Source organism: Bacillus sp. FSL M8-0071 (assembly GCF_037975455.1).
GTDB classification, from domain to species: domain Bacteria; phylum Bacillota; class Bacilli; order Bacillales; family Bacillaceae; genus Bacillus; species Bacillus subtilis.
In genome coordinates this window covers 3,749,628-3,864,970 of sequence record NZ_CP150256.1, presented here as the reverse complement: position 1 = coordinate 3,864,970, position 115,343 = coordinate 3,749,628, and the positions used below count along the sequence as shown (strand labels likewise).

The 115,343-nt window shown below is 45.6% G+C and carries 116 protein-coding genes and 4 other annotated features (1 of these 120 only partly in view); of the genes, 83 read left to right on the top strand and 33 right to left on the bottom strand.

What is annotated here, in order from left to right; all coding sequences use genetic code 11:
* Positions 1–68: 68 nt before the first annotated feature.
* From licB to licH, 4 genes are read left to right on the top strand one after another with little or no spacing between them, the layout of a single operon-like run.
* Complete coding sequence (licB, locus tag MKX71_RS19945) at positions 69–377, top strand: PTS lichenan transporter subunit IIB (RefSeq protein ID WP_003218755.1); 309 nt, start codon at positions 69–71, stop codon at positions 375–377.
* A 15-nt stretch (positions 378–392) separates the two neighbouring features.
* Complete coding sequence (licC, locus tag MKX71_RS19940; RefSeq protein WP_213379709.1) at positions 393–1,751, top strand: PTS lichenan transporter subunit IIC; 1,359 nt, start codon at positions 393–395, stop codon at positions 1,749–1,751.
* 18 nt (positions 1,752–1,769) lie between these two features.
* On the top strand, positions 1,770–2,102 hold the full coding sequence (gene licA, locus MKX71_RS19935; RefSeq protein ID WP_003227313.1) for a PTS lichenan transporter subunit IIA: 333 nt from the start codon (positions 1,770–1,772) through the stop codon (positions 2,100–2,102).
* Complete coding sequence (gene licH / locus MKX71_RS19930) at positions 2,099–3,427, top strand: 6-phospho-beta-glucosidase LicH (RefSeq protein ID WP_003244285.1); 1,329 nt, start codon at positions 2,099–2,101, stop codon at positions 3,425–3,427. Before licA ends, licH begins: the two co-directional genes overlap by 4 nt.
* Positions 3,428–3,460: 33 nt before the next feature.
* Here licH and MKX71_RS19925 read toward each other — a convergent pair whose 3' ends face one another.
* From MKX71_RS19925 to MKX71_RS19895, 7 genes are all read right to left on the bottom strand, one after another.
* Positions 3,461–4,552 (bottom strand): branched-chain amino acid aminotransferase, encoded by a 1,092-nt coding sequence (locus MKX71_RS19925; protein ID WP_029318644.1) that lies wholly within the window; start codon positions 4,550–4,552, stop codon positions 3,461–3,463.
* Between the two features lie 140 nt (positions 4,553–4,692).
* Complete coding sequence (locus MKX71_RS19920; protein ID WP_041850366.1) at positions 4,693–5,451, bottom strand: SDR family oxidoreductase; 759 nt, start codon at positions 5,449–5,451, stop codon at positions 4,693–4,695.
* A gap of 90 nt (positions 5,452–5,541) precedes the next feature.
* Entirely contained in the window at positions 5,542–6,720 is a 1,179-nt protein-coding gene (gene dltD / locus MKX71_RS19915; RefSeq protein WP_339231538.1) for a D-alanyl-lipoteichoic acid biosynthesis protein DltD, read from the bottom strand.
* The gene (gene dltC, locus MKX71_RS19910) at positions 6,720–6,956 is read right to left on the bottom strand and encodes a D-alanine--poly(phosphoribitol) ligase subunit DltC (RefSeq protein ID WP_003227325.1); all 237 of its coding nucleotides are present in this window, start codon (positions 6,954–6,956) and stop codon (positions 6,720–6,722) included. The genes dltD and dltC overlap by 1 nt, the downstream gene beginning before the upstream one ends.
* A gap of 16 nt (positions 6,957–6,972) precedes the next feature.
* Positions 6,973–8,160, bottom strand: coding sequence for a D-alanyl-lipoteichoic acid biosynthesis protein DltB (gene dltB, locus MKX71_RS19905; protein WP_003227327.1), 1,188 nt, complete (start codon positions 8,158–8,160; stop codon positions 6,973–6,975).
* Positions 8,157–9,668: a D-alanine--poly(phosphoribitol) ligase subunit DltA gene (gene dltA, locus MKX71_RS19900; RefSeq protein WP_114523606.1), complete on the bottom strand. Its 1,512-nt coding sequence runs from the start codon at positions 9,666–9,668 to the stop codon at positions 8,157–8,159. The genes dltB and dltA overlap by 4 nt, the downstream gene beginning before the upstream one ends.
* A gap of 17 nt (positions 9,669–9,685) precedes the next feature.
* Complete coding sequence (locus tag MKX71_RS19895; protein ID WP_003227330.1) at positions 9,686–9,835, bottom strand: teichoic acid D-Ala incorporation-associated protein DltX; 150 nt, start codon at positions 9,833–9,835, stop codon at positions 9,686–9,688.
* A 149-nt stretch (positions 9,836–9,984) separates the two neighbouring features.
* On the opposite strand from MKX71_RS19895, the gene MKX71_RS19890 reads away from it, so the two are divergent.
* The 6 genes from MKX71_RS19890 (at position 9,985) to MKX71_RS19865 (ending at position 14,609) form a co-directional block, all read left to right on the top strand.
* A complete protein-coding gene (locus MKX71_RS19890; RefSeq protein ID WP_003227332.1) occupies positions 9,985–10,119 on the top strand; it encodes a hypothetical protein in 135 nt (44 codons plus the stop codon).
* A 160-nt stretch (positions 10,120–10,279) separates the two neighbouring features.
* Complete coding sequence (locus MKX71_RS19885) at positions 10,280–11,215, top strand: 1,4-dihydroxy-2-naphthoate polyprenyltransferase (protein ID WP_015250916.1); 936 nt, start codon at positions 10,280–10,282, stop codon at positions 11,213–11,215.
* Between the two features lie 141 nt (positions 11,216–11,356).
* The gene (gene ywaC / locus MKX71_RS19880; protein ID WP_003244564.1) at positions 11,357–11,989 is read left to right on the top strand and encodes a GTP pyrophosphokinase YwaC; all 633 of its coding nucleotides are present in this window, start codon (positions 11,357–11,359) and stop codon (positions 11,987–11,989) included.
* A 129-nt stretch (positions 11,990–12,118) separates the two neighbouring features.
* Positions 12,119–13,312, top strand: a complete 1,194-nt coding sequence (locus MKX71_RS19875; protein WP_339231537.1) for an MFS transporter — start codon at positions 12,119–12,121, stop codon at positions 13,310–13,312.
* A 6-nt stretch (positions 13,313–13,318) separates the two neighbouring features.
* Positions 13,319–13,702 carry a carboxymuconolactone decarboxylase family protein gene (locus MKX71_RS19870; RefSeq protein WP_019712843.1) on the top strand — a complete coding sequence of 128 codons (384 nt, stop codon included), beginning with the start codon at positions 13,319–13,321 and terminating at the stop codon, positions 13,700–13,702.
* A 67-nt stretch (positions 13,703–13,769) separates the two neighbouring features.
* The gene (locus MKX71_RS19865; RefSeq protein ID WP_048654805.1) at positions 13,770–14,609 is read left to right on the top strand and encodes a helix-turn-helix transcriptional regulator; all 840 of its coding nucleotides are present in this window, start codon (positions 13,770–13,772) and stop codon (positions 14,607–14,609) included.
* Between the two features lie 47 nt (positions 14,610–14,656).
* Here MKX71_RS19865 and ywaD read toward each other — a convergent pair whose 3' ends face one another.
* The 3 genes from ywaD to ywaE all read right to left on the bottom strand — a co-directional run bounded on the left by ywaD (position 14,657) and on the right by ywaE (position 18,186).
* On the bottom strand, positions 14,657–16,024 hold the full coding sequence (gene ywaD / locus MKX71_RS19860) for an aminopeptidase YwaD (protein WP_015250921.1): 1,368 nt from the start codon (positions 16,022–16,024) through the stop codon (positions 14,657–14,659).
* 154 nt (positions 16,025–16,178) lie between these two features.
* On the bottom strand, positions 16,179–17,420 hold the full coding sequence (gene tyrS, locus MKX71_RS19855; protein ID WP_114523607.1) for a tyrosine--tRNA ligase: 1,242 nt from the start codon (positions 17,418–17,420) through the stop codon (positions 16,179–16,181).
* Between the two features lie 41 nt (positions 17,421–17,461).
* Positions 17,462–17,676: a binding site (T-box leader), on the bottom strand.
* On the bottom strand, positions 17,671–18,186 hold the full coding sequence (ywaE, locus tag MKX71_RS19850; RefSeq protein ID WP_003227345.1) for a tyrZ transcriptional regulator YwaE: 516 nt from the start codon (positions 18,184–18,186) through the stop codon (positions 17,671–17,673). It overlaps the preceding feature by 6 nt.
* Before the next feature lie 150 nt (positions 18,187–18,336).
* Here ywaE and MKX71_RS19845 point away from each other — a divergent pair, with 150 nt between their 5' ends.
* Together MKX71_RS19845 and MKX71_RS19840 are read left to right on the top strand one after the other, a co-directional pair.
* Entirely contained in the window at positions 18,337–19,050 is a 714-nt protein-coding gene (locus tag MKX71_RS19845) for a TIGR02206 family membrane protein (RefSeq protein WP_213385559.1), read from the top strand.
* Between the two features lie 109 nt (positions 19,051–19,159).
* Positions 19,160–20,020, top strand: a complete 861-nt coding sequence (locus tag MKX71_RS19840) for a glycosyltransferase family 8 protein (RefSeq protein WP_015714932.1) — start codon at positions 19,160–19,162, stop codon at positions 20,018–20,020.
* Positions 20,021–20,072: 52 nt separating this feature from the next.
* Here the strand turns inward: MKX71_RS19840 and sacY are convergent, their stop codons facing one another.
* From sacY to epr, 3 genes are all read right to left on the bottom strand, one after another.
* Positions 20,073–20,915 (bottom strand): transcription antiterminator SacY, encoded by an 843-nt coding sequence (sacY, locus tag MKX71_RS19835; protein ID WP_003244589.1) that lies wholly within the window; start codon positions 20,913–20,915, stop codon positions 20,073–20,075.
* 53 nt (positions 20,916–20,968) lie between these two features.
* Positions 20,969–22,348: a SacY negative regulator SacX gene (gene sacX / locus MKX71_RS19830; RefSeq protein ID WP_339231536.1), complete on the bottom strand. Its 1,380-nt coding sequence runs from the start codon at positions 22,346–22,348 to the stop codon at positions 20,969–20,971.
* Between the two features lie 426 nt (positions 22,349–22,774).
* Entirely contained in the window at positions 22,775–24,712 is a 1,938-nt protein-coding gene (gene epr / locus MKX71_RS19825; RefSeq protein ID WP_339231535.1) for a minor protease Epr, read from the bottom strand.
* A 202-nt stretch (positions 24,713–24,914) separates the two neighbouring features.
* On the opposite strand from epr, the gene celB reads away from it, so the two are divergent.
* Together celB and MKX71_RS19815 are read left to right on the top strand one after the other, a co-directional pair.
* Positions 24,915–26,249 (top strand): PTS cellobiose transporter subunit IIC, encoded by a 1,335-nt coding sequence (celB, locus tag MKX71_RS19820; RefSeq protein WP_072175350.1) that lies wholly within the window; start codon positions 24,915–24,917, stop codon positions 26,247–26,249.
* A 77-nt stretch (positions 26,250–26,326) separates the two neighbouring features.
* Positions 26,327–27,004 carry a DUF2711 domain-containing protein gene (locus MKX71_RS19815; protein ID WP_339231533.1) on the top strand — a complete coding sequence of 226 codons (678 nt, stop codon included), beginning with the start codon at positions 26,327–26,329 and terminating at the stop codon, positions 27,002–27,004.
* Positions 27,005–27,041: 37 nt separating this feature from the next.
* Here MKX71_RS19815 and glxA read toward each other — a convergent pair whose 3' ends face one another.
* A complete protein-coding gene (gene glxA, locus MKX71_RS19810) occupies positions 27,042–27,422 on the bottom strand; it encodes a glyoxalase GlxA (RefSeq protein ID WP_003243380.1) in 381 nt (126 codons plus the stop codon).
* A 120-nt stretch (positions 27,423–27,542) separates the two neighbouring features.
* Between glxA and MKX71_RS19805 the strand changes: the two genes are divergently transcribed.
* Positions 27,543–28,730, top strand: a complete 1,188-nt coding sequence (locus tag MKX71_RS19805) for a class I SAM-dependent rRNA methyltransferase (protein ID WP_339231532.1) — start codon at positions 27,543–27,545, stop codon at positions 28,728–28,730.
* Positions 28,731–28,763: 33 nt separating this feature from the next.
* Here the strand turns inward: MKX71_RS19805 and MKX71_RS19800 are convergent, their stop codons facing one another.
* The 4 genes from MKX71_RS19800 to MKX71_RS19785 all read right to left on the bottom strand — a co-directional run bounded on the left by MKX71_RS19800 (position 28,764) and on the right by MKX71_RS19785 (position 31,346).
* The gene (locus tag MKX71_RS19800) at positions 28,764–28,961 is read right to left on the bottom strand and encodes a YwbE family protein (RefSeq protein WP_003227367.1); all 198 of its coding nucleotides are present in this window, start codon (positions 28,959–28,961) and stop codon (positions 28,764–28,766) included.
* Positions 28,962–28,994: 33 nt separating this feature from the next.
* On the bottom strand, positions 28,995–30,197 hold the full coding sequence (locus tag MKX71_RS19795; RefSeq protein ID WP_339231530.1) for a major facilitator superfamily domain-containing protein 6: 1,203 nt from the start codon (positions 30,195–30,197) through the stop codon (positions 28,995–28,997).
* 103 nt (positions 30,198–30,300) lie between these two features.
* Entirely contained in the window at positions 30,301–30,978 is a 678-nt protein-coding gene (locus MKX71_RS19790; RefSeq protein WP_003227371.1) for a CidB/LrgB family autolysis modulator, read from the bottom strand.
* Positions 30,960–31,346, bottom strand: coding sequence for a CidA/LrgA family holin-like protein (locus tag MKX71_RS19785; protein WP_003227375.1), 387 nt, complete (start codon positions 31,344–31,346; stop codon positions 30,960–30,962). Before MKX71_RS19785 ends, MKX71_RS19790 begins: the two co-directional genes overlap by 19 nt.
* A 105-nt stretch (positions 31,347–31,451) precedes the next feature.
* On the opposite strand from MKX71_RS19785, the gene MKX71_RS19780 reads away from it, so the two are divergent.
* The 7 genes from MKX71_RS19780 to MKX71_RS19750 all read left to right on the top strand — a co-directional run bounded on the left by MKX71_RS19780 (position 31,452) and on the right by MKX71_RS19750 (position 38,775).
* Positions 31,452–32,357 carry a LysR family transcriptional regulator gene (locus MKX71_RS19780; protein WP_003227377.1) on the top strand — a complete coding sequence of 302 codons (906 nt, stop codon included), beginning with the start codon at positions 31,452–31,454 and terminating at the stop codon, positions 32,355–32,357.
* 7 nt (positions 32,358–32,364) lie between these two features.
* The gene (thiM, locus tag MKX71_RS19775) at positions 32,365–33,183 is read left to right on the top strand and encodes a hydroxyethylthiazole kinase (protein WP_015250932.1); all 819 of its coding nucleotides are present in this window, start codon (positions 32,365–32,367) and stop codon (positions 33,181–33,183) included.
* Positions 33,180–33,848, top strand: coding sequence for a thiamine phosphate synthase (thiE, locus tag MKX71_RS19770; protein WP_029318655.1), 669 nt, complete (start codon positions 33,180–33,182; stop codon positions 33,846–33,848). The genes thiM and thiE overlap by 4 nt, the downstream gene beginning before the upstream one ends.
* A gap of 156 nt (positions 33,849–34,004) precedes the next feature.
* Positions 34,005–35,450 (top strand): ferrous ion permease EfeU, encoded by a 1,446-nt coding sequence (efeU, locus tag MKX71_RS19765; RefSeq protein ID WP_029318656.1) that lies wholly within the window; start codon positions 34,005–34,007, stop codon positions 35,448–35,450.
* Positions 35,447–36,604, top strand: coding sequence for an iron uptake system lipoprotein EfeM (gene efeM / locus MKX71_RS19760; protein WP_032722722.1), 1,158 nt, complete (start codon positions 35,447–35,449; stop codon positions 36,602–36,604). Before efeU ends, efeM begins: the two co-directional genes overlap by 4 nt.
* Before the next feature lie 18 nt (positions 36,605–36,622).
* Positions 36,623–37,873, top strand: a complete 1,251-nt coding sequence (efeB, locus tag MKX71_RS19755; protein ID WP_029318658.1) for an iron uptake transporter deferrochelatase/peroxidase subunit — start codon at positions 36,623–36,625, stop codon at positions 37,871–37,873.
* A gap of 281 nt (positions 37,874–38,154) precedes the next feature.
* A complete protein-coding gene (locus MKX71_RS19750) occupies positions 38,155–38,775 on the top strand; it encodes a DsbA family protein (RefSeq protein ID WP_029318659.1) in 621 nt (206 codons plus the stop codon).
* Positions 38,776–38,787: 12 nt separating this feature from the next.
* Here the strand turns inward: MKX71_RS19750 and MKX71_RS19745 are convergent, their stop codons facing one another.
* The 3 genes from MKX71_RS19745 to slrA form a co-directional block, all read right to left on the bottom strand.
* Complete coding sequence (locus MKX71_RS19745) at positions 38,788–40,329, bottom strand: cation acetate symporter (RefSeq protein WP_339231529.1); 1,542 nt, start codon at positions 40,327–40,329, stop codon at positions 38,788–38,790.
* Positions 40,326–40,634, bottom strand: a complete 309-nt coding sequence (locus MKX71_RS19740) for a DUF485 domain-containing protein (RefSeq protein ID WP_339231527.1) — start codon at positions 40,632–40,634, stop codon at positions 40,326–40,328. Before MKX71_RS19740 ends, MKX71_RS19745 begins: the two co-directional genes overlap by 4 nt.
* Positions 40,635–41,076: 442 nt before the next feature.
* Complete coding sequence (gene slrA, locus MKX71_RS19735; RefSeq protein ID WP_003243648.1) at positions 41,077–41,235, bottom strand: transcriptional regulator SlrA; 159 nt, start codon at positions 41,233–41,235, stop codon at positions 41,077–41,079.
* Between the two features lie 354 nt (positions 41,236–41,589).
* Here slrA and slrC point away from each other — a divergent pair, with 354 nt between their 5' ends.
* From slrC to galT, 4 genes are all read left to right on the top strand, one after another.
* On the top strand, positions 41,590–42,261 hold the full coding sequence (gene slrC, locus MKX71_RS19730) for a transcriptional regulator SlrC (RefSeq protein ID WP_014478350.1): 672 nt from the start codon (positions 41,590–41,592) through the stop codon (positions 42,259–42,261).
* A gap of 17 nt (positions 42,262–42,278) precedes the next feature.
* Entirely contained in the window at positions 42,279–42,662 is a 384-nt protein-coding gene (locus tag MKX71_RS19725; RefSeq protein ID WP_003227398.1) for a GtrA family protein, read from the top strand.
* Between the two features lie 80 nt (positions 42,663–42,742).
* Positions 42,743–43,915, top strand: a complete 1,173-nt coding sequence (locus MKX71_RS19720) for a galactokinase (protein WP_029318660.1) — start codon at positions 42,743–42,745, stop codon at positions 43,913–43,915.
* Positions 43,916–43,918: 3 nt separating this feature from the next.
* Positions 43,919–45,460 carry a UDP-glucose--hexose-1-phosphate uridylyltransferase gene (galT, locus tag MKX71_RS19715; protein WP_339231526.1) on the top strand — a complete coding sequence of 514 codons (1,542 nt, stop codon included), beginning with the start codon at positions 43,919–43,921 and terminating at the stop codon, positions 45,458–45,460.
* A 70-nt stretch (positions 45,461–45,530) separates the two neighbouring features.
* Here galT and MKX71_RS19710 read toward each other — a convergent pair whose 3' ends face one another.
* Positions 45,531–45,776, bottom strand: a complete 246-nt coding sequence (locus tag MKX71_RS19710) for a GlsB/YeaQ/YmgE family stress response membrane protein (RefSeq protein ID WP_009968363.1) — start codon at positions 45,774–45,776, stop codon at positions 45,531–45,533.
* 515 nt (positions 45,777–46,291) lie between these two features.
* Between MKX71_RS19710 and qoxA the strand changes: the two genes are divergently transcribed.
* From qoxA to qoxD, 4 genes are read left to right on the top strand one after another with little or no spacing between them, the layout of a single operon-like run.
* A complete protein-coding gene (qoxA, locus tag MKX71_RS19705) occupies positions 46,292–47,257 on the top strand; it encodes a cytochrome aa3 quinol oxidase subunit II (protein ID WP_339232057.1) in 966 nt (321 codons plus the stop codon).
* Between the two features lie 27 nt (positions 47,258–47,284).
* Positions 47,285–49,234 (top strand): cytochrome aa3 quinol oxidase subunit I, encoded by a 1,950-nt coding sequence (gene qoxB / locus MKX71_RS19700; protein ID WP_003227407.1) that lies wholly within the window; start codon positions 47,285–47,287, stop codon positions 49,232–49,234.
* A gap of 13 nt (positions 49,235–49,247) precedes the next feature.
* Complete coding sequence (qoxC, locus tag MKX71_RS19695; RefSeq protein WP_003227409.1) at positions 49,248–49,862, top strand: cytochrome aa3 quinol oxidase subunit III; 615 nt, start codon at positions 49,248–49,250, stop codon at positions 49,860–49,862.
* Between the two features lies 1 nt (position 49,863).
* Positions 49,864–50,238, top strand: coding sequence for a cytochrome aa3 quinol oxidase subunit IV (qoxD, locus tag MKX71_RS19690; protein ID WP_003227410.1), 375 nt, complete (start codon positions 49,864–49,866; stop codon positions 50,236–50,238).
* Between the two features lie 41 nt (positions 50,239–50,279).
* Here the strand turns inward: qoxD and ywcE are convergent, their stop codons facing one another.
* Positions 50,280–50,543: a spore morphogenesis/germination protein YwcE gene (gene ywcE / locus MKX71_RS19685; RefSeq protein WP_003227411.1), complete on the bottom strand. Its 264-nt coding sequence runs from the start codon at positions 50,541–50,543 to the stop codon at positions 50,280–50,282.
* Positions 50,544–51,038: 495 nt separating this feature from the next.
* Between ywcE and rodA the strand changes: the two genes are divergently transcribed.
* The 3 genes from rodA (at position 51,039) to MKX71_RS19670 (ending at position 54,250) form a co-directional block, all read left to right on the top strand.
* Positions 51,039–52,220 carry a cell shape-determining peptidoglycan glycosyltransferase RodA gene (gene rodA / locus MKX71_RS19680; protein ID WP_003227413.1) on the top strand — a complete coding sequence of 394 codons (1,182 nt, stop codon included), beginning with the start codon at positions 51,039–51,041 and terminating at the stop codon, positions 52,218–52,220.
* Positions 52,221–52,325: 105 nt separating this feature from the next.
* On the top strand, positions 52,326–53,075 hold the full coding sequence (gene nfsA / locus MKX71_RS19675) for an oxygen-insensitive NADPH nitroreductase (RefSeq protein ID WP_017696211.1): 750 nt from the start codon (positions 52,326–52,328) through the stop codon (positions 53,073–53,075).
* 173 nt (positions 53,076–53,248) lie between these two features.
* On the top strand, positions 53,249–54,250 hold the full coding sequence (locus MKX71_RS19670; protein ID WP_116315726.1) for an LLM class flavin-dependent oxidoreductase: 1,002 nt from the start codon (positions 53,249–53,251) through the stop codon (positions 54,248–54,250).
* A gap of 37 nt (positions 54,251–54,287) precedes the next feature.
* Here MKX71_RS19670 and vpr read toward each other — a convergent pair whose 3' ends face one another.
* Positions 54,288–56,708 (bottom strand): serine protease Vpr, encoded by a 2,421-nt coding sequence (gene vpr, locus MKX71_RS19665; RefSeq protein ID WP_339231525.1) that lies wholly within the window; start codon positions 56,706–56,708, stop codon positions 54,288–54,290.
* 529 nt (positions 56,709–57,237) lie between these two features.
* Between vpr and MKX71_RS19660 the strand changes: the two genes are divergently transcribed.
* Together MKX71_RS19660 and sacT are read left to right on the top strand one after the other, a co-directional pair.
* The gene (locus tag MKX71_RS19660) at positions 57,238–57,540 is read left to right on the top strand and encodes a hypothetical protein (RefSeq protein ID WP_015250947.1); all 303 of its coding nucleotides are present in this window, start codon (positions 57,238–57,240) and stop codon (positions 57,538–57,540) included.
* Positions 57,541–57,579: 39 nt separating this feature from the next.
* On the top strand, positions 57,580–58,410 hold the full coding sequence (sacT, locus tag MKX71_RS19655; RefSeq protein WP_003227423.1) for a sac operon transcriptional antiterminator SacT: 831 nt from the start codon (positions 57,580–57,582) through the stop codon (positions 58,408–58,410).
* Positions 58,411–58,448: 38 nt separating this feature from the next.
* Here sacT and MKX71_RS19650 read toward each other — a convergent pair whose 3' ends face one another.
* The gene (locus MKX71_RS19650; RefSeq protein WP_015250948.1) at positions 58,449–59,219 is read right to left on the bottom strand and encodes a formate/nitrite transporter family protein; all 771 of its coding nucleotides are present in this window, start codon (positions 59,217–59,219) and stop codon (positions 58,449–58,451) included.
* A 301-nt stretch (positions 59,220–59,520) separates the two neighbouring features.
* Between MKX71_RS19650 and scrA the strand changes: the two genes are divergently transcribed.
* From scrA to MKX71_RS19635, 3 genes are all read left to right on the top strand, one after another.
* Positions 59,521–60,906, top strand: a complete 1,386-nt coding sequence (scrA, locus tag MKX71_RS19645; protein ID WP_038429820.1) for a PTS system sucrose transporter subunit IIBC — start codon at positions 59,521–59,523, stop codon at positions 60,904–60,906.
* Positions 60,903–62,342, top strand: a complete 1,440-nt coding sequence (gene sacA / locus MKX71_RS19640) for a sucrose-6-phosphate hydrolase (protein ID WP_339231524.1) — start codon at positions 60,903–60,905, stop codon at positions 62,340–62,342. Before scrA ends, sacA begins: the two co-directional genes overlap by 4 nt.
* A 93-nt stretch (positions 62,343–62,435) precedes the next feature.
* Positions 62,436–62,684: a hypothetical protein gene (locus MKX71_RS19635; RefSeq protein ID WP_003243437.1), complete on the top strand. Its 249-nt coding sequence runs from the start codon at positions 62,436–62,438 to the stop codon at positions 62,682–62,684.
* A gap of 90 nt (positions 62,685–62,774) precedes the next feature.
* Here the strand turns inward: MKX71_RS19635 and MKX71_RS19630 are convergent, their stop codons facing one another.
* Positions 62,775–63,590, bottom strand: coding sequence for a bifunctional hydroxymethylpyrimidine kinase/phosphomethylpyrimidine kinase (locus tag MKX71_RS19630; RefSeq protein ID WP_339231523.1), 816 nt, complete (start codon positions 63,588–63,590; stop codon positions 62,775–62,777).
* Positions 63,591–63,733: 143 nt separating this feature from the next.
* Between MKX71_RS19630 and MKX71_RS19625 the strand changes: the two genes are divergently transcribed.
* The 5 genes from MKX71_RS19625 (at position 63,734) to MKX71_RS19605 (ending at position 66,868) form a co-directional block, all read left to right on the top strand.
* Positions 63,734–64,072: a PadR family transcriptional regulator gene (locus tag MKX71_RS19625; RefSeq protein ID WP_003227432.1), complete on the top strand. Its 339-nt coding sequence runs from the start codon at positions 63,734–63,736 to the stop codon at positions 64,070–64,072.
* Positions 64,065–64,700 (top strand): permease prefix domain 1-containing protein, encoded by a 636-nt coding sequence (locus MKX71_RS19620; RefSeq protein WP_048654800.1) that lies wholly within the window; start codon positions 64,065–64,067, stop codon positions 64,698–64,700. The genes MKX71_RS19625 and MKX71_RS19620 overlap by 8 nt, the downstream gene beginning before the upstream one ends.
* Before the next feature lie 47 nt (positions 64,701–64,747).
* Positions 64,748–65,281 carry a hypothetical protein gene (locus MKX71_RS19615; protein ID WP_339231521.1) on the top strand — a complete coding sequence of 178 codons (534 nt, stop codon included), beginning with the start codon at positions 64,748–64,750 and terminating at the stop codon, positions 65,279–65,281.
* Positions 65,282–65,370: 89 nt separating this feature from the next.
* Positions 65,371–66,177, top strand: coding sequence for a glycosyltransferase family 2 protein (locus MKX71_RS19610; protein WP_029318667.1), 807 nt, complete (start codon positions 65,371–65,373; stop codon positions 66,175–66,177).
* A gap of 13 nt (positions 66,178–66,190) precedes the next feature.
* Positions 66,191–66,868, top strand: coding sequence for a uracil-DNA glycosylase (locus tag MKX71_RS19605; RefSeq protein ID WP_339231519.1), 678 nt, complete (start codon positions 66,191–66,193; stop codon positions 66,866–66,868).
* 24 nt (positions 66,869–66,892) lie between these two features.
* Here the strand turns inward: MKX71_RS19605 and MKX71_RS19600 are convergent, their stop codons facing one another.
* Positions 66,893–68,263, bottom strand: coding sequence for an aldehyde dehydrogenase (locus MKX71_RS19600; RefSeq protein WP_339231518.1), 1,371 nt, complete (start codon positions 68,261–68,263; stop codon positions 66,893–66,895).
* 167 nt (positions 68,264–68,430) lie between these two features.
* Between MKX71_RS19600 and MKX71_RS19595 the strand changes: the two genes are divergently transcribed.
* The 3 genes from MKX71_RS19595 to MKX71_RS19585 all read left to right on the top strand — a co-directional run bounded on the left by MKX71_RS19595 (position 68,431) and on the right by MKX71_RS19585 (position 70,523).
* Positions 68,431–68,748: a YwdI family protein gene (locus MKX71_RS19595; protein ID WP_003243806.1), complete on the top strand. Its 318-nt coding sequence runs from the start codon at positions 68,431–68,433 to the stop codon at positions 68,746–68,748.
* Between the two features lie 19 nt (positions 68,749–68,767).
* Positions 68,768–70,090, top strand: a complete 1,323-nt coding sequence (locus MKX71_RS19590; protein WP_015384975.1) for a purine/pyrimidine permease — start codon at positions 68,768–68,770, stop codon at positions 70,088–70,090.
* Positions 70,091–70,151: 61 nt separating this feature from the next.
* Entirely contained in the window at positions 70,152–70,523 is a 372-nt protein-coding gene (locus MKX71_RS19585; RefSeq protein WP_003227446.1) for a DUF423 domain-containing protein, read from the top strand.
* Between the two features lie 43 nt (positions 70,524–70,566).
* On the opposite strand, the gene gerQ is transcribed toward MKX71_RS19585, so the two are convergent.
* On the bottom strand, positions 70,567–71,112 hold the full coding sequence (gene gerQ, locus MKX71_RS19580) for a spore coat protein GerQ (RefSeq protein ID WP_014481253.1): 546 nt from the start codon (positions 71,110–71,112) through the stop codon (positions 70,567–70,569).
* A gap of 319 nt (positions 71,113–71,431) precedes the next feature.
* Between gerQ and spsA the strand changes: the two genes are divergently transcribed.
* The 23 genes from spsA to bacF all read left to right on the top strand — a co-directional run bounded on the left by spsA (position 71,432) and on the right by bacF (position 96,268).
* The gene (gene spsA / locus MKX71_RS19575; RefSeq protein ID WP_041850390.1) at positions 71,432–72,202 is read left to right on the top strand and encodes a spore coat dTDP-glycosyltransferase SpsA; all 771 of its coding nucleotides are present in this window, start codon (positions 71,432–71,434) and stop codon (positions 72,200–72,202) included.
* Positions 72,203–72,206: 4 nt separating this feature from the next.
* The gene (locus MKX71_RS19570; protein ID WP_326248572.1) at positions 72,207–73,631 is read left to right on the top strand and encodes a CDP-glycerol glycerophosphotransferase family protein; all 1,425 of its coding nucleotides are present in this window, start codon (positions 72,207–72,209) and stop codon (positions 73,629–73,631) included.
* Between the two features lie 20 nt (positions 73,632–73,651).
* Positions 73,652–74,821 (top strand): DegT/DnrJ/EryC1/StrS family aminotransferase, encoded by a 1,170-nt coding sequence (locus MKX71_RS19565; protein ID WP_339231516.1) that lies wholly within the window; start codon positions 73,652–73,654, stop codon positions 74,819–74,821.
* Positions 74,822–75,691: a GNAT family N-acetyltransferase gene (locus MKX71_RS19560; protein WP_003227457.1), complete on the top strand. Its 870-nt coding sequence runs from the start codon at positions 74,822–74,824 to the stop codon at positions 75,689–75,691.
* Entirely contained in the window at positions 75,691–76,812 is a 1,122-nt protein-coding gene (locus tag MKX71_RS19555; RefSeq protein WP_031601100.1) for an N-acetylneuraminate synthase family protein, read from the top strand. The genes MKX71_RS19560 and MKX71_RS19555 overlap by 1 nt, the downstream gene beginning before the upstream one ends.
* Positions 76,805–77,527 carry a spore coat polysaccharide biosynthesis protein SpsF gene (locus MKX71_RS19550; RefSeq protein ID WP_014481245.1) on the top strand — a complete coding sequence of 241 codons (723 nt, stop codon included), beginning with the start codon at positions 76,805–76,807 and terminating at the stop codon, positions 77,525–77,527. The genes MKX71_RS19555 and MKX71_RS19550 overlap by 8 nt, the downstream gene beginning before the upstream one ends.
* A gap of 2 nt (positions 77,528–77,529) precedes the next feature.
* Positions 77,530–78,549 carry a PseG/SpsG family protein gene (locus tag MKX71_RS19545; RefSeq protein ID WP_014481244.1) on the top strand — a complete coding sequence of 340 codons (1,020 nt, stop codon included), beginning with the start codon at positions 77,530–77,532 and terminating at the stop codon, positions 78,547–78,549.
* 24 nt (positions 78,550–78,573) lie between these two features.
* On the top strand, positions 78,574–79,314 hold the full coding sequence (locus MKX71_RS19540) for a sugar phosphate nucleotidyltransferase (RefSeq protein ID WP_029318675.1): 741 nt from the start codon (positions 78,574–78,576) through the stop codon (positions 79,312–79,314).
* Positions 79,314–80,261, top strand: coding sequence for a dTDP-glucose 4,6-dehydratase (gene rfbB / locus MKX71_RS19535; RefSeq protein ID WP_339231514.1), 948 nt, complete (start codon positions 79,314–79,316; stop codon positions 80,259–80,261). Before MKX71_RS19540 ends, rfbB begins: the two co-directional genes overlap by 1 nt.
* A gap of 13 nt (positions 80,262–80,274) precedes the next feature.
* Positions 80,275–81,126 (top strand): dTDP-4-dehydrorhamnose reductase, encoded by an 852-nt coding sequence (gene rfbD, locus MKX71_RS19530; protein WP_339231513.1) that lies wholly within the window; start codon positions 80,275–80,277, stop codon positions 81,124–81,126.
* Positions 81,119–81,574, top strand: coding sequence for a dTDP-4-dehydrorhamnose 3,5-epimerase family protein (locus MKX71_RS19525; RefSeq protein ID WP_014481242.1), 456 nt, complete (start codon positions 81,119–81,121; stop codon positions 81,572–81,574). Before rfbD ends, MKX71_RS19525 begins: the two co-directional genes overlap by 8 nt.
* Before the next feature lie 324 nt (positions 81,575–81,898).
* Entirely contained in the window at positions 81,899–82,363 is a 465-nt protein-coding gene (gene bslB, locus MKX71_RS19520; RefSeq protein ID WP_003227472.1) for a biofilm surface layer hydrophobin BslB, read from the top strand.
* Positions 82,364–82,539: 176 nt separating this feature from the next.
* Complete coding sequence (gene rocG, locus MKX71_RS19515) at positions 82,540–83,814, top strand: glutamate dehydrogenase (protein WP_015250966.1); 1,275 nt, start codon at positions 82,540–82,542, stop codon at positions 83,812–83,814.
* A gap of 226 nt (positions 83,815–84,040) precedes the next feature.
* Complete coding sequence (pruA, locus tag MKX71_RS19510) at positions 84,041–85,588, top strand: L-glutamate gamma-semialdehyde dehydrogenase (protein ID WP_014478322.1); 1,548 nt, start codon at positions 84,041–84,043, stop codon at positions 85,586–85,588.
* A gap of 73 nt (positions 85,589–85,661) precedes the next feature.
* The gene (locus tag MKX71_RS19505) at positions 85,662–87,362 is read left to right on the top strand and encodes a M20/M25/M40 family metallo-hydrolase (protein WP_213379739.1); all 1,701 of its coding nucleotides are present in this window, start codon (positions 85,662–85,664) and stop codon (positions 87,360–87,362) included.
* On the top strand, positions 87,362–88,774 hold the full coding sequence (locus MKX71_RS19500) for an amino acid permease (protein ID WP_015250969.1): 1,413 nt from the start codon (positions 87,362–87,364) through the stop codon (positions 88,772–88,774). The genes MKX71_RS19505 and MKX71_RS19500 overlap by 1 nt, the downstream gene beginning before the upstream one ends.
* A gap of 210 nt (positions 88,775–88,984) precedes the next feature.
* Positions 88,985–90,223 carry an MFS transporter gene (locus MKX71_RS19495; protein ID WP_339231512.1) on the top strand — a complete coding sequence of 413 codons (1,239 nt, stop codon included), beginning with the start codon at positions 88,985–88,987 and terminating at the stop codon, positions 90,221–90,223.
* A gap of 151 nt (positions 90,224–90,374) precedes the next feature.
* A complete protein-coding gene (gene bacA, locus MKX71_RS19490) occupies positions 90,375–90,989 on the top strand; it encodes a prephenate decarboxylase (RefSeq protein WP_009968341.1) in 615 nt (204 codons plus the stop codon).
* Positions 90,979–91,686 carry a 3-((4R)-4-hydroxycyclohexa-1,5-dien-1-yl)-2-oxopropanoate isomerase gene (gene bacB, locus MKX71_RS19485; protein ID WP_003244300.1) on the top strand — a complete coding sequence of 236 codons (708 nt, stop codon included), beginning with the start codon at positions 90,979–90,981 and terminating at the stop codon, positions 91,684–91,686. The genes bacA and bacB overlap by 11 nt, the downstream gene beginning before the upstream one ends.
* Positions 91,687–91,688: 2 nt before the next feature.
* Positions 91,689–92,450 (top strand): dihydroanticapsin 7-dehydrogenase, encoded by a 762-nt coding sequence (gene bacC / locus MKX71_RS19480; RefSeq protein ID WP_339232056.1) that lies wholly within the window; start codon positions 91,689–91,691, stop codon positions 92,448–92,450.
* An 18-nt stretch (positions 92,451–92,468) separates the two neighbouring features.
* On the top strand, positions 92,469–93,887 hold the full coding sequence (gene bacD / locus MKX71_RS19475; RefSeq protein ID WP_032722711.1) for an alanine--anticapsin ligase: 1,419 nt from the start codon (positions 92,469–92,471) through the stop codon (positions 93,885–93,887).
* On the top strand, positions 93,884–95,068 hold the full coding sequence (gene bacE, locus MKX71_RS19470; protein WP_339231511.1) for a bacilysin exporter BacE: 1,185 nt from the start codon (positions 93,884–93,886) through the stop codon (positions 95,066–95,068). Before bacD ends, bacE begins: the two co-directional genes overlap by 4 nt.
* Positions 95,069–96,268: a transaminase BacF gene (gene bacF / locus MKX71_RS19465; RefSeq protein WP_339231509.1), complete on the top strand. Its 1,200-nt coding sequence runs from the start codon at positions 95,069–95,071 to the stop codon at positions 96,266–96,268.
* Positions 96,269–96,282: 14 nt separating this feature from the next.
* On the opposite strand, the gene bacG is transcribed toward bacF, so the two are convergent.
* Both bacG and hemQ read right to left on the bottom strand, forming a co-directional pair.
* Positions 96,283–97,062: an NADPH-dependent reductase BacG gene (gene bacG, locus MKX71_RS19460; protein ID WP_339231508.1), complete on the bottom strand. Its 780-nt coding sequence runs from the start codon at positions 97,060–97,062 to the stop codon at positions 96,283–96,285.
* 131 nt (positions 97,063–97,193) lie between these two features.
* The gene (hemQ, locus tag MKX71_RS19455; protein WP_003242896.1) at positions 97,194–97,958 is read right to left on the bottom strand and encodes a hydrogen peroxide-dependent heme synthase; all 765 of its coding nucleotides are present in this window, start codon (positions 97,956–97,958) and stop codon (positions 97,194–97,196) included.
* A 269-nt stretch (positions 97,959–98,227) separates the two neighbouring features.
* Between hemQ and pta the strand changes: the two genes are divergently transcribed.
* The 4 genes from pta (at position 98,228) to MKX71_RS19435 (ending at position 102,196) form a co-directional block, all read left to right on the top strand.
* Positions 98,228–99,199, top strand: coding sequence for a phosphate acetyltransferase (pta, locus tag MKX71_RS19450; protein WP_003235941.1), 972 nt, complete (start codon positions 98,228–98,230; stop codon positions 99,197–99,199).
* A gap of 145 nt (positions 99,200–99,344) precedes the next feature.
* Positions 99,345–100,244 carry a cysJI operon transcriptional regulator CysL gene (gene cysL, locus MKX71_RS19445; protein ID WP_038429805.1) on the top strand — a complete coding sequence of 300 codons (900 nt, stop codon included), beginning with the start codon at positions 99,345–99,347 and terminating at the stop codon, positions 100,242–100,244.
* Positions 100,245–100,292: 48 nt separating this feature from the next.
* Positions 100,293–101,138 carry an octanoyl-[GcvH]:protein N-octanoyltransferase gene (gene ywfL, locus MKX71_RS19440; RefSeq protein ID WP_339231507.1) on the top strand — a complete coding sequence of 282 codons (846 nt, stop codon included), beginning with the start codon at positions 100,293–100,295 and terminating at the stop codon, positions 101,136–101,138.
* 167 nt (positions 101,139–101,305) lie between these two features.
* Positions 101,306–102,196, top strand: coding sequence for a carboxylate/amino acid/amine transporter (locus tag MKX71_RS19435; protein WP_128480845.1), 891 nt, complete (start codon positions 101,306–101,308; stop codon positions 102,194–102,196).
* 143 nt (positions 102,197–102,339) lie between these two features.
* Here the strand turns inward: MKX71_RS19435 and rsfA are convergent, their stop codons facing one another.
* Positions 102,340–103,116: a prespore-specific transcription regulator RsfA gene (gene rsfA, locus MKX71_RS19430; protein ID WP_339231506.1), complete on the bottom strand. Its 777-nt coding sequence runs from the start codon at positions 103,114–103,116 to the stop codon at positions 102,340–102,342.
* Between the two features lie 214 nt (positions 103,117–103,330).
* Here rsfA and MKX71_RS19425 point away from each other — a divergent pair, with 214 nt between their 5' ends.
* The 7 genes from MKX71_RS19425 to MKX71_RS19395 all read left to right on the top strand — a co-directional run bounded on the left by MKX71_RS19425 (position 103,331) and on the right by MKX71_RS19395 (position 110,836).
* Positions 103,331–103,555, top strand: coding sequence for a DUF1450 domain-containing protein (locus MKX71_RS19425; protein ID WP_003222050.1), 225 nt, complete (start codon positions 103,331–103,333; stop codon positions 103,553–103,555).
* Positions 103,556–103,716: 161 nt separating this feature from the next.
* Positions 103,717–105,018 carry an HD domain-containing protein gene (locus MKX71_RS19420; RefSeq protein ID WP_015250978.1) on the top strand — a complete coding sequence of 434 codons (1,302 nt, stop codon included), beginning with the start codon at positions 103,717–103,719 and terminating at the stop codon, positions 105,016–105,018.
* Between the two features lie 35 nt (positions 105,019–105,053).
* Entirely contained in the window at positions 105,054–105,554 is a 501-nt protein-coding gene (locus MKX71_RS19415; protein WP_017696246.1) for a YwgA family protein, read from the top strand.
* 111 nt (positions 105,555–105,665) lie between these two features.
* The gene (locus tag MKX71_RS19410) at positions 105,666–106,136 is read left to right on the top strand and encodes an Rrf2 family transcriptional regulator (RefSeq protein WP_015714902.1); all 471 of its coding nucleotides are present in this window, start codon (positions 105,666–105,668) and stop codon (positions 106,134–106,136) included.
* Positions 106,136–107,536, top strand: a complete 1,401-nt coding sequence (locus MKX71_RS19405; RefSeq protein WP_339231505.1) for an MFS transporter — start codon at positions 106,136–106,138, stop codon at positions 107,534–107,536. Before MKX71_RS19410 ends, MKX71_RS19405 begins: the two co-directional genes overlap by 1 nt.
* A 54-nt stretch (positions 107,537–107,590) precedes the next feature.
* Positions 107,591–107,819, top strand: a binding site (T-box leader).
* A gap of 33 nt (positions 107,820–107,852) precedes the next feature.
* Positions 107,853–108,074, top strand: a binding site (T-box leader).
* Positions 108,075–108,105: 31 nt separating this feature from the next.
* Positions 108,106–108,327 (top strand) — a binding site (T-box leader).
* A 53-nt stretch (positions 108,328–108,380) separates the two neighbouring features.
* Positions 108,381–110,297: a threonine--tRNA ligase gene (thrS, locus tag MKX71_RS19400; protein ID WP_339231504.1), complete on the top strand. Its 1,917-nt coding sequence runs from the start codon at positions 108,381–108,383 to the stop codon at positions 110,295–110,297.
* A gap of 119 nt (positions 110,298–110,416) precedes the next feature.
* Positions 110,417–110,836: a MarR family transcriptional regulator gene (locus tag MKX71_RS19395; protein WP_003242889.1), complete on the top strand. Its 420-nt coding sequence runs from the start codon at positions 110,417–110,419 to the stop codon at positions 110,834–110,836.
* Between the two features lie 42 nt (positions 110,837–110,878).
* Here the strand turns inward: MKX71_RS19395 and MKX71_RS19390 are convergent, their stop codons facing one another.
* Positions 110,879–111,067 (bottom strand): 2-hydroxymuconate tautomerase, encoded by a 189-nt coding sequence (locus MKX71_RS19390; RefSeq protein ID WP_003222038.1) that lies wholly within the window; start codon positions 111,065–111,067, stop codon positions 110,879–110,881.
* Between the two features lie 108 nt (positions 111,068–111,175).
* Here MKX71_RS19390 and MKX71_RS19385 point away from each other — a divergent pair, with 108 nt between their 5' ends.
* On the top strand, positions 111,176–111,835 hold the full coding sequence (locus tag MKX71_RS19385) for a site-2 protease family protein (protein ID WP_003243167.1): 660 nt from the start codon (positions 111,176–111,178) through the stop codon (positions 111,833–111,835).
* 13 nt (positions 111,836–111,848) lie between these two features.
* Entirely contained in the window at positions 111,849–112,367 is a 519-nt protein-coding gene (locus MKX71_RS19380; protein ID WP_003244446.1) for a YwhD family protein, read from the top strand.
* Positions 112,368–112,659: 292 nt separating this feature from the next.
* Here the strand turns inward: MKX71_RS19380 and MKX71_RS19375 are convergent, their stop codons facing one another.
* Positions 112,660–114,735 (bottom strand): transglycosylase domain-containing protein, encoded by a 2,076-nt coding sequence (locus MKX71_RS19375; RefSeq protein WP_015384942.1) that lies wholly within the window; start codon positions 114,733–114,735, stop codon positions 112,660–112,662.
* Positions 114,736–114,936: 201 nt separating this feature from the next.
* On the opposite strand from MKX71_RS19375, the gene speE reads away from it, so the two are divergent.
* Positions 114,937–115,343 carry the beginning of a spermidine synthase gene (gene speE / locus MKX71_RS19370; RefSeq protein ID WP_003227543.1) on the top strand. The gene runs 424 nt beyond the window's last position, so only the first 407 of its 831 coding nucleotides appear in the window; its start codon is at positions 114,937–114,939; its stop codon lies off the right edge, out of view.

Sequence of the window (115,343 nt, the reverse complement as noted above, 5' to 3'; positions counted from 1 at the left end):
ATTTCATAATATGATGATAGCAACAGCAGGACATTACAAAATTGATCAAACTCTAGGGGGTCTTTTACATGAATATATTACTCGTTTGTGCAGCAGGCATGTCTACTAGTTTACTGGTGAGCAAGATGGAAAAAAGTGCGCAGGAACAGGGAAAAGACTATACCATTTGGGCAGTTTCAGGCGATTCTGTACAAAATCATATCGATAAAGCGGATGTATTGCTTCTCGGTCCGCAAGTCCGTTACATGCTTCCGCAGCTCAAAAAATTAGGAGAGTCAAAGGGGGTTCCGGTAGACGTCATTAATACCGTCCATTATGGCACGTGCAATGGGGCGGAAGTGCTGAAATCAGCTGAACAGCTTGGACATGTGTCATAGAGAGGGGCGGGCTATGTGAATAAAGTCAATCAGATCTTAGAAGAAAAGGTCATGCCTATAGCGGGAAGAATTGCGGGACAGCGTCATTTGCAGGCGCTGCGTGATGGTATCATCCTCACGATGCCCCTGATTATCATCGGTTCCTTTTTCCTCATCATTGGCAACCTCCCGATCCCGGGATACGCTGAGTTTATGGCAAAAACGTTTGGCAGCTCCTGGTCTGAAAAACTGGCCTACCCAGTCGACGCGACCTTTGAAATTATGGGTCTTGTCGCCGCGTTCGGCATCGCCTACCGGCTCGCCGAGAAATACGGCGTTGATGCCTTGTCGGCCGGAGCCATTTCCCTTGCGGCATTTTTATTAGCAACACCTTATCAAGTGCCGTTTATGCCGGATGGCGCGACGAAAGAAATCATGGTTGGCGGCGGGATTCCGCTTTCGCTCATGGGAAGCAAAGGCCTGTTTGTCGCCATGATTATCGCAATGGTGTCCACAGAGATTTACCGCCTCATTATCCAGCGCAATTTAGTCTTCAAAATGCCGGATGGTGTTCCGCCGGCGGTAAGCAAGTCATTTGTCGCGTTAATCCCCGGCTTTGCCGTCATCTTCCTGATTTGGGCAGCCCGGCTGATTGTTGAAGCGACACCGTTTGAAAGCCTTCATAATATTGTAAGCGTTTTATTGGGGACTCCGCTTTCCATTCTGGGAGGAAGCCTTGGAGGAAGCCTTGTCGCCGAAGCCATCAAAATGCTTTTATGGGCCTGCGGCCTTCACGGTGCAAACATTGTCGGCGGCGTCATGGCACCGATTTGGTACGGCGCAATGGATGCCAACCGGATCGCCTTCCAAGCCGGTGAGGAGCTTCCTAAGATTTTCACCCAGCAATTTTTCGATATCTGGGTCAATATCGGCGGAAGCGGCGCCACATTGGCACTGGTTGTCACGATGTTCCTGCGCGCCCGAAGCAAACAAATGAAGCAGCTCGGGAAGCTTGCGGTCGGACCGGCCATCTTCAATATTAACGAACCGATTATATTCGGAATGCCGATCGTCATGAACCCAATGCTCTTACTTCCGTTTATCATCACACCGCTTGTCACAGTGACACTTACGTACATCGGAATGAGCACCGGCCTTGTCGCAAAACCGGCGGGTATCGCAGTGCCGTGGACCATGCCGCCGATCTTTTCAGGCTACTTGGCGACAGGAGGAAAAGTCTCAGGCGCGGTCATGCAAGCCATTAATATCGTCGTATCCTTTGTTGTCTACTACCCGTTCTTCAGAATGTGGGATAAGCAGAAGTTGAAAGAAGAAAACGATCTGGAGCTGATTCAAACGCCTGCAGCATCAGATGACAAAGAAGCGGCTCTGTAGAGAAAGGAAGTGAATCGCGTGAATGAGGAAATGGAACAAATCATTTTTCAAATCATCCTTCACGGAGGAAACGGTAGGAGCTCCGCAATGGAGGCCATTGCCGCTGCGAAAAGCGGTGACGCAGAAGAAGCGCGGAAAAAGCTTCAAGACGCTGCTGAAGAATTGTCAAAAGCCCATCATTATCAGACAGAGCTGATCCAAAATGAAGCGGGCGGAGAAAAGACGGAAATGACGCTTCTGATGGTTCATGCACAGGATCATTTAATGAATGCAATGACAGTGAAGGATATGGCTGCAGAGATCATTGAGTTATATGAAAAAATCACCGAGCAAAGGGGAGCAAGCATATGACAAAAGGATTGAAGATTGTAACGATTGGCGGAGGTTCAAGCTATACGCCCGAGCTAGTGGAAGGGTTTATTAAACGGTATGATGAGCTGCCTGTCCGTGAATTATGGCTTGTCGATATCCCCGAGGGCGAAGAAAAGCTGAATATTGTCGGCACACTCGCCAAACGGATGGTTGAAAAAGCTGGCGTCCCGATTGACATTCATCTTACGCTCGACCGGAGAAAAGCGCTGAAAGACGCAGACTTTGTCACGACCCAATTCCGCGTCGGACTTTTGCAGGCAAGAGCAAAGGATGAGCGCATTCCGCTAAAATATGGTGTAATTGGCCAGGAAACAAACGGCCCGGGAGGCCTGTTTAAAGGATTGCGCACAATTCCGGTCATCCTTGAGATCGCAAAGGACATAGAAGAGCTTTGCCCGAACGCTTGGCTTGTTAACTTCACAAACCCTGCCGGCATGGTAACAGAAGCCTTGCTTCGCTACTCCAACCTGAAGAAAGTCGTCGGTCTCTGTAATGTTCCAATCGGCATCAAAATGGGTGTAGCCAAAGCGCTTGATGTAGATGTGGACCGCGTAGAAGTCCAATTCGCCGGACTGAACCATATGGTATTTGGGCTGGATGTTTTCTTGGATGGCGTAAGTGTGAAGGAGCAAGTCATCGAGGCGATGGGCGATCCGAAAAACGCGATGACGATGAAAAATATCTCAGGCGCCGAATGGGAACCGGATTTCTTAAAAGCGCTCAATGTCATCCCTTGCGGCTATCACCGTTACTATTTCAAAACAAAAGAGATGCTGGAGCACGAACTGGAAGCATCACAAACGGAGGGCACCCGCGCTGAAGTCGTACAGAAGGTCGAAAAAGAGCTGTTCGAGCTTTATAAAGATCCGAACCTTGCGATCAAACCGCCGCAGCTGGAAAAACGGGGCGGAGCTTACTACAGTGATGCAGCATGTAACTTAATCAGCTCCATTTATAATGATAAACATGACATTCAGCCGGTGAACACGATCAATAATGGTGCAATAGCGAGTATTCCAGACGATTCCGCAGTTGAAGTGAACTGTGTGATGACGAAAACCGGCCCTAAGCCAATTGCTGTCGGCGACCTGCCGGTGTCTGTCCGTGGCCTCGTCCAGCAAATCAAATCCTTTGAACGTGTCGCGGCAGAAGCGGCAGTTACAGGTGACTACCAAACTGCACTCCTTGCCATGACGATTAACCCGCTTGTCCCGTCCGATACTGTGGCCAAACAGATTTTAGACGAAATGCTGGAGGCGCACAAAGCGTATCTGCCGCAGTTTTTCAACAAAATTGAAGCGTAAAAAAAGCCGGCCTGTAATGGGCCGGCTTTTTTCTTACTTGCTTTCAGTCAGCGCTGCGACTTCGGTCGTCCATCCGAATTCGTCTGCGACAGCGCCTTTTTGAATGCCTGTAATCGTGTCATATAGTTTTTTTGCGATTTCTCCTGTTTCACCGTTGTTGATCGAAAGTGTTTCATCCTGCCAGATCAGCTCGCCAACTGGGGAAATAACAGCTGCTGTACCTGTTCCGAAGGCTTCTTCAAGGATGCCGTCTTTATGGGCTTGGATGACCTCATCGATCGCAATTTTTCGTTCTGAAACTTGAAGGCCCCAATGCTTAAGCAAGGCGATGACTGAATTGCGCGTAATGCCTTCCAGGATGCTCCCGTTCAGCATCGGCGTTACGATTTCACCGTTGATTTTGAAGAAGATGTTCATGCTTCCGACTTCTTCGATGTATTTCTTTTCGATTCCGTCCAGCCAAAGCACTTGGGAAAATCCTTTCTCTTCGGCGACCTGCTGCGCTTTTAAGCTTGAAGCGTAGTTCCCTGCGGTTTTGGCATTTCCTGTTCCGCCTTTTACCGCACGGACAAATTCACTTTCAACAGCGATTTTGACCGGCTTAATGCCTTCTTTGTAATAAGAGCCGACCGGAGAAAGAATGATCAAGAGCTTATACGTATGAGATGCCGCAACACCAAGGAAAGGCTCGGTTGCGATGATGAACGGACGGATGTAAAGGGACGTGCCCTCCGCATTTGGAATCCAGTCTTTATCAATTGCGACAAGCTGCTTTAAGCCTTCAAGAACCTGTTCTTCATCAATTTGCGGGATGCAGAGGCGGTCGTTTGATTGATTCAGGCGTTCCATATTTTTTTCCGGTCTGAAAAGCAGAACATGGTCATCCTCTGACACGTAAGCCTTTAACCCTTCAAACACGGTTTGGCCGTAGTGATAGACCATTGCGGCCGGATCCATTGGTAAGGGTTGATAAGGAATGATTCTTGGATCGTACCAACCTTTATCTGCCGCATAGTCCATTACAAACATGTGGTCTGTAAACACTCTTCCGAACGAAAGCTGATTTGGGTCTGGTTTCGGTTTTTTTGTTGATGTCAATTCAACGCGAATCGTTTGTTTAGTCATGGTCAATCTCCCTGCTGTTAAATTGTTTATATTATCAAACTTATTTGAAAATAATTATATTCTATTGTATACCTTCAACAAATAATCGCAATAGGTTTGCTCAAATTTGTAAGAAATTCATATGAAAAAAGCAGGAGAAATTAATTCTCCTGCGTGTTCATATGCTCGAATAACCTGTCATAATCGGCGCGAGTGGCATCCCGAAGACCTTCAACACGTTCATTTGTAATCTCCTGTTTGCCTTCCTTCAAGCCGTCCAAGAAATATTGAACATATTCTTCAGATGAAATGCCCCGGTACGTCAGGCCTTGTTTATCGCGTGATTTTTGGTTTAAGCCCGTGTCCACCATAGGCGGTGCCATTTCAATCACTTCCACGCTCGTGTCGCGGAGCTGGTGTCTGAGCGTAAGCGAGAACGAGTGAAGTGCTGCTTTTGTTGCGCAGTACACCGGATAAACAGCTAACGGGTTAAACGCAAGCCCGGATGTGACCTGAACGATTGCCGCTTCAGGCTGCTTCATCAAATGAGGTGTGAAAAGGGCGGATAAATGGACAGGCGCTTGGAAATTAAGTTCAATTTCATCACCATCCACAAAAAGATCCTCTGTCCCTTTTTTAAAGTCAATTTCCTTTTGAATGCCGGCGTTGTTGACGAGAACATTCAAGTTCGGATATTCCTTTAAAGCCCATTCATACAATGCTTCCCGCTGCGAACGGTCTGCAACATCACATTGCTTTGTATGGATGTTTGGGAGCTGCTGCTTCGCTTCTGCAAGACGTGCTTCGCTGCGTCCGCAAATGATAACTTCATTGCCAATTTCCAGCAGGCGCTTGGCCAGTTCAAGCCCGATGCCAGCAGAACCCCCTGTGATTAAAACCGTATTGCCTGTCATCTTCATTGGATGTAACACCTCTTAATTAAGTTGGCTGTGATTCCTTTACTATTTCAAATCTTAGCAGGAAATATGCAGCCGCGTCCTATGAGATGCTCAGGATGAAGTGACTTTTCCGGTTTTATAAAATTCGTCAATTGCTTTATCGACATACACCCAGCCTTTCCAGCCGATGTGAATGGTGTCTTTCATGAAATACGGGTCATATTCATGCCCTGAGAAATCAGCAACCTGGAAGCCCTTCGCTCTGATTTGTTTATTTACCTTTTTGTAATAGTCAGTGCGTCCTTTTTTCGGGAAGCCCGTGTAATCGTACCATTTCCCGTTAACAGGAATGGTGACAAACATAGGCTCTGCGCCCGCATCCTTCAGGATATCGAGCATCATTTCAAAGTCGCCATATTCCGGTGACACCGCATACGATCTTCCTTTGTTTTTCCCTTTCAGCTTAGGCACTCTCGGCTTCAGCTTTTTATAGACAGGGTTGTCGATGTGAAAATCGTTAGAACCGGAGTGGCGTTTGCCTGATTGATCCGCTAGTTTATTCAATTCAGACCATGACTTATCCTTTACTGACTGCGAGATATAGCGCTTTGGCCCGGATGATTCTGTCGTTGAATAATACAGATCTTTCTTTTCCAGCATGCTGTAATACACTTTCGCCGCCGGCTTCAGCGCGTTCACTTTCCACGTCTGGCCGTTTACCATTGCTTTATACAGCTCAGAAAGAATGGCATCGTTTTGCACAGCCTTAAAGCGAAGCATGCGTTTCATCATTTTCTTTTTAATTTCAGGATCGATCTGATCGTTAAATGCCAAATCAAGCCCTTGCAGCGCAGAATAGTTCGGCGCGAAATGCTGTTCATCAGACCCGCGCTTAATAAACCATTGCGGAGACACGATGAATACGATTTTTTTGCCCTTCAGCTGATCCATATGGGCAGCGAAGTTTAAAGAATGAATCAATGACTGGGATCCGCCTTTGCCGACAAGGTATGGCGTGAATCCCTCATTGTTTACCTGAAAATAATTAGATGGGTGGAACTCGTCCAGCCGAGAAAGCTCAGAAGACCCGTAAATCGGAAGATATGTCGGATCTTTGAGCATCTGATCTTGTAAATATAGCCCTTGAAACATACTCGGATTCAAGGCTGTTGCTGACTCTTTCACACGCTTATCGGTGATGAAGCCTGTCAGCCATGAAGATGGAATTGCGATGGCGCCTGCGAATAGAATAAACGCCAAAATAATTGGACCGAAAAAACGCTTTTTCATTATTTCAACTCAGACAGCTGATTTACAATGTTGTTAGGTGTATTCCAAACGTCCCGGTCAAATTCAGTGATCGGCACTAAAATATCAAAACGGTTTTCAATCGCAAGCAGCAATTCTACTGTTCCAAAAGAATCAAGCAAACCTTCTTCAAAAATTTCAATGTCAGGATTTTCCTTTACGATGTCATCCTGGCAAACCTCTGCTAAAACGTCTAATACCTCTTGTTTAAAATCCATAGCTTTCTAATCTCCTTTAATGGTGGTGATGAAATGGTTTTCCTGAGAAAATGTAAAACCCGAAGCAAACGAAGTGGAATGTGATCACAATAGCGAGAATGGTTGTCCAGCGGTTGGACGGCAGCCATTTATATTTCTTATTCCACTTCTCGAAAAAGTTGTAACACGTCATCAGCACGGCGTGATAGAGGCCGTAAATGATATATTGCGGCGCGAGCCCGTGCCAAACCCCCATCAGCATAAACAGCAGGAAATACCCGATGTTTGAGACGGCCATACGGTTTTTGATCCACTTTTTCTTAGTCATCCAAAATACGAATCTCATAAACACATAATCTCTGAACCAAAATGACAGAGACATATGCCAGCGATTCCAAAAATCTTTAATATTTTTACTGATAAATGGTTTATTAAAGTTTTCTGGTGATTTAATGCCCATAATGTAGCTGACCCCGACGGCAAACATCGTGTAGCCGGCGAAATCAAAGAATAAATACATGCTGTAGCCGTACATGTACAGCAGGTTCCCAAGAATCTTATTGTGCGTGATTGCGGGAAGATTCATGATGAAGTACGTATTGATCGCGTAGCCGATAATAAATTTATACAGGAAACCGATGAAGATTTTATGGATTCCCGTATACAACAGGTCGGCGTATTCTTCTTTCGTCCAAGCCTTCTGTTCATCCTTGACGAACCGGCGGTATCTGTCGATCGGGCCGGAGGAAATCGTCGGGAAAAACAGGATGAAATACAGCAGGCGGTGCAATGGCAGCTGTTCTTTCAGCAGTCCGTCTCTTGCTTCCATAATCAGCTGAACGCCTTTAAAGGTTAAATATGAAATCCCTAAAAAGCTGATCAGGTTATGCGGCGGATGATGCGGCTGCGGGTGTGAAAGAAACGGCCATATTTTTGACAGAAATAAAGGCAGAATAGACGCGATAACAGCCCCGCAAAAGACAAAGCCGCTGTTCGCTTTCTGCCGGTATGCCAGATAGCCGCTGATCAGGAGCACCTGCCATATTGTAAACAGGCACAGCGCGATGACCCCGTGTAAGTCGTGCGAAAAAATTAAAGCCAATATAATGATAGATATGAACATGTTGTATGCTTGAAATCTTTTTCCGTTTAAGCCGAGAATGATCGTCGGCAGAAGAAGAATGCCAAGCAGTATAAAGAATAAAAACGAGCTGTAAGGCGTCATACAAGAACCTCTTCGCCAATGCGTTTTCGGTCAATTTTGCCGTTAGCCGTCATTTGAATGTGATCCTGATAGATAAATTTTCTTGGGATCATATATGCCGGAAGAGAAGCGGCAAGCTCTTTTTTAATAGCGCTTGTCAGCTGGAATTCCTTCTCGAACTCATGCTCCTCAGGCACAATAGCAGCGATCAGGTACTCAACTGTTCCGTTTGGCTGATAAGGAATCACGACAGCAGAACGAACGTACTGTGACTGTCTGACATGGAACTCGATTTCCTCCAGCTCCATTCGATAGCCGTGAAGTTTAATCTGAAAATCCAAACGTCCTTGGCAGAAAATCTGACCGTCTTGAATAAAGCCGGCATCGCCAGTTCGGTATGCCCACTGGCCTTCATGAGAGAAAAACGCTTTTTCCGTCAGCTCTGGCTCACCAAGGTAGCCTCGGCTTACACTCGGCCCTGCAATGACGATTTCTCCTTTTTCTCCATCAGGAAGCGGCTGTCCCTGTTCATCCATAATGAAAATGTTCATATCTGGTTTGGCGAAGCCCACTGGAAGCGATTCGCTGCGGCTGATGACGTCATCCGTAATTTCAACCGATGTGACAGCCACTGTCGCTTCAGTCGGGCCGTACGTATTAAAAATCTTCGCTTTCGGAAAACGCTCAAGCAGCGCTTTTGCCACAGAAACCGGAAGAACCTCTCCGCAGAACATAAATGTGTCCGCATGAGGCAGCAGATCCTGTGAAAAACCCGGATCCATCAGGCACATTTGCACAAAGGAAGGTGTTGATGTCCACACATTCAGCCCGGACTTCTTCAGCTCTTCAAATAAGACTTTCGGCTTATTCACAGCATCCTTTGTCACGCAATGTAAAGTCCCGCCTGATTGAAGGCACGGATATAGGTCCATGACAGACAAATCAAATGAGAACGGCGCTTGGTTTAAAAATATTTTTCCTCCGCTGACTGGAAAGTCTGCACAAATCCAGTCTGTGAAGCTTTGAAGGTTCGCAGCGGAAATCTGCACGCCTTTCGGATTTCCTGTGCTCCCGGAAGTGTAAATGATATAAAACGTTTCGTGTTCTTTGACCCATTGATCTTGGCTGACAGAGCCGCCTTCGTTTTCCAGCAGTTCTTCCGCAGAAACTGTCTGAATCTGCTGGCCGACTGCATCAATTGAGAGTCCTGCTGCATGGATCAGCAATTCTGCTCCAGAGCTTTCGATAATTTTCGCAATCCGTTCGGACGGAATAGACAGGTCAACCGGAATATAAGGATGTCCCGCTTTGACACTTCCCAAGAAGGAAACAAGCATGTGCGGCTCCATGTGGCCGTACACAAGGATAGGAGATTTCTTTTCCCCAGAAATGCGTTTTTGGATCGCGGCAGCCGCGCGGTCAGACTGCTCCCATAATTCCTGATACGTGAGCGACTGGCCTTGAGAGCGGAAGGCATCGGTTTGCGGATAAGTTTCCGCATGTGTTTGAATAGCATGTAAAAGTTTCATAGTTATTCTCTCTCCAATTAGAAATCGTTATAAATATATGAACCGGTATTCGCGGTGTGAAAACCATACATAAAAAACAAAACAAGCAGTATCATCAAATAAAAGCCTGTATGACATGTCCACTTGACAGCGGGTTTTTCATACAGCTGTTTCATTAATTGCAGCATATCAAAAATTCCCTTCCCGTTTTTTCGACAATCACATGATTATTTGACGATCAGATGCTCAAAAAGTTTCATTTTTTCCCTAATCTCCCTCAAATTAATATATCGGCGTATGTTTTTGAAAATGAATCTTTATACCTGCAAGGGCAAGAATGGAATGTTTCGAGCTGATTCATAATAAAGGAAAAGATACCTGGAGTCAAAAGATCTTTTTAACTTTTAAAAAGTGTAATGTACTTAAAAAAATTTTTCTGTACCTGTTCGTTCAAGTGAAAGCAGAAACCTAATGAAATCGGGGCGGAAGCGTATAATAAGAAAGAAAACGCCTTCTTGCGGTATCTTGTGAAATAAGGGAGAAGTCATTATGATAGATAAGGAAGCAAAAGGAGTTTTTTATTAAGCTGCCGGCTGAAAAAAGTAAGCCTTTTAATAGAAAGGAAGAGGAAGATGAACCAAACAAATAAGGGTGAGGGTCAGACAGCGCCGCAAAAAGAAAGCATGGGGCAGATCCTTTGGCAGTTAACCCGTCCTCATACGTTAACCGCATCGTTTGTGCCTGTGCTGCTCGGAACCGTTTTGGCGATGTTTTATGTGAAGGTTGATCTGCTGCTGTTTTTGGCTATGCTGTTTTCTTGCCTATGGATCCAGATCGCGACGAACTTATTTAATGAATATTATGATTTTAAACGCGGATTAGATACAGCAGAATCAGTCGGAATCGGAGGGGCCATTGTACGCCACGGAATGAAGCCTAAAACGATTTTGCAATTAGCTCTTGCCTCATACGGGATTGCCATTTTGCTCGGTGTCTATATTTGTGCCAGCAGCAGCTGGTGGCTTGCGCTGATCGGCCTTGTCGGCATGGCGATCGGCTACCTGTATACAGGCGGGCCGCTGCCGATTGCGTACACGCCGTTCGGTGAATTATTCTCAGGCATTTGCATGGGTTCGGTGTTTGTGCTGATTTCGTTTTTCATTCAGACAGATATGATCAACACGCAAAGCATTTTGATTTCCATCCCGATTGCGATTCTTGTCGGCGCGATTAACCTGTCGAACAACATTCGTGATATTGAAGAGGACAAAAAAGGCGGCCGCAAAACATTGGCGATTTTGATGGGGCATAAGGGAGCTGTTACTCTGTTAGCTGCGTCGTTTGCCGTCGCTTATATCTGGGTTGTCGGCTTGGTTATTACCGGTGCCGCAAGCCCATGGCTGTTTGTCGTCTTTTTGAGCGTGCCTAAGCCGGTTCAGGCAGTGAAGGGCTTCGTCCAAAAAGAAATGCCGATGAATATGATTGTCGCAATGAAATCAACAGCCCAAACAAATACATTTTTCGGATTCCTGCTCTCGATCGGATTATTGATCAGCTATTTCCGATAATAAAAAAGACCGCTCGTTTCGTGCGGTCTTTTTTTGTTACAATCGACCGCATTTTGTAAAAAAATTCATAGAACCTTGCAGCAGACAGGGACGTCTAGTACATGGACAGCGGATAAAGTTCCGTTAAAGGAGATGACGAAAATGGATTTATCTGTAACACATATGGACGATTTAAAAACAGTAATGGAAGATTGGAAAAATGAATTATTAGTTTATAAATTTGCGCTAGATGCGCTCGATACAAAGTTCTCAATTATCAGCCAGGAATATAACCTCATTCACGGACACAACCCGATTGAACATACAAAATCCCGTGTCAAAAGCTTTGAAAGCATCGTGAATAAGTTAATGAGAAAGGGCTGTGAGATTACGACGAAGGAAATGAAGGAGCATATTCACGACATTGCCGGCGTGCGCATCATCTGTTCCTTTATTTCTGACATTTATAACGTCGTGAATGTGTTGAAGCAGCATGAAGATTTGAGAATCGTAAAGGTAAAGGATTATATCCAGACACCCAAACCGAATGGCTATCGAAGCCTGCATTTGATCATTGAGATGCCTGTGAATTTAACGAACCGTGTGGAATACGTCAAAGCAGAAATTCAAATCCGGACAATCGCGATGGATTTCTGGGCGAGCCTTGAACATAAAATTTATTATAAATTGAACAATGACGTTCCTAAGCAATTAACAGATGAGCTGAAAGAAGCCGCGGAGATTGCCCATTACCTAGATGAGAAAATGCTGGGGATTAAGAAAGAAGTGGATTGATAACAAATGCGAAGCCTGACAGGGTTTCGCTTTTTTGCTTTGCTTGCTAGTACTTTTTATACCAGTATAAACTCACTTCTGTTTCCATGATTGAACCTGCTTTATCATGCATGAAGAAAGGGGGTAAACATGAACCATTCCATTTCATTATCGAGAGGTTTGATTTTTCTTATCGCGGTGACTAGCGGGTTTACAGTAGCTAATGTCTATATCAATCAAACATTGCTTGTCAGCATGGCAGGCACGTTTCATGTGACGCCGGCACAAGCTGGGATGATTGCTACATTGGTGCAGATTGGCTATGCGGCGGGGAACCTTCTGCTTGTTCCATTGGGAGATCTTTTTGAACGCCGCCGCTTAATTGTGAGCCTGCTATTCTTAGTGGGGGTTTGTTCGGCAGCTTCAGCGTTAGCTGTAAGCTTTCCATGGCTAGTCATCACAAATTTATTATTGGGATTCTTCACGATTATTCCTCAAATCCTTGTGCCGTTTGCGGCAGGTTTAGCAAATGACAGGAACAGAGGAAAAGTACTCGGAAACGTAGCCATCGGCTTGGTTTGCGGAATTTTAGGGGCGAGAGTGGTCAGCGGGGCGATAGATGCCCATTATGGCTGGCGCGTGATGTATTGGATTGCCTGTGCAGCAGCCGTCATCATTATGTTGATCATTCACTTCTGCTTTCCGAAAAGCAAAGGGACACATGCATTTCATTACGGAAAACTCATTTCTTCATTATTTCCGCTTTTGATCAAGGAGAAAGTGTTAAGAAAAGCATGTGTAAACCAAGGCTTCATGTTCGGCGCCTTCAGTTTATTTTGGACGACGTTAGTGTTTATGGTGAGTGAACCTCCATTCTCGTTTGGCAGCCAGAGTGCCGGAACAATCGGTTTGGTGGGAATTGGCGGGGCTTTTTCAACTCTGCTGATCGGCCGGATTATTGATCAAAAAGGAGCTGCTTTTTCCAACAAGCTTTGTATGTCTTTTACCTTATTGTCATTTGTTTTATTAATGGCAGGCCAGACTTCATTGATTGTGATTGTATTGGGCGCTTTATTCATCACCATGGGCATTCAGGCGAATCAGGTGGCGTGTCAGGCGGAGATTTTCCAATTGTCGGCTGAAATGAGAAGCAGATTGAATGGCCTCTTTATGGTCAGCACGTTTTTAGGCGGCGCCTTGGGATCGTATGCAGGAGGTGCAGTCTGGATGCTGTTTCATTGGAACGGTGTTTGTATTCTGGGGATGATCATGGTCGGTATTGCCTTCAGTTCAAGGATTACCATAAATCGTACTACTAAAAAAACGATATTGGAAGGGAGATAGAAGCTGGTGCGAACAAGTGAACGTTATAAAAAAGGGTTAGATATTCTGAAACAAATTGATGAGGAGAACTATGAAGCGATCGTGGACAATTTTAAACATTCCATCGCTCCGGACCTTGGTGTGCTTGCCGTGGAGTTTAACTATGGTCAGATTTTTTCAAGACCAGGTCTTGATCTGAAATCCAGATTATTAGCAACCGTTGCTGGATTGACTGCATTGGGCAATACCCAGCAGCTAAAATTCTATATTAACGGAGCCCTGAATGTCGGATGGACACAAGAAGAACTCATAGAAGTCATGATGCAGATGATTATTTACTCAGGTTTCCCGAATGCACTGAATACCATTCTTCCTGTGGCCGCTGAAGTATTTGCAGAACGAAACAAATAATATAAAAACCTTCTCCTTTTTATGTAGAATACTAATAGGAAATTCTATGCAGAAGGAGAGTGTGTATGTGGACAGTATGGCAGAAAAACGGAAAGAGCTAGGGGAGTTTTTAAAACTTAAAAGGGCACAGCTTTCTCCGCAAGAGTTTGGATTGCCTATGGGCACCAGAAGGAAAACAACAGGCTTGAGAAGAGAGGAATTAGCCCAGCTGTCCGGTATAGGTGTCACATGGTACACATGGCTGGAGCAGGGAAGGGATATTCGGGTATCGACACAGGTACTGGAAAGCATATCGAGAGTGCTCAAATTGAATTATGAGGAAAAGCGTCATGTCTTTCTGTTGGCTGGCCATCATGTTCCTTTAGATGATCAGGATGAAGATAATAAGAGCCTTCCTCTGGCTGTGCGGCACTTTATTGATCATTTAACCAATTGCCCTGTTTATGTGACTGACGAAAAGTGGGACGTTATTGCTTGGAACACAGCAGCTTGTGCTGTGTTCGGCAATTTTGGCCAAATGGGCAGTAAGGAAAGGAACGCCATATGGCGATGTTTCACCTCGAAGGAGTATCGGAATCTGCTTGACGACTGGGAAAGCCACGCCAAAAAACTTATCGCACAGTTTCGATCGACAGCCAGCCGTTTTCTTGGGGAAGCATGGATAAAAGAGCTGATCGATGAGTTAACTGAAAGAAGCCCCGAATTTAAAAAATGGTGGAACCACCACGAAGTATTAGGCACACACGCAGGAGAAAAAGTACTTCATCACCCGGCAGCCGGAACAATGGTGATGGAGCATATGACATTACAAATATATGACTCTCCTGATTTGAAACTGACCATTTATCGCCCGTTAGAAAAAGAAAATACAGTTGATAAACTGAAAGCTTTACTTATAGACGGCTAAACAGCTGATCATTATAAAAAAAGACGGCACCCAAGTGCCGTCTTTTTTTATTTGATATCTTCAAAAATGTCAGATGCTTTCGCCTTCATTTGTTTCTTAATGGTTTTCGGTTTCTTCTCTTTTTTCACAGCCTCATAGACAGCGGCTGTCACAAGATCGCCTGCTTGCTGGAGGCGTTCTTTGCTGATATGTTCGATCGAGTCTTCAGGGGTATGATACCACGGCTCAACTTCTTCTGTTTCCGGGTCTCCCCAAATAAAGTTGGCGGAATCAATGCCGGCTTCGTGGAATGGCACATGATCAGATGATCCTCCCTGTGTCAGAGACAGGCTGTCAAACCCAATTTTTTCAGCAGCCGTATGGCTGGATTCCCAAACATAGTTAGATTGGCCATCCAATGTGTTGACATACAGCTCAGACGCTTTTTCCCAGCTTGTGCCTACCATATCTAAGTTGAAGTTCACTTCGCTTCGTTTCAGCTCTTTTTCCGATAGATGATCTACATAGTGAGAGGAGCCGAGCAGGCCGAGCTCTTCGGCGCCGAAAGCGATAAAGCGGATTTCTTTATCAGATGGAACGCTTTTTAAGACACGCGCCATCTCCAGCATAACAGAGGTTCCTGAGCCGTTGTCATTTGCCCCGGGTGAAAAAGGAACACTGTCGTAATGGGCCGTCACGTACACAATGTCTGGATGTTTGATGTTCTTTGGTTTTTTGATTCCGATGATATTCTGGGAGGTTTGGTTTGTGAATGCTTTTAGTTTTAAGGTGGCTTCTTTTTGCTGGGTAAGTGCTTCGCCGTCTTCTTTCTTAATGCCGACGACCGGAATGCCGACTTTATTTCCCGACAGGTTTGGCGTCATAGGCACGAGGCTTTCTTTGTTGTTATAAATGATGACAGCTTTTGCTCCGGCGGCTTCGGCATTTTTGGCTTTCTCGTAATAAGTCAGGTCTCCTCTGGAAATCAAGGCGATTTTGCCCTTGACGTCAGCGGTAAAGTCCTTTTGATAGCCCAATCCCGCATTGTAAAGCGGGGCCGTCAGCCCTTGTTCCTCAGTCGGAGCTGAGCCGGACGCCGCTTGGAGAAGAATATCGCGTCCTGCTGAAGACAGTGTTCCCTCAAGCCGGTCAGGAATGTTGAATCGTTGAACCTTCACATCAAGCTTTAATTTTCTCAAGGATGAAGCGATCAATAGGGCGCTCTTTTTTTCAGCTGCAGTTCCGGCTATTCTGGGGCCGATTGCTTCACTTAGCTGAGAAATGGTAGAGTACGCATGCTTTGCTTTGAATGGAAGCTCGCGCTCGCTATTTGATATTTGTAAAGCGTGCGCGGCAGGGGTGACACTCTGTGCCGGCAAGAGCAGTGTGCCGGCAGTTAAAACAGCCATCGTCATGACAGTCAAAAGCTTTTTCATCAAAAATAAACCTCCCCTAAATGTATGGTTGGGGAATATTTCGGGATGCTAAAGGAGTTTCCTGCAAGATGAAGAGCGTTTTTGAAAAGACAGTGCTTTATACCTGCAAAAAACGCTTATGAATGAAGGGTCATAAGCGTTTCGGAATATCAGACTATTGGAGCTTTAAAAACTTGCGTTTGCCGACTTGGATGATCATATTCTCTCTTATCTCTGCTTTGGCGTGAATATCTGTTATTTTCTCTCCGTCGATGCGTACACCGCCGTTTTGAATCATGCGGCGCGCCTCGCTCTTCGAAGAGAGGAGCTTCAATGTAACGAGCAGATCGACAATCGCGATTGTTTTCTCGCCTTCCCATTGGACAGACGGAATATCATCAGGAAGGCTGTTTTCCTGAAAGACTGTTTTAAACGAGTGTTCGGCAGCTTCTGCTGCTTTCTCTCCGTGATACATTCGGACGATTGTTTTGGCTAAAAGCATTTTGGCATCACGCGGATGAACTGCGCCGGTTTCTAAGTCTTTCACGAGCTGTTTTTTCTCTTCAAGCTCTAAGTCTGTTGCCAAGTGGATGTATTTTTTCATCAGGCTGTCGGGCAGTGACATCGTTTTTCCGTACATGTCGTTTGGATGTTCGTTAATGCCGATGTAGTTGTGTTTCGACTTCGACATTTTCTCGACGCCATCCAAGCCTTCCAAGAGCGGCATCAGGATGACGACTTGTTTTTCTTTGTTGTATCGTTCTTGGAAATGCCGTCCCATGAGGACATTGAAATGCTGATCCGTTCCGCCTAATTCAATATCACTTTCGAGAACGACAGAATCATATCCCTGCATCAATGGGTAAAAGAATTCATGCAGTGAGATTGGTTTTTGCATGGCGATGCGTTCTTCAAAGTCGTCGCGCTCCATCAGGCGGGCTACCGTTATTTTCCCTGCTAATTCAATGACATCTTCCAGATTCAATGTTTTCAGCCATTTTGAGTTATAGTGAAGCTCGACTTTTTCTGGATCAAGCACTTTTCCGAATTGCTCAAAGTAGGTTTTGGCATTGTGCTGAACTTCTTCATCAGTCAGTTGCTTTCTGGCTGCCGATTTTCCGGTCGGATCACCAATTTTTCCTGTGAAATCCCCAATTAACAGCTGGACAATGTGGCCGTTTTCTTGAAATTGGCGAAGCTTATTTAACACAACCGTATGGCCCAAATGTACATCCGGTGCAGACGGATCTAATCCGAGCTTAATTTTAAGCGGCGTGCCCGTGGAAATTGATTTCACGAGCTTTGCCTTTAATTCCTCCGGCGGTATGACTTCGTGGGCGCCTGTCATGTATAGCTGAAGCTGTCTTTCTACCTCTTTTTGCTGTGACGCTGTGAGCTGCTCAAATGTTCTCATCATTTTTCCTCCTTTTTTACAAACACAAAAAAGAGCCCATCCCGATAAGGGACGTGGCTCAATGCACGCGGTACCACCCTGGTTGAAGACATCGTCTTCCGCTCATTCGAATAACGGTTTCCCGTTCTTTGCTACCTTTAAGGTTCACAAAGAAAGCTCGGGGAGGTAATTCACGTTTGCTGTGTGCCGGCTCGCACCTTCCGCCGGCTCTCTGAAACAGGGAGACAAACCGCTACTGGATTCCCGTCAAAGCTTATGTTGTATGAAGATTGTCAGCTACCTTTCTAAGCAGCCCTGTCAATATTTTCTGTTCGTCCTTCGTCATTCCCGCAATGAGCTCTGTTTCCCCTTTGTGAAACTCCGGGTAGAGTTCTTCGATCGCTTGTTTGCCGGAATCGGTGATAGAGACAAATACGAGTCGCCGATCTCTTGTGTCGATGCTTTTACGGCAAAAACTCTTTTTTTCGAGCGTTTTGATCACGTTGCTTGCTGTAGCTGTAGATATCCCTGACAGCTCAGCGATTTTTCTCGTTTCGAGCGCTCCCCATACCCATAGATCATAAAGAATGGAGAAAGCGGTCCAAGAAAGGTTATAGGAAGAAAGAACCTCAGTCTCCATTTTGACACGGAGCCTTTGTGCAGACCGATACAGATTCGTAGCGATCGAAATGGCTTCCAGGTTAAGTGACTCGACGGGCATTTGTTTGAGCTTAGAAAGTGTATCGTGTTCTTCCTTCCGAAGCTGCTGATGTTGATGTGAACGTTCCATTTTTTAGGCCTGCCTTAAATTATCAGAATCATTAGCTATGAAACGAATTGTAGCAGAGTCTGGTGTGAACTTCAAGCCCATATATCGGTTGAATAAAAAAAGCCCAAACAACGCCAAAATAAACAAAAAACCGCAAACGGGGGTGCAGTTTTGCAAAAATATGTTCAATCCGTCTATAAACATGATCCGTTTCATCTATTTTCGACAGAGCATGTAGTGACGTTAGCGATTATCGCCCTTTTGGCCATTCTGTTGTTTTTGTTCCAAGAGAGGGTCAAGCAGCCGAGGGCCAGCCGGTTTTTGCGTTCTCTGTTTGTGTTTCTTTTGCTTGGTTCGCAAATCGGCTATCAAATATGGATGGTCGCCACGGGCAGGTGGTCGGTGCGCACTTCATTGCCTCTCCAGCTTAGTGACCTGTCGGTGTATTTGTCAGCTATTATGTTAGTGACAAAAAGCAGAAAGCTGTTTGTGTTTTTGTTTTTTGCCGGCATCGGCAGTTCGATTCAGGCTCTTGCCACTCCTGACCTCGGAATGTTTTCATTTCCGCATATCCGATATATCCTCTTTTTTATTTCTCACGGGTCTGTGTTTTTATCCTGTCTGCTGATGGCTGTGATTGGCACCAACAGAATGGGCCAGCGCTCGTTATGGGTGACAGTCCTGCTTGTTAATGTGTACGGCGTCTGTATTTTCCTGATTGATCGCTGGCTTGGCGCGAATTATATGTATTTGACGAAAAAACCGGGCGGATCCTCTCTCTTAGATGTTCTCGGGCCATGGCCATGGTATATCGTCTCGGCTGAAGCCATCACGATCGCCAGCTTTTTCATTCTTTATTTGCTTTATCGCATCTTCAAAAAATGACACCTTTTTTGTTGTATCACACATTCTGTTTAAAAAAATGTCGGAGAACGTGTTTATTTTTTTGAAAAAGGGTATGTAACTTGTACAACAAAAAGGGAGATGAATACCATTGAGGAAAGATGAAATCATGCATATCGTATCATGCGCAGATGATAATTATGCTCGTCATTTAGGTGGGATGTTCGTTTCTTTATTGACTAACATGGATCAGGAGAGAGAGGTAAAATTATACGTCATTGATGGCGGAATTAAGCCTGATAACAAAAAAAGACTGGAAGAAACCACTTTGAAATTCGGAGTGCCGATTGAGTTTTTAGAAGTGGATACCAAAATGTATGAACATGCGGTAGAGAGCAGCCATATTACAAAAGCCGCGTATTACCGCATTTCGATTCCCGACTTAATTAAGGATGAAAGCATCAAACGAATGATTTACATCGATTGCGATGCGCTTGTCCTAGAGGATATTTCTAAGCTATGGGACTTAGACATTGCGCCATACACCGTAGCCGCTGTTGAGGATGCGGGGCAGCATGAACGCCTGAAAGAAATGAACGTCACTGATACAGGGAAGTATTTTAACTCAGGTATCATGATTATTGATTTTGAGTCTTGGAGAAAGCAAAACATCACAGAAAAAGTCATCAACTTTATCAATGAACACCCAGACGAAGACTTTCTTGTGCTGCATGACCAAGATGCACTGAATGCGATCTTGTATGATCAGTGGTATGAACTTCATCCGCGCTGGAACGCTCAAACCTATATCATGTTAAAGCTGAAAACCCCATCGACTCTGTTAGGGCGGAAGCAATATAATGAAACAAGAGAAAACCCGGCAATCGTGCACTTCTGCGGCGGAGAAAAGCCTTGGAACTCCAATACAAAACATCCGTATCGCGATGAGTATTTCCATTACATGTCCTATACGAAGTGGAATACGATTGGGAATCCGGCGATCAACCAATAATACAGATATAAAAAAACGCTTTTGAGATGATCAAAAGCGTTTTTTGTTTGTCTCAGCGTGCGACTGACCGTTGGTAGAACCGCTGAATATGCATGGCGATGTAGCACAATTCTTTTTCAGGAAATTCAAAGCCGTATTCCTTCTTCACAAAGGTGCCGATGCTTAGGGCACACAGGAAGGCATCCTTAAACTTCTCTTTAATGATGTCGATCATTTCTGCGTCCAGCTCGTAAATGGATTCGCCTGCTTTGATATGCTGAATGGCAAAGCGGAGATGGGTCACAAGCCGTTCATAAGAGATGGTATCTTCAACGATATTAATAGACAGTTGAATTTCGATAATCTCGATAATATCACGGATCATTGTTGTAATATCAAGCGTTTGTGTCATATCGCCGGCATTGTTTCTTGCTGTGTGGATATGCATGGCGATATTGCCGATTTCATCATCAGGAATGTGAATCCCCAGTTTATCTTTAATCAGTGCTCTGGCCCATAAGCCGATCTGGAACTCCTTTGGATAAAGGACTTTGATTTCATTCAGCAGCGGATTTTTGATAACCATCCCATTGCTCAGGCGTTCAATCGCAAAAGAAAGATGGTCTGAAAAAGCGACATGAATGCGCTCGTTGATTTTGATGTTCAGCTCTTTTTCGGCATGAGAGATAATTTGCTCAGAAATCTGAATGTGGTCTTCAGGCAATGTTTCTAAAATCTCTTCGAACTGCTTATAGTCAGGTGTATCTTTTCTGATAAAGGTTTTTTCTATTTTTGACGGATCGACAATATCATTCTTCTTTTTGTTAAACGCAATTCCTGCACCCAAGAGAATCTTCTCTTCATTTTGATCCTTTACGACGATAGCATTATGATTTAAGATTCTTTTAATTTTCATAGCTTTTTTGTCCTTTCATCCCCCGTTTTATGAATGAAAACGAATAAATCCAGTTATTCTGTCTCTTCTTTAAACCCGAGAAACAATGTAGCTATAAAAGCAGAGACGGCTGCGATCAAAAAACCGATCATATAATAAACAAAATTCGCGGCGCCAAACGGCAGCACAATTGAAATCATCGGAATGCCTGTCAGCCCGTAGGAATTTGCCACAACTTGTACCGCAACCACGTATGCTCCGCCAATAGCACCGCCGATGGCTGCTCCGATAAAGGGACGGATCAATTTGAGATTTACCCCGAATACAATCGGCTCAACAATGCCTAAAAACGCGGTCAGAGAAGCGGGGAGCGCAATTTTCTTCAGGCTTGATTGTTTCGTTTTGAGGAATACCGCAAGCCCCGCTCCGCCTTGGGCCACATTCGCCATCGACCATATCGGCACTAAAAAGTTGACACCGACATGCGGATTAGCAAGCAGCGTTGCCTCAATTGCATAAAAGCTATGATGCAATCCAGATAGGACGATGGTGGAGTAGATGCCGCCGAAAAGGGCTCCGGCGGCAATGCCGGCGTGATCATAGATATAGACGATCGATTGTGTCATGATCTGGCCGATGATGGACGCGGCGGGATTCATCACAATCAGCGCGAGGCATCCTGTCACCATGACCGTAATAAAGGGAATGATCACGACATCAAGCGACTTCGGCACAATCGATTTTAATAGCTTCTCAATTTTGCTCATGACAAAAACGGAAAGAAGAATCGGTATCATGGAACCCTGATAGCCCATCATTGGGATATGAAGCCCCCATATGTCTAAAGAAGACGGGGTTTTGCTGCCGAGCATAGACGGGTCCAGCAGATCAGGATGCGTCAAAAGCCCCGCGATCACTGCCCCTAGGTATGGGTTGCTGCCAAATTGCCGTGCGGCACTGAAGCCGACTAAAATCGGCAGTAAAATAAAGGCTGTGCTGGACACGAGGTCGAGCATTTTAATCCATGGGCTGCCGGCAGCGAACCAGTGAAACACCTTAATCATGCCGATCAGCCCCATGAGCAGGCCGCTTGCTGTTATTGCCGGAATAATCGGCACAAAAATATCGGACAGTGTTTTCGCAAAAGCTGCGGCAGGGTTCAGCTTCCGGCTGGCTTTTTTCTGGTGGACAGGTTCTTCAGAAGGCGCGTTCTCCCATACATGAACGACTTCTTTATATATTTTGTTGACGACGCCTGCTCCGAAGATAATCTGGAAAAGCCCATAACGGAAAAAGGTGCCCTGCACACCTTGCAGGTTCTCAATGGCATGTATATCAATTTTCGTCTCGTCCTTTACATCAAAACGAAGACGGGTCGTACAATGGCTGATGCTGATAATATTGTTTTTTCCTCCTGCGAGCAGCAGTAATTCTTTTGCAATCTCTTTATGCAAGCAATCAAAACCTCCTTTGCTGAAGAAAAGTCGGCTTGTTCATCGTATCAAATGAAAAGTTGACAATCAAAATGAAAAAAGTGAGAAATATCGGCTGAAAATGACAAAAATGCCCGCGTCGACGACGGAGCATGAGAATAGGGGTTGTCCAAGGCGCCGTTATGAGCCCAACACGAAAAGAAGAGTTAAAATGCCCTGCTTTTTAGGCACTAATACTCCCTTTGCATCATTGGGTCTTGCCTGCCTGCCCAGTCACAATCCCGCCATATGTGGTGATAACTGTAATAACGTTCATTTTATGCTGTTCATGGCTGTATAGCAATAGTATGAAAAGCCTGTGAGGCGGATGGGAAAAAGGTTGTGTACGATGTTCTTAGAATGTAAAAAACCTTTAAGACCTGGAATGCAAGTCTTAAAGGTTTTTGGTTACTTTTTCGGTTTGACGGCGTTCAGCCGTTTTTGCAGCTTTGTTTTTTCATTGGATGCTTTTAATTGATTCACTGCAGACTGAGCGGATGCCTTTGATTTCTTTGTTTTGTCTTTTTCCGCTTTCTTCACTTTTGCCTTGGCAGTTTCCACTTTTTTTGCTTCAGCCGCCGCCACCTTTTTCTTCACTTTGTCTAACCGTTTTTGCAATGCCGTTTTGTCCTTGCCTGCTTGAAGCTGATTGACGGCTGATTGTGCTTTTGCCGCATTTGCATCAGTTGATTTCTTTTCAGCCGCAGATACGGATTGCTGTGCCGTCTTCAAATTGGTGCTCTTCACTTTGTTAAGGCGTTTCTGCAGGGACGTTTTTTCTGAACTTGCAGGCAGCTTGCCAATTGCTGATTGTGCGTTGTCCACATCTGTTTTCTTTTTGCTTTTTTCCGCTTTCGCAACTTTGTCTTTCGCTTGCTTTGACGCGATGTAGCGTTTTACTTGGTCTAAGCGTTTTTGAAGGTTCTTTTTGTCTGTTCCGTTTGGCAGCTTGTTGATGGCAGTTTGTGCTGTATCAACGGTTTGCTGTGTTTTATATTTTTCTGCCTTTGCGACTTTGTCTTTCGCATCTTTTACATTTCTGTATGACTGTACTTTATCCAGTCTTTTTTGCAGGGCAGTTTTGGCGTCGGAGCCCGGCAGCTGGCTGATGAGTTCTCGCGCTTTGTTGATATCGGTTTGTGCTTTTGTTTGTTCCGCTTTTTTCACCGCTTGCTCTGCTGCCGCGTACGCTGAATCTGTTGCCTGTGCTTTATATTGGATTAAGCCGTAGCCAAATTGCTGATCGCGGCCTGCGGTACCAAGATCAACGATATTTCTCCGCATTTCCTCGCGAAGCTGGACGTTTGTCTCGGCAGGATCACGCTGTTTTAACAAGGCAAACATGGCAGCGGCGTGCGGTGTCGCTTGGGATGTTCCGCTTCCTGTTGCATAATACTGGTTTAAGTAAGTGCTTGTGATGTTTGTCCCCGGCGCTGAAAATTCAACTTCATCTCCAGTTGTTGAGAAGGAGGCAAGCTGATTCTTTTCGTTTGTTGCTGAAACAGCAACGACACTGCTGTATGCCGCCGGATAATTCACTGGCTTGCCGTTTCCGTCGTTACCGCTTGCGGCAACAAGCAGAACACCTTGTTCATATGCTTTGTTCACGGCCTCATGAAGGATTTTGCTGTCTGACGTCGTGCCAAGGCTCATATTGACGATGTCCATCCCGTTTGCGATCGACCAGTCAATTCCTTGGAGAAGACTTTGAAGATCCCCCGAGCCGTTCTGATCAAGCGCTTTAACCGCGTATATTTGTGCTTCCGGTGCGATGCCGTCAATTCCGTAGCCGTTATGCTTGGCTCCGATAATCCCTGCGACATGTGTTCCGTGGCCGTTATCATCTTTGTAAGAAGAGGTATAACTGACAGCTGAATACCCGCCGGCAATCGACAGGTCATCGTGGGGGGAGATCCCGCTGTCAATGACGGCAATTTTGATATTCTTTCCTGTCAGTCCTGCCTTCCAAGCCTGTTTCACCTGAATGGGCTCAAGGTTCCATTGCTCAAAGTTGTCAGAGGTGTCAGTGCCGTCTGACAGCACTTTGAAATCCGTGCTGTCTGCTGCGGTAAATGATACGTTGTTTTCTACATACAAAATATCAGGATCCTGCTTTAATTCTTTTACTGTCTCCTGGTCTGCTGTGACCGCTACCGCGGGAAGATGTTTATACTGCTGTTCAACATCAGCATCACTATCCAGGATGGTTTCCTTTCCGGCCTTGTTTTTATAAACCACAATAACCTCTTTCTCGCTGCTGTTTTGCGCATGAGCGAGAGGGCCTACGGCGAGAAAACTGAAAAACAGAGTGACTGATACAACAAGTTTGCAAGACATGTTTTTCATGATTCATCTCCTTTTTCTATGATGTTTGATATATATATCGGAGAAAAAAGAGAGATTAATAGTTAGGATTGTTTGGCAAAATGCAGATTTTTTCCGCAGGAAGAGGAAATTTTCCAAATGAATTTGTAAGCGTTTTCAAAATAAGATAAAGAAAACATTGCGGAGGTTGTTCACAAAGCAATGAGAAAAGGGGGCTTTTAAGATGAGCACATTCACTCGGGTGATGGAGGAAAAAATAATGCCTGTCGCCGGGAAAATTGCCGGGCAGCGGCATCTCAGCGCTTTGCGTGACGGAATTATCCTGACCATGCCGCTGATTATTATCGGGTCTGTCTTCTTGATTTTAACGAGCCTGCCGATTCCGGGGTATGCTGATTTCATGGCGAGTGTGTTTGGGAACGAGTGGGCCGATAAGCTCGGATATCCTGTTAACGCTTCGTTTGATATTATGGCGATGATTGCCGCTTTCGGGATCGCCTATCGGCTGGCAGAAAGCTATGGTGTCGATGCCCTTTCTGCCGGAGCGATTTCAATTGCCGCATTTCTGCTGGCAACGCCGTTTGAGGTGCCGTTTACACCGGATGGCTCAACGGAACCCATCATGGTAGGGGGCGGAATCCCGATCACGCTGCTTGGCAGCAAGGGCTTATTTGTCGCCATGCTGATCGCCTTGTTTTCAACCGAAATCTATCGGTACATTATTCAAAAAAATATCGTCTTCAAAATGCCAGACGGTGTGCCGCCTGCGGTAAGCAAATCGTTTGTCGCGCTGATTCCCGGCTTTATCATTGTGTTTCTCGTGTGGCTGGCGCGCCTTCTGATTGAAATGACACCTTTTCAGAGTCTGCACAATGTCGTAGGAGACCTGCTTGGCACACCGCTTTCCATCCTAGGCGGCAGTCTCGGCGGAAGCCTGATCGCTGAATTTGTGCAGATGCTGCTTTGGTCGTGCGGGATTCACGGGGCTTCCATCATTGGCGGAATCATGGCGCCGATTTGGTACGGCGCGATGGATGCCAACCGTCTTGCCTTCCAAGCGGGCGAGGCGCTGCCGAGTATTTTTACGACTCAGTTCTTTCAAATTTGGATCAATGTCGGCGGGAGCGGGGCGACGCTGGCGCTTGTCCTGACGATGCTTGTGCGCTCCCGGAGTAAACAAATGAAGCAGCTTGGACGATTAGGAATCGGCCCTGCGCTATTTAATATCAACGAGCCGATCATTTTCGGCATGCCGATTGTCATGAATCCGCTCCTTATTGTCCCATTTATCATCGCACCGCTCCTCACGATTACCGCGACTTATATCGGCATGAGCACCGGGCTGGTGGCAAGACCGGCCGGAATCGCGGTGCCGTGGACGATGCCGCCGCTCATATCAGGCTACCTGGCGACAGGCGGAAAGGTGTCGGGCGCCGTTATGCAGCTGGTAAATCTGCTGATCACCTGTGCTATCTACTATCCGTTTTTCAGAATATGGGACCATCAAAAATGGCGGGAAGAGAGTGCGGTTGAATCTGGGGATAAAAATGTGATGTGATAGATGATCAGCCTGTCATAGGCTGATCATCTTCTTTCAAATGAAAGGGAATGTTAGAATATGTAAAGGAGGTGCGCATGCTAGATTATATATGGTTCGATGACGAATCACCGATCTTACAACAAATACCTGTTGGATACTCATCTGCTGCTCTTATTTTTTCTCCTTTTATCCAAATGCCTGAAGGATGGGAGAAAGCAAAGAGAAAACATGATTACGAGCATATTTATCCAAACGATGATGAAATCAGAGAAAAAGGCAAGGCTGTTTCCTGGAAGAAGGTTATGTCTTCTTGCGGCTTTCAAACACATGCTGAGCTGGCGCTGGCTTTAATGACGTCGATAGGCGCTTTAAGGGACGAGTTCGCGAGAGAGGATTTGGCTGAGGTGTTACATGAAAACATAAATGGAGACCTCTATTATCCCAGTGAGGATCATATTTCAAATTTTCATATTCCGAGTTTGGTAAAGGTGTTAGGTGCGAACGGACCCAATCGGTTTTATTACGCAGAACCGATTGTGGAAAACAGTGGCGTTTTGGACATAACTGAGGCCAACTTGCGGACGGTTCTTGATGAAGCCGCAGCAGAGCTCGTTTTGACTGATGAGAAAATGGACTTTGTGTTTATGAGTGTATATGACTCATTCATTAATGTCTTCTTAGCAAAAGATAAAAACATCAATGACCTGGTTCAGCGTATGGGCTGGGAAGCCATGATTTGCGATGAGTCAACGTATATCAGTTGGTATAGATAAAAAAAGAACGTACATCACAAAATGTACGTTCTTTTTTTTATCGCTGAAAGAACTCAATCCACTCACCGTCAGGGCCTTCGATATAGAAATAACGGTATCCGTTTGGAAGTGTTGTGATCTCCTCGTCGATAAATTTTGCGTTCATTTTTTCCGCTTTTGTATATTCAGCCGCGATGTCATCAGTCAGCAGGGCAATGTGGTGCACTTTTCCTTCAGCGGGAAGCTCGCTGCTGTAGCCTTGAATCAGTTCAATTTCTGTTTCCGGGCCGTCTTCAAAGCCAAGAAATGCAAGCTCGATTACACCGTTCGTGTGTGTGATGCGATCCTTCAATTTCATGCCGAGTACCTCTTCATAAAATGTGATGGACGCGTTAATATCTCTTACCATGATGCCTGTATGGTCAATTCGTTTTGCCATGCTGCTCCTCCTCGAAACTCTTTTTGTCTATCGTAGAAAAACCTTTCCTTTCTGTCAATGCAGACATCTTGGCGTTTTGTGGTACGATAAGAGAAAGCAAACAGAAAGAGGACGACATATATGAAGCTACTCACCCTAAAGAAAGCACACGCTGCCAAAATCAAAAAAGGCTATCCCCTTATCGAAAAAGAAGCTCTCGCAGGGAGTGCGGGGCACATGAAAGAAGGAGACCTCGTTGATATCGTGTCTGAGAGCGGCGAGTTTCTCGCGCGGGGCTATTATGGCCTGCAAAACAAAGGGGTCGGCTGGACGCTTACCCGCAATAAACATGAACAGGTTGACCAGGCATTTTTTCTCACCAAATTAACAAAAGCGGCCCAAGCGCGCGCCAAACTATTTGAGGCTCAAGATACAACAGCTTTCCGCCTGTTCAACGGTGAGGGCGACGGTGTCGGCGGCGTCACCATCGACTATTATGACGGCTACCTGCTGATTCAATGGTACAGCAAGGGGGTTTACACCTTTAAAGACATGCTGATTTCCGCATTGGATGAGATGGATCTTGATTATAAAGCGATTTACGAGAAGAAACGCTTCGACACGGCTGGACAATACGTTGAAGATGATGACTTCGTGAAAGGGAGAAGGGGCGAGTTCCCGATCATCATCCAAGAGAATGGCATTCAATACGCGGTGGATCTGAATGAAGGCGCCATGACGGGCATCTTTTTGGATCAGAGACATGTGCGCAAGGCGATCAGAGACCGCTATGCAAAAGGGAAAAACGTTTTAAATACATTTTCTTATACGGGTGCATTCTCCGTGGCGGCGGCGCTTGGCGGAGCGGAGAAAACAACAAGCGTCGACGTGGCAAACCGAAGTCTGGCCAAAACGATCGAGCAATTCAGCGTGAACAAGCTGGATTACGAAGCGCACGACATTAAAGTGATGGACGTGTTTAACTATTTTTCATATGCTGCAAAAAAGGATTTGCGCTTTGATCTGATTATTCTCGATCCGCCTTCCTTTGCGCGCACAAAAAAACGCACCTTCAGCGCGGTCAAGGATTATAAAAACCTGCTGAAGGAAACGATCGCCATCACTGCTGACAAGGGTGTCATTGTTGCCTCTACAAACAGCAGCGCCTTTGGCATGAAGAAATTCAAAGGCTTTATCGATGCCGCATTTAAAGAAACAAACGAACGCTACACCATCATTGAGGAATTTACGCTGCCGGAGGATTTCAAAACGATTTCGGCATTTCCGGAAGGCAACTACCTGAAAGTGGTCCTTCTGCAGAAAAAATAATGAAAAAGCTGCCCTGTTCAGGGGCAGCTTTTTTTATGTAGAAATGATCTGCTGGACGCGGCCAATGCGGCCATCTTCAAGACGGACTTTAATGCCATGCGGATGAAAGTTTGATTTCGTCAAAATATCCTTCACTGTCCCTCTCGTCAGTTTTCCTGTTTTTTGATCTGCTTTCAATACAATATCAACCTGCAACCCTTTCGAAATGCTGTTTCGCTCTTGCCCGTTCATAACGCACATCCTTTCTTTTGTTCATTATAGTCATTATGGTTTAAAAGTAACAGCCGGCTGATGAAGTGTATGTTTGTTTTTTTCAGCCTTCATTAAATATAATGTCAGGCCAAAGCCTGCTATGCTCAGAATGCCAAAAAGCAAGTAGACTGCGAAAATCGACACGTAGTCAAAAATGTACCCGCTTGCAAATGTGCAGAACCAGTTGCCGAACCCGTTGCCAATGGCGGCGTACATGGTCAGCGCCGTCGCTTCAACGTGTCTTGGGGTAATCTTTTTCACATATTGAAGCGACGCCGGGATAAATAAACCGATGGCCACTCCCTGAAGAAAGACCGTCGCATATATGATCCATAGTGAAGGCGCCGTGAAATAGAGCGCCCACCTGAATAATGAGACTCCGCCTGACAGCATAATGACGTTGAGCAGCCCCATTTTATCTATAAATGTTTGGGCAAACCGCATAAATGGTATTTCTGAAATCACGCCGATGAAAAATAAAATGCCGATAGCGGAGAGAGATGCGCCGCTTTTGTCCAGAAAAAGACTGAAATACGTATTGTTCGCTAAGTTTGGAGCAAATGTCGTAAAAGTGATGATCATAAAGATGAGGAAGGTTTTGTTGCTGATAAGCTCCCGGAATCCTTTGCGGATATTGACCTTTGTTTTTGTTTTCTGCTGGCCGGGCATTTGTGAAGCCAATATGGCAGCAATGCATAGAAAGGCACAGCCAAAGATAAAGATCACGTGAATGGGGTACAGCTGGTTCGTCACCTGTCCCATGGCAAACACCGCGACACCGAAGCCGAGAGAACCAAACAGGCGGATTCCGCCATAATTGCCGTTTGTTTCTTGTGTGTACCTTAGTGAAATGCTGTCCGAAAGTGGAATAATCGTGCTTTGAAAGGCTGCAAAACAGGCCGCAATCAAAATAAACAGAGGGAAACTGTCAAATGCAATATAGGCTAATCCAATGATGCCTGTGATTGATGTGCAAACCGCCAGCAGGCCTTTCGTTTTTTGCGTATAGTCGCTGAGCATGCCCCAAAACGGCTGAAAGAAAATCATCACAATCGGGCCCAGCGACATGATCAAGCCGACCTGTGATCCGCTTAAATGCTGTTCCTTCGTTAAATACATACTGAGTAAGGGAATCATGCTGCCCGTACCGAGAAAAGCAAACAAATAAAATCCTTTTAACGCGGCATAATGCCGTCTCACCTGCAAGTTGTGCATCAAGGTGCCTCCTTTGGTATCCACAAATTACATTATATTGTAATTTGCGAGCTTTTCAATAAGGGGAAGCACATAAAAAAACTGCCCTCGAGAGGACAGTTTTTTACATAAATGAAAGTAAAAACGGCGCCGCGCAAAGCGTCATAATCGCAGCTAAGATCATCGATACGCTTGAAATCGTGCCGGACACAGAGCTGAGCTCAAATGCCTTTGACGTTCCCGCTCCGTGTGCGCTTGTGCCGAGCAGCACGCCCCGCGCGATTTCGTTATCAATACGGAAATAGCGGATGACCATCGGGCCGATCACTGTGCCGAGCAAAGCGGTTAAAATCACAAACACGGCTGTGACGGCAGGCATTCCGCCGATCATTTCAGATACGTTCATCGCGATCGGCGTTGTCACTGATCTCGGGACGAGGCTGTCAATTAAGCCGGTGCCGAGGTGAAGCCATTTCGCAATAAGAGCGGTAGAAATAATCGCGATGCATGAACCGACGGCCACATTCAAAATAATTTCCACTGCGTATTTCTTTAAAACAGGGAAATATTTATATAGCGGGATCGCGAATGCCACGGTGGCCGGCTGTAGCATATCGGTCAGCAATCCGCCGCCGAGATTATAGGACTCGTACGGAACATTCACCAGCAGCAGCAGACCGACTAACACAGCGGGCGTCACCAATAGCGGCGACGTATAAACACGCGGAAAGCGTTGATATACCTTTTTTGCTCCTAAATACACCAAAACCGTTAAAAACAAACTTACAATTCCGATGAACACGTATGCTTTTTCTCCTTTCTCTTTGCAATGAGTTGTGTAAGCGTTCCTGTAGACACCATCACGACAAACGTGCTGATGATGACAACAAGCAGAATGCTGACACCAAATTTCGACATAATGTCTCCGTATTCAATCACTCCGACGGCAGACGGGATAAAAAATAAAAGCAGCTCCCCGAGAAGCCACGCTGCACCAAGCTCTATCCATTCAAGCTTGATAATGTTAAAGTGCAATAATGTGAAAAGAATCACAATCCCTATTATACTGCCGGGAATATTTATATGAAGAAGGGCTGTCACCCAATTAATCAGCCGAGCAAATATAAATAACAGAGCGATTTGAATAACGGTTAGCAACAGTTTTTTCATATTGATGCCTCCCTTATATACTTATTGTACATAAGGTCTCGCTATAGGTAAAATATATATTAAGAATAAGAAGTATTCCTTTTGTCTATAGAAAGGGTGAAGCACATGGATATCCGCCATTTAACATATTTCTTGGAAGTCGCCCGTTTAAAAAGTTTTACGAAGGCTTCCCAATCCCTTTATGTTTCTCAGCCGACGATATCAAAAATGATCAAAAATTTAGAAGAAGAGCTAGGAATTGAACTGTTTTACCGAAACGGCAGGCAGGTGGAACTGACTGATGCCGGTCATAGCATGTATGTGCAGGCGCAGGAAATCATTAAATCATTTCAAAACCTGACGTCAGAATTAAATGATATTATGGAAGTCAAGAAAGGGCACGTACGGATTGGACTGCCGCCGATGATCGGATCGGGGTTTTTCCCGAGAGTGCTCGGCGATTTCCGTGAAAACTATCCGAATGTCACCTTTCAGCTAGTCGAAGACGGTTCTATAAAAGTCCAAGAAGGTGTCGGGGACGGCTCTCTTGATATCGGCGTTGTGGTCCTTCCCGCAAACGAAGATATCTTTCATTCGTTTACAATCGTAAAAGAAACCTTAATGCTTGTCGTTCACCCTTCCCACCGGCTGGCTGATGAGAAAGAATGTCAGCTGCGTGAGTTGAAGGACGAGCCTTTTATTTTCTTCAGAGAGGATTTTGTCCTGCACAACCGAATTATGACGGAATGTATCAAGGCTGGGTTCCGGCCCCATATCATTTATGAAACATCACAATGGGATTTTATTAGTGAGATGGTATCCGCCAACCTTGGGATCGGGCTTTTGCCGGAACGGATCTGCCGCGGCCTTGACCCGGAAAAAGTGAAAGTCATTCCGCTTGTCGATCCGGTCATCCCTTGGCACCTCGCCATTATTTGGAGAAAGGACAGGTACTTGTCGTTTGCCGCCAGAGCTTGGCTCGAACATACGAAATCGTATTTATGGGACCCGAAAAAAGATAGTAAAGGATGATGCAAATATGGATGCACAATCAGCAGCAAAATGTCTTACGGCTGTCCGCCGGCATAGCCCACTGGTGCATAGCATAACCAACAATGTCGTAACGAATTTCACAGCAAACGGCCTGCTCGCGCTCGGCGCATCGCCCGTTATGGCGTACGCAAAAGAAGAGGTCGCCGATATGGCGAAAATTGCGGGTGCACTCGTTTTAAATATCGGAACACTGAGCAAGGAGTCAGTCGAAGCGATGATCATCGCGGGAAAATCAGCTAATGAACATGGCGTTCCCGTCATTCTTGATCCTGTCGGTGCCGGAGCAACACCGTTCCGCACTGAATCGGCACGTGACATCATTCGTGAGGTGCGCCTTGCTGCAATCAGAGGAAATGCGGCGGAAATTGCCCATACCGTCGGCGTGACCGATTGGCTGATCAAAGGTGTTGATGCGGGTGAAGGCGGAGGCGACATCATCCGGCTGGCTCAGCAGGCGGCACAAAAGCTAAACACGGTCATTGCGATAACTGGTGAAGTTGATGTCATAGCCGACACGTCACATGTATACACCCTTCATAACGGCCACAAGCTGCTGACAAAAGTGACAGGCGCCGGTTGCCTGCTGACTTCAGTCGTCGGTGCGTTTTGCGCTGTGGAAGAAAATCCATTGTTTGCTGCTATTGCGGCCATTTCCTCGTATGGGGTCGCCGCTCAGCTTGCCGCACAGCAGACGGCTGACAAAGGCCCTGGAAGCTTTCAGATTGAATTGCTGAACAAGCTTTCAACTGTTACTGAACAAGACGTCCAAGAATGGGCGGCTATAGAAAGGGTGACTGTCTCATGACTCGTATTTCTCGGGAAATGATGAAAGAGTTATTATCTGTATACTTCATTATGGGGTCAAACAATACGAAAGCCGATCCTGTTACAGTTGTACAAAAAGCGTTAAAAGGCGGTGCCACCCTGTACCAGTTCCGTGAAAAAGGCGGGGATGCGCTGACAGGAGAGGCTCGGATTAAATTTGCTGAAAAAGCGCAGGCAGCTTGCCGTGAAGCTGGTATTCCGTTCATTGTCAATGATGATGTGGAAATGGCTCTGAAGCTGAAAGCTGATGGTATCCACATCGGCCAGGAAGACGCAAATGCGAAAGAGGTAAGAGCTGCCATAGGTGATATGATTCTCGGCGTTTCTGCCCATACGATGTCTGAGGTGAAGCAAGCTGAAGAAGACGGAGCCGATTATGTCGGGCTTGGGCCGATCTATCCGACTGAAACGAAAAAGGATACGAGAGCGGTACAGGGTGTATCACTTATCGAAGCAGTGCGCCGCCAAGGCATCAGCATTCCAATTGTCGGCATCGGCGGCATCACAATAGAAAATGCCGCACCTGTTATCCAAGCGGGGGCCGATGGCGTCAGTATGATCAGCGCCATCAGTCAGGCGGAAGATCCTGAGAGTGCTGCACGCAAGTTTCGTGAGGAAATTCAAACATATAAAACAAAAAGATAATCGTTCATCTTCCTTCAAAAGGCTGTTCTGTAAAAGGACAGCTTTTTTGCTTTCCATCAAGGTTTTCAGACCTTCAAATTTTAATTGACAAAGGACAGGAACTGGCTATGATTATGTTATACAATGATAATCATTTTCAATTATAGGAGGAACATGATGGCTCGGGGGCTGGCACTTATTCTATTCAGCTTGTTGATGGTTTTCGGTTCTGCGGCACATGCGGAAGATGATCCGATCGCCGCATTAATTCAATTAAACAAGCAAATGATCAAATCCGTAAAAGACGGGGATATGGATTCGGCACAACAAACGTTTGAAACCTTCAAAGCGAAGTGGAAAAAAGAAGAACCTTCTATTAAGAAAGAAAACCTTTCTTCTCACAGTGAAATGGACGCGAATATCGCGATGATTTCTCTTTCTTTTATCAATCAAGACGCAGGCAAGCTCAAAACACAGCTTGAAGAGCTTGCGTCTCATTTAGAAACCTATCAGCAGGCTGTCGTGCTGAAAAAGACATCCTCAGGTCAATCAAGGGCGTCCTTAACAGCCTATATACAAAGCTTGAAAGACACAAAACAGTTCATAGAAAAAAAGCAATTGGATGAAGCGTCATCCGCAATCGACAATTTAGTTACATCCTGGCTCGCTGTTGAGGGGGACGTCGTTTCCCAATCGAAAGAAGCCTATACGACATCGGAGGAAAATCTGGCGCTGATGAAGGCGGAGATCGGCAGCCATCCTGAAAAGGTATCAAAGCAAATTGACGAAATGATTCAATTGCTCGAGCCGATCGCTTCAAGCAGCTACAGCTGGTGGGATGCGGCGCTGATCCCGATTCGTGAAGGAATGGAGGCCCTCCTTGTCATCGGAGCGCTATTAACCATGACAAAAAAAGCGCGGGTTACGCGTTCCTCGACATGGATCTGGGGCGGGGCGTCCGCCGGCATGGCTGTTTCCTTAGCAGCCGGCATCGGTGTCACGGTTCTGTTCTCCTCCAGTGTATTCGGAGAAAACAATTTCTTGCTTGGCGGCGTTACCGGCGTACTGTCTGCTGTCATGCTTTTGTATGTCGGGGTGTGGCTGCACAGAAACGCCTCAATGGATAAATGGAGAGAAAAAATCAATATCCAGAAGTCACAGGCACTAAAAAAACGAAGCCTGCTTTCCTTTGCGCTCATTGCATTTCTGGCAGTTGTAAGAGAAGGTCTCGAAACGGTCATCTTTTTCATCGGGCTTGTCGGGAAGCTCCCGCTCACTGAACTGATCGGCGGAACTGCCGCAGGGCTTATCGTTCTCGTCATCGTCGGTGTTCTGATGATCAAGCTCGGAATGCGCATTCCATTGAAGCCGTTTTTTCTTCTATCAATGGCGGTTGTCCTGTATATGTGCGTGAAATTTCTCGGAACCGGCGTTCACAGCCTTCAACTGGCGGGCATTCTTCCGTCTGATGCAGAAAGCTGGCTGCCGTCTGTATCGGTGCTAGGAATTTATCCGTCTGTGTACAGCACGATTCCGCAAATGTTGATTTTCCTCTTTTTACTGATTGCGCTTGTTTCAGAAGCGGCAAAACATTTTACAAACGGAAAGGAACTGACAAAATGAATTTCACAAAAATCGCTGTATCAGCCGGATGCATCCTTGCGCTGTGCGCAGGCTGCGGAGCCAATGACACATCTTCAACCAAAGAAAAAGCTTCATCTGAAAAAAGCGGGGTCACTAAAGAAATCACCGCATCCGTAAATAAAATGGAAACCATCATTTCTAAGCTGAATGACTCAGCGGAAAAAGGAGACCAAAAAGAGATTGAAAAGAAGGGGAAAGAGTTAAACAGCTACTGGCTTTCCTTTGAAAACGATATTCGCAGCGACTATCCATTCGAATATACAGAAATCGAAAAGCATCTTCAGCCAATCTACACAGAAGCGCAAAAAGACAAACCGGATGCAGCAAAAATCAAGACAGAATCCGAGTCATTGAAAGCATCCTTAGAAGACCTGACAGAAGCGAAGAAGAGTGGCAAAAAGGCTAGCGATCAGCTGGCAAAAGCAGCGGATGAGTATAAAGGCTATGTCAAAGAGCAGAGTGACCAGCTTGTCAAAGCGACTGAAGCATTTACGAGTGCTGTGAAATCCGGCGATATCGAAAAGTCCAAAACGTTATATGCGAAAGCGCGTGTTTACTACGAGCGAATCGAACCGATCGCTGAAAGCCTCGGAGATCTTGATCCGAAAATTGACGCACGAGAAAACGATGTTGAAGAAGGAGACAAATGGACAGGCTTCCACAAGCTTGAGAAGGCCATTTGGAAGGATCAAGATATTTCCGGGGAAAAGGCAACAGCTGACCAGCTTCTCAAAGATGTAAAAGAGCTTGACGGTTCAATTCAATCACTGAAATTAACCCCTGAACAAATTGTTGCAGGCGCGATGGAGCTTCTGAACGAAGCCGGAATTTCGAAAATCACGGGAGAAGAAGAGCGCTACTCACGGATTGATTTAGTTGACCTTATGGCAAATGTGGAAGGCTCCGAAGCCGTTTATCAAACAGTGAAAAGCGCGCTTGTAAAAGATCACTCCGACTTGACGGAAAAACTGGATACGGAGTTCAGCGAATTTGAAGTTTTAATGGCAAAATACAAAACAAGTGATCAGTCCTATACGTCTTATGATAAATTAAGTGAAAAGCAAATCAGAGAGCTGAGCACAAAGCTGACGACTCTTTCTGAAACCATGTCGAAGATTGCGAATGTGCTATAAAAGGAGTTTTGTAACATCATGAGCGATGAACAAAAAAAGCCAGAACAAATTCACAGACGGGACATTTTAAAATGGGGAGCGATGGCGGGGGCAGCCGTTGCGATCGGTGCCAGCGGTCTCGGCGGTCTCGCTCCGCTTGTTCAGACTGCGGCTAAGCCATCGAAAAAGGATGAAAAAGAGGAGGAGCAGATTGTTCCGTTTTACGGAAAGCATCAGGCCGGAATCACAACTGCCCATCAGACGTATGTCTATTTTGCTGCCCTGGATGTAACAGCAAAAGACAAAAGCGACATCATTACGTTATTTAGAAACTGGACAAGTCTCACACAGATGCTGACATCTGGCAAGAAAATGTCAGCGGAGCAGAGAAATCAATATCTGCCGCCGCAGGATACAGGTGAGTCTGCTGATTTATCCCCTTCCAACTTAACGGTCACATTCGGATTTGGGCCTAGCTTTTTTGAAAAAGATGGAAAGGACCGCTTCGGGCTGAAAAGCAAAAAGCCGAAGCACCTAGCCGCTCTTCCAGCGATGCCCAATGACAACCTGGATGAAAAGCAGGGAGGCGGGGACATCTGCATTCAAGTATGTGCAGACGACGAGCAAGTGGCGTTTCACGCGCTGCGTAACCTGCTAAATCAAGCGGTCGGCACTTGTGAGGTCCGCTTTGTGAACAAAGGCTTTTTAAGCGGAGGAAAAAATGGCGAAACACCGCGCAATCTCTTCGGGTTTAAAGATGGAACAGGCAACCAGAGCACGGAGGATGACAGCTTGATGAACTCGATCGTGTGGGTTCAGTCCGGTGAGCCTGACTGGATGACGGGCGGCACCTATATGGCTTTCCGGAAAATCAAAATGTTCCTTGAGATATGGGACCGCTCTTCCCTCAAGGACCAAGAGGATACCTTCGGCCGCAGAAAAAGCTCAGGGGCGCCTTTCGGACAGAAAAAGGAAACAGATCCCGTGAAGCTGAATCAAATTCCGTCTAATTCACACGTCAGTCTAGCGAAATCTACGGGAAAACAAATTTTGCGAAGAGCTTTCTCTTACACAGAAGGACTTGATCCGAAAACCGGCTATATGGATGCAGGTCTCCTGTTTATCAGTTTTCAAAAAAATCCCGACAATCAGTTTATCCCGATGCTGAAGGCTCTTTCAGCAAAGGATGCGTTAAACGAATATACACAAACAATCGGTTCTGCTTTATATGCATGCCCAGGCGGCTGCAAAAAAGGAGAATATATTGCCCAGCGTTTGCTGGAATCATAAAAGAAGCCTTTACAGGCTTCTTTCAGCGTGTCGACAAACCCTCGCATTCGTTGTCAAGCCTGTGCGTTGGTGCTCACGAATTAGAGCATTCGCTCCGCTCCAATGCTCGGCTTTCCTAGACTTCAAGGGTTTTCAATCACGCTGAAAGGATGACAAAATCCTAAAACTTTTTAGGATTTTGTCAACAATCTGAAAGAAGCCTTATCGGCTTCTTTTTTAAAAAAACAGTTGTAACTTTAATTGTTACAGTTTAAAATCAATTTATACGAAAGGAGATTATCATGACAGTACACATTAAAGTTTATTCAGATTACGTCTGCCCATTTTGTTTCGTTGGAAAAGCCGCTTTTGAAGAAGCGATAAAAGGAAAGGATGTTGATGTCGAGTGGATGCCGTTTGAACTGCGCCCAAGCCCATCTCCTCAGCTTGATCCGGTCAATGATCCTTCCAAACAGTACATGTGGCAGACATCAATTCAGCCAATGGCGGAGAAATTAGGAGTCGAGATCAATTTTCCAAACGTCTCGCCCCATCCGTATACAGACCTCGCGTTTGAAGGCTTCCATTTTGCGAAGAAATACAATAAAGGACATGAATACAACACCCGTGTCTTTCAGGCGTTTTTCCAGGAGGGCCAAAATATCGGCGACATTGACATCTTGACGAAGCTCGCCGAGGAAGTGGGATTAGACGGTGCAGCATTCAAATCAGCACTGGAAACAAGAACATATCAGGACGTGCAGCGCCAAGCCTTGAAGCACGCTTATGAAGAGGCTGACATCACAGCCGTTCCAACCTTTATTATTGGCGACACTGTAATTCCAGGTGCTGCCGGCAAGGATGTATTTGAAAAAGCGATTTCTGAAGAACAGAAGAAAAGACAAGGAAAAAGCTCTCGATAAAGAGAGCTTTTTTTATTCCTGTTCCATATGGACGCCAGTATGCGCCTTCACCTGTATTTCCGCAAACGTATCTTCATCAATTGTTTTATCAGACGACAGCACCGTTCCGAGCCACGCGCCGAGAAAGCCGAGCGGGATAGAAATAATCCCTGGATTAGACAGCGGAATGAGCGGATCACCGGTAAAAATAGCACCTCCGGCCGGGTCCCACACACTAGGGCTCATCGACACCAGCACAAGCGCGCTGATCAGGCCTGTCAGGCTGCCCCATAAAGCGCCTGAGGCATTGAATCGTTTCCAGAAGACTGTAAACACAATCAGCGGAAGGTTTGCGCTGGCGGCTACCGCAAACGCGAGTGCAACAAGGAACGCCACATTTAAGGATTGTGCAAAAATCGCAAGGAGAATCGAGAGCACTGACACGGCGACAGAAGCCCATCTGGCCGCTTTCATCTGTTCTTTTTCAGTTGCTTCTCCCTTTCTGATGATCTGGCTGTAAATATCATGGGCAAATGCTGAGGCGGCAGACAGCACCAACCCTGTCACGACAGCCAAAATGGTGGCAAAGGCGATGGCTGATACAAACGCGAACAGAAAGTCTCCTCCGAGTGCTTTTGCTAAAAGCGGAGCCGCCATATTTCCCGCTTGATCAGCCGCTGTAATCGCGTCAAAACCGACAAATGCCGCGGCACCAAAGCCGAGAAATACCGTCATAATGTAAAACACACCGATAATCCATGTCGCTGACACAACGGATGTACGGGCCGTCTTGGCATCCTTAACGGTATAAAACCGGATCAATATATGCGGAAGCCCGGCGGTTCCCAGCACGAGTGCCAAGTTTAACGACAAGGTCTCAAGCGGCACCTTATATTTATTTCCGGGGTTCAAAAAATCAGCGCCAAGCGGAGTAGCCGTTTTCATCTGTTCAAACATGGTATTGAGGCTAAAGCCGAATTTCGAAAACACGATAATCGAAATCACGAGTGTGCCGGCCATCAGCAAAACGGCTTTAATAATTTGAACCCAGCTTGTCGCGATCATGCCGCCAAACACGACATAAATGGTCATCAGCACTCCGACGATGAGGACAGCCGCGGTATAATCCAGCCCTAGAAGCAGTTTGATCAGCGCGCCCGCCCCCACGAGCTGGGCGATCATATAAAAAGTAGAGATGGCAATGGTATTGAGAGCCGCGACACCGCGGATTTTCTTTTCTTTAAAGCGAGCGGCAATCATGTCTGCTATCGTGTACTTTCCAAGATTCCGAAGCGGCTCCGCCACGATGTACAAGACAACGAGATAAGCCACCAGAAAACCGATGCTGTAAAAGAAGCCATCAAATCCATATAACGCAATCATTCCGGCAATCCCGAGAAACGAGGCGGCAGACATGTAGTCACCGGCAATTGCCAGTCCATTCTGAACGCCGGTGAGCCCGCCGCCCGCCGTATAAAACTCACTCGTCGTTTTCGTCCGCTTCGCGGCAAAATACGTGATAATAAGCGTCAGGCCAACAATTGCCAAAAACAATAAAAAAGCAGTCATATTCATGTCTGTTCACCCTTCAGATCCTCTTTTAAAGCGCTTACATACCGATCGAAATGAGCGGCTCTCCGGGAACACACAGTACTCAGTATCCAGGTCATAGCGAATTGGGCGATGGCGAACAGCCAAGCCCATGAAACAGCTCCAATGGCCGGTGCATTCAAAAAGGTGAAATAAGATGTCAAAACAGGGAGTGAAAAATAAAAGACAAAAAAGAAAATCGCAGAAGGAACAATAAAAGCGCGTTTCTGCTTTAAAAAAGCTTGAAAAGACGGCGTTGCAGCAATCTGTTTATAATCAGCTTTGTACATGGCTTTCCTCCTTTTATTCGCTAAACGTAAGCAAAAAGGTACACCAATAGGTATGTACTGAAAGTCCGATTTATGCGTTGAACAATATCTGGAGGATGAAAAAAGAAGGAGGTCGTGAAGAGGTGAACACAGTGGTCTAAAGACAGGCGAAGGTTTTCAAGCTCGGCCGTGTATAAACGAGTTTGCTTTCAAAACCTCACCGAATGCAGCTTGTTCTCAGCAAAGCTGCTGTTTACCAGAGCACGGTTATCATGTTCGCATCACCTCTTTATGACAATGCATGTGCCAAGAGGTGATCGCATCACCGGCTGTCTGTCGTAGTTAGCTGACACACCGTTTGTCCTCAAGCTCAGCGCAGCGATTTGCTTTTGAATAGAGGATATGGTGAAAACTCAGATCAGGTGATAGAAAAGCCAGAGGTAAATAGATCCGCCTGTTCGGACTAGTCTTGCCGGACGGTTTTTTTGTGGTTTTTCTTTCTCGATGCTGTCTCAGATTCTAAAAACTGCCTCACATCATGAATGCCTAATCCAATGGATCTAGCTTCTTGAATTAACATATGCCAACCTTTGTCCAAATCTTTTTTAACATGAGTTTTCATAGTAACCTCCAATTGTATAAAATGTTTTCCTGCAACATGCGGGCAATAAAAGACAAGCCAGCGCGATGATGAGGCGAGTACAACAAATTTCACACATAGTTGCTCGGTGTTCACAAACTGAAGGAAAAACCACCTACCTATTCCCTAAAAAAATGACTAATATAACCAATGGACCTTATTTATAATAATAAACAATTAAATACTGACTGGATAGTATGTAAATGAAAATAAATCATTTAGCCTATTAAAAATGACCCCTGGGAAACCGAATAGCATAACCGTTCAAAGAAATAAATACCGCTAAAGATTGATCCGGTGTAAGATAAGGGTAATCATTACCGCCAGGAGAAAAATATGAAAAAAAACAAATTTCAAATTAAAAGAGAAGCAACATTTGAAAGTTTTATAGACGCTGGCGTGAATTTGTTGATTGACCGAGCGTATGATCCGGTTTCTGTAGAAGATATCAGCAGAGCCGCCGGGTACAGCAAAGGAGCATTTTATGTTCATTTTGTCAGCAAGGACGATTTTCTGCTGTACCTTCTCGAAAAACGTCAGATGAAAAAAAAGATCATTATAGGGTATCTTGATCAAATGGAGCGGGAGTCAGTGAAATCGCTGACATTGGACGAGGCTGCAAAACACGCTGCAGAACTGCTTTATTCCTATTACATAAATAAGCCGTCGTGGGACATCACCTCGTTTGCCATGAACATGCCGACATATAAAGTCTTAAAGAAATGCAAGGCCTATGTCCGGCTGTACGAATTGTGGGTGGAAGAAAATGTGTTATATATTAAGTGGCTGAAGGAGAGAAAGCTGATTGACGCCTGTATTGATCCTGAATATACGGCTAAAATAATATGTGCAGTCCTCGACGGAATCATCAAACAATCATATGTATTGGGCCAGCCAGCCACCTTCCGCAGCTTTTTAGACGCACTCTCGGTATTTTTTACTTTAGACAGAGAGCACGAGACGCCAAGAATTTTGAAAAGTTTTTCGGAAAGCGAGGAACATCAGTGAAGTATAGAGAAATAATTATGTATATCATTATGGGGGTTTTCACAACCATTGTGAATATCGCCAGCTTTTATATATTGGTAGAGATCATGAATGTGGATTACAAAGCCGCCACTGTTGCCGCTTGGATTTTGTCCGTGCTGTTTGCTTACATAACAAATAAATTATATGTGTTTCAGCAAAAAACACATGATCTGCAGAGCCTGCTGAAAGAGCTCACTGCTTTTTTCAGCGTTCGGGTCCTGTCTCTCGGCATAGATTTAGGCATGATGATCATTCTTGTCGGCCAGTTCAATACAAATGAAACCTTGGCCAAAATACTCGACAACGCGGTCATTGTTGTCGTCAACTATGTTGCGAGCAAATGGCTCGTCTTTAAAAAAACAAAAGAAGAAGGGGTATGAGAGGACTGCAGCATATGATCTGCCGTTTTCTATGAAGAAATAAGGGGAATAAAAAATAAAAACCAGAAAGGTGATTGCACATGCGGGAAGAGCTAAAGGGGATATTTGCAAGTGTATTCGGAGAAAAAGAGGGGTTACGGTTTTTTTTCGCACCTGGAAGAGTGAATCTGATTGGAGAACATACAGACTATAACGGCGGGCATGTATTTCCGTGCGCGCTGACAATGGGTACATATGCTGCTGTTGCAGAAAGAAACGACGGGCTTGTCCGGATGTATTCAGATAACTTTAGAAACGCAGGCATCAAGGAATGCAGCCTTGACGACATTCGCTATCAAAAAGAAGACGACTGGGCGAACTACCCAAAAGGCGTGATTTATGAATTTCAACAGAGGGGATATGCAGTTCCCCATGGCTTTGACATTGTATTTTCAGGGAATATTCCAAACGGGGCGGGGCTGTCGTCTTCCGCTTCTATTGAACTGCTGATGGGGGTCGTGCTCCGAAGCTATTTTCATCCTGAAGTAGATGCGCTTGAGCTTGTGAAAATGGCGCAGCATGCGGAAAACCATTTTATCGGCGTCAATTGCGGAATTATGGACCAATTTGCAATTGGAATGGGGAAAAAACATCATGCGATGCTGCTGAACTGCGACACGCTTGACTATGAATATAGCAAACTCAATGTCTCAGGCCTCGCGCTGGTCATCGCGAACACGAACAAAAAAAGGACATTGGCTGACTCAAGCTATAATACGAGACGCCAAGAATGCAATGATGCATTGCTTGATTTGAAAAAAGGCCTCGATATTGCCGCACTGGGCGACATCAAGCCTTCTGATTTCGATGCGCATTCCAGCCTGATCCAAAATGAAACGAACAGACGCCGGGCAAAGCACGCTGTATACGAAAATCATCGTGCTATTAAGACGGCCCATATGTTCAAAGAGAACAATATAGATGAAATCGGGCAGTTAATGAAGGAATCCCACCTTTCATTGAAGGATGACTATGAAGTAACATGCCCTGAACTTGATGAGCTTGTGTTTGCGGCATGGGATCACGAAGGTGTAATTGGATCAAGAATGACGGGAGCAGGCTTTGGCGGATGCACCATCAGCATTGTAAAAGATGAGTTCGTTGATGATTTTATTCAGAAGGTTGGAGACAGATATCAAGCAAAAACAGGGCTCCGAGCGGATTTTTATGTCGCGGATATCGGAGAGGGAGCGAGAGAACTAAAGGGGGAGTGACATATGAGTATTTTTGAACATCTGGAACAGTTGCTAGAGTATGGCCTGGAACGAAAATTGATTTCGATCTGGGATCGGGAATATACGAGAAACCGTCTTTATGAAGCGCTGGGCATCACACATCCCGAGCCGAACTCCAGCACCAGCATCAAGCAGTCACAAAGCCTGCCGGACTTGCTAGCTCCCATCTATAAATGGGCTGCCGAAACCGGCCGAATGGAAGCGGATACAGATACGTACCGTGACCTGCTCAGCGCAAAGCTGATGGGCTGTTTTGTACCTGCCCCGTCAGAGGTCATTCGCAAATTTGAAGAGACAAAAGCATTATACGGCCCAAAACAGGCGACAAAGGAATTCTATCAATATTCAGAGGATGTCTATTATATACGGACTGACAGAATCGCCAAAAATGTTCATTGGACGGTGCCGACCGAATATGGCGAGCTGGAAATGACCATTAACCTATCAAAGCCTGAAAAGGACCCGAAAGCGATTGCGGCTGCAAGAGAGCAGGAACAGACAAATTATCCGATGTGTTTGCTGTGTAAAGAAAATGTCGGCTTCGAGGGAAGCGTGAATCATCCAGCCCGGCAAAATCACAGAATCATTCCGGTCATCCTTGAGGACGAACAATGGTTCCTGCAATTCTCGCCATATGTCTATTATCCGGAGCACTGCATTGTCTTAAAAGGTGAACATGAACCGATGGAGATCAGCAAAAAAACATTTGAAAGGCTGCTGTCATTTCTTGGCCAATATCCGCATTATTTTATCGGTTCAAACGCGGATCTGCCGATTGTCGGCGGCAGCATCCTAAGCCATGATCATTTCCAAGGCGGCGCGCATGATTTTCCAATGGCACGTGCAGAAGCGGAAGACGTTTATGAATTAAATGATTATCCCGGCGTGTCGCTGGGCTTAGTGAAGTGGCCGATGTCTGTGCTCAGGCTCCAAGGAGACGAACCGGGTCATGTCGCCGAAGCTGCTGACCATATCTTCCGCACGTGGCAGACGTATTCCGATGAAAAAGCCGGCATTGCCGCCTATACAGGCGATACGCCCCATAATACGGTCACACCGATTGCGCGGCGCAGGGGAGAATTGTACGAACTCGATATCGTACTGAGGAACAACCGGACGGATGAGGAGCATCCATTAGGAATATTTCATCCTCATCAAGAAGTCCACCATATTAAAAAAGAAAATATCGGCCTGATTGAGGTCATGGGATTGGCGATATTGCCGGGCCGCTTACAGAAGGAAATGAAAGAAACGGCAGCGGCGCTATGTTCTGCTGATCCGAAAACAGCCTTAGAACAAAATCCGCTCACGGCAAAGCATAGTGAATGGGCTCTTCGGATGATGGAAAAAAGAACCATAACAAAAGAGAATGCAGATCTAGTCATAAAAGAAGAGCTGGGACATGTATTCGCTCGCATTCTTGAACACGCCGGTGTGTTTAAACAGACAACAGAAGGAAAACAGGCCTTCAGAAGGTTTATCGACCAGTTGGGCGTCAAACCAGTCAAAAGCCTCAACCGCTAGGGTTGAGGCTTTTTCGATTTTTATGACAAAACAAACACCCAAAGCGCTGACGCTTCGGGTGCTGCTGCTTTTATCCTCTTTTTCTGGTTAACAGGCTTACTAGAAAGACAACAATGGCTGCGCCGATTACCGCTGGAATAATGGCAAATCCGGCTAGGTGCGGCCCCCATGTTCCAAGCAGCCCGTGTCCGATCCAGGCGCCAATAAGACCTGCGATCATAGACCCGATAATTCCTCCGGGCATATCTCCTTTTACAAACAGGCTTCCAAGCCATCCGATAATAATAGCGACGATAAGTGAAATAAGAAAACTCATCATGCAACACATCCTATTTTTTATTTATTTGCTTATATCATTCCTCTTTTTTGTATAAGATAAACAACTGGATGCTCTCATAAAAAAATACGGACAATTCAGAGCATATTGGCTCTTCATTGCGCCTTTTCTTTCAATATTTGATGCGTTAAAATGGTAACCGTGTGAAAAGATGCTAGACAAGGAAAAAATAATTCCTATCTAGAAAGTTTAACAAAATGAAATTTTTGATTGACCTAAGTTTTTTATTGTGGTAAACCTTAATTTGTCAGAATTAGTTCTTCATCATCTTTCTTTACTTTATATGCGGAAATAACTAGAAACTTTTCATCTTAAGCGATAGATGTGAATAAAGTTGGAGCAATTTTTGTCGATTTTATGACATTTAAGCGAAAATGGGATGAAGTTTATAAAAAAATAAAGCTAATAAGTGAAGTTTTTGATAGCATAACAAAGTAGAGAAAAGATTTTGAGGAAGTATGCACTTCAGATTTATTACATCAATAGGAAGGATGGTGATCTTCTTGTTCAGAGCATTAAAACCGTTGCTTGTATTAGCGCTGTTAACTGTGGTTTTCGTCCTTGAGGGATGCAGCAATGCTTCAGTACTAGATCCGAAAGGACCTGTAGCTGAACAGCAAAGTGATTTAATCCTGTTATCTATCGGATTTATGCTGTTTATCGTCGGGGTCGTCTTTGTTCTATTTACCATTATTTTAGTAAAATACCGCGACCGTAAAGGCAAAGATAATGGATCTTATAACCCAGAAATTCACGGTAACACGTTTTTAGAAGTAGTCTGGACAGTGATCCCAATTTTAATCGTCATTGCACTTTCTGTGCCAACAGTACAGACGATATATTCGTTAGAAAAAGCTCCTGAAGCAACAAAAGATAAAGAGCCTCTTGTTGTTTATGCTACTTCGGTAGACTGGAAATGGGTATTCAGCTACCCTGAACAGGATATTGAAACGGTCAACTACTTAAACATTCCTGTCGACCGCCCGATCTTGTTCAAAATCTCATCTGCAGATTCAATGGCTTCGCTATGGATTCCTCAGCTTGGAGGGCAAAAATATGCGATGGCAGGAATGCTGATGGATCAATACTTACAGGCTGACAAAGTGGGTACTTACGAAGGCCGCAACGCGAACTTCACAGGTGAACATTTTGCAGACCAAGAGTTTGATGTGAATGCAGTCACAGAAAAAGACTTTAACAGCTGGGTGAAAAAGACTCAGAACGAGGCTCCTAAGCTGACAAAAGAGAAGTATGATGAATTGATGCTTCCTGAAAATGTGGACGAATTAACGTTCTCTTCTACTCACTTGAAATACGTTGATCACGGACAAGACGCTGAGTACGCGATGGAGGCGCGCAAACGCCTTGGCTATCAAGCCGTTTCACCGCACTCTAAAACAGATCCGTTTGAAAACGTAAAGAAAAACGAATTTAAGAAGTCTGATGATACAGAAGAATGATATTGATCAGGAAAGGAGGAAGCCTGCATGAAATTCAAATGGGACGAATTTTTCGTAACTGGTGACCCATTAATTCTGGGCGCACAAGTTTCCATTGCGCTTTCAACCATTGCCATTATTTTTGTTCTGACTTACTTCAAAAAGTGGAAATGGCTGTGGTCTGAATGGATAACTACTGTTGACCATAAAAAACTCGGAATCATGTATATTATATCTGCTGTAATTATGTTATTCCGCGGCGGTGTCGACGGTCTGATGATGCGTGCCCAGCTAGCGCTTCCGAATAACAGTTTTTTAGACTCAAACCACTATAATGAAATTTTTACAACTCACGGTACAATCATGATCATCTTCATGGCGATGCCGTTCTTAATCGGTCTTATCAACGTTGTTGTGCCTCTTCAAATCGGTGCCCGCGACGTTGCGTTCCCTTACTTGAACAACCTGAGCTTCTGGACGTTCTTTGTAGGGGCGATGCTTTTCAATATTTCTTTCGTTATCGGAGGTTCTCCGAACGCAGGCTGGACGAGTTATATGCCGCTTGCAAGTAACGACATGAGCCCTGGGCCGGGTGAGAACTACTACCTCCTCGGACTTCAGATTGCCGGTATCGGTACCCTGATGACAGGGATCAACTTTATGGTAACAATCTTAAAAATGAGAACAAAAGGCATGACTTTAATGCGTATGCCAATGTTCACATGGACAACACTGATCACAATGGTTATTATCGTGTTTGCGTTCCCTGTACTTACAGTAGCATTAGCACTTTTATCATTTGATCGTTTGTTCGGCGCTCACTTTTTCACATTGGAAGCAGGCGGTATGCCGATGCTTTGGGCTAACTTGTTCTGGATTTGGGGACATCCTGAAGTATATATCGTTATTCTTCCGGCGTTTGGTATTTTCTCAGAAATCATCTCAAGCTTTGCAAGAAAACAATTGTTTGGTTACAAAGCGATGGTTGGTTCTATTATCGCCATCTCTGTATTGAGTTTCTTAGTTTGGACTCACCACTTCTTCACAATGGGGAACAGTGCGTCCGTTAACTCATTCTTCTCAATTACGACAATGGCAATCTCAATCCCAACCGGGGTTAAAATCTTTAACTGGCTCTTTACAATGTATAAAGGCCGAATCAGCTTTACAACACCTATGCTGTGGGCGCTTGCGTTCATTCCTAACTTCGTTATCGGCGGGGTTACAGGGGTTATGCTTGCGATGGCAGCAGCGGATTATCAATACCATAATACGTACTTCCTTGTATCTCACTTCCACTATGTGCTGATCGCGGGTACTGTATTTGCTTGTTTCGCCGGATTTATTTTCTGGTATCCAAAAATGTTCGGCCACAAGCTGAACGAAAGAATCGGAAAATGGTTCTTCTGGATCTTTATGATCGGGTTCAATATTTGTTTCTTCCCGCAATATTTCTTGGGGCTTCAAGGCATGCCTCGCCGTATTTACACATACGGACCGAATGACGGCTGGACAACATTGAACTTTATCTCAACAGTCGGAGCTTTCATGATGGGTGTAGGATTCTTAATCCTTTGCTATAACATCTACTACAGCTTCCGTTACTCTACTCGTGAAATCAGCGGAGATTCATGGGGTGTGGGACGTACGCTTGATTGGGCGACTTCTTCTGCGATTCCGCCGCATTACAACTTTGCGGTGCTTCCTGAAGTCAAATCTCAAGATGCATTCCTGCATATGAAAGAAGAAAAAACTGAATTATACCCTGAAAGTAAATTCAAGAAAATCCATATGCCAAGCAACTCAGGCAGACCGTTCTTTATGTCTGTTGCCTTCGGTCTTGCAGGCTTTGGACTTGTCTTTGAATGGTACTGGATGGGCGTAGTCGGATTGATCGGAGTCCTGCTCTGCATGGTTCTGCGTTCATTCGAATACGACAACGGCTACTACATTAGTGTTGATGAAATAAAAGAGACGGAAAGAAAGATTTCCGAATAAGGAGGCGTGAGTTATGGAACATGCAGAACACGGCAATTCTAACGCGCCTATGGAATATCAATCTGAAACCGGCAGACTTAATATTCTCGGGTTTTGGATCTTTTTAGGGGCAGAAATTGTGTTGTTCTCAACACTATTTGCAACCTTCTTCGTTCTTAAAAACAGAACAGCTGGAGGTGTCTTGCCAGACGAACTATTTGAAGTCAATCTGGTAATGATTATGACGTTCTTGCTGCTGATCAGCAGCTTTACCTGCGGGATCGCTGTTCATGAAATGCGCCGCGGAAGTTTAAAAGGCGTAGTCATTTGGACAATTATCACTCTTCTTCTCGGGGCCGGCTTCGTCGGATGCGAGATCAACGAGTTTGTTCACTATGTACATGAAGGAGCGGCTCTCAGTACAAGTGCGTTCTGGTCTGGATTCTTTGTTTTACTTGGAACTCACGGAACTCACGTAACAATCGGGATTTTCTGGATCACAGGAATTCTGATTCAGTTGAAGAAACGCGGCTTAACCCCGCAAACTTCATCTAAAATCTTTATCTCAAGCTTGTACTGGCACTTCTTAGATGTTGTATGGATTTTCATCTTTACAGGTGTCTATCTCATGGGATTGGGGGGTCTGTAAAATGGCAAACAAATCTGCTGAACACAGTCACTTTCCATGGAAACACATTGTAGGTTTTATCCTGTCTATCGTTTTGACCCTGCTGGCTCTATGGGTTGCAGTGTATACTGACCTGAGCTCATCAGCAAAACTTTGGATAATCTTCGGCTTCGCCTTCATTCAGGCGGCGCTGCAGCTTCTCATGTTCATGCATATGACAGAGAGCGAAAACGGCACGATCCAAGTCGGAAACACGCTGTTCGGATTCTTTGGCGCGATCGTTATCGTACTTGGATCCATCTGGATTTTCGCGGCTCACTATCACCATGGTGACCATATGGACGGAAATCCTCCTGGAGGCGCTGAACACTCAGAGCATTCAGGCCATAACGAATAATACAAAAACCCTCTTCATTGGAAGAGGGTTTTTTGCTGTCTTCAGCTGCTTCGCTTTCTGCGAAGATACGGAAGGCCGTAAATGATAAATGCGGCGATATGAGCGACAATGACGTTAACGGCAAACAAGATAATCATGAGAGTGTGTCCAAGTGGAGAAAGGCTTTCTGTTGCGTAAAAGAAGAAGAATACCCACATTAAAATGATTGGCGGAATAGCTGAGAGTGCGACTTTTTTGTTATCAAGCCAAATAAAGAGAGGCGTTGCGCTGGCAACCAGTAAGTAAGCAAAAAACATGTCCATCATACCCGTCTCCTTTCATTTTGTGATAACGTTTACAAAAATGAAATAGAGGAACTGAGTTGTGTCTGTTTTGTGATTGTTTTTTGAACATTCTGTTACAATTATTATACCATGTTTTCCAGAAATTGATACGTGTTTTTGCAGAAATGGACTGGATCTATCGTCTTATTTTTTTCGTTTAATGTGCTAGGAGAATGTATGGGCATGGGGCTCTGAATTTTTAGCTGTTTCTTATGAGGTATCACATTATTTGGGAACATAACACATTATCGCATTCGTTTTTTAACAAATTCTTTTGGTATGGCGTTTTTTTCATTTGAAAAGTTTTGTGTCAATCGAAACATTTCGGTTTATGATACGTCATATTTCGTGTAGCTGAAAAAGTGCCGCAAATGCTGAAAAAACATAAAAGGAAGCGAGCTTCACGTGTCATCTTGAACGTGGTTCATGTATAATAAACATTAGTGATTTTCCGATGAAAATGTAAGGCGGGATAGAATGAGTCGATATAAGAAACAGCAAAGCCCCTTTTATCAGGGGGATTTGATTTTTATATTTGGTGTGTTTTTTATTATAAGCGTAGTATCAATTTATGCTGCCGGTCAGTTTGGGCAGTATGGGAACACGGATTGGATTCAGCAAATTGTGTTTTATCTTTTGGGGGCTGTTGCCATTACAGTTCTTTTGTACTTTGATTTAGAACAGCTTGAAAAGTTAAGTTTATATATTTTTATCATTGGTATTTTATCTTTGATTATTCTTAAAATCAGTCCCGAGTCTATTGCACCTGTTATTAAAGGGGCAAAAAGTTGGTTTAGGATCGGTAGAATAACAATACAGCCGTCAGAGTTTATGAAGGTTGGTTTGATTATGATGCTTGCTTCAGTTATTGGAAAAGCTAATCCTAAAGGAGTTCGGACGCTTAGGGATGATATCCACTTGTTATTAAAGATTGCGGGTGTCGCAGTTATTCCTGTAGGTCTTATCTTGATGCAGGATGCTGGGACTGCGGGAATATGTATGTTTATCGTTCTTGTAATGGTTTTTATGTCAGGTATAAATTGGAAATTAATTGCGATCATAGCTGGTTCAGGTATCTTACTCATTTCATTAATTTTATTAGTAATGATAAACTTTCCTGACGTTGCTAAATCAGTTGGAATACAGGATTATCAAATTAAGCGGGTCACTTCTTGGGTGTCTGCTTCAAATGAGACACAGGAAGATTCAAATGACAGCTGGCAAGTTGACCAGGCCATCATGGCAATAGGATCTGGTGGTATTTTAGGTAATGGTATTTCTAATTTGAAGGTTTATGTTCCAGAGAGTACGACTGACTTTATCTTTTCTATAATAGGTGAGTCATTTGGCTTTATAGGCTGTGCAATTGTTGTCATCATGTTCTTCTTTTTAATCTACAGGCTTGTCGTTCTGATAGACAAAATACATCCGTTTAACCGTTTCGCTTCTTTCTTTTGCGTTGGCTATACGGCGTTAATTGTGATCCACACATTCCAGAATATCGGAATGAACATCGGCATTATGCCTGTTACCGGGATTCCGCTGCTGTTTGTCAGCTATGGGGGAAGCTCGACACTTTCCACGTTAATCGGATTTGGAATTGTATATAATGCAAGTGTGCAGCTGACGAAATACAGAAGTTATCTTTTTAATTCTTAATATGCAGACAGCCTTTACAGAGGCTGTCTTTTTTTGTGCAGAGCATTTCGCTTTTGAGATCACTTTTTTTCGGATATGATAAAAAGTGATAAGGAGGTTTTTGTGATGAATAACACAATCGAAACCATTTTGAATCATCGGTCAATCCGGTCTTTTACTGATCAGCTTTTGACAGCTGAAGAAATTGATACATTAGTGAAAAGTGCGCAGGCTGCGTCTACATCCAGCTATGTGCAGGCATATTCGATTATCGGAGTTTCTGATCCTGAGAAAAAACGTGAGCTGTCCGTGCTTGCTGGGAATCAGCCTTACGTTGAGAAGAACGGACACTTTTTTGTATTTTGTGCGGATTTGTACCGCCATCAAAAACTGGCTGAGGAAAAAGGTGAACATATTTCTGAGCTGCTCGAGAATACAGAAATGTTTATGGTTAGCTTAATTGATGCGGCGCTGGCAGCGCAAAATATGAGCATAGCCGCTGAATCCATGGGGCTTGGCATTTGCTATATCGGCGGCATTCGGAATGAACTGGACAAGGTGACAGAGGTGCTGCAAACGCCTGACCATGTGCTCCCGCTTTTCGGACTGGCAGTAGGCCATCCTGCGAACCTTTCCGGCAAAAAACCGAGATTGCCAAAGCAGGCCGTTTATCATGAGAATACGTATAATGTGAACACAGACGATTTCCGTCATACTATGAATACGTATGACAAAACCATTTCTGATTACTATAGAGAAAGAACAAACGGGCAGCGGGAAGAAACGTGGTCCGATCAAATACTGAACTTTATGAAGCAAAAGCCGCGTACGTATTTAAATGACTACGTGAAAGAAAAGGGCTTTAATAAAAACTAAAGCAAACCTCTCCGTCTGGAGGGGTTTTTATGTTTCACGTGTAACATATTCCGACAAATAGGGACAGGCTTTCACAAATAAATGGCGAATGATAGGGGACACTGATAAGCAGTGTGAGCGGCTTTGGAGAAAAAATAGGGGATCAGTGATACGATGAGGATGAGGTGGTAGGGATGGTTTCATTAAGTATATTAGATCAATCTCCAGTATCAGAGGGCAGCAATGCAGAAACGGCCTTACAGCAAACCGTTGCGCTTGCCCAAGCTGCTGAGGACCTTGGATATAAGAGATTTTGGGTTTCTGAGCATCACTTTTCAAAACGTCTAGCAGGGTCCAGTCCTGAGGTGCTAATCAGTCATATAGCAGCGAAAACAAAGCGAATCCGTGTTGGATCAGGAGGAGTCATGCTGCCGCATTACAGTGCTTATAAAGTAGCTGAAAACTTTCGTGTTCTGGAGGGGCTGACACCAGGAAGAATTGACCTGGGGCTTGGCAGAGCACCGGGGGGAATGCCGATTGCATCATGGGCGCTGAATGACGGCGGTAAGCGCAATGCTGATCAGTATCCGCAGCAAATTAAGGAGCTGACCATGTATTTGCATGATTTGACGGATGACAAACACCGTTTTCCGAATCTGACCGCTGCGCCGCATATTTCAACGGCTCCGGATGTGTGGCTGCTCGGCTCATCTGGAGAAAGCGCGCTGCTCGCAGCTGAATCTGGCGCTGGCTATATGTTTGCCCATTTTATCAATGGAGAGGGCGGAGAGGGTACTGTCAGACAGTATAAGAGGCGATTCAAACCATCTGTGTTAGGAGATACGCCTCGAGCGGCAGTTGCTGTTTTTGTTCTTTGTGCTGACACGGAGGAGAAAGCAGAGGAGCTTGGGGCTGTGCTTGATTTTACACTTTTGGCGGGAGAGCAGGGTATTCCTTTAGAGGGAGTTCCTCCGTATGAAGCTGTTCGGAAAAATACGTATTCTCCTTATGAACAGAGACGAATTGCTGATAATCGAAATCGAATGATTGTCGGTACGAAAGAACAGGTTAAGGAGCGGCTGCTAGCTTTGAGTAAAGCGTATGAAACAGAGGAAATCATGGTGGTGACCATCACGCATCATTTTGAAGATAAGCTCCGATCGTATCGATTATTGCAGGAGGCGTTTGCTGACTGATCTTTAAAAAGCCCTGCCGAATCGGCAGGGCTTTTTCTTATTCAACAGTGAAAGGTTCTTCGGTCAAAACCTGGCTTGACTTGCCTTTGTTCGCGGCATATGCGAGCAAGTAATACTCTCCGGCCGGAAGTTTGGTTCCGCCATTAATCGTGCCATCCCAGTCAAAGTACTGGTAACCTTTATCTTGGTTTTTATAAATGCCGGCTTGGCCTGCGAAATCAAGGTTGCTGTCATAGACGAGGAACGCCAGCTCTTCCGCTCCCGCAGGAAGGTAGGTTTCAATTTGATAGGTACCTTGTACAGACCCTTCGCTGACAGAGACAGATGTGACTCTCGGATAATCGGGCTCTTTCACAATCAGCAATGTAGGTACCTTAGCAACCGTTTTTCCGCCTTCTCTGACGATAACCGTTCCTTCATAGGTGCCAGCTTTTGTTTTCTTCGTATTGACCTTTACTTTTGCAGTGGCTTTCCCGGTTTGATGTGCCGGAATCACAACACGGCTTGTGCCGGATGTGGAGATGCCGCTGCCATTAAATGAGTATTCCAGTGTGTATGATTTTCTAATGGAAGATTGATTTTCAATCGTAAACGTTTCTTTTTTCGTTTCGTTTCCGTTTTCCTTCAAGAACGTGCCGTATGAATAGCTTCCAGGTGAGACGAGCGAATCTGCTTTGATTGCGTTCATGATTCTTGCGCTGCCTGCGCCTTGAGCGTTATGCGGATATACTTCCCCATCGCTATCCTTTAAAGTGACAGCGGTATTCATGATGGCGGCTTTAATCTGTTCAACGCTCCACTTTGGCTTGGCTTGTTTAATAACGGCAACCGCTCCGGCAATATGAGGCGATGCCATGCTTGTTCCTTGTTTTGATCCGTAGCCGTATGGATGGTCAGGATCGTGTGTTGGGATCGTGCTCACGATATTGACCCCTGGCGCGGAAATATCAGGCTTAATCATCCACGTATCCATAACAGGGCCGCGTGATGAGAAATCAGCCACTTGTTCACCGAGCGCTTTTGAGACCGTCAACTTGAATGTTGTTTTTGTCTCACCAGCTTTCAGGGCGCTGACGAGTTTTTCGCCGTCTTCTAATGAAAGCTTAATCGTTGGGACAGACATGCCTGGCACATTGGCTTCAATTTCTCCAGAGAGGTTGTTATACACAACCATGCCGACTGCACCGGCTTTTTTAGCGTTATCCGCTTTATCCACAAATGCAATGCTGCCTCGTTTGACAACGGCGACTTTGCCTGTCAGGTCTTTCCCTTCAAAATCCTTTGCTTCTCCGATTCCCGCTTCGACAAGCTCAACTTCTTTGTTATTGAGCGCTTTGACGTCGTCCTCCTTGTTATAGCCCATCACTTTTGCTGAAGAGTAGGAGCCGAATGTGACGGCGTATTCATTGAGCGGCAGCTGAGTCGCACCGACAGAAATCGCTTCTCTTGATGTGCCCGGCGATCCGACTGTCCAGCCGTTCGGTCCGCTGTTGCCGTTTGAGGTAACAGCGACAACGCCTTCTGACATGGCCCAGTCAAGCGCTGTGCTTGTCGCCCAGTCCGGGTTGTTTAAAGAGTTTCCGAGAGACAGGTTCATCACATCTGCTCCGTCCTGCACTGCACGTTCCACACCGGCGATGACGTTTTCCGTTGTGCCGCTTCCGCCAGGCCCTAACACACGATAAGCAAGAAGTGTTGCATCAGGCGCTACGCCTTTAATTGTTCCGTTTGCAGCCACAGTTCCGGCTACGTGTGTGCCGTGGTCAGTCGCTCCGCCCCTCGGATCGCCTGTTGGTGTTTCTTTTGGATCGTAATCATTGTCCACAAAATCGTATCCTTTATATTGTCCAAAGTTTTTCTTCAGATCTGGGTGATTGTATTCAACCCCAGTGTCAATAATCGCCACCTTGATGCCTTTTCCTGTGTAGCCTAAATCCCATGCATCGTTTGCTCCGATATAAGGCGCACTGTCATCCATTTGCGGAGATACGGCGTCTTCGGAGATTGTGACGTCTTTATCCTTCATATTGTCTGTTTTATATGTGACGTTCGGGTACACTGCCTTAACGTCTTTTACCGCGAGAAGTTTTGGAATCTCATTAGCTGGAAGCTTCATAGAGAAGCCTGAGAATACCTGCTCATATTCCCGGTTTACTTTTCCGTTTTTCACCGCTTTGATTGCTTTGTTTTTTGCTTTTGTGCGAGCGGTTTTCAGCTTGCTTTTCGATTGGCTTTCTCCCGCTTCCTTCGCTTCTGCCAAGGATTTTTCTTTTAATTCCACTATAACGGTTGTTTTTTTGCTTGTCGTCATGTCGATATCACCGAATACCTCGGCTTTTTCCAGATCAGCCGACGTTTTTGAAGAAGCCGGAGCTGCCTGGACGCCCGTAATACCTGTGGATAACGCAAAAAATAAGACGAAACTTACAAGCAGAAAGCGAATGATCCCCTTTTTCAATGTGTTTCCCCCTTTGTATTTAGAAAAAATGTGAAAGATCTAGTATATATTTCTTGAAAATTCAAAAAAATCCTTGTGTCATTTGGACCATTTATTGGATTTTGTTTGTGTATAACGAAGGAGTTATACACAGAACCCTGTGCATAAGTGAATAAACCTGTGTATATATATAGTTAGGAATATACGTTCGTATACAAAATATAGATAGAGTTTGTGGACATGTGGATATCTCTTGTGATTAAGTTGTTCTTATCTTTGGGATAACTTGTGTATAAAGTTTTCAAAGCGGTTCTCCAATTTTCATTTCAATTCTTTCAGCTTTCAACAAAACTTCTAAAAACTAGTTGGTTTTTTCACTCATATTGTGACAAAGAATTCTCTTTCCACGGTCTATCATAGAGTCATGAGTTTTGCTAGAGCCGCTAGTTTGCGAGAAAAGAAATCGGCCGTCTTTTCTTGCGGGCTGCGGCTGAGAAAACGGGCTGCTAAAAAGGCTGCCTGCCAAAAAGAAGCGGAGGGATGTTTTTCTATGAAACGTTTGCTTGTATCTTTACGGGTGTGGATGGTCTTTTTGATGAACTGGGTGACGCCGGACAGAAAAACTGCGGCTGCCGCGGTCTATTCGGCTCAGCGTACATACCAAAGAAAGGCGGCTGTGCAGGCCGCAGGACTCGTTTCGTTTTATGAGTGGCGGATGGCTGTGAATGAGGAAGAAAAGCAGAAAGCGAAAGCCGCCGCGCTTTATAAAAGAAGATGTTTGCAAGCCTTCAAGGAATCGCCAAAGCAGGAGAGAGCGGGCCCGTATCTTTACATGGCGGTCAAAAGGAGGTAAAATCCCAGTCAAAAGCAAATTGGCGGGAGAGATAACCTCTTGAAAATCTATAAAGTATTAAACAATAATGCGGCTTTAATAAAAGAGGATGATCAGGAAAAAATCGTGATGGGGCCGGGAATCGCTTTTCAAAAAAAGAAAAATGATCTCATCCCTATGAATAAAGTGGAAAAGATCTTTGTCGTGCGCGACGAGAATGAAAAGTTCAAACAAATCCTGCAAACACTGCCGGAGGAGCATATAGAAATAGCTGAGGATATCATCAGCTATGCGGAAGGAGAGCTCGCGGCGCCGCTGAGCGATCACATTCATATCGCGCTTTCCGACCATTTGTCCTTTGCGATCGAAAGGATTCAAAATGGGCTGCTTGTGCAGAATAAATTGCTGCATGAGATAAAGGCGCTCTATAAAAAAGAATACGAGATCGGCTTGTGGGCGATCGGACATGTAAAAGAGACATTGGGCGTGTCTCTGCCTGAAGATGAAGCGGGTTATATTGCCCTTCACATCCATACGGCGAAGATGGATGCGGAGAGCATGTATTCAGCGCTGAAGCATACGACCATGATCAAAGAAATGATAGAGAAAATAGAACAATACTTTAATCGAAAGGTGGATGAAAACAGCATTTCCTATCAACGCCTTGTCACGCATTTGCGATACGCGGTCAGCCGGTTGGAATCAAATGAAGCGCTCCATCGTATGGACGAGGAGATGCTTTATTTCATCCAAAAAAAGTATTCATTCGCCTATCAATGTGCGCTGGAGCTGGCGGAGTTTTTGAAAAATGAATATCAATTACATTTGCCGGAATCCGAGGCCGGCTATATCACGCTGCATGTCCAGCGTCTTCAAGATCTCTCGGAATAACCGATTTGACTTGCAGGGAGTGATCTCTGGAAGTTTTTTTATTGATCAGGATTCAGTGTGTAGTACATCCAGCCCATCATGACTATTCCCGCGGTCAGATTGCCGAGCGTAACGGGAATTAAGTTTCTGACTGCTCCCATCAGTGTCACTGTATCAGGGTGCTCGATCAAAAGCGAGATGGCGAATGTGCACATATTGGCAATGCTGTGTTCAAAGCCGGAAATAAAGAAGCAGAAAACGAATAGCATCATGGTAAAAAGCTTTGCTCCTTCCCCTTTGAGAGACATTGGAATGAAAAAGGCGAGGCACACAAGCCAATTGCACAGCATTCCTCTGAAAAACAATTCGGAAGCCGGCGGCTCCATTTTGTGCTCTGCCAAATGAATCAAAAAGGAATGAACAGAAGGCTCCTCAAAAAGTCCCGTCGCGCTGATCAGGATGGCAAACAGAATGGCGCCGATTAAATTGCCGGCATAGCTTGACATCCACAAGTACAGGGTGTTGCGCCAGCTGAGTTTTTTCCGGAGCGCGGTATAGGTGAAATAAAAGGTGTTGCCGGTAAATAAATCTCCGCCTCCGTAAGCAATCATCAGAATAGCGGCCCCGAAAGTGACAGCGGCTGCCGGAAAGGCAAACGGAGAATCAGCCATAAAGAAATAGCTGCCTGTTTTGCTTGCGGCTGTAATGCCAAAACCAATAAACATACTGGCCAAAATGGACCGAAGCACATAACGGATTTTGCTTGAAGCGAATATGTTTTGTTTTTTCAAAGCATACTGTTCAACCTTTTGTAATGCTTGAGTTTCCATTGTCTTTTCCTGCTTTCTTTCATGATTGAGCATAGTATAGCACGATATTGTGAAGTATTTCACAATTAATTTTTACGAATTTTTGTCTACATGTTTTATCAAACTATTTAACTAAAAAAATAGTTGACGAAAACGCTGTCATGATTTATGATGAAAGCGTATTCTTGATCTGAATAAGCGGGATTGTGACTGGTAAAGCAGGCAAGACCTAAAATTTGCGTAAATGAAAAAGGATCGCTGTGTCCTTTATTCGTTGGCGAATTTTAGGTCTTTTTTGTTTAAATAAAAGGGGGAGAAATAGATGGATTACAAAGAGACTGCAAAACGCCTCATTGAGCTTCTCGGAGGGAAAGAAAATATCATCAGCGCGGCTCATTGTGCAACAAGACTGCGTTTAGTGATGAAAGATGAATCAAAGATAGATCAAGCACAAGTAGAAGAGCTTGATGGCGTTAAAGGGGCTTTCAGCAGCTCTGGCCAGTACCAGATCATTTTCGGAACAGGCCTTGTGAATAAAGTATTCGATGCTTTTTCTAAAGAAGCTGATATTGAGCGTGAGGAACACGTCAATCATCAGGATGCGGCAAAAGAAAAGCTGAATCCCGCTGCGAGATTTGCGAAAACGCTTTCTAATATTTTTGTTCCAATCATCCCGGCTATTGTAGCCAGCGGCCTATTAATGGGATTGCTGGGTATGATCAATGCGTTTCATTGGATGAGCAAGGATTCTGCGCTTTTGCAGCTGCTTGATATGTTTTCAAGTGCAGCATTCATTTTCTTGCCGATTCTAATCGGGGTCAGCGCTTCAAAAGAGTTTGGCAGCAATCCATACTTGGGAGCGGTCATCGGGGGAATCATGATTCATCCGACTCTTTTAAATCCATGGGGATTGGCGGAAGCGACACCTGATTACATGCATCTTTTCGGATTTGATATCGCGCTTCTCGGCTACCAGGGAACTGTTATCCCTGTCCTGCTTGCGGTGTATGTGATGAGCAAGGTAGAGAAATGGACGAGAAAAGTGGTTCCACATGCGGTGGATTTGCTTGTTACACCATTTGTTACTGTGATTGTCACCGGGTTTGTTGCTTTTATCGCGATTGGCCCTCTGGGCAGAGCGCTTGGCTCCGGCATTACGGTTGCTTTAACTTATGTGTATGACCATGCCGGTTTTGTTGCGGGCCTGATTTTCGGGGGCACGTATTCACTCATCGTGCTGACAGGCGTTCATCATAGCTTCCATGCGATTGAGGCTGGGCTTATTGCAGATATAGGAAAAAACTACTTGCTGCCGATCTGGTCAATGGCGAATGTCGCACAGGGCGGGGCAGGTCTTGCCGTCTTCTTTATGGCGAAAAAGGCAAAGACAAAAGAAATCGCGCTTCCGGCAGCATTTTCCGCTTTTCTCGGCATTACTGAGCCCGTCATATTCGGAGTCAATCTTCGCTACCGAAAACCGTTTATCGCCGCGATGATCGGAGGCGCATTGGGTGGAGCATATGTCGTCTTTACACATGTAGCTGCAAACGCTTACGGGTTAACGGGAATTCCGATGATCGCCATTGCTGCGCCGTTTGGCATGGGCAACTTGATCAACTATCTGATTGGCATGGCGATTGCGGCAGTGTCAGCGTTCATTGCAGCATTTGTCATGAAGATTAATGAGGATGAGGAGAGGAAAAAATGACAGCACATGACCAGGATCTTCGTCGCCGGGCTTATGAAGAAGTGGAGAAAAAAGAGCCCATCGCTAACAGCGATCCGCACCGCCAGCATTTTCATATCATGCCGCCGGTTGGGCTGCTGAATGACCCGAATGGCGTGATTTATTGGAAGGGCAGCTATCATGTATTCTTTCAGTGGCAGCCGTTTCAGACGGGGCACGGCGCAAAATTTTGGGGGCATTATACGACACAGGATGTTGTGAATTGGAAGCGGGAAGAGATTGCGCTGGCTCCGAGTGATTGGTTTGATAAAAACGGCTGCTACTCGGGCAGCGCTGTCACGAAAGACGATCGGCTCTATCTGTTTTACACAGGAAATGTCAGGGATCAGGATGGAAATCGGGAAACGTATCAATGCCTTGCTGTTTCTGACGACGGGCTGTCCTTTGAGAAAAAGGGTGTTGTCGCCCGCCTTCCGGAAGGATATACGGCGCATTTTCGCGATCCGAAGGTATGGGAGCATGAAGGCACATGGTATATGGTGATTGGTGCGCAAACAGAGAATTTGAAAGGGCAGGCTGTATTGTTTGCTTCTGATAACCTGAGTGAGTGGAGATTTCTTGGCCCGATAACCGGCGCGGGCTTCAACGGGCTGGACGATTTTGGATACATGTGGGAATGCCCTGATTTGTTTTCCCTTCAAGGATCGGACGTGCTGATTGTTTCGCCTCAAGGGCTTGAGGCTGACGGTTTCCGTTATCAGAACGTATATCAATCAGGTTATTTTGTCGGCCGTCTCGATTATAACAAGCCTGAACTGAAGCATGGTGAATTTACGGAGCTTGATCAAGGTTTTGATTTTTACGCGCCGCAAACACTTGAAGACGATCAGGGAAGGCGGATTTTGTTTGCATGGATGGCGGTGCCTGACCAGGATGAAGGATCCCATCCGACGATTGACTATCACTGGATTCACTGCATGACGCTGCCGAGACAGCTGACAATATCAGGCGAGAAGCTGATTCAGCAGCCGCTGCCTGAGCTGAAAGCCATGCGCAGAAATGAGAAAAAAATACACATCAATATGCATGGATCATCTGGTACGCTTCCAGTGGAAAACCCTGAAAGAGCTGAGATTCTGCTGGAAGACATTCATACGGAGTCTGGCTTTTCAATCAGTATCCGCGGAACGGCTACGTTTTCCTTCCAAAAAGACGAGGGGATTGTTACGCTGGAACGAAAGAGCTTTGACGGAAAAAGAACAGAAGCGAGACATTGCCACATCAAGGATTTGCATACCGTACACATGTTTCTCGACGCGTCATCTGTGGAAATCTTTATCAATAACGGAGAAGAGGTCTTTAGTGCGAGATATTTTCCTTTCCCGGGAAATCATGAAGTAACAGCCAGTTCGACCGGGAAATCTGAAATGAATGTCGGAATTTGGACACTTATGTAGAAAATCCTTCTATTTTCTTATGTGAAATCTGAGCCATCTGTGCTATTCTTCAACGATAACCTACTATTTTTTTCTGTAAAAGGAGTTGTTTTCTTGAATATACATGAACAGAAGATAACACCGGAATGTTTGGAAAAGGCTGCTAACCAAGTTGAAGATAAGCGAGAAGAATATAAGGATGTGCTGCTTCAGCTGAAAAAAATGCTTGGCGGAACAACGCCGCACAGTGAAACGGCGGAAATTCTCACGCGGGCATATGAACAAATGAAGGAATATGCACTTTTTGTTCAGTCGATAGAAACATTTTTGAGGAAATCTGCAAACAATTTAAAAATCAAATAAACAGGCTGCCGATGGGATCGGCAGTTTTTTCTGTGAAAAGTCTTCGGTGATTTAAAAAGGGCTGCCTCTTTGTAAGGCAGCCCCTTTTGTTTATGATTGTTGATTCAGGCGCAGTGCAGAATGCTTCGTAGGACCAACATACTGGTTTAGCGGGAAGGATTCTTTAATGGCCGCTGTGATGAATTCTTTCGCTGCGTAAATGGCTTCTTTGACTTCCGCACCTTTGGCGAGCTCCGCTGTCACGGCTGCTGAGAACGTACAGCCTGCGCCATGTGTATAAGGCGTATCGATCATTTCGCTTTCAAGGACTTCCGCTGTTACTCCGTCATAGAGAACATCAACGGCTTTCTCATGTTTGAGTTTGCCTCCGCCTGTAATGACGACATATTGAGCGCCGAGTGCGTGAATTTTTTTCGCGGCTTCGATCATATCGTCAACTGTTTTTAGTTCATCCATGCCGCTGAGCTGGCTGGCTTCAAACAAGTTTGGCGTAATGACAGTGGCTAGCGGAGCCAATTGCTCACGCAGGGCTTGGGCGTGCTCCGGATAAAGGACTTCATTAGCACCTTTGCAAACCATAACCGGGTCAATTACCACATTTTTTAATTGTTTTTCTTTGATCGTTTTTGCTGCAAGCTCGATAATATCAACGGTTGGCAGCATTCCTGTTTTCATGGCGTCCACACCGATGCCGTCCGTAATTGTTGCAAGCTGGGCGCGGATTGTATCAGTATCGATCGGGAATACCTGATGGTCCCAGCTGTTGTTTGGGTCCATCGCAACGATCACCGTTAAGGCGGTCATCCCGTATACGTTTTTTTCTTGAAATGTTTTTAAATCAGCTTGAATCCCAGCACCGCCGCTGGAATCTGAGCCGGCAATGGTGAGTGCTTTGTGCATAGACATGTCTTGAACCTCCATCATGTTTTGTCTTTCATTATAGTTAGATTTTCTCTGTATCACAATATAGAAGATCTATAGGAATCATTTGACAATCTCAACGGGCTTTCGTAAAATGCTACATAAGAAAACTAGGTAGGGGTTTTGAGATGTTAAATCGTGAGCTGGTTAAGGGAAGCACGGTTATATTGGTATTGACGCTTCTGAACGAGCGGCCGATGTACGGCTATGAGCTTGTAAAAGAAATGGGAAGCCGCAGCGGAAACGAGCTGCAGATGAAAGAAGGGACCTTGTATCCTTCTCTTCACAAGCTTGAACGCCAAGGATATATTTCTTCCTACTGGGAGAAGCAGGAGAAAGGACCGGACCGCAAATATTACCGGATTACAGACGAAGGCAAAGAAGTGCTGGCGGAACGCACGAAGGAATGGAGCGTATTTTCAGCCATGATGGACCGAATACTGAAGTGGAGCGGACAAAATGGATAAAGAAACATATGTATCCGAAATCAAAAGCGGGCTTAAAGGGCTTCCTGAAGGCGAGGCAATGATAGAAGAGATTGAGAGCCATATTGAACATCATCTGTTTTGCTCTTTTCAGGAAGGAAAGAGTGAGGAGGAAGCTATGCAGACTTTATTGCAGGCGTTTGGAACACCAACTGACATTGTTTCTTCGTTTAAGAAAATACAGCCAGTAACGTTCCGTGCGTTTTTGATGTTCCATCTTTTCTGTAACAGTGCCCTATTCGCTGTCGGCATTGCGATTACAATAATGCATGTATGGCTTGAATCACCGTTTGTTCAAGCAGTATGGAAAGGCATTTCTGTTTCTGTTTGGCTGATCTTAGCTGCATATATGATCTACTGGGTGCTGATTGGGTATCAAGGCGTGAAGGAGTTTGGAAAACGCGGAGAAAAGCTTGTTCTACATACGATTCTGATCTCAATGGTGCCAAACGTCATTTTTATGCTTGTTTTTCTATTCAATGTAATTCCTGCTGCGCTGTTTCAATCCTTGTTGACACCTTGGTTTGTTGGAACTTGTGCTATTGCAACGCTGTTATTTCCGTTATTTGGCCGAATGGGCTGTTATATTGGCAGGCGTCAGCTTGCCTGATTTTTTAGGTATATACATAGAATTTCTATGTAAAGGATGTGTATGTCGTGAGGATTAGCTCTTGTTTATATGGTTTTGTAGCTCATGGGGCAGTATTTTTGTTTACTGGTGGCTGCATGCTCTTGGCTATGGCAGCCAGCTTGCCTTTTGTTTTTCTGCTTGATCGGCTGCCTGATGTCGTCTTTACAGCAGGTGCCATTCTTACGCTGCTATGTTCATATGCTTATGTCTGGTTTTGGGCGGTCCGATTTGCATATAACCAGAAAATGCGCCTGTTTGAGGTTCAATTGGGGTCCTTTGTGTTGCTAGCCCTCATGATATCTTTGTTTTTATTGGATGGATCTAGTATGAAAGACATCATGATGAATTGGGACGATGCAGGCTGTGCTTTTGTGCCGCCGGCTTTTACATTTTTGTGTCTTTCTTATGCACTGGTGCTGCTGCCGGTCTATCAATCTAAGCTGTGGCGTCTTATCCTTCCGAATGGCGTCCGCATGAAATATATCTTTCATGTCTTTGGAGATCTGATGCTGATCATGGTGCTTCTGATCGGAGCCACTTTGCTGTTTCTATCATTGTAGTATGCCGTTTCAGTAGGATATTCCCACTGATCTCCCGTCCAATATATGTTTTAATAGTACATGACTATGAAAATGAGAAGGAGAGCATCATGAAGATTTCTATCGTAATTGTGACCTATAATCGGATTCCGGCTCTGTGTGAGCTTTTGGAGTCGATTTCCCGCCAGACCTTGAAGCCGTATGAAATTATTATTGTGAATGATGCCGGTGAATCGGTCGTGCCAGTCAAAGCACTGTATCCGGAGCTACCGATTGCTGTCATCAATTTAGAAAAGAACTCGGGGCATGTGGCTGCGAGAAATGCCGGTGTAAAAGAGGCGTCTGGGGATTGCATTATGCTGTGTGATGACGATGATTTCTTTACGCCAGGGCATATCGAGAAAATGGCAAAGGAAATAGAAACGGCAGACTTCGTTCATTCTGATGCGGAAATAGTTTCGTTTGAAGAGAAAAACGGAACAAGGTATCCAGTGTCACGGAAATTGTTTGCTTATACCGCTGACTATGAGGATATGAGAGTGTTTTCTACATACGTGCCGTCGGGCAGCATGTACAGACGTTTTCTGCATGATGAAATCGGGTATTTCGATGCTGATGTGCACAATTACTGGGATTGGGATTTTTATCTGCGCGCAGCCAAGGATTACCGGGTGAAGCGTGTCCCTTGCGCCAGTGTGATTTATGCCTTCAGTGACGTGGGAGACAATCAGTCTGCGGACCTTGGCGCCAAGCGGAAGCAATATTTGGATCGTTTAAGTGAAAAGCACGGACTCGGGGAGCTGCCGACGAAAAACTTTGCCGTCCTGCTTGAAGAGCCTGAGATGAAGAGGCGGGAAGCAAAAAGTGAAATGGTTTGGGATGGCGAGCCTGTCTATTCCAGACTTCATCGTTCGTAAGGAGGCCTGAATCTTGAAACAGCTTTTACAAGACAGCTGGTGGAATCAGCTAAAGGAAGAGTTTGAGAAACCGTATTATCAAGAGCTCAGAGAGATGCTGAAGCAGGAATACGCGGAGCAAACGATTTATCCGGACAGCCGGGATATTTTCAACGCGCTGCATTATACATCATATGATGATGTCAAGGTCGTCATTTTGGGTCAAGATCCGTATCACGGGCCGGGACAGGCTCAAGGTTTAAGCTTCTCTGTCAAGCCCGGTGTAAAGCAGCCGCCTTCGTTAAAAAATATCTTTCTTGAGCTGCAGCAGGACATCGGGTGCAGCATCCCGAATCACGGGTCGCTTGTGAGCTGGGCAAAGCAAGGTGTTCTTTTGCTGAATACTGTGCTGACAGTAAGGCGCGGACAGGCGAATTCCCATAAGGGAAAAGGCTGGGAGCGACTGACGGACCGAATTATTGACGTGCTGAATGAAAGGGAGCGGCCGGTTATCTTTATTTTGTGGGGACGGCATGCTCAAATGAAAAAAGAACGGATCGACACGTCCAAGCATTTTATCATTGAATCGACGCATCCCAGCCCGTTTTCTGCGAGAAACGGATTTTTCGGGAGCAGACCGTTTTCCCGGGCGAATGCCTATTTGGAGAAAATGGGAGAGGCGCCGATTGATTGGTGTATTAAGGATTTGTAAAAAGCGCAGGTGATCTGCGCTTTTTTATTTGAGTATTTTTCGAATCATTCGCAGCCCGTTTTTGGAGGAAGGATAACGAAATGCGAAGTCGAAGCGGTTCGTTTGTTTGACGACGCTTTTTTTGTGCGTGAATGTGTTAAAACTGTCAAAGCCGTGATAGCTGCCGATGCCGCTTTCCCCGACGCCGCCGAATGGCAAATACGGCGTCGCCACATGCATTAAAGTATCATTGACACAGCCCCCGCCAAACGACAGATTTCCTAAAACAGCGCGCTCAATTTCTTTGTTTGTGGTGAAGAGATACAGGGCGAGCGGCTTAGGGCGCGATTGGACTTTCTCAATGACTTCCCCGATATTGCGGTATGTAAAGAGCGGAAGAATCGGCCCGAAAATCTCTTCCTGCATCACTGGAGAGTCATCCCTCACTTGTTCGAGAATGGTCGGCGCAATTTTGTGATGATCAGGATCAGATTGTCCGCCTGTGAGTGGGATGCCGTCATTCAGAAAGCTGAGCAGCCGCTGATAGTGCCGTTCACTGACGATTTTGCCATACTGCAGATTCCGTTCCGGCTGAGGGCCGTAAAATTCTCTGATTGCATGCTTCATTTCTTCTGCCAGCTTCGTTTTGATGTCCTCGTGGACAAATAAATAATCCGGTGCGATGCAGGTTTGTCCCGCATTTGTAAATTTCCCGAAAACAATGCGTTTGGCGGCAAGCCGTATGTCAGCATCTTTATGGACGATGCAGGGGCTTTTGCCGCCGAGCTCCAAGGTTACGGGAATTAATTGTTTGGCGGCGGCCTCCATGACGACTTTTCCCACGGCTACGCTGCCGGTAAAGAAGATGTAGTCAAAGGGCTGCTGTAATAATGCTGTGCTGACATCAGGCCCGCCTTCCGCCATAGCGACATAATCACTTGGAAAAACGCTGCTGATGAGTTTCGAAAGTGCAGCGGAAACAGCCGGCGTATATTCTGATGGCTTCAGAACGACCGTGTTACCCGCCGCAATGGCTCCAATCAACGGAGAAAGCGCCAGCTGCAAGGGATAGTTCCAAGGCGCAATCACCAAAACGGTTCCATACGGCTCAGGGATAATGATGCTTTTGGAGCCTAGATGAGTCAGCGGCGTTTTGACTCGTTTCGGCTTGGACCATTTTCTCAGCCGATTCATGACAAAGCTGATTTCCTCCAAGACGATTCCGATTTCTGTTGAGTATGCTTCTTGCTCGGATTTGTGGAGATCCTGGTAGAGAGCGGCTATGAGATCGGCTTCATGAGTTCTGACGGCTTGTTTCAGCTTCCGCAAAATGTTCAGTCTCGATTCAAGCGGTCTCGTATGTCCCGCCGCAAAATAGGCTTTATGCTTGCTGATGATAGAGGGGATGCTGTTCATTCCGTTTCTCCTTTTTGTAAGGTATGGTGATTTATTATGTGAAAAATCTCTTCTGCTTGTCAATCGTGAAAGGTTTGTCAGAAAAAATAACAAACTCATATCTGCGTTTACAGCAGGAATTTGATAAAATGCAGGAAGACAACATTTATTTTTTTGGAGGGTGCTTCATGAACATTCATATATCTGCTTTGATTCAAAAGATGGAAGAAGAGCTGAAAAAAGCAAAAACGGCTGAACGGGATGAGGAGCTGAAGCGTTATGTAGCGGTTGTCCGTTCTCTGTGTGATGTCGTGCTTGATCAGCCGGAGAACGCGAGCGCGCCCCGCATACAGCCGAGCGTTACGCCAAGTCCCGCCGCGCCGCCATCGACAGACCAGCTGATGATGGAAAAAATGATGGGGAGCGCGGGATTAAACAAATATCGAAAGCAAGAAAAAGAGAAGCAGGAAGAGGATGGAAACGGAGAGTCTTTATTTGATTTTTAAAGAGAGAGGTTGAGCTTACGTGAAATTGGTTCTTGGCGCGCTGCAATGGACAGCGTTTATTATTGCTGCGGCGATTGTTGTTCCGGTGGCGGTTGCCCAGTCGTTTCATCTGGATCACTCAGATTCTGCAAGATTGATTCAAAGCACTTTTTTTGTACTGGGAATTGCCGCCGTCATTCAGTGTTTGAAAGGCCACAGACTGCCGATCAATGAAAGCCCAGCCGGCTTGTGGTGGGGAGTGTATACGATTTACGCAGGGCTGACGGGAACTGTGTTTGCGACATATGGAGACACACTGCGGGGTTTGCAGGGAGCTCTTCTTGTAAGCGCTGTATGTTTCTTTTTGTTAAGTGTTTTCAAGGTCATTGACAGACTTGCAAAATTGTTTACTCCGGTTGTAACGGGCGTCTATTTATTGCTTCTTGTCATGCAGCTGAGTCAGCCCATTATAAAAGGAATTCTCGGAATCGGTTATCGACAGGACGGGGTGGACGGTCTTGTATTTGGCCTGGCGCTTGTTGTGATCGCTGCCGCTTTTATAATGACAAATTCGAACATCATGTTTTTTAAGCAATATTCTATTTTATTAGCCTTGTTCGGCGGGTGGGTGCTGTTTGCGGCTGCCGGAGCCGCAAAGCCGATTGAAATGCCGGACCGGCTGTTTCAGCTGCCTTCCCTGTTTCCTTTTGGGACCCCGTTATTTAACAGCGGCCTGATCATCACTTCTATTTTTATTACCATCTTGCTGATCGTGAATATGCTGGCGAGCATGAAGGTCGTGGACATCGCCGTGAAAAAATTCAGCAAACAGCCTGATGGAAAGCATCATGAACGCCATGCCGGTTTTGCCGCTTCATTCAGCCATCTGCTTAGCGGTTTGACGGGAGCTATTGCGCCTGTTCCGATTTCGGGAGCCGCGGGTTTTATTGAAACGACCAAAATGCCTTCTAAAAAACCGTTTATGCTCGGCAGTATTCTGGTTATCGTGATCAGCGTAATCCCGTTTTTTATGAATACGTTTGCGAGCCTGCCGTCACCCGTTGGATTTGCGGTGAATTTTGTTGTGTTCTCCGCAATGGGCGGTCTGGCCTTTGCCGAATTTGATTCATATGAGAAAGAAGAATCAAAAAGGGTGAGATCTATCATCGGCATCTCGCTGCTGACAGGGGTCGGTATTATGTTTGTTCCCGAAACTGCGTTAAAGGGATTGCATCCGGTATTTATTTCTCTATTAAGCAACGGGCTCGTATTAGGGACGCTTGCTGCAATAGCTGCTGACCAGTTCCAGCTTTGGCGCAGGAGAAAATCCGACAATCTCGTGTCAACGGAGAACAAACATTGAATTTTGGTGCAGGTGCGATAAGATAAATGATATGAGTTTAACGAAAAGGCGGGAGAGATAGATGAAAGTTTTTATCATATTAGGGGCCATTAACGCCCTGCTTGCTGTGGGACTCGGAGCATTCGGCGCTCACGGATTAGAAGGGAAAATACCTGATAAATATCTTCAGGTTTGGCACACAGGCGTGCAGTATCATATGTATCACGCCCTTGGGCTTTTCGTTGTCGCGTTTCTGGCTGATAAATTATCCGGCATAGGCAGTGTCACGACAGCCGGCTGGCTGATGTTTGCGGGAATTGTGCTGTTTTCCGGAAGCTTATATATTCTAAGTGTGACGCAAATCTCCATTCTTGGAGCGATCACCCCGCTCGGCGGTGTGGCGTTTATTATTTCTTGGATTATGATCGTGGTCGCAGCCGTCAAATATCTATAAACAAAAAAGCCAATCCTCATCATATGAGTGATTGGCTTTTTTCTTATCTTGGCGAATAGGACGCCATGGAATATGGATACGTATAAGCAATTTCTTCATCAAATGTAATGTAATCGAGGTAGATTGTCAGGAGCAGGTAGCGTGTTCCTGATTTCGGGTCGCTGATAATAATGTGATCCCGGCCTGCAGCTTCGATGACGCCGCGAAAAATCTTCGAGCCCCATTCCTTGCTGTTTTCAAATGTCATATAAATGGTGGCCGTTTTTCCCCGATTCAGGCGCAAAATATTCTCGATGTAAGATTCCTCAACAGGCAGCATGCCGGGAACGCTTTGGCCCGGTCCTGACGGTGTAGGCCCCGATGGAATTTGAAAACCGCCGCCCTGCTGCTGGCCCGGGAATCCAAATCCCTGCTGTCCTTGTTGTCCTTGCTGTCCCTGCTGCATTGGCATCATTGGCTGCATCCCCATTGGCTGCATTTGTGAGCCTTGGCCTTGCTGCGGGTACGGGTTGGCGCCAAACTGAGGCTGATACCCCTGCATATTATCAAATGCCTGCATTTGCTGATATTGATTTTTTTTCGGTTTCATATCGTTCCTCCTTTTTATGAAAACCATTCAAAACATGTTCTGGATGTATAGGTGAACGCTCCGCGATGACTCACCTCCGATGGAAAACGATCTTAGTCGCTGGTGCGATTTTTATCTCTTTCACCTTATGAGGCTGATGCTTGGATTATGCTGAAAAAGAACAGCGGACCGATCAGATTTCGCTCTGGGCAGCCGCTGTTTTTCATAGACATACACAAACTTTTCGCATATTGGTTTGTATCCCTAGCGCAACTTGAGCATAAGCAACATAAGATAACGATAGTTTCAGGTGTGAAGTTCCAAGAAGGAGGTGTAGGATTTGCCTAAAGTATCAGTCATTATGACGAGCTATAACAAAAGCGATTATGTGGCAAAGTCCATTTCTAGCATACTCTCACAAACGTTTTCAGATTTTGAATTGTTTATTATGGATGACAACTCCAATGAAGAGACGCTGAATGTAATCCGTCCTTTTTTGAATGATAACCGAGTGCGTTTTTATCAAAGCGATATATCTGGAGTGAAGGAAAGAACAGAAAAAACGAGATACGCGGCACTGATCAATCAGGCGATTGATATGGCGGAGGGTGAATATATCACCTATGCGACGGATGACAACATCTATATGCCGGACCGCCTCCTGAAAATGGTGCGGGAGCTCGATACCCATCCTGAAAAGGCTGTGATTTACTCAGCCTCCAAAACCTATCATTTAAACGAGAATTGCGACATTGTAAAAGAAACTGTCAGGCCTGCCGCTCAAGTGACATGGAACGCACCGTGCGCAATTGATCATTGCTCGGTGATGCACAGGTATTCGGTGCTTGAGAAGGTAAAGGAGAAGTTTGGCTCCTATTGGGATGAAAGCCCGGCGTTTTACCGTATAGGAGATGCGCGGTTCTTTTGGAGAGTCAATCATTTTTATCCGTTTTACCCACTGGATGAGGAGCTGGACCTGAATTATATTACCGACCAATCGATTCACTTTCAGCTGTTTGAATCAGAAAAAAATGAATTTGTCAGGAACCTTCCTCCGCAGCGAAATTGCCGAGAGCTGCGTGAATCATTAAAAAAGCTTGGAATGGGGTGAGAGCTTGTCGGCCTATTTAAGCAATTATTGGGTGCTGTACCGGAAGTACGTGGAGCTTTTTGACAAACTTCGCTACAAAGGGATTCCGCTTGGGCTTATCAGTAATTTTTATCAATACATCAGCCCTGAGCTGAGGGTGATGATGGAAGAAGAACCGGAATTATTCGGATCGGTGGATCAGCATATCGATGAGGGACAGATTCAGCCGTTTTTTGAAGAAAGAATCCAAAACATCGTTAAAACAAATGACAAACCTGTTAAAGGGAAAGTCATTTTGCACTTTGATTACCTGCGTTTTTCAAACGGAAATTACTATCAATTTGATCCTGAAAAAACGGCTGTTTTGGCCAGATGGAGTTTGCCGCATTATTGTGATCTGCCTGTAATTAGCAAGCGGGAGATAGCGGATTCATGCCAAAAAGGCGATTCGAAGCAGTATCTCGAAACAGCCTGTTCGCTTCTCGCCCCTTATGATGATCACCCGGCATTTGGTGATCAAGCGTTTCGCGACCGGCTTTTCAAAGATATTCCTTTATTTATAGAGGCCATTGATACAGTTGATGCGCTGTTTGAACAGGAAAAGATTTCAGCTGTTATTGTCGGAACGGCAGAAGACATTTACAGCAGGGTGCTCGCTCTCATGTGTCAAAGAAAAGGGGCCGTCAGCATTTGTCTTCAGCATGGCGCATTGATGGGAGATGAAGCCTTCATTCCTGTTTTTACAACCTATCAAGCTGTTTTTGGTGCGTATGAAGCAGAGTGGTTCATACGAAAAGGCTGTAAACCCGAGCAGATTCTCGTAACGGGACATCCCCGGTTCGATCAGATTTTTAACAGAACGCCTATGGATATGTCCATATTCTATCGAAAACTTGCTTTTCAGCCGACTAAAAAAATTGTGCTCATTGCCACTCAGCCCTTTTCAGAAGACTTTTATTCCGGTGTGCTGCAGGGGCTTTCTGATCAGAAGCAGCTGCAAATCATTATCAAACCCCACCCGTGGGAAATCGGAAAAAACAAGCTTGATCTGTATCACGAGGCGGCGAAAAAACATCAAGCATGCAGAGTCATCAAAAAGGAGCTGGAGCTTTATGATTTGCTGCCGTATGTTGATGCCGCAGTGACGCAAACCTCGACAGTCGGTCTTGAAGCCATGCTGTTTCAAAAGCCTGTGCTGATCGGAAAATCGTCCGGAAATCGCTCGTATCCGTATTATGAGTCTCTTGGCGATTTTATGTTTGACCAGCCGGATGAACTGGCGCACACCTTGGTTGAGGTTCTTCGAAGTCCCGACGTGCATCAAAAAGCAGAAGAGGCGCGCCTGGCATTCATAGCGGCTAATTATCCGGTGGCAGAATCAACAAATGCTTTATTTGCGGAACTGAAAGCCAAAACAGGGGTTGATTACAGGCGGGAAGATACTGAATAAAATGATAGGAGCGCAAAGAAATGGTGCAAAAGAGAAATCATTTTCTCCCTTACTCATTGCCGTTAATCGGTAAGGAAGAAATTCAGGAGGTTACAGAAACGCTTGAATCGGGATGGCTCTCTAAAGGCCCGAAGGTTCAGCAGTTTGAAAAAGAGTTTGCCGCGTTTGTCGGGGCGAAGCACGCCGTGGCGGTAAATTCATGTACCGCAGCTTTATTTTTGGCTTTGAAAGCAAAAGGGATCGGGCCCGGGGACGAGGTCATTACCACTCCGCTTACGTTCAGCTCGACCGCCAATACGATTATTCATACGGGAGCGACGCCTGTGTTTGCGGATATTGACGAAAACACGCTCAATATTGACCCGGTAAAGCTTGAGGCGGCCGTCACACCGCAAACGAAAGCAGTTGTGCCCGTCCACTTTGGCGGGCAGTCCTGCGATATGGATGCAATATTGGCTATTGCCCAAAATCATGGTTTATTCGTGCTGGAGGATGCGGCACATGCGGTATATACGACTTATAAGCAAAGAATGATCGGTTCTATCGGGGATGCAACGGCATTCAGCTTTTACGCCACCAAAAACCTCGCGACAGGGGAAGGCGGCATGCTGACGACTGATGATGAGGAGCTTGCCGATAAGATCCGGGTGCTAAGCCTTCACGGCATGAGTAAAGCCGCATGGAACCGTTATTCTTCAAATGGCAGCTGGTACTATGAAGTCGAATCGCCCGGCTATAAGATGAATATGTTTGATTTGCAGGCGGCCCTCGGACTTCATCAGCTGAAACGGCTGGATGATATGCAGAAACGGAGAGAAGAGATTGCCGGCCGCTATCAAACCGCTTTTCAGCAGATTCCTGGGCTGATCACGCCGTTTGTCCATGATGACGGCAGGCACGCCTGGCATCTATATGTTCTGCAAGTTGATGAAAAAAAGGCCGGAGTTACGCGCAGCGAAATGATTACTGCTTTAAAGGATGAATACAATATCGGCACTAGCGTTCATTTTATTCCAGTACACATTCATCCGTATTATCAAAAGCAATTTGGATATAAGGAAGCGGACTTTCCAAATGCCATGAATTACTATAAACGAACCCTTTCTCTCCCGCTCTATCCATCAATGTCTGACGACGATGTAGATGATGTCATTGAAGCTGTGCGGGATATCGTAAAAGGGGCTGATTAAGTGTATACGGTAAAAGAAAATGTCTCCAAAGAGGCGATTGAGGAATTTCTCCAAAGCAGAAAGCTTACACTGGATGTTCCGTATCAATTTTCCCTCGGCCTTTTTGAAAACAGCAGGCTCCAAGGCGTATTGCTTTACGAAGATTCTTTGTGGGAAAGCAAGGTGCTTCAGAAGAAAGTCATGAACGTCAAACTTCTTGCGGCAAATAGTACCGGGCAGCTAAAGAGGCTGTTTGAAGCTTTTTATACTGTACGCCAAATGGATGAAACGGATTTTATCTTTGTCCGCGTTCCGGCTGAAGATATCGGAGCCGCGCATGTGATACAGCAGCAGCCATCCTCTTACTTTGTCGGGAGTTTGCTGAAGCTGGCGATGCCTCCGTCTTTTTATGACAAAACACCGCCATTTTTTGAACTGGGCCCGCCTGAGCCCGGGGACACAGAAGCGATATGTGAGCTGGCCCGAGACTCGTTTACAAAAAGCAGATATTTTCAGGATCCTCATCTCAGCCGCGATGCAGCAAACAAAATATTTCAGGAGTGGACACGAAACAATCTGAATGGAAGGGCGGCGGTCAATATTGTCGCTAAACACAATGGCGAGGTCATCGGCTATCTTCAGGGCTTATCAAGAGATGATGAATGCATTCTCGATTTGATGGCTGTAAAGCCGGGATTTGAAGGAAAACGTATTGCATTTCATTTATTGGCGAATCTCATAGAACAACCGGAGACCCAGAAGCATAGAACGGTAACAGCGGGGACGCAGCTTCACAATGTAAGGGCGATCCGCCTTTATGAACGAATGGGCTTCACCGCTGAACAATCGTATTACTATTATCATATTTGGCCGGGCAAGGAGGCGAAATAATGGCAGCGTTTCAGATCGCGAATAAAACTGTAGGCAAAGACGCTCCTGTTTTTATTATTGCTGAGGCGGGGATTAATCATGACGGGAAGCTTGATCAGGCTTTTGCGCTGATAGACGCCGCGGCGGAAGCGGGAGCGGATGCCGTGAAATTTCAAATGTTCCAAGCTGATAGGATGTACCAGAAAGATCCTGGTTTGTACAAGACGGCAGCGGGCAAGGACGTCTCTATTTTTTCTTTGGTTCAATCTATGGAAATGCCTGCTGAGTGGATTTTACCGCTATTGGATTACTGCCGCGAAAAGCAGGTGATCTTTTTAAGTACGGTATGTGACGAGGGGTCAGCTGATCTGCTTCAGTCTACCTCGCCGAGCGCTTTTAAAATCGCATCCTATGAAATTAACCATCTCCCGCTGCTCAAATATGTCGCCCGGCTGAACAGGCCGATGATTTTCTCGACAGCCGGAGCTGAAATCTCTGATGTTCACGAAGCTTGGCGCACCATCAGGGCAGAGGGAAACAATCAAATTGCCATAATGCATTGTGTGGCGAAATACCCAGCACCGCCGGAGTACAGCAACCTCAGCGTCATTCCGATGCTTGCCGCCGCTTTTCCTGAGGCAGTAATCGGCTTCTCCGATCATAGCGAGCATCCGACAGAAGCGCCATGTGCCGCGGTTCGGCTCGGAGCAAAACTGATAGAAAAGCATTTTACGATCGATAAAGATCTGCCGGGTGCCGACCACTCGTTTGCATTAAATCCGGATGAATTGAAAGAAATGGTCGATGGCATCAGGAAAACGGAAGCTGAGCTGAAACAGGGGATCACAAAGCCGGTCTCTGAAAAACTGCTTGGCAGTTCATACAAAACAACAACCTCCATCGAAGGAGAAATCAGAAATTTTGCATACAGAGGCATTTTTACAACAGCTCCGATTCAAAAAGGTGAAGCCTTTAGTGAAGACAATATCGCAGTGCTTCGGCCCGGACAAAAGCCGCAGGGGCTGCACCCGAGATTTTTTGAACTGCTGACCAGCGGTGTTCGGGCTGTAAGAGACATTCCAGCCGACACAGGCATTGTCTGGGATGACATTTTACTGAAGGACAGCCCGTTTCATGAATGATATTCTCTTTATCATTCAAGCAAGAATGGGTTCAACAAGGCTTCCGGGAAAAGTGCTTCGGCCGCTCGGATCGAATCGTTTACTTGATATTCTCGTTCACCGTGTCCGGCAAAGCGCGTTTTACCAAAAGGATCGGGATAATCTTGTCATCGCCACGTCTGACAAAGAAACTGACGACATATTAGAGGCGCACTGTATCAAACAAGGCTTTCGTGTTTTCCGCGGGAGCGAAGAACGTGTCCTCGATAGGTTTGTGAAGGTCATAGAAGCTGTTAAACCGTCAGTCATCATCCGGTTAACGGGTGATAATCCGTTTGTCGATCCGGAGCTGCTCGATGTAATGATTAAGGCGCATTTTGATCAAGGATCGGATTATACGTATATCCTGAATGCCCCATTAGGGATTTGCGGCGAAGTGGTCAACGCCAACCTGTTAATTGACATCAGCCGTATTCAGAATATGGAGGATCAATATCAGGAGCATGTCACGTTATATATAAGGAATCATCCAGCTCTTTATCGTGTTCAGTTTTTAGAGGCGCCGGAACGATTTCGCGCCCCTCAATATCGGCTGACCATTGATACAAAGGAAGACTATGAATCGATAAAGGCCCTCTATCAAAAAGCAGGCGAGCGCCCCGATGTATCCGCCTCAGAGCTTATCACCCTTCTGAACCGGAACCCCGATGCGGCAACCGAACGAGAGGCTGACTAGCCATGCGTGTTGGGATCTTCGCAGACGGCGGCTATGAAAAGGGAATGGGCCATGTTGTCCGGATGAAGAGACTTGCGGAGGGGCTCAAACAGCGATGCTTGATTACGTTTTATACGAATCAGGAGTCTGAAGCGTTTCTTCATGAAGAGCATTGGCGTGTCATCGTAAAGCCGGAGCTGCAGCAGCACGAATTTATTCTCCGGGAAATAAAAAGCAAGAAGCTTGATTTGCTTTTGTTTGATATTCTAGGCGCGCCTGCAGAGCTGTTAAAGAAAATAAAGACGGAGACAGATGCGAAAATTGTTCTTTTTGAAGAGAAAAACGGTAAATCAATTCAATATAGTGACGCAGTCATTAACGGAATTTACGGTGACATCAGAAGCAGGGTGTACGTTCAGGGAAACACACGCATTTATGAAGGTCCGGACTATCTTATTCTTCACCCCGCCTTTCAGGCCGCAAGAGAGGATTACACACTTAAGAAAGACTGCCGCAATATCCTTGTTGCATTAGGAGGAAGTGATCCGAAGCAGCTTATTTTTAAAGTGCTGGCTGCCGCTGATCAAGTCCCCGACATAAAAGACAAAAACATGATGTTTGTAATGGGGAGCGCTTCACCGCATCAAGAGGCAGTCCGAAGGCGGATCGAAAAGAAGCCGCAGTACAAGATGATCGAACAGACAAATGATATGGCAGGTTTGATGAAACAAGCGGACGCAGCCATTGTCGCCGGCGGCATCTCTCTATATGAAGCCATTTGCATCGGCGTGCCGTGCCTTGTTCTTTCTCAGGTTGAGCATCAAACGGCAACAGCAAAAACATTTGCTGGCCAAGGCGCCGCTCTTGATCTTGGTTTGGGTGAGCTTGTACCGGATGAAACACTCATCTATCAGATGTCACGCATTATGAGCAGCTATCCTCTTCGCCTTTCTTTGCACAAGGGAGGAAGGCCGCTCGTGGATGGCAAAGGCATTATACGGGTAACAGCTATTCTTCAAGATTTATATGAACAAGAGATATAAAAATGCATGTAAGGAAGTGTTAATGTGAAAGGTGTTATTTTAGCCGGAGGAAACGGCTCACGCCTTATGCCCTTAACGAAAGCCGTCAACAAGCATTTGCTTCCTGTAGGTCCGTATCCGATGATATACTGGTCGATTATGAAGCTGGAGGAAGCCGGAATAAAAGACATTTTACTCATCAGCCAAAAGGAGCATATGCCGCAATTTTACAAACTGCTTGGGAACGGGGAAGAGCTTGGCGTTACTATCACTTATCAAGTACAGCCGGCAGCAACGGGCATTTCGGATGGGCTGTCTTATGCAAAGCGCTTTACGAAAAAAGAGTCTTTCATTTTATTATTAGGTGATAATATATTTGAAGATTCATTAAAGCCTTATACAGAACGCTTTGAACAGCAGGGGAAAGGAGCAAAAGTGCTTCTGAAAGAAGTTGATGACCCGGAACGTTTCGGGATTGCTGAGATTGATGAGAAAAACAAGCGGATTCGTTCCATCATCGAAAAGCCCGAACAGCCACCGACCAACCTTTGTGTTACCGGCATTTATATGTATGATGCAGAGGTGTTTTCGTATATTGAACAAATATCACCATCAAAGCGCGGCGAGCTGGAAATCACCGATGTGAATAATCTATACATCGAAAACAGCCAGCTTACGTATGATGTGTTATCAGGCTGGTGGGTAGATGCCGGAACTCACGAATCGCTTTATCTCGCTTCCCAGCTTGTACACCAGGCTTTACGGAAAGGACAGGACGAAAAGTGATGGCAAAATCATATTTAATTACAGGCGGTGCCGGCTTCATCGGGCTCACGTTTACAAAGCTCATGCTGAGGGAAACGGATGCGCGCATTACCGTTTTAGATAAACTGACGTACGCCAGCCACCCGGAGGAAATGGAAAAATTACAGCAAAACAGCCGTTTTCGCTTTGTAAAAGGGGACATCAGCGTTCAGGAGGATATCGAACGGGCGTTTGACGAGACCTACGACGGCGTCATTCACTTCGCAGCAGAATCGCATGTGGACAGAAGCATTTCCCAAGCGGAGCCGTTTATCACCACAAATGTCATGGGGACTTACCGATTGGCGGAAGCGGTCTTGAAAGGAAAAGCCAAGAAGCTGATTCATATTTCAACAGATGAGGTGTACGGGGATTTAAAAGCGGATGATCCCGCGTTTACAGAAACGACGCCGCTTTCTCCTAATAACCCATACTCAGCCAGCAAAGCAAGCTCAGATTTGCTCGTGTTGTCTTATGTGAAAACCCACAAGCTTCCGGCCATCATTACACGATGCAGCAACAATTACGGACCTTATCAGCACAGCGAAAAAATGATTCCGACGATTATCCGTCATGCGAAGCAGGGCCTGCCTGTTCCGCTGTATGGCGATGGACTCCAGATCCGAGACTGGCTGTTTGCGGAGGATCATTGCCGCGCAATCAAACTGATTTTAGAAAAAGGAACCGACGGCGAGGTGTATAACATCGGCGGCGGAAATGAACGCACGAATAAAGAGCTGGCGAGTGTCATTTTGAAGCATCTGGGCTGTGAGGAATTGTTCGCCCACGTGGAAGACCGAAAAGGGCATGACCGGCGCTATGCGATCAATGCATCTAAGCTGAAAAATGAACTGGGCTGGCGGCAGGAAGTGACGTTTGAAGAAGGCATTGCGCGTACGATTCAGTGGTATACAGACAATGACCGATGAGAAGGTGATCTGATTGACAAAGGTATTGGTGACTGGGGCGGGAGGACAGCTTGGCTTGGAACTATGCCGCCAGCTGAAGCAAGCCGGATATGAGGTCATTGCGTTAACAAAGAAGATGATGAACATTGCTGACCAGCGCTCAGTACGGCATTCGTTTGGCCATTATCAGCCGGATATCGTGGTCAATAGCGCCGCGTTTACGTCGGTTGATCAATGCGAGAAAGAGCTTGATAAAGCGTACTTGGTTAACGGAATCGGCGCTTATTATACAGCGCTTGAGTCAACCCGCATCGGTGCTCAATATGTTCATATCAGCACGGACTATGTATTCAATGGGAAAGGAACCCAGCCATATAGGGAAGACGATCCCCTCGATCCGAAAACCATTTATGGCAAAAGCAAAAGGCTTGGAGAAGAACTGATACGATTAACGACAAAAGACAGCACGATCATCAGAACATCGTGGGTGTACGGACATGGCGGCAATAATTTCGTTGAAACCATGCTGAAGCTTGCTGAAACGAAACAAGAGCTTCGGGTTGTCAGCGATCAAATTGGTTCGCCGACTTATACGAAGGATTTAGCAGAAGCGGTCATCAAGCTGTTCAGCCATCCGCCGGGCATCTATCATGTCAGCAATTCAGGCATATGCAGCTGGTATGAGTTTGCGACGGCAATTATGGAAGAAAGCGGGCTGGAAACAGCCATTTTGCCTGTAACGACAGAGGAATACGGGAACAAAACGCCCCGCCCGGCATACTCCGTGCTGAGCCATCGGGCTATTGAAAAAGCCGGCATCCGCCCCCGCCACTGGCGGGAAGCGTTACGAGAGTATTTGCAGGAAAGGAGCAGTGCGTGTGATTGATGGAGTCAAGGTGAAAAAATTGATGAAGCATAGCGATGACAGAGGCTTTTTTGCTGAGCTGGTCCGGGACGATGAGAATCTCCTTGAGCATTTTGGGCAGGCCTCTTGGTCGAAAAGCTATCCGGGTGTGATTAAGGCATTTCATTATCATGAGAAGCAGGATGATCTCTGGTTCTTCCCAACCGGCCACGCTCAGGTTGTCCTATACGATCTTCGAGAGGATTCAAAGACAAAAGGAGAAACGGACGTCTATTATATGGGCGAAGACAACCCGATGCTGTTATTAATCCCAAAAGGGGTGGCTCACGGATATAGAGTGCTGGGAGAGACGCCGCTGACAATTATCTATTTTACCACCATGTCGTATAACCCGGATCAGCCTGATGAAAAAAGAATTCCGTGGAATGATGAGACGATCGGTTTTAACTGGAACACTGAATTCAGATAAAAATAGGAACGTGATCAATCGAAGAGCAGAGGCATCTTCGACTTTTTTTTGCCCTTTTTTAAAATAGGATAAAAGATAGAAAATGTCAGGCGGATGTTACTAGAAAAAGAGAGAGAAATCGTCCATTTGAACCTTGTATAAACAGGAAGGAATTCTCATTGAATTCCAAGTGTTAATATTCCTTAAAAAACATTTACTTCCATGGAAAATGATGATAGATTAATTTTTAAGAAAAAGAACTGGTAATTCGCGAATTATGAAAAAGCGCTTTTTCTGCAGAGGACGCTCTGGCCAAATTTCAACAATCAATTAGGGGGAAATGTCATGCTAAAAAGAACTTCATTCGTATCTTCATTATTCATCAGTTCAGCTGTTTTACTATCAATCTTACTTCCTTCGGGCCAAGCTCATGCACAGTCTGCATCAATCGAGGCAAAAACAATTAACAGCACGAAAGAGTGGACCACTTCTGATATTGAAGTGACATATAAACCAAATGCGGTGCTTTCTCTCGGAGCGGTAGAATTTCAATTTCCTGACGGGTTTCATGCTACGACAAGAGATTCAGTGAATGGAAGAACACTGAAAGAAACACAGATTTTAAACGATGGAAAAACAGTCAGACTCCCGCTTACGCTTGATTTGTTAGGCGCATCCGAATTTGACCTTGTCATGGTGCGTAAAACTCTTCCTCGCGCAGGCACTTACACGATTAAAGGCGATGTAGTAAACGGTTTGGGAATCGGCAGTTTTTATGCTGAAACGCAGCTGGTGATTGATCCCCGTTAATCGATAGATTTGTAGTCAGAGACTGAGATGTTTTCAGTCTCTTTTTTTGTGGATTCAAAAGCTGGTACGGATCTTGCATGATGATAAGGGTGAATCCAATGAAGAAAGGAATTGGCGGGCTGATTTTTTAAAGCGCTTACATTACAGCCGGCCAAAAAAACAATGAGGTGAAAAAGATGTCAGCAAAGCAAGTCTCGAAAGATGAAGAAAAAGAAGCTCTTAACTTATTTCTGTCTACCCAAACAATCATTAAGGAAGCCCTTCGGAAGCTGGGTTATCCGGGAGATATGTATGAACTCATGAAAGAGCCGCAGAGAATGCTCACTGTCCGCATTCCGGTCAAAATGGACAATGGGAGCGTCAAAGTGTTCACAGGCTACCGGTCACAGCACAATGATGCTGTCGGTCCGACAAAGGGGGGCGTTCGCTTCCATCCAGAAGTTAATGAAGAGGAAGTAAAGGCATTATCCATTTGGATGACGCTCAAATGCGGGATTGCCAATCTTCCTTACGGCGGCGGGAAGGGCGGTATTATTTGTGATCCGCGGACAATGTCATTTGGAGAACTGGAAAGGCTGAGCAGGGGGTATGTCCGTGCCATCAGCCAGATCGTCGGTCCGACAAAGGATATTCCAGCTCCCGATGTGTACACCAATTCGCAGATTATGGCGTGGATGATGGATGAGTACAGCCGGCTGCGGGAATTCGATTCTCCGGGCTTTATTACAGGTAAACCGCTTGTTTTGGGAGGATCGCAAGGACGGGAAACAGCGACGGCACAGGGCGTCACGATTTGTATTGAAGAGGCGGTGAAGAAAAAAGGGATCAAGCTGCAAAACGCGCGCATCATCATACAGGGCTTTGGAAACGCGGGTAGCTTCCTGGCTAAATTCATGCACGATGCGGGCGCGAAGGTGATCGGGATTTCTGATGCCAATGGCGGGCTCTACAACCCAGACGGCCTTGATATCCCTTATTTGCTCGATAAACGGGACAGCTTCGGTATGGTCACCAATTTATTTACTGACGTCATCACAAATGAGGAGCTGCTTGAAAAGGATTGCGATATTTTAGTGCCTGCCGCGATCTCCAATCAAATCACAGCCAAAAACGCACATAACATTCAGGCGTCAATCGTCGTTGAAGCGGCGAACGGACCGACAACCATTGATGCCACTAAGATCCTGAATGAAAGAGGCGTGCTGCTTGTGCCGGATATCCTGGCGAGTGCCGGCGGCGTCACGGTTTCTTATTTTGAATGGGTGCAAAACAACCAAGGATATTATTGGTCAGAAGAAGAGGTTGCAGAAAAACTGAGAAACGTCATGGTCAGCTCGTTCGAAACAATTTATCAGACAGCGGCAACACATAAAGTGGATATGCGTTTGGCGGCTTACATGACGGGCATCAGAAAATCGGCAGAAGCATCGCGTTTCCGCGGATGGGTGTAATTTGAGAAGCCTCCGCAAAATCATTTTGCATTTGTTTTTTGCGTAAAGAGCAAAAATCGCAAAATAAATTTGCGTTCAAGATCGGAAAAAGAGAAAGGTGATCACCTGTTAGACAAATTTCTGTTCGCTTCAACAAGTTTTTTCAGCAAAAGACAAGAAAATGGCATGATTCTTGCATTTTTATTCATATGCGAAGATATATTTCATAACACGAGGGGGACTACATATGACAGTCACATACGCGCACGAACCATTTACCGATTTTACGGAAGCAAAGAATAAAACTGCATTTGGGGAGTCATTGGCCTTTGTAAACACTCAGCTCGGCAAGCATTATCCGCTTGTCATAAATGGAGAAAAAATTGAAACGGACCGCAAAATCATTTCTATTAACCCGGCAAATAAAGAAGAGATCATTGGGTACGCGTCTACAGCGGATCAAGAGCTTGCTGAAAAAGCGATGCAAGCCGCATTGCAGGCATTTGATTCCTGGAAAAAACAAAGACCGGAGCACCGCGCGAATATTCTCTTTAAGGCAGCGGCTATTTTGCGCAGAAGAAAGCATGAATTTTCAAGCTATCTTGTGAAGGAAGCGGGAAAACCGTGGAAGGAAGCGGATGCGGACACGGCTGAAGCGATAGACTTTTTAGAGTTCTACGCGCGCCAAATGTTAAAGCTCAAGGAAGGGGCTCCGGTGAAGAGCCGTGCTGGCGAGTTCAATCAATATCATTACGAAGCGCTTGGCGTCGGCATCGTCATTTCTCCATTTAACTTCCCGCTTGCGATTATGGCGGGAACAGCGGCGGCAGCGATTGTGACAGGAAATACGATTCTCTTAAAACCGGCTGACGCAGCCCCGGTAGTGGCAGCAAAATTTGTCGAGGTCATGGAGGAAGCGGGTCTGCCAAACGGCGTTCTGAATTACATTCCGGGAGATGGAGCGGAGATCGGTGATTTCTTAGTTGAGCATCCGAAAACACGGTTTGTCTCATTTACAGGTTCCCGTGCAGTCGGCTGCCGGATTTATGAGCGAGCCGCCAAAGTGCAGCCGGGCCAAAAATGGCTCAAACGGGTAATTGCAGAAATGGGCGGAAAAGACACAGTGCTTGTCGACAAGGACGCTGATCTTGACCTTGCTGCATCCTCTATCGTGTACTCAGCATTTGGATATTCAGGACAAAAGTGTTCTGCTGGCTCCCGCGCGGTCATTCATCAGGATGTTTATGATGAAGTGGTGGAAAAAGCTGTGGCGCTGACCAAAACGCTGACTGTCGGCAATCCAGAAGATCCTGATACGTATATGGGTCCCGTGATTCATGAAGCATCCTACAACAAAGTGATGAAATACATTGAAATCGGCAAATCTGAAGGCAAGCTATTGGCCGGCGGAGAAGGCGATGATTCAAAAGGCTACTTTATTCAGCCGACGATCTTTGCAGATGTTGATGAAAACGCCCGCTTGATGCAGGAAGAAATTTTCGGCCCGGTTGTTGCAATTTGCAAAGCGCGTGATTTCGATCATATGCTGGAGATTGCCAATAACACGGAATACGGATTAACAGGTGCGCTTCTGACGAAAAACCGTGCGCACATTGAACGGGCACGCGAGGATTTCCACGTCGGAAACCTATATTTTAACAGAGGATGTACCGGAGCAATTGTCGGCTATCAGCCGTTCGGCGGTTTTAATATGTCAGGAACAGACTCAAAAGCAGGCGGTCCCGATTACTTAATTCTTCATATGCAAGCCAAAACAACGTCCGAAGCTTTTTGATTTGAGAGAAATAAAATCGTGCGATTCTTTAGCGGATCGCACGATTTCAACTTTTTGATCAGGAGGACAATTTATGCAGTATACAAAAATCAGTCACATGAATCCGGCTGAAAGAGTGGAGGCGCTGACAGCATCTCTGGTCAGCCTCAGCAGCGTGAACGGCACCGTTGGAGAAGGGACAAAAGCAGATTTCATCAAAGAAGTGATCACGAGCTATCCTTATTTTCAGGAAAACCCCAGTCATGTGTGGGAACAGGCCATTCCCAATGACCCATACAATCGCAAAAATATTTTTGCGTTTATTAAAGGACATGGAGAAAGCCGTAATACAGTCATTTACCATGCCCATCTGGATACAGTTGGAATCGAAGATTTCGGCCCTTTAAAGGATATCGCTTTTGATTGTGAGAAATTGGCCGAGTATTTCAGCCGCTATGAGTTCGATCAGGATGTTCAGCGGGATGCCAAATCAGGCGAGTGGATGTTCGGAAGAGGATCTGTCGATATGCAAAGCGGCATCGCCGTGCATTTAGCCAATCTCCTGCATTTTTCGGAGAACCTTGAGACGTTGCCGGGAAATGTATTGTTTATGGCCAATCCCGATGAGGAGAGCCAGCATTCGGGCATTCTCGCCAGCATTTCAGAGCTGAACCGGTTAAAAAAAGAAAAACAGCTTCACTATTTGGCTGCTATTAATACGGATTTTATTACCCCGCTTTACGATGGTGATCAGACAAGATATATCTATACCGGAGCCGCGGGAAAACTGCTGCCTTGCTTTTACATCCACGGGCGGGAAGTCCATGTTGGCGATACACTGGCAGGGATTGACCCGAATTTCATTTCATCTGAAATCACAAGCCGTCTCCACAATAACATCCATCTGGCAGAAAAGGTTGAAGGGGAGTTGGTTCTGCCCCCATCCTGTTTGTATCAGCGTGATAACAAGGAATCCTATAATGTGCAAACGGCTGTCAGCACCAGCTTGTATTTCAATTGTTTTATTTATGAAAGAACAGCAAAAGAAATGATGGATTTGCTTATTGAAGTCACTGAGGAAGCATGCCAGGAGACAGAACAAAAATTATCAGATTATTATGAAGAATATGTAAAAAGAGCCAACCTGCCAAAGAAACATTTATCATGGGGCATTCAAGTGTATAGCCTGGAGCAATACTTAGAAAAGCTGAGAAACCGGGGGATAGATCCCGAGCAGTGTATCGAGCAGACATTCAAAGCCAACGAGCACCTTGAACTTCGCATGAGATGCTTTCAGGCAATCGAAGAGCTTCAAAAGCTTGACCCCGATCAAGGCGCAAAAGTCATTCTATTTTACGCACCTCCTTACCTGCCGCATAACTATTTGAAAGAAGATAGCGCAAGAGATCAGCTTTTGCAGCATGTGATTAAAGAAGCGGCTGACAAAACCGCTGAATCGACAGGCGAAACATTTGTCTTCAAAAAGTTTTTCCCCTACTTGGCAGACGGCAGTTTTTTATCACTGCACGAAACCGATGGCGAAATTGATTCTTTTATCAGGAACTTCCCTGGGTGGAATATGATTGGGACCATTCCGTTCAAAGACATACGCAAGCTGAATATTCCATCCATTAATATGGGCGTGTACGGAAAAGACGGCCATAAATGGACAGAACGAGTCTATAAACCGTACACATTTCATGTATTGCCTCTCCTCATACAGCAAACCACCGTTCATCTTTTGCAGAGCTACCGGATGACCATCACGGCAAAAGAACCAAAGGGGGAAGGATGATGCAGAATCATAAAAATGAATTGCAGCGCAGCATGAAAAGCAGGCATTTGTTTATGATTGCTTTGGGAGGGGTGATTGGCACTGGGCTGTTTCTAGGCTCTGGCTTTACCATTAGCCAGGCGGGACCGCTCGGCGCCATTGCCGCTTATATCATCGGCGGATTTTTAATGTATCTCGTCATGCTTTGTTTAGGAGAATTGGCTGTTGCCATGCCGGTGGCCGGATCGTTTCAGGCCTACGCCACTAAATTTCTGGGACCGTCGACAGGCTTTATGATTGGCTGGCTGTATTGGTTCAGCTGGGCGAATACAGTGGGGTTAGAGCTGACGTCAGCAGGCATTTTGATGCAAAGGTGGCTGCCCTCCGTTCCGATCTGGATATGGTGCCTCGTGTTCGGCATCGTCATCTTTTTGATTAATGCGCTCTCTGTCAGAAGCTTTGCAGAAATGGAATTTTGGTTTTCAAGCATCAAAGTGGCGGCGATCATATTATTTATTGTGATTGGCGGAGCCGCTGTGTTTGGCTTGATTGACTTTAAAGGCGGACAGGAGACACCCTTTTTGTCTAACTTTATGACTGATAGAGGACTTTTCCCTAATGGGGTGCTGGCCGTTATGTTTACGCTGGTCATGGTGAACTTCTCGTTCCAGGGAACGGAGCTTGTCGGCATTGCGGCAGGGGAAAGTGAAAGCCCGGAAAAAACACTGCCAAAGTCCATTCGAAATGTCATTTGGCGCACGCTGTTTTTCTTTGTGCTCGCTATGTTCGTCTTGGTTGCCATCCTTCCGTACAAAACGGCGGGGGTGATTGAAAGCCCATTTGTAGCGGTACTCGATCAAATCGGCATCCCATTTTCGGCAGATATCATGAACTTTGTCATCTTAACAGCCATTTTATCTGTTGCTAATTCGGGGTTGTATGCGGCGTCGCGTATGATGTGGTCACTTTCATCAAATCAAATGGGTCCATCCTTTCTCACCAGACTGACAAAAAAAGGCGTGCCGATGAATGCCCTGCTGATTACGCTAGGCATTTCAGGCTGTTCGCTGCTGACAAGTGTCATGGCCGCAGAAACAGTGTATTTATGGTGTATCTCAATCTCGGGCATGGTCACAGTTGTCGCATGGATGTCCATTTGTGCGTCGCAATTTTTCTTTCGCAGACGTTTCCTGGCAGAAGGCGGAAATGTGAATGATCTGGAGTTCAGAACGCCGCTTTATCCGCTAGTCCCGATTCTCGGATTTTGTTTATATGGCTGCGTGTTGATCAGCCTTATTTTCATTCCGGATCAAAGAATTGGCTTATACTGCGGTGTGCCGATCATTATTTTCTGTTATGCATACTATCATCTAAGCATCAAAAAGCGTATAAATCATGAACCGATTGAAAAAAAGCAGACAGAGGCGCAATAGAAAAAGCTCTCCGGGAGGCCGGAGAGCTTTTTTTTACGTGTTACATCCTCATGTATTTTTAGAATGAAATATAGAAATATATAATGGGATTTAAATGAAAATAATAAAACTTATAAATATTTCGTTCGAATTGTAAATAGAGAAAAAACAATGCTAAACTATAATACAACTTTATGATAAGAAGATTATGGAAGAGGTGTTTGAGAAAGAATGAACAGCAATCAAAACAATGACATCAAAACAAAACATCATTTTCCGTTATTGTTGGCACTGGCTTTAACGATGGGGGTATTTGCAGCCGGATCTGAAGAGCTTGTGATCTCACCGCTGCTGCCGGATTTAGCAAAAGCCTTCAGCTCAGATGTCAGTGTCCTTGCATTATCTATCAGTATTTACGGCATTATGATTTTTATGGGTGCGCCGCTTTTGGTTCCATTAGGCGATAAATACTCCAGAGAACTGAGCTTATTGGCCGGGCTTATGATTTTTATCATAGGAACGGTGATATGCGCTTTGGCTCAAAATATTTTTTTCTTCTTTTTAGGCCGGGCGCTTTCGGGATTGGCTGCGGGAGCGTTTGTTCCGACCGCTTACGCAGTTGTCGGTGATCGTGTTCCTTATACATACCGGGGCAAGGTGATGGGACTGATCGTTTCAAGCTGGTCGCTGGCGCTGATTTTCGGAGTGCCGCTCGGATCATTTATCGGCGGCGTCCTGCATTGGAGATGGACGTTTTGGATTTTCGCCTTGATGGGCGTTTTAGTTGTCCTGCTGATTCTCCTTGAAATGCGCCGCCATGCCCAACATAAAAACAGCGGCAAGGAAGAAATAGAAGAGCCGGCAGGAACATTCCGGGATGCGCTGAAAGTCCCTCGTGTACCTGTTTATATCATGATAACCTTTTGTAATATGATTGGTTTTTACGGTATGTATTCCTTTCTAGGCACCTATCTTCAGGACGTTTTTGCCGGAGGAAACACGGCTGCGGGCTTATTTATCATGATTTACGGAATCGGGTTTTCCATGAGTGTGATTACAGGAAAGATAGCCGACCGCATCGGAAAAATGCGCTCCCTTTTGATTGCGCTGGGGGTCATCAGTGTTCTGCTGGCGTGTTTACCATATGCGCCGGAGTCAATGTTTCTGTTAATCGCCAGCCTATTTATTTGGGGATTAATGCAAAGTTTGACGGTGACGCTGCTCAGCACCATTTTGAGTGACTGCTCAGAGCGTCATCGCGGAAAAGTCATGGTGTTTTACAGCCTCGCCTCGAATCTGGCCGTGACATTAGGTTCTGCTTTAATGGGACCCGTATATGTGGCATACGGCTATGCAGCTGTCGGATTGATTTGCGCCGCCATCACAGTCCTCGGATTTGTGCTCAGTGTATTCGCATATAAAAAGTACGGCAAACTTGAGCAGAAGGCCGATCAGTCCTTATCTCAATAAACAAAGTTTCTAAATTCCTATAATTAAAAACCCTTTTTAAAGGGTTTTTTTGTTTGTATGGGAATAATTATCAATATTTTCAAAAAACATTGACAGTTCAATTGCCGCTGGATAAAATTTACTTAAAATTTTAAAAGATTGGTTGGTGCTCATGATTATATTGGATAATAGCATTCAGACAAAAAAAAGAACTGATTCACTATCCAAACTCATTACAGTCAACACGCTCGGCCCTGAGGGGACAAGCAGTGAGTACGCAGCAAAGCATTTCATTTCCAATTTTACTCTTCTACAAGGGCTGAACAGTAAATTGTCCTTGCATGATACTTTTGAATCGTGCATCGAAAGGACGCTCCAAAGCCCGCTGGAATATACCATCGTCCCACATGCTTACGATGGCATTAAGCATTTCTACATGAGGCCGGATTTGCAGCTATTGCAGATCTTCAGGTGCGATACACCGATGTACGGCCTGGCTGTTCGTCCTGATTTTGAATTCAGAGACGATATGCTTGATACATCTGTTATTGTTTCACATCCTTCACCTATTAATTTAATAAAATATTTTACCCGCAAAGATGTTCGTTTCAAACTAGTCAATTCAACCAGTCAAGCCGCAAGAAAAGTAAAAGAAGGTTTGTATGACATTGCCTTAACCAATGAGCTTGCACGGCAAAAGTACGGGCTAACCTTTGTAAAAACATTCAAAAGCATTCCAATGAGCTGGTCATTATTTGGAAAAGGAGACGTTGATGATGAAAACTAAAGAAGATATGCAGGAGCTTTATTTCCCGACACCGAAATTAATTGAATGGGAAAACGGAGTGAGGCAGTATTCAACCGTACGAGGGGATACTGAAGTATTAATGTCTTACGTCCCGCCGCATACCAATGTTGAACCCCATCAGCATAAGGAGGTCCAAATCGGCATGGTCGTTTCTGGCGAGCTGATGATGACTGTCGGAGATGTGACAAGAAAAATGACAGCCTTGGAATCTGCCTATATCGCGCCGCCGCATGTGCCTCACGGGGCAAGAAACGACACAGACCAAGAAGTGATTGCTATTGATATCAAGCGGCTGAAAGCTGATGAAACATATACAAGTCCTGAGGACTACTTTTTGGATATTTTCAAAACAAGAGACCTGCTGCCAGGCATGGAAGTTACGTTCTTTGTTGAGGATTGGGTAGAAATTATGCTTGCCAAAATCCCTGGAAATGGCGGAGAAATGCCTTTCCATAAACATCGGAATGAACAAATCGGCATCTGCATCGGCGGCGGCTATGACATGACGGTCGAAGGCTGCACAGTCGAGATGAAATTCGGCACAGCCTATTTCTGTGAGCCTCGTGAAGATCACGGTGCCATCAACCGTTCGGAAAAAGAATCAAAATCGATTAATATCTTCTTCCCGCCGCGCTACAACAGAGCAAAAGCAAAAAAAATGAAGGCGGATGAATGATCATGAACCTCACCGATAAAACCGTCCTCATAACAGGAGGCGCATCAGGCATTGGTTATGCTGCGGTTCAGGCTTTTTTGGGCCAGCAGGCCAATGTGGTTGTGGCGGATATTGATGAAGCGCAGGGAGAAGCAATGGTACGAAAAGAAAATAATGACAGGCTGCACTTTGTGCAAACGGACATCACAGACGAAGCTGCCTGCCAGCACGCAGTTGAATCGGCGGTTCATACATTTGGCGGGCTCGATGTCTTGATTAATAATGCAGGCATCGAAATCGTGGCGCCTATTCACGAGATGGAGCTCAGAGATTGGAACAAGGTGCTGCAAGTCAATTTGACCGGCATGTTTTTAATGAGCAAACATGCACTCAAGCATATGCTGGCCGCCGGCAAGGGCAACATCATTAATACGTGCTCTGTCGGCGGACTCGTGGCATGGCCTGATATTCCTGCTTATAACGCCAGCAAAGGCGGGGTTTTGCAGCTGACTAAATCAATGGCCGTTGATTATGCGAAGCATCAAATTCGCGTGAACTGCGTATGCCCAGGGATCATCGACACACCACTGAATGAAAAATCATTCCTTGAAAATAATGAAGGCACACTTGAAGAGATCAAAAAAGAAAAGGCGAAGGTAAATCCGCTGCTGAGGCTTGGGAAACCTGAAGAAATCGCAAACGTGATGCTGTTTTTAGCCTCGGATTTATCAAGCTATATGACCGGAAGCGCCATCACCGCAGACGGAGGATACACCGCACAATAGAGAAGGAGTGTTTTACATATGGAGAGAAAAACAGTATTGGTCATCGCTGATCTTGGAGGCTGCCCGCCGCACATGTTTTATAAAAGCGCTGCTGAAAAATATAACCTGGTCAGCTTTATTCCAAGACCTTTTGCAATTACAGCCTCCCATGCAGCATTGATTGAAAAATACTCGGTCGCGGTCATAAAAGATAAAGACTATTTTAAGAGTTTAGCTGATTTTGAGCATCCTGATTCCATTTATTGGGCGCATGAGGATCATGACAAGCCTGAGGAAGAGGTCGTCGAGCAAATCGTCAAGGTTGCCGAAATGTTTGGGGCGGATGCCATCACAACAAACAATGAATTATTTATTGCTCCGATGGCGAAAGCCTGTGAACGTTTGGGCCTGAGAGGTGCCGGCGTGCAGGCAGCCGAAAATGCCAGAGATAAAAATAAAATGAGGGACGCTTTTAATAAGGCCGGAGTCAAATCGATCAAAAACAAACGAGTCACAACTCTTGAAGATTTCCGTGCTGCTCTTGAAGAGATCGGCACACCTCTTATCTTAAAGCCTACATACTTAGCGAGTTCTATCGGTGTAACGCTGATTACGGACACTGAGACGGCAGAAGATGAATTTAACAGAGTCAATGACTATCTGAAATCAATTAACGTGCCAAAGGCGGTTACGTTTGAAGCGCCGTTTATCGCTGAAGAATTTTTACAGGGTGAGTACGGAGACTGGTATCAAACAGAAGGGTACTCCGACTATATCAGTATAGAAGGCATCATGGCTGACGGTGAGTATTTCCCGATCGCCATTCATGATAAAACGCCGCAAATCGGGTTTACAGAGACATCCCACATTACGCCGTCCATTCTGGATGAAGAGGCAAAAAAGAAAATTGTCGAAGCTGCCAAAAAGGCAAATGAAGGGCTTGGCCTGCAAAATTGCGCAACACATACAGAGGTCAAGCTAATGAAAAACAGAGAACCGGGTTTAATTGAATCGGCAGCCAGATTTGCCGGCTGGAATATGATCCCTAACATTAAAAAGGTTTTCGGCCTTGATATGGCGCAATTATTATTAGATGTCCTCTGTTTCGGAAAAGATGCCGATCTGCCGGACGGATTATTGGATCAAGAGCCTTACTATGTCGCCGACTGCCATTTGTACCCGCAGCATTTCAAACAAAATGGCCAGATTCCAGAAACCGCTGAGGATTTGGTCATTGAAGCGATCGATATTCCGGACGGGCTTTTAAAAGGGGATACTGAAATCGTTTCTTTTTCGGCCGCAGCACCAGGCACTTCAGTTGATTTGACATTGTTTGAAGCTTTCAATTCCATTGCTGCATTTGAACTGAAAGGCAGTAATTCACAGGATGTGGCTGAATCAATCAGACAAATTCAGCAGCATGCGAAGCTGACGGCAAAGTATGTGCTGCCAGTATGAAACAGCTGAAACCCAACTCTAAATACTTGCTTTACGGGCAGGCGCTATCGTTCATGGGAGACTATTGTGTTCTCCCTGCCCTGCTCATTTTGTCTACATATTATCACGATTATTGGGTGACGTCCGGGGTCATCGTGGTCAGAAGCATTCCGATGGTGTTTCAGCCGTTTTTGGGGGTTCTGGTCGACCGGTTAGACAGAATTAAGATCATGCTGTGGACGGATATCATCAGAGGCATCATCTTTTTGGGGCTCACATTTCTTCCAAAAGGCGAGTATCCGCTGATTTTTCTGACCCTGCTGTTTATTTCTTATGGAAGCGGCGTGTTTTTTAATCCCGCCCGTCTCGCTGTCATGTCGTCCTTGGAATCAGATATTAAAAGCATCAACACGTTATTTGCAAAAGCGACAACCATTTCCATTATCGTCGGGGCGGCTGCCGGAGGGCTCTTTCTGTTAGGCGGATCTGTAGAGCTGGCTGTTGCCTTTAACGGTGTGACATACCTGGTTTCGGCATTTTTTATCAGCCGTATCAAGCTGCAATTTGTGCCGATTCAATCTGAAAACATAAAAGAGGCCTTTCAGTCTTTTAAGGAAGGGCTCAAGGAAATCAAAACCAATGCTTTTGTATTAAACGCCATGTTTACGATGATTACAATGGCTTTGCTGTGGGGAGTTGTGTACAGCTATTTTCCGATTGTCAGCCGCTTTCTGGGTGACGGGGAAATCGGCAACTTTATTCTCACATTCTGCATCGGCTTCGGCGGCTTTATCGGAGCGGCGCTTGTCAGCAAATGGGGCTTTAACAACAATAGAGGCCTGACGTACTTTACCGTTTTATCCGTTGTCTCGCTGGCGCTGTTTTTATTTACGCCGATTTTCGCTGTTTCTGTCATCGCGGCGATCCTCTTTTTCATCGCGATGGAATACGGGGAAGTGCTTGCAAAAGTGAAGGTTCAGGAAAATGCGGCAAACCAGATTCAAGGGCGCATTTTTTCAGTGGCCGAAGCGTCTATCGGATTATGCATTTCTATTGGTTCAATGTTCATTAACATCCTAAGCGCTCCGGTCATTATGGGGCTGATTGTCGTGATCGTATGCGGTTTGTTTCTGCATACGAAGCTCGTCAACAAATCGTTTTTGGAACGGGATAACAAAACGGAGCAAAAAGGAGTCTTTTAGATGGAAATAACACCGTCCGATGTCATCAAGACACTTCCAAGGCAGGAGTTTTCTCTCGTTTTTCAAAAGGTAAAGGAAATGGAAAAAACGGGAGCCCATATCATTAATCTCGGACAGGGGAACCCTGACCTTCCCACTCCGCCGCATATTGTCGAGGCTTTGCGGGAGGCGTCTCTGAATCCTTCGTTTCATGGATACGGCCCATTCAGAGGTTATCCTTTTTTGAAGGAAGCAATCGCTGCTTTCTATAAAAGAGAATACGGCGTGACAATCAATCCTGAAACGGAGGTCGCGCTTTTCGGAGGCGGGAAAGCAGGCTTGTATGTGCTGACACAATGCCTGCTCAATCCGGGAGACATCGCTTTAGTCCCGAATCCAGGCTACCCTGAATATTTATCAGGGATTACGATGGCGCGAGCTGAGCTTTACGAAATGCCGCTGTATGAAGAAAATGGCTATCTGCCGGATTTTGAAAAGATTGATCCAGCCGTGCTGGAAAAAGCGAAGCTTATGTTTTTAAACTATCCGAACAACCCCACTGGAGCTGTGGCTGATGCGGCTTTTTATGCAAGAGCTGCTGCTTTTGCAAAAGAGCATCATATCCATTTGATTCATGATTTTGCATACGGAGCGTTTGAATTCGATCAAAAACCGGCCAGCTTTCTTGAGGCAGAGGATGCCAAAATTGTCGGAGCAGAGCTTTATTCATTTTCAAAAACATTTAACATGGCCGGCTGGAGAATGGCGTTTGCGGTTGGGAACGAAAAGATCATTCAGGCTGTCAATGAATTTCAGGATCATGTATTTGTCGGCATGTTCGGCGGGCTGCAGCAGGCAGCGAGTGCGGCGCTTTCTGGAGATCCGGAGCATACGGAATCGTTGAAACGAATTTATAAGGAACGAATTGACTTTTTTACGGCGCTTTGCGAAAAGGAACTGGGCTGGAAGATGGAAAAGCCAAAAGGAACTTTTTACGTATGGGCTGAAATTCCGAATACGTTTGAGACATCTCACCAATTTTCCGATTACTTGCTGGAGCATGCCCATGTCGTAGTCACACCGGGCGAAATTTTTGGAAGCAACGGAAAAAGGCATGTCAGAATCTCAATGGTGTCGAAGCAGGAGGATCTGAGGGAATTTGTCATGCGGATTCAAAAGCTGAACCTGCCGTTCGGGTCATTACAAGAAACATCCCGCTAAAAAGCGGGATGTTTTTATATGCTTTTCATGCTGCCGCCATCAGCGGAAATTTGCTGTCCCGTGATGTAGGAGGCTTCCTCAGAGGCAAGAAACGCGGCGAGCGCTGCGGTTTCTTCGGCTGATCCGACCCGTTTCAGCGGAATCCCGGAAGCAATCTGTTCCTCTGCTTCCTGTTTGGATATGCTGTTCTTTTTCATCACATTTTCCACAAATTGATGATAACGGTCTGTAGCGATAAAACCAGGATTCAGACAGTTGACAGTAATGTTGTGAGGAGCAAGCTGGATGGAAATATTTTTACTGGCGTTAATTAAAGCGGCATTCATCATGCTGTTTGTGAACATGTTGGCGCCGGGTTCTTTCCACAGATTTCCGACAATGTTGATGATTCTGCCAAACTCGTTTTGTTTCATCAGTGAGGAAGCACGCTTGATAGCGTCAATATAGGCAACGGTCTTTTGAGTGAACGTGGCCGTCATATCGTCTATATTGCAGTTATCAAATGTATCAGGCGCGCCGCCCGGGATATTATTAATCAGAACATCAAGCCGTCCGCATTGAGATTCGATTTTCTGAAAAATGCCCGCTCTCGTATGCCGGTCAGACATATCCCCCGCAAGGACAATGACGCTCGTCTCAGGATGCTTGGCCAAAATGTCTTCTTTGACAGATTCAATATTATCCAAATTTCGCGAATTAATGACGAGGGAAAAATGCTGGTCTGCTAATTTCAGAGCGATTGCTTTCCCGATCCCTTGACTGGCTCCCATAACAAATGCGGTTCGTTTTGACAAATAACTGCACCCCTTTGAAAAAATTGGATTATTATCTACATCGTAAGAAAAAACGAAGAAAATAGCAAATTTTATTTAAATTCTGATAAAGGAGGATTGAAAAACTCCCGCCGGATGGGCGGGAGGGGATATTATACATATAGGAATTGAGGAAGTGTATCAAGCGAAAGGTGATTGCCGACAAAGAATGAACCAAATTCGCCATAGCGAGCGCTGACTTCGTCAAAACGCATTTCATACACTAACTTCTTGAATTGAAGGACATCATCGCTGAATAATGTAACGCCCCACTCGTAATCGTCAAAGCCGACAGAGCCGGTGATGATCTGTTTGACTTTGCCCGCATAGCTGCGGCCGATTAAACCGTGGCTTCTCATCAAGTTTCTGCGTTCTTCCATTGAAAGCATATACCAGTTGTCGTTGCCGGATCTTCTTTTATCCATTGGATAGAAGCATACATATTTTGATTCCGGCAGTTCAGGGTAAAGGCGAGCGCGCACATGCGGATTTTCATAAGGATCGCCGTCACCGCTTGCCAAGTAGTTGCTCAGCTCTACCACTGATACGTAGGAGTATGCCGGAATGGTGAACTCAGCAAGTCTTGATTTGTTGAATTCAAGCTCAATTTGATTTAATTCTTCCATTGTAGGACGAAGGATCATCAGCATAAAATCAGCTTTTTGGCCGACGATGCTGTAAAGAGTTTGCGATCCTTTTCCTTCTTTTTGGGCTACGCCCCATTTTTCAAGCAACCCAGTGAATTCATGTATGATAGATTGGCGCTCATCACTGGACAGAAGCTTCCAGGAAGCCCAATCCATTGTGCGGAAATCATGAAGCGCATACCAGCCGTCAAGCGTTTTTGCAGCTTCATTCGTCATTTGCTGTTCACTCATTTATCTTCACTCCCATTATCTTTTCATGATTGCCTTCACTATACCATAGTTTATCCGATTCTACTGTGGAGAAACCTTGAACATCCCTTCCGTATAACTCCATCAAAATAGAAGAACCTATAAGGGAAGATTGAGTCACTTAAATTAGTTAGAAAAATAAGATTTTTTTATGAAAGCGCTATAATGGAAGTTGGCTGTTTGAATTTGATTGGAAGAAGAGTATGCTAGTAAAAGAAAGCGTTTTTGTAACTTTTTGAGGAGGTTTTATTGTGGCAGATTTATTTTCAACAGTGCAAGAAAAAGTAGCTGGAAAAGACGTTAAAATTGTATTTCCTGAAGGCTTAGACGAGCGTATTTTAGAAGCGGTCAGCAAGCTTGCAGGAAACAAAGTGCTGAATCCGATTGTGATCGGCAATGAAAATGAGATCCAAGCAAAAGCAAAAGAATTGAACCTTACGCTGGACGGCGTTAAGATTTATGATCCTCATACATATGAAGGCATGGAAGACCTTGTACAAGCATTCGTAGAACGCCGCAAAGGCAAAGCGACAGAAGAACAGGCTCGCAAAGCGTTATTAGACGAGAACTACTTCGGTACAATGCTGGTGTATAAAGGCCTTGCAGACGGACTCGTAAGCGGAGCTGCTCACTCGACAGCTGACACTGTCCGCCCGGCTCTTCAAATCATCAAAACAAAAGAAGGCGTGAAAAAGACTTCAGGCGTGTTCATCATGGCTCGCGGAGAAGAGCAATACGTATTCGCAGATTGCGCGATCAACATTGCGCCTGACAGCCAAGACCTTGCCGAGATTGCGATCGAAAGTGCCAATACGGCAAAAATGTTCGACATTGAGCCTCGCGTGGCAATGCTCAGCTTCTCTACAAAAGGCTCAGCAAAATCTGATGAAACAGAAAAAGTAGCGGATGCAGTGAAAATCGCGAAAGAAAAAGCGCCTGAACTGACACTTGACGGCGAATTCCAATTTGATGCTGCATTTGTTCCATCTGTAGCTGAGAAAAAAGCGCCGGATTCCGAGATCAAAGGGGACGCTAACGTATTCGTATTCCCAAGCCTTGAAGCAGGAAACATCGGCTATAAAATCGCTCAGCGTTTGGGCAACTTTGAAGCGGTAGGACCAATCCTGCAAGGTTTAAATATGCCTGTAAACGACCTTTCAAGAGGATGTAACGCTGAAGATGTTTACAATCTCGCATTAATTACAGCGGCGCAAGCACTGTAATAAAATTGAAGACAATGGCAGCTCTCGACCGAGGGCTGCCTTTTTTGCGCTTCCGTATAGCCTTCTTTACCAAGACGGATGATATGAGTACAATAAAGAAAACTAATCATAACCATATATTTCATTAATGACAGGGGTGGGGTTTTTGTATTACGACGTGCTGAAAACGTTTATAGCGGTGGTAGAAGAAAAAAACTTCACAAAAGCGGCGGAAAAGCTGATGATCTCCCAGCCCAGCGTCAGTCTGCATATCAAAAATCTTGAGAAAGAATTTCAAACGGCTCTTCTGAACAGGTCGCCAAAACACTTTACGACAACGCCGACAGGAGACATTTTATATCAAAGAGCAAAGCAAATGGTGTTTCTCTACGAACAAGCCAAGGCTGAAATCTATGCGCATCATCACTATGTGAAGGGCGAATTGAAAATAGCTGCAAGCTTTACAATCGGTGAGTATATTCTTCCGCCGCTATTGGCCCAGCTGCAAAAGCTGTATCCAGAGCTGAACCTCGATGTCATGATTGGCAATACAGAGGAGGTCAGCGAGCGTGTGCGTATGCTTCAGGCTGATATCGGGCTGATTGAAGGGCATACAAACGAGAATGAGCTGGAAATTGAACCGTTCATGGAGGATGAAATGTGCATTGCCGCTCCAAATCAGCATCCGCTGGCCGGGCGGAAAGAGATTTCGATCAGCGATTTGCAGAACGAAGCGTGGGTGACAAGAGAGAAAGGCTCCGGGACGAGAGAATATCTCGATCATGTACTCAGTTCAAATGGACTTCGGCCGAAATCAATGTTCACCATCAGCAGCAATCAAGGTGTAAAGGAAGCGGTGATCAACGGCATGGGACTTTCGGTTCTATCCAGAAGCGTGCTGCATAAGGATTTGATCCACCGCGAAATTTCAATTCTGCATATTAAAGATTTCTCGTTAAAGCGCAAGCTGTCTTACATTCATTCTCCTCTCATGGAGAATACAAAAAATAAAGAAATTTTTCTTGCGATGCTGAAAAGCAATTATCAATCACAGCTGCTGAAATGATATAATAGTTTTCGTTCAATAAGCCTAACATGAAAGGGTTTTACATAGATGGCAAACCAACCGATTGATTTACTGATGCAGCCGAAATGGAGAGTCATTGACCAATCCAGTCTCGGCCCTTTATTTGATGCGAAGCAATCCTTCGCAATGGATGATACGCTGTGCATGTCCGTCGGAAAAGGCGTGTCGCCGGCGACAGCGCGCTCATGGGTGCACCACGATACAATTGTCCTTGGAATACAGGATACACGCCTCCCGTTTTTGCAGGATGGTATCTCCTTGCTGGAGAGCGAAGGATACCGTGTGATCGTACGCAATTCCGGCGGTCTTGCCGTCGTATTGGATGACGGTGTTTTAAATATCTCTCTCATATTCGAGGACGAAAAGAAAGGCATCGATATAGACAAAGGATATGAAGCGATGGTCGAGCTGATGAGACGAATGCTGAGACCGTACAACGCAAAGATCGAAGCCTATGAAATTGAAGGGTCTTATTGTCCCGGCAGCTATGACCTCAGTATAAATGGCAAAAAGTTCGCCGGCATCTCTCAGAGACGCGTTCGCGGCGGAGTCGCTGTTCAAATTTATCTCTGTGCGGATAAAAGCGGCAGTGAAAGGGCCGACTTGATCAGACGATTCTATCAAGCGGCGCTGAAAGACAAACAAAACGATAAAAAAGGCGTCTATCCGGAAATACGTCCGGAAACGATGGCGTCCTTAAGTGAGCTTCTGCAAAAAGACATCTCCGTACAAGACTTAATGTTCGCTTTATTGACGGAATTAAAAGCGTTAAGCACCCATCTTTATTCAGCTGGACTGTCCATTGATGAGGAAATGGAATTTGAGAAAAACCTCGTCCGGATGGCTGAGCGGAATGCAAATGTATTTGGGTGAACGTTCTTCGCATGTCGGCTGTATATGCCGGCATGCATTTTTTATTTCAAGCAGCATTTTACCCCAATAATCTTATTTTCAGATAAATCCTTCTTACATACAGATAACCACGACAAAAAGAAAAACGATAAAATGACATCAGCATCCATATTAAAGGAGAGAGGCAGATGAAAGGGAGTATTTACAGCCTTTTTGTATTGATTGCGGCTTTTTTCTGGGGGACCACGGGAACCGTTCAGGCATTGGCTCCAGAAAGCGCCACACCGCTGGCATTTGGAGCGTTCAGGTTATTAATAGGAGGAAGCGCCATGCTGCTTGCGGTTTGGGTCAGCCGGGAGCTTCACGTGAAAAATTGGTCATGGCCGCTCGTATTTTTAGCCGCTGTTTGTATGGCGTGTTACCAGCCGCTGTTTTTCACAGCGGTTAAAGAAACTGGAATTGCAGTGGGAACTGTGATTGCCATCGGCAGTGCGCCTATCATTGCCGGGACCCTCGAATGGGCTGTATTGAAGAAACGCCCGCGAAACTCCTGGTGGATTGCGACTGTGCTGGCTTTAGCGGGTTGCTGGCTTCTGTTTTCCGACAGTTCCAATGTTCGGATTGATGTGGCTGGTGTTCTTATGGCGCTTGGAGCGGGTGCTTCTTTTGCAGGCTATACGCTCATCAGTAAAGCGATGATGAAAACCCAGCCTCCGCGAGCGACCTCCGCCGTTGTATTTATGATCAGCGCCATCTTGCTGACGCCGCTATTATGGCAGTCAGATATCTCGTGGATATTGACCCCTAGAGGACTGGGAACAAGCCTTTACATCGGGTTAATTGCAACATGTGCCGCATACTTTTTGTTTGCGAAAGGGCTTACCGGGGTTCCGGCCTCGGCGGCGGTCACGCTGTCTTTAGCGGAACCGCTGACGGCTTCATTGCTTGGCGTGTTTTTCATAGGGGAAATGCTTTCGCCTTCCTCGTGGCTGGGCATTGCGCTTATGATGCTGGGGCTTTTGGTCATTTCTGCTGCGCCTCGAAAACAAAAAACGGCCGAGGCAGCTCACATGTCTTAATAGATTCACATAAGCTTGGCCTCATTTTACAAGAATAGCTGATCCGGCTGCAAAATGAGGAAATTCTCTTTTCTCAATAGAAAAGAGGATTTTGCACATGGCGAAAATCCCAAAACAGCTGCCCGTTTTGGGATTTTTCTATGTCATTCCGCTAATTTTTCTAAATTGCCGTTCCGGTCCATTTTGAAGGACGGAGAGGCATGTTCATCTTCTTCAAATAAAACTAGCTTTCTGGCTCTGTTCATAATTTTCACCAAGGTTTCATAATCTTCTTGGATCGTTTTTTGGTCTTTTTCAAGCTTTTGAACTTCTGCCTCTAGCTGCTCTGTTTTGTTTTGCAATTCCTGATTTTCTTTCTTTAAACGCTCGTTTTCCATTTTTAATGCTGATGATTGCTCGTTATTGCCTTCGTAATTCTGCAGGAAGCGGATCACATCATTCATCGTCATCTCAGGCGCAGCTGCAGGCGTTTGAGGAGACAATAAGTGTGATAGACTAGCTAACTCTTCCTTAAAGCTTTCATCAACAAAAGGCATATGTTCGCCAGACATTAAAGGTTGTTCATTTTCGACAGATGGTGTTTCCATTTTAACCGGCTCTTCTGCAGCGGTTTCTTGAATGATTTCAGGATCAACAGTAGGAGGCTGATATAATAATCTTTTTTTCGCGGGCTGCCCGTTTCCGAGCGCTCTCATCCGCTGTTTTCGTTGTTTCTTCGCAAGCTGAAGCGCTTTTTCATATTGATGGCGGACCACTGCGTTCCATCTGAATCCGCAGGCTGCGGATGTCCGGTTTAATTTATCGCCGACTTCTTCAAAGGCGTTCAGCTGAGTGCTGCCCTCCCTCACATGCCGAAGCACTGTTTCGGCTAAAAGCAGATCGTTTTCCTCTGACCAAGCGTCTTGTCGCTGTTTTGTCATTTATCTCAACTCCCATTTTTCTTTTCATGGTATTAGAATGTCCAGGTTGGAAAATATTTATACAAATTGGCTGAAAGAATAGGAGATACGAAGGATGGAGCGGCTTGCAGGAACAGTCGAATCCTTGTAAAATGAAGAGTGATGTGATTTTTTTTGAAACGTGATTTTAGGTTATTCACATAGATGAACATAGAAATGAAGGGAAGCGTACGTCATGGCTAATGAATTTCGAGTGTGTGATGATTGCCAAGCCACTAATATCAAAACATTGCTGCCGCGTTTGAAAGAAGTGGACCCGGACGCAAAGGTTGAGGTAGGATGCCAATCTTATTGCGGGCCCGGACGGAAAAAATCATTTGCTTTTGTGAACAATCGCCCGCTGTCAGCTCCGACAGAGGATGAGCTGATTGACAAAGTAAAAAAGAAAATAAAAAAGTAAAAACATATTTTTTCTTAGCCTCGGCCCTCAGGTCAGGCTTTTTTGCTTCACAAGATGTGTTTTTCATGAAGATGGAACAAATCGCCGGGCAAATTCAAGGATGTTTTCAAAGAATAGAGTCGATATAATAGAAACACGGCTAAAAAAAAGAGGGAATGACGATGGCGTATCCAAATGGAAAATTATCAGAAGAAAAAGTGTTTAAAGATCCGGTGCACCGCTATGTTCATGTTCGGGACAAGCTGATATGGGATTTAATCGGAACCCGTGAATTTCAGCGTCTCCGCAGAATTAAGCAGCTCGGCACGACCTATTTGACGTTCCATGGGGCTGAGCACAGCCGGTTCAACCATTCTCTCGGTGTCTATGAAATTGTCAGAAGAATGGTTGATGACGTCTTTAAAGGCCGCCCTGAATGGGATGACAGTGAGCGTGAACTCTGTTTGGCCGCGGCACTGCTTCATGACCTCGGGCACGGGCCGTTCTCGCATTCATTTGAAAAGGTCTTTCACCTTGACCACGAGGATTTTACAAGAGGTATCATTTTGGGAGACACGGAGGTTAATCAGGTGCTCAGAAAGGTGAGCCCGGGTTTCCCTCAGGATGTTGCTGAAGTCATTGCCAAAACATATAAAAACAAGCAAGTGGTCAGCCTGATTTCGAGTCAGATTGACGCAGACCGCATGGATTACCTGCAGCGCGACGCATATTATACGGGCGTCAGCTACGGCCATTTTGATATGGAGCGGATTCTTCGGGTGATGCGGCCGCGCGAGGATCAGATCGTCATTAAAGAAAGCGGAATGCACGCTGTCGAAGACTATATCATGAGCCGTTACCAAATGTACTGGCAGGTCTACTTCCATCCTGTGACGAGAAGTGCAGAGGTCATTTTAACGAAGATTCTTCACAGGGCGAAGCAGCTGCACGATGAAGGCTATGTCTTCACTCACGCTCCGGTTCATTTCTATTCTATTTTTGAAGGGAAATTGACACTGGAGGATTATGTAAAGCTGGATGAATCTATTATTTTGTATTACTTCCAGGCCTGGGAGGATGAAGAAGACGCGATTTTATCCGACTTGTGCCGCAGATTCATTAACCGCCAGCTTTTCCAATACGTTGAATTCAATCCGAATGAAGAAATGTCGGCTTATTTTGAGCTGACTTCATTGTTCAAAGAGGCGGGAATCGATCCGAGCTATTATTTGGTCGTTGATTCTTCATCAGATCTGCCATACGATTTTTACCGACCGGGAGAGGAAGAGGAGCGTCTGCCGATCCATCTCTTGACGCAAAACGGCCAAATTAAAGAGCTGTCCAGGCAGTCGGCTATTGTGGAATCCATCTCAGGTAAACGGCGGACGGACCACAAGCTGTACTATCCAAAGGACTTGATTTGTGACGGCTCTAAACATCCGGAAGCGAAAATGAAAATCCGGCAGCTGCTGGGACTGACATAGAAATTGGAAAGAAGGAAAAAGGAGATGTCGGGAATTTGTTGAAAGAACATGCAAAACTGATGAAGGTGTTCTCGGATTCTGGAGAAATCATCGGGCGAAAGAAGCTGCAGAAAATGATTTATATCGCCAAGAAAATGCAGTTTCCTTTCTATGAGAAATATGATTTTCACTTTTACGGACCATATTCAGAGGAACTGACGCTCCAGATTGAAGAGCTGTGCAACCTTGGATTTCTGCATGAGGTGAAGGAAAAAAAGGGCGGCTACTTTCAATACCGGTATTCGCTGACTGAGACAGGCTCCGCATTTTTAGACCATGCTGATCTGGACATGCCGGATATGAAAGGCTATATCGACAGTGTAAACAGCCGTTCATCACGGTTTTTAGAGCTGGTTTCCACGATCCTTTACTTTGACGGGCTTGAGGAAGAGGAAAAGAAAGAAAAAGTCTTTACCATCAAAAGCAAGCAAAAATATACAAATGAAGAATATGACGAAGCGCTTCAATACATAGAGGAACTGAAGCAGATTTGTTAACCATACCAAGCAAAAGAAATGAATCGTTTCTTTTGCTTTTTTTATTGACAAAAGCTGCTAAGAGATTCATTATGGATAATAGTTATCCATAATGAATCAGGAGTGAATAGGATGAAAATGAAATCAGGAATGGAGCAGGCGGTTTCTGTGCTGCTGTTACTGTCACGGCTGCCGGTACAGGCTTCTTTGACGTCAGAGGCTATAAGCCAGCGATTGCGTGTGTCTCCGTCTTACTTGAAGAAGCTGATGAGAACATTGGTTCAAGCCGGTTTGGCAGAATCCTTACCAGGGACGAAGGGCGGTTTTACCCTGACGAAGCCTTTGGCTGACATTACGCTTTATGATGTTTATCAAGCGGTCGAAGGCAGAGGTTCGATGTATCAGGGGAAAGGCCTGCTGCAATCTGTATTCGAGGGTGAAAGTCAATGTGTGCTGGAGACAGTCATGGCGGAAATCGAGGATAAATGGGCTAATCTCATGAGAGAAGAGTCCTTGCAGCATGTCATGGACAGGGTCGGGGAATTGTATGATCTTGAAAAAATAGATGATTGGGTAATCAAGCAAGTGAAAGGGCAATTGTAATGAAAAATAGCGGGTCTATACAAGAATCAACATCATCAACAGGCATATCCGTGCTGATCGTGCTCGCACTTGGTTTCCTCATGGCAACTCTTGATGTGACCGTTGTGAATGTGGCGATGGCTGATATGAAAAACACTCTTTCAATGTCACTTTCAGGTGTAACGTGGGTTGTGGACGGGTACATTCTTACTTTTGCGTCGCTTCTGCTGGCGGGCGGAGCCTTGGCTGACCGTTTCGGCTCGAAGACGATCTATATCTTGGGTCTAGCCGTTTTTGTTCTGGCCTCCTGTTTATGCGCTGCATCCTTTAATGGGCAGATGCTGATTGCCGGACGCCTTATACAGGGAATTGGCGCAGCTTTGTTTATGCCAAGCTCACTCAGCCTTTTGGCTGCCTCTTACCCTGATGAGCGGGCGCGGGCGAGAATGTTTGGGCTGTGGGCCGCGCTTGTTTCTGCCGCTTCAGCCCTTGGGCCTTTTATCGGGGGCGTGCTGGTAGAGTTGGCGGGCTGGCAGAGTATTTTTCTGATCAATGTGCCAATAGAGGCTGCTGCGCTCATTTCAGCTTACCGAATCCTCAGCCGCGTTCCGGGAAAAAGCAGCCGCGTGAACATCATCCGGCATCTGCTTGGCATGATGGCTCTCGGGTTTCTTTCCTATGCTTTGATACAGGGGCCTTCAGCGGGCTGGCGCTCGCCAGTGATTCTTGTAGTATTTACTGCAGCGATTTTGGCATTTGTGCTGTTTTTGCTGCGGGAAATTTCTGCAAAAGCACCCATCCTGCCGGCGTCCTTATACAAAAACGGCCGCTTCTCAGCTGCCCAATTTATCGGGTTTTTGCTGAATTTCGCCCTTTTTGGCGGCATGTTTATGCTCAGCCTTTTTTTGCAGGAAGCAGGAGGGGCAAGTTCCTTTATGGCTGGAGTGGAGCTGCTGCCGATGATGGCGGTCTTCGTGTTCGGCAATCTGCTGTTTGCCCGTCTGGCGAATCGGTTTGAAGCCGGGCAGCTTATGTTTGTATCAATGGCGGTCAGCTGTATCATTGCATTGCTGTTGTTTGTGCTGATTTCTCCGGATTTTCCTTATTGGGAGCTGGCGGTGTTGATGTCTGTTATGAACCTCTGTACCGGTATTACAGTTCCTGCCATGACAACTGTGATCATGCAGGCTGCCGGGCAAAGACATGCGAATATCGCCGGTGCGGCGTTAAATGCAAACCGGCAAATCGGAGCCTTGGTCGGCGTAGCGATAACCGGGGTGATCATTCATCTGTCCGCCACTTGGTATGCTGGTGCCGGGTTTACGTTTTTGATGATGGGAGCGGCATACAGCCTCGCTGCATTGCTTGTATGGCTGTTTCTGGCTGCCCATAACGGGACTGCCGCGTCAGAAAAAATGTAAATCACTGATTGCACTTTGTGGGAATATATAGTAAGATATAAAAAATTATTGAAACAACAGGCACTGATAAGGACACGAGATGCTTTTTACGGTTTCCAGAGAGGGAAGGACAGCTGAGATCTTCCTAACGCAGGGAAAGCAGCTTACCGCCTTTGAGCCGTATCGGGGAAAACAAGTATCTGATACCGTCATGCTGCGTTACAGCATCTTTAAGCCGATCACCATGTGTAATTGATCGGGAATTTGGGTGGAACCACGGATGATCAACACATTCGTCCCTTTTAGAGGGATGGGTGTGTTTTTTTATATGAACTACATAAATGCGTTGAAAAGGACACGAATGATAGTTACGGTTTTCAGAGAGGGAAGGAAAGGTGAGAGCTTCCCAGCTTAGGAATATCATTTACCGCCTTGGAGCAGCATTGGGGAACTGAAGTAACCAATGCCGTCTATGCTGCGTTACAGCACCGAGCCGACAACATAGTATTTGTCGGGAACTTGGGTGGAACCACGGGTTAATCACACACTCGTCCCTATCTGTGGGACGGGTGTGTTTTTTTATGAATTGAATACATGCGATGAAAAGGACATGAATGATAGTTACGGTTTTCAGAGAGGGAAGGAAAGGTGAGAGCTTCCCAGCTTAGGAATATCATTTACCGCCTTGGAGCAGCATTGGGGAACTGAAGTAACCAATGCCGTCTATGCTGCGTTACAGCACCGAGCCGACAATATCGTATTTGTCGGGAACTTGGGTGGAACCACGGGTTAATCACACACTCGTCCCTATCTGCGGGACGGGTGTGTTTTTTTATATACAACAATGAATAAGGAGTGTTTTAAAATGAGTAAACATGTGCACATTCAGCTTCCGGACGGACAGATCAAGGAATATCCGAAAGGCATCACAATCAAGGAAGCGGCTGGTTCTATCAGTTCCAGTCTGCAAAAGAAGGCGGCCGCAGGTCAGGTCAACGGCAAGCTTGTTGATCTCAGTTTCAAGCTGGAGGAGGATGCTGAGCTTTCGATTGTCACACTCGATTCACAAGAAGGCTTGCAGGTGCTTCGCCACACATCAGCGCATGTGCTGGCCCAAGCAGTAAAACGGCTGTACGGCGAAGTGTCATTGGGGGTAGGGCCTGTGATTGAAGACGGCTTCTACTATGACATGAAGCTGGGGAAAAGCTTGGCATCAGGAGACTTAGAGGCCATCGAAAAAGAAATGAAAAACATAATAAATGAGAACCTTGAAATCAAACGTATAGAGGTTTCTTACGAAGAGGCTGAAGAGCTGTTTGCACAAAAAGAAGAGCGGCTCAAGCTTGAGATTTTAAAGGATATTCCGCGCGGGGAGGATATCACACTGTACCAGCAAGGGGAATTCGTTGACCTGTGCCGCGGGCCGCATCTTCCTTCTACAGGGATGATCAAGGCGTTCAAACTGACAAGAGTATCAGGCGCTTATTGGCGCGGAGACAGCAAAAATGAAGTCCTGCAGCGGGTGTTCGGGGTTGCGTTTCAAAAGAAAAAAGATTTGGATGCGCACCTGCATATGCTGGAAGAAGCGGCAAAACGAGACCATCGCAAGCTCGGCAAACAGTTAGGGCTGTTTATGTTTTCTGAAGAAGCGCCGGGGATGCCGTTTTATTTGCCGAAAGGGCAGATTGTCCGCAATGAGCTGGAGCGCTTCTCGCGTGAGCTGCAAACAAATGCCGGCTACGATGAGGTGCGTACGCCGTTTATGATGAATCAGCGGTTATGGGAGCAGTCAGGCCATTGGGACCATTATCGCGACAATATGTACTTTTCAGAAGTGGATGATACAAGATTCGCAATGAAGCCGATGAATTGCCCCGGCCACATGCTCATCTTTAAAAACAGCCTGTATTCTTATCGGGATCTGCCGATTCGCATGGCGGAATTCGGACAGGTGCACCGCCATGAATACAGCGGCGCTTTAAACGGAATGCTTCGCGTTCGGACGTTCTGTCAGGATGACGCCCATATTTTCGTTCGGGAGGATCAGATTGAGAGTGAGATCAAAGAAGCGATTCGGCTGATTGATGAGGTATATCGGACATTTGGTTTCGAGTATTCAGTTGAGCTTTCGACTCGCCCGGAGGATTCATTAGGCAATGACAGCCTTTGGGAAGCGTCGGAACGTGCCTTAGCACGCGTCCTTGAGGAGCTTGGCCTCTCTTATGAGATCAATGAAGGCGATGGGGCGTTTTACGGGCCGAAAATTGATTTCCACATAAAAGATGCCCTGAAACGGAGCCACCAATGCGCGACTATTCAGCTTGATTTTCAAATGCCGGAAAAATTTGATTTAACATATATCAACGAACACAATGAAAAGGTTCGTCCCGTTGTCATCCACAGAGCGGTTTTCGGCTCAATCGACCGTTTCTTCGGCATTTTGATCGAGCATTACGGCGGGGCTTTTCCAGTCTGGCTCGCACCGCTCCAGGTTCAAATCATACCGGTTTCTCACGTTCACTTAGACTATTGCAGAAAGGTGCAGGCGGAGCTGAAGCAGGCGGGGATAAGAGCCGGCATTGATGAGCGCAATGAGAAGCTGGGCTATAAAATCAGAGAATCGCAGGTGCAGAAAATCCCGTACGTGCTGGTGCTTGGAGATCATGAGGAGCAGGAGAATGCGGTAAACGTCCGCCGATTCGGACATCAGCAGAGTGAACACGTTCCTTTCCAAACTTTTAAAGATAAACTTGTCAAACAGGTGGAAAATCGAGGCATGTAGGATAAAAGCTGTGAATTCACATTTTGCTTTTTTGACTTTCCCTATTCGGAATCAGTAAAATAATAAGTAAATCATATCGTTCGTATGTTATGAATGCATCTCGAAATGGGGAAATTTACATGGACCATGATAAACTGGAAGCAAATTTGCTGGATCACGCACTTACAAAATATTTGAAAAGCACGAAGCAATTAGATGAAGCCACCGTTCCGAAACACGTGAATAATGTAAGAGGATTTATTCTGCGGATCATATACAGACATGGGAGCTGCACCATAAAGGATATTTTGAAGGAGGTCACACTGTCTCCCTCTGCCACGACCACAGCTCTGAATCATTTAGAGCAGGAAGGGTTTATTGAGAGATCCAGAAATAACAATGACCGCCGCACTGTATGGATTACGCTTTCTGAATCGGGCCGGGGAGCGGCTGAACAAATGATCGAAAACCGCCAGCAGCTGATTGATGGCATGTTTGAACGTTTAACAGCCGAAGAGAAAAAGACGTTCTTGGCGATTATTGCGAAGCTGGCTCAATAGGGATAATAAAAGCCGGTGCGCGAAGCGCCGGCTTTATAGAGATTATTCCATATCGCTCAGGCGTTTGCCTGCGACGGCATAATGGTCTTTTCTCATTTCTTCTATAAAGACAACAATTTTTTCTTCAGAAGCGCCAGTTGTTTCCTTTACGGCTTCTGTTACTTTCTCGACAAGATTGCGTTTTTGCTCGTCTGTACGGCCTTCGAGCATTTTGACAGTTACGTATGGCATAGGTGCTGAATCCTCCTTTATCTCGTTTCCTCTCTTTAGAAAAAGAGGCTTCTTATAGTATACTGAATAAAGTAAATTCTTGCATTTTGAGAAAGAGGGATATCTCACTTGGACCGTTTTTTATATTATCCGTTATCTTTAATGCCATACCTCGTCATCACGCTAATTGTGTCGTTTACGATGCACGAGCTTGCCCACGCTTATGTCGCATACAAATTCGGTGACGATACGGCGAAAAAACAAGGAAGACTGACGCTGAATCCCATTAAACACCTTGATCCGTTCGGAACCATTTTGATTCTGGTGGCCGGATTCGGGTGGGCGCGCCCCATTCCCGTGAATCGCCGCTTCTTTAAGAAACCCCGGCTTGCCGGTGTGCTCGTATCTATAGCCGGGCCCGTCAGTAACCTGATTCTTGCGTTTATTGGTTTCTTTTTGTTAGTGTTGATGCATGCGTACGGAATGGAAATGCTTGCGGCGTTCAGCACGGGGCTTGATCAGTTTTTTTCTATTTGGATACAGCTGAATCTTGTCTTGTTTTTATTTAATCTGCTGCCGCTTCCTCCGCTCGATGGCTATCGAATTATAGAAGATCTCGTTCCGCCGGGCGTGCGTGCCAAAATGACGCAGGCGGAGAGCTACGGCTTTATCGTATTTTTGGTGCTGTTTGTGACACCGCTAGGATCTTACGTGCTGTGGCCGATGCTCAATGCAGGAAGAGATTCGATTTTAAAGCTGTTTTCAGCGATATTTCAACCGCTTTTGTAGGAGGTAGAACTTCATGGAAGAAAAAAAGAAAAAATCAATCGGGTTTAATATTATCAAAAGTGATCCGACAGACGGACACGGCGGTTTTGGCGTAGGGGCACTCAGCCTTGATAACATTTCTCCCGTATTCGTTGATGTAGAAGAAAAAGAAGCGTTCGTAGACATCGGCGCCATGCATGCCCGCAGCACCGTTGAAAAAGGAATTAAATTTCTCCCGAATAAAGAAGAAGTGCCGAACGGAAAACCATACTGGCTTGTGTGGGTAACGATTGACAGAAAAGAAGAGGGGCCTTATTACGCTGGTGTGACAGCCTGTGAAATGACGGTCGACAGAAGTATCAGAAGAGGCTACAAGTCGCTGCCTGAGCATGTGAATTTGATGGATAAATCCATGAAACGGAAAATCATCGTTGATAAAATGGACGACAGCTCGAAGCGTGTACTAGGTGAATTTCTGAAAAAGCATGATCAGGGCCTATGGGACCGTTCCTCAGATGAGTTAAAAACGAGCCTGCTTCCGGAAAACAATTAATTTATGAATTTTCTGTGAATTTTTAAAGTATTTGAGATATTTTTCGTAAACATTGAGTAAACTGGTGATACAGAAATAGGACATGGAAAATCCCGAGCCGAAACAAGACTCGGGGTTTTTCATTTTTAGGGGGATATGAGTCGGCGACTGGGAGATGAAAGCCAGCGCCGAAGAAATGAGAAATTCACCACTTTATCCCAAAACTGATTGTTCAGCTCGATTGTCTAACATTCTTCCATCGATTATGAAGGAACCATACGAATAACCCGGCCTCCGAGGAGCCGGGTTATTTTCAATGATGCCGCCCCAGCCATTTGTCCCACCACTTTTTCTCGGAAGCGGGCTTTTCTTTGGATGGAAGCCGGTCTTTTGTTTGTTTTGCGGGTTCTGCCCCGTAGCACACGTTTGCGGGTTCTGTCCCTTTCACAAAATATGTGTAATGCTTAGCGGCGCAGCCGGGACCTGATGAGTAGCCTGTTTCCGGATCAATGTACACACCGGTTACGCCTTTTGGCGGCTTGAACGCGGTTTCCGGTTCGCCTTTGAGCGCGTCCTCCATGAAGTCCGCCCAAATGGTTTTAGCATAGCTTTTTTCTTCGACCGAGTCGATGGTGCTGTTTTTGTCATACCCGGTCCAAACACCGGCGGCCAGCTTCGGATTGAAGCCAATCATCCAGCTGTCTGCGCTGGTGGTTCCTGATTTTCCGGCATACGTTCTTGTCAGGCGGTTGGCTATCGTTCGCCCCGTAACCGACGTATATCCATTTAAATCGGTATCAAACATGCCTGTCATCATACTCGCTGTGACAAAAGCGGCTTTTTCATCAAGCACCTGTTTATGCTGATTCGGGTTTTCGTACAGCACGTGGCCGGCTGCGTCCGTTACTCTTGAAATAAAAGTCGGTTCGATTTTCTTTCCGCCATTTGCGAGCATGGCATAGGCGTTGACCATCTCAATCGGACGTACGGGTTCGGTGCCGAGTGCCAGGGACGGCAGTGCTTGAAGATGGGCGGTAATGCCGAATTCCTTTGCCGTCTTTACAAGTTTGTTCGTGCCGAGAAAAAGATGCGTTTTCACAGCGTAAATATTGTCGGAAAGCGCCAGCGCCTGCAGAAGCGTAATCGGCTTGTTGGCATAGTATCCGTTATAGTTGCTTGGAGAATAGGTTTCTCCCTTTGCATCAATTTGAAACTCGGTTTCTTCGCTTTTCATCAAAGTGACTGGCGTAAATCCGCTCTGAATCGCTTTATAGTACAGCAACGGCTTGATCGTCGAAGCAGGCTGGCGCTTCGCCTGTGTCGTCCGGTCAAACGGGCTTTTTTGATAATCCCTGCCGCCGACAAGGGCGAGAACGTTTCCGGTGCGGGGATCAATGGCTGAAAACCCGACTTGAATGTCAGATCCCGCGTTAACCGTTTCGGTAATGGTCTCCTCGGCGATGCGCTGCATCCGTTTATCTACCGTTGTATAGACGTTTAACCCGCTCGTTTCAATTTGCTCCCGTGTCATGCCGAGCTTTTTTTCCAGCTCTCTCATCGCATTGTCGTAGAAATAAGGAGCCTTTCTCTTGGAAACTTGTTTATTCAAAGGCTGATAGGAAAGAGGTTCCTTGATCAATTCATCCGCTTTTTTTTGGCTGATCATCTGCTGCTTTTCCATCATTCGCACAATCGTTTTCTGGCGTTCCTTGGCCTTCGTCTCATTGACATACGGTGAATAGCCGGAAGGGCCTTTCGGGATTCCTGCCAAAAGCGCCGCCTCCGCATCCGTCAGGTTTTTGGCATGCTTGCCGAAATACAGGCGGGAAGCTGCTTCAATGCCGTAGGCGCCGTGGCCGTAGTAAATCGTATTTAAATAGCCTTCTAATATCTCGTCCTTAGAATAGTTTTGTTCCAGACGGATTGTGTAGAACGCCTCATTCCATTTCCGTTTCCACGTTTTGTCGTGTTCAAGGTATAAGTTTCTCGCATATTGCTGGGTGATGGTGCTTGCACCCTGAACCTTGGCAAATGCTTTCAGGTCAGCAAGCGCCGCGCCGGCCATGCGTTTATAATCAAAGCCGTGATGATCGTAGAAATTTTGGTCTTCAATCGCCACTGTCGCTTTTACGATCGTCGGATTCATGTCCTTTAAGGGGACCCAATAGCGCTTTTCGCCGTAGTTCGTTTCCCCGAGCTTTGAGCCGTCACTCGCATACAAAATCGTGGATTGCGGCACTTGCACCGAGGGAGCGCCCTGGTATTTGGCTATCAAAATGACAGTCATAAACACGGCAGCTGCCGCCAAGGCCGCAAAAGCCCCTAAAAAGATAAAGGCGCGAACGGTTTTCAGCGTCAGTCTCAGCCGTTTATTTGTCATTGCATCCACAACGGGTTCCCCCTTTTTTTATGTTTCTACTATTATGAGAAAAAAAGATCGTTTTTAAACATCGCAGAACAGGACGCATCTTTACTTTTTCCCCGCCATCCTCTATACTTTTTCCTTAGGTGAAAATGAGATTTCAACCGAGAATAAAAGCTGATAAGACGCTTACAATAAATGAATACAGCCTCGAAAGGGAGATGACAATTGAGCGAACTTTGGTACACAGAGAAGCAGACGAAAAACTTTGGCATTACGATGAAGGTTAACAAGACGTTACATACAGAACAAACGGAGTTTCAGCATTTAGAAATGGTGGAAACAGAAGAGTTCGGCAACATGCTGTTTTTGGACGGCATGGTGATGACATCTGAAAAAGACGAATTCGTTTATCACGAAATGGTGGCGCATGTGCCATTATTTACGCACCCAAATCCGGAGCACGTTCTCGTAGTCGGCGGCGGTGACGGCGGCGTTATCAGAGAAATCCTGAAGCACCCAAGCGTGAAAAAAGCGACACTTGTAGATATTGACGGCAAGGTTATCGAATACTCTAAAAAGTTCCTTCCTTCTATCGCAGGCAAACTGGATGATCCGCGCGTTGACGTGCAGGT

Excerpts from the sequence above, each read along its gene's own strand:
- licB (WP_003218755.1), top strand. The coding sequence starts at position 69 with ATGAATATATTACTCGTTTGTGCAGCAGGCATGTCTACTAGTTTACTG.
- licH (WP_003244285.1), top strand. The coding sequence starts at position 2,099 with ATGACAAAAGGATTGAAGATTGTAACGATTGGCGGAGGTTCAAGCTAT.
- MKX71_RS19925 (WP_029318644.1), bottom strand. The coding sequence starts at position 4,552 with ATGACTAAACAAACGATTCGCGTTGAATTGACATCAACAAAAAAACCG.
- MKX71_RS19920 (WP_041850366.1), bottom strand. The coding sequence starts at position 5,451 with ATGAAGATGACAGGCAATACGGTTTTAATCACAGGGGGTTCTGCTGGC.
- dltD (WP_339231538.1), bottom strand. The coding sequence starts at position 6,720 with ATGAAAAAGCGTTTTTTCGGTCCAATTATTTTGGCGTTTATTCTATTC.
- dltC (WP_003227325.1), bottom strand. The coding sequence starts at position 6,956 with ATGGATTTTAAACAAGAGGTATTAGACGTTTTAGCAGAGGTTTGCCAG.
- dltB (WP_003227327.1), bottom strand. The coding sequence starts at position 8,160 with ATGACGCCTTACAGCTCGTTTTTATTCTTTATACTGCTTGGCATTCTT.
- dltA (WP_114523606.1), bottom strand. The coding sequence starts at position 9,668 with ATGAAACTTTTACATGCTATTCAAACACATGCGGAAACTTATCCGCAA.
- MKX71_RS19895 (WP_003227330.1), bottom strand. The coding sequence starts at position 9,835 with ATGCTGCAATTAATGAAACAGCTGTATGAAAAACCCGCTGTCAAGTGG.
- MKX71_RS19890 (WP_003227332.1), top strand. The coding sequence starts at position 9,985 with ATGGAATGTTTCGAGCTGATTCATAATAAAGGAAAAGATACCTGGAGT.
- MKX71_RS19885 (WP_015250916.1), top strand. The coding sequence starts at position 10,280 with ATGAACCAAACAAATAAGGGTGAGGGTCAGACAGCGCCGCAAAAAGAA.
- ywaC (WP_003244564.1), top strand. The coding sequence starts at position 11,357 with ATGGATTTATCTGTAACACATATGGACGATTTAAAAACAGTAATGGAA.
- MKX71_RS19875 (WP_339231537.1), top strand. The coding sequence starts at position 12,119 with ATGAACCATTCCATTTCATTATCGAGAGGTTTGATTTTTCTTATCGCG.
- ywaD (WP_015250921.1), bottom strand. The coding sequence starts at position 16,024 with ATGAAAAAGCTTTTGACTGTCATGACGATGGCTGTTTTAACTGCCGGC.
- tyrS (WP_114523607.1), bottom strand. The coding sequence starts at position 17,420 with ATGATGAGAACATTTGAGCAGCTCACAGCGTCACAGCAAAAAGAGGTA.
- ywaE (WP_003227345.1), bottom strand. The coding sequence starts at position 18,186 with ATGGAACGTTCACATCAACATCAGCAGCTTCGGAAGGAAGAACACGAT.
- sacY (WP_003244589.1), bottom strand. The coding sequence starts at position 20,915 with ATGAAAATTAAAAGAATCTTAAATCATAATGCTATCGTCGTAAAGGAT.
- epr (WP_339231535.1), bottom strand. The coding sequence starts at position 24,712 with ATGAAAAACATGTCTTGCAAACTTGTTGTATCAGTCACTCTGTTTTTC.
- celB (WP_072175350.1), top strand. The coding sequence starts at position 24,915 with ATGAGCACATTCACTCGGGTGATGGAGGAAAAAATAATGCCTGTCGCC.
- MKX71_RS19815 (WP_339231533.1), top strand. The coding sequence starts at position 26,327 with ATGCTAGATTATATATGGTTCGATGACGAATCACCGATCTTACAACAA.
- glxA (WP_003243380.1), bottom strand. The coding sequence starts at position 27,422 with ATGGCAAAACGAATTGACCATACAGGCATCATGGTAAGAGATATTAAC.
- MKX71_RS19805 (WP_339231532.1), top strand. The coding sequence starts at position 27,543 with ATGAAGCTACTCACCCTAAAGAAAGCACACGCTGCCAAAATCAAAAAA.
- MKX71_RS19800 (WP_003227367.1), bottom strand. The coding sequence starts at position 28,961 with ATGAACGGGCAAGAGCGAAACAGCATTTCGAAAGGGTTGCAGGTTGAT.
- MKX71_RS19795 (WP_339231530.1), bottom strand. The coding sequence starts at position 30,197 with ATGCACAACTTGCAGGTGAGACGGCATTATGCCGCGTTAAAAGGATTT.
- MKX71_RS19785 (WP_003227375.1), bottom strand. The coding sequence starts at position 31,346 with ATGAAAAAACTGTTGCTAACCGTTATTCAAATCGCTCTGTTATTTATA.
- MKX71_RS19780 (WP_003227377.1), top strand. The coding sequence starts at position 31,452 with ATGGATATCCGCCATTTAACATATTTCTTGGAAGTCGCCCGTTTAAAA.
- thiM (WP_015250932.1), top strand. The coding sequence starts at position 32,365 with ATGGATGCACAATCAGCAGCAAAATGTCTTACGGCTGTCCGCCGGCAT.
- thiE (WP_029318655.1), top strand. The coding sequence starts at position 33,180 with ATGACTCGTATTTCTCGGGAAATGATGAAAGAGTTATTATCTGTATAC.
- efeU (WP_029318656.1), top strand. The coding sequence starts at position 34,005 with ATGGCTCGGGGGCTGGCACTTATTCTATTCAGCTTGTTGATGGTTTTC.
- efeM (WP_032722722.1), top strand. The coding sequence starts at position 35,447 with ATGAATTTCACAAAAATCGCTGTATCAGCCGGATGCATCCTTGCGCTG.
- efeB (WP_029318658.1), top strand. The coding sequence starts at position 36,623 with ATGAGCGATGAACAAAAAAAGCCAGAACAAATTCACAGACGGGACATT.
- MKX71_RS19750 (WP_029318659.1), top strand. The coding sequence starts at position 38,155 with ATGACAGTACACATTAAAGTTTATTCAGATTACGTCTGCCCATTTTGT.
- MKX71_RS19745 (WP_339231529.1), bottom strand. The coding sequence starts at position 40,329 with ATGAATATGACTGCTTTTTTATTGTTTTTGGCAATTGTTGGCCTGACG.
- MKX71_RS19740 (WP_339231527.1), bottom strand. The coding sequence starts at position 40,634 with ATGTACAAAGCTGATTATAAACAGATTGCTGCAACGCCGTCTTTTCAA.
- slrA (WP_003243648.1), bottom strand. The coding sequence starts at position 41,235 with ATGAAAACTCATGTTAAAAAAGATTTGGACAAAGGTTGGCATATGTTA.
- slrC (WP_014478350.1), top strand. The coding sequence starts at position 41,590 with ATGAAAAAAAACAAATTTCAAATTAAAAGAGAAGCAACATTTGAAAGT.
- MKX71_RS19725 (WP_003227398.1), top strand. The coding sequence starts at position 42,279 with ATGTATATCATTATGGGGGTTTTCACAACCATTGTGAATATCGCCAGC.
- MKX71_RS19720 (WP_029318660.1), top strand. The coding sequence starts at position 42,743 with ATGCGGGAAGAGCTAAAGGGGATATTTGCAAGTGTATTCGGAGAAAAA.
- galT (WP_339231526.1), top strand. The coding sequence starts at position 43,919 with ATGAGTATTTTTGAACATCTGGAACAGTTGCTAGAGTATGGCCTGGAA.
- MKX71_RS19710 (WP_009968363.1), bottom strand. The coding sequence starts at position 45,776 with ATGAGTTTTCTTATTTCACTTATCGTCGCTATTATTATCGGATGGCTT.
- qoxB (WP_003227407.1), top strand. The coding sequence starts at position 47,285 with ATGAAATTCAAATGGGACGAATTTTTCGTAACTGGTGACCCATTAATT.
- qoxC (WP_003227409.1), top strand. The coding sequence starts at position 49,248 with ATGGAACATGCAGAACACGGCAATTCTAACGCGCCTATGGAATATCAA.
- qoxD (WP_003227410.1), top strand. The coding sequence starts at position 49,864 with ATGGCAAACAAATCTGCTGAACACAGTCACTTTCCATGGAAACACATT.
- ywcE (WP_003227411.1), bottom strand. The coding sequence starts at position 50,543 with ATGATGGACATGTTTTTTGCTTACTTACTGGTTGCCAGCGCAACGCCT.
- rodA (WP_003227413.1), top strand. The coding sequence starts at position 51,039 with ATGAGTCGATATAAGAAACAGCAAAGCCCCTTTTATCAGGGGGATTTG.
- nfsA (WP_017696211.1), top strand. The coding sequence starts at position 52,326 with ATGAATAACACAATCGAAACCATTTTGAATCATCGGTCAATCCGGTCT.
- MKX71_RS19670 (WP_116315726.1), top strand. The coding sequence starts at position 53,249 with ATGGTTTCATTAAGTATATTAGATCAATCTCCAGTATCAGAGGGCAGC.
- MKX71_RS19660 (WP_015250947.1), top strand. The coding sequence starts at position 57,238 with ATGAAACGTTTGCTTGTATCTTTACGGGTGTGGATGGTCTTTTTGATG.
- MKX71_RS19650 (WP_015250948.1), bottom strand. The coding sequence starts at position 59,219 with ATGGAAACTCAAGCATTACAAAAGGTTGAACAGTATGCTTTGAAAAAA.
- scrA (WP_038429820.1), top strand. The coding sequence starts at position 59,521 with ATGGATTACAAAGAGACTGCAAAACGCCTCATTGAGCTTCTCGGAGGG.
- sacA (WP_339231524.1), top strand. The coding sequence starts at position 60,903 with ATGACAGCACATGACCAGGATCTTCGTCGCCGGGCTTATGAAGAAGTG.
- MKX71_RS19630 (WP_339231523.1), bottom strand. The coding sequence starts at position 63,590 with ATGTCTATGCACAAAGCACTCACCATTGCCGGCTCAGATTCCAGCGGC.
- MKX71_RS19625 (WP_003227432.1), top strand. The coding sequence starts at position 63,734 with ATGTTAAATCGTGAGCTGGTTAAGGGAAGCACGGTTATATTGGTATTG.
- MKX71_RS19620 (WP_048654800.1), top strand. The coding sequence starts at position 64,065 with ATGGATAAAGAAACATATGTATCCGAAATCAAAAGCGGGCTTAAAGGG.
- MKX71_RS19610 (WP_029318667.1), top strand. The coding sequence starts at position 65,371 with ATGAAGATTTCTATCGTAATTGTGACCTATAATCGGATTCCGGCTCTG.
- MKX71_RS19600 (WP_339231518.1), bottom strand. The coding sequence starts at position 68,263 with ATGAACAGCATCCCCTCTATCATCAGCAAGCATAAAGCCTATTTTGCG.
- MKX71_RS19595 (WP_003243806.1), top strand. The coding sequence starts at position 68,431 with ATGAACATTCATATATCTGCTTTGATTCAAAAGATGGAAGAAGAGCTG.
- MKX71_RS19585 (WP_003227446.1), top strand. The coding sequence starts at position 70,152 with ATGAAAGTTTTTATCATATTAGGGGCCATTAACGCCCTGCTTGCTGTG.
- gerQ (WP_014481253.1), bottom strand. The coding sequence starts at position 71,112 with ATGAAACCGAAAAAAAATCAATATCAGCAAATGCAGGCATTTGATAAT.
- MKX71_RS19565 (WP_339231516.1), top strand. The coding sequence starts at position 73,652 with ATGGTGCAAAAGAGAAATCATTTTCTCCCTTACTCATTGCCGTTAATC.
- MKX71_RS19555 (WP_031601100.1), top strand. The coding sequence starts at position 75,691 with ATGGCAGCGTTTCAGATCGCGAATAAAACTGTAGGCAAAGACGCTCCT.
- MKX71_RS19550 (WP_014481245.1), top strand. The coding sequence starts at position 76,805 with ATGAATGATATTCTCTTTATCATTCAAGCAAGAATGGGTTCAACAAGG.
- MKX71_RS19545 (WP_014481244.1), top strand. The coding sequence starts at position 77,530 with ATGCGTGTTGGGATCTTCGCAGACGGCGGCTATGAAAAGGGAATGGGC.
- rfbB (WP_339231514.1), top strand. The coding sequence starts at position 79,314 with ATGGCAAAATCATATTTAATTACAGGCGGTGCCGGCTTCATCGGGCTC.
- bslB (WP_003227472.1), top strand. The coding sequence starts at position 81,899 with ATGCTAAAAAGAACTTCATTCGTATCTTCATTATTCATCAGTTCAGCT.
- rocG (WP_015250966.1), top strand. The coding sequence starts at position 82,540 with ATGTCAGCAAAGCAAGTCTCGAAAGATGAAGAAAAAGAAGCTCTTAAC.
- pruA (WP_014478322.1), top strand. The coding sequence starts at position 84,041 with ATGACAGTCACATACGCGCACGAACCATTTACCGATTTTACGGAAGCA.
- MKX71_RS19505 (WP_213379739.1), top strand. The coding sequence starts at position 85,662 with ATGCAGTATACAAAAATCAGTCACATGAATCCGGCTGAAAGAGTGGAG.
- MKX71_RS19500 (WP_015250969.1), top strand. The coding sequence starts at position 87,362 with ATGCAGAATCATAAAAATGAATTGCAGCGCAGCATGAAAAGCAGGCAT.
- MKX71_RS19495 (WP_339231512.1), top strand. The coding sequence starts at position 88,985 with ATGAACAGCAATCAAAACAATGACATCAAAACAAAACATCATTTTCCG.
- bacA (WP_009968341.1), top strand. The coding sequence starts at position 90,375 with ATGATTATATTGGATAATAGCATTCAGACAAAAAAAAGAACTGATTCA.
- bacB (WP_003244300.1), top strand. The coding sequence starts at position 90,979 with ATGAAAACTAAAGAAGATATGCAGGAGCTTTATTTCCCGACACCGAAA.
- bacC (WP_339232056.1), top strand. The coding sequence starts at position 91,689 with ATGAACCTCACCGATAAAACCGTCCTCATAACAGGAGGCGCATCAGGC.
- bacD (WP_032722711.1), top strand. The coding sequence starts at position 92,469 with ATGGAGAGAAAAACAGTATTGGTCATCGCTGATCTTGGAGGCTGCCCG.
- bacE (WP_339231511.1), top strand. The coding sequence starts at position 93,884 with ATGAAACAGCTGAAACCCAACTCTAAATACTTGCTTTACGGGCAGGCG.
- bacF (WP_339231509.1), top strand. The coding sequence starts at position 95,069 with ATGGAAATAACACCGTCCGATGTCATCAAGACACTTCCAAGGCAGGAG.
- hemQ (WP_003242896.1), bottom strand. The coding sequence starts at position 97,958 with ATGAGTGAACAGCAAATGACGAATGAAGCTGCAAAAACGCTTGACGGC.
- ywfL (WP_339231507.1), top strand. The coding sequence starts at position 100,293 with ATGGCAAACCAACCGATTGATTTACTGATGCAGCCGAAATGGAGAGTC.
- MKX71_RS19435 (WP_128480845.1), top strand. The coding sequence starts at position 101,306 with ATGAAAGGGAGTATTTACAGCCTTTTTGTATTGATTGCGGCTTTTTTC.
- rsfA (WP_339231506.1), bottom strand. The coding sequence starts at position 103,116 with ATGACAAAACAGCGACAAGACGCTTGGTCAGAGGAAAACGATCTGCTT.
- MKX71_RS19425 (WP_003222050.1), top strand. The coding sequence starts at position 103,331 with ATGGCTAATGAATTTCGAGTGTGTGATGATTGCCAAGCCACTAATATC.
- MKX71_RS19420 (WP_015250978.1), top strand. The coding sequence starts at position 103,717 with ATGGCGTATCCAAATGGAAAATTATCAGAAGAAAAAGTGTTTAAAGAT.
- MKX71_RS19410 (WP_015714902.1), top strand. The coding sequence starts at position 105,666 with ATGAAAATGAAATCAGGAATGGAGCAGGCGGTTTCTGTGCTGCTGTTA.
- MKX71_RS19405 (WP_339231505.1), top strand. The coding sequence starts at position 106,136 with ATGAAAAATAGCGGGTCTATACAAGAATCAACATCATCAACAGGCATA.
- thrS (WP_339231504.1), top strand. The coding sequence starts at position 108,381 with ATGAGTAAACATGTGCACATTCAGCTTCCGGACGGACAGATCAAGGAA.
- MKX71_RS19395 (WP_003242889.1), top strand. The coding sequence starts at position 110,417 with ATGGACCATGATAAACTGGAAGCAAATTTGCTGGATCACGCACTTACA.
- MKX71_RS19390 (WP_003222038.1), bottom strand. The coding sequence starts at position 111,067 with ATGCCATACGTAACTGTCAAAATGCTCGAAGGCCGTACAGACGAGCAA.
- MKX71_RS19380 (WP_003244446.1), top strand. The coding sequence starts at position 111,849 with ATGGAAGAAAAAAAGAAAAAATCAATCGGGTTTAATATTATCAAAAGT.